Origin of the sequence: Nonomuraea sp. NPDC050310 (genome assembly GCF_040655795.1) — a bacterium.
In the GTDB taxonomy this organism is placed as follows: domain Bacteria; phylum Actinomycetota; class Actinomycetes; order Streptosporangiales; family Streptosporangiaceae; genus Nonomuraea.
Map to the genome: position 1 here is coordinate 227,080 of NZ_JBFAKP010000006.1, position 112,163 is coordinate 339,242.

Genomic DNA, 112,163 nt, shown 5'->3' on the forward strand with positions numbered 1-112,163 from the left:
GGGCAACTGGACCGCGGTAGCGATGATCTTCGTCGGCCTGTTCCTGGTCGGCGGCGTGGTCTCTCTGTTCAAGCAGGGCATGAAGGCGGGCGCGGCGGTCTGCGGCGTGCTGGCCGTCCTGGCGATCACGGCGGGGGTGTTGTGGTGGTGAGCAAGCCGGACGTGGTGGTCCTCGACTACGGCTCGGGCAACCTCCGCTCGGCCGAACGCGCACTGGTGCGAGCCGGCGCGAACGTCACGGTGAGCGCCGACTTCGACGCGGCCCTGGCCTGCGACGGCCTGTTCGTGCCCGGCGTGGGCGCCTTCGAGGCGTGCATGCGCGGCCTGAAGTCGGTGCGCGGCGACACCATCATCGGCCGCCGCCTGGCCGGCGGCCGGCCCGTGATGGGCGTCTGCGTGGGCATGCAGATCCTGTTCGAGCGCGGCGTCGAGCACGGCGCCGAGACGCCGGGCTGCGGCGAGTGGCCGGGCACGGTCGACCGCCTCGACGCCCCGGTCCTGCCGCACATGGGCTGGAACACCGTCAAGGCGCCCGAGGGCAGCCTGCTGTTCGCCGGGCTGGACGCCGGCACGCGCTTCTACTTCGTGCACTCCTACGCCGCCCGCACCTGGGAGCTGACGCCCGGCGACGGGTTCGCCGCGCCGCTGGTGACCTGGGCCGAGCACGGCGAGCCGTTCGTCGCCGCGGCCGAGAACGGCCCGCTGGTCGGCACCCAGTTCCACCCGGAGAAGTCCGGCGACGCCGGCGCCGCTCTCCTGCGGAACTGGGTCAGCAGCCTTGAGTAAGGAGCGCGCCAGGCGCCGGGCCGAACGTGAGGCCCAGCGCGCCGAGGCCGCCCGGCGCAACGAGCGCCGCATGGCCCGCAGGTCGCGCCGCCAGGCGCTGGCCGCCCGGCTGAGGCCCCGCCCGGTCCGCATCGCGCGGCAGGGCGGGGTGCTCGCCCGGCGGCGGCGCGTCCAGAACGCCGTGGTCGCCCTGGCCTTCCTGCTGGTCCAGGCGCTGGTCTGGATCGTCTGGGGCTCCTGGGCCGCGAGCCTGGCCGCGCTCGTGCTGTCGGTGCTGCTCGTGCCCGTGATCGTGACTCTCGCATTCGACCGGAGGAACTAGATGACGTTCGTACTGCTGCCCGCCGTCGACGTGGCGGGCGGCCAGGCCGTGCGCCTCGTCCAAGGGGAGGCGGGCACCGAGACCGGCTACGGCGATCCGCTGGCCGCCGCGCTCGCCTGGCAGGAGGCCGGCGCGGAGTGGATCCACCTGGTCGATCTCGACGCCGCCTTCCGGCGCGGGTCCAACCACGAGATCACCCGCCGGATCGTGGCCGAGGTGGACGTCAAAGTCGAGCTGACCGGCGGCATCCGCGACGACGAGAGCCTCGCCGCCGCGCTGGCCACCGGCTGCGCCCGGGTCAACATCGGCACCGCCGCGCTGGAGAACCCCGAGTGGTGCCGCAAGGTCCTGGCCGAGCACGGCGAGCGGATCGCGATCAGCATCGACGTGCGCGGCACCCGCGTGGCCACGCGCGGCTGGACCGAGGAGCGCGGCGACCTGTGGGACCTGGTCGCCCGCCTGGAGGAGGAGGGCTGCCCGCGCTACGTGGTCACCGACGTGACCAGGGACGGCATGCTCGGCGGCCCCAACCTCGACCTGTATCGCGAGCTTTGCTCCCGTACCGCCAAGCCCGTGGTCGCCAGCGGCGGTGTTTCCTCCCTGGAGGATCTGGTGGCCCTGGCGTCACTGAGCAGTGACGGTCTCGAGGGTGCCATCGTGGGCAAGGCGCTCTACGCTCGTGCTTTCACGCTTCAGCAGGCGTTGGGGGCGGTATGAGGCGTTCGGGGAACCGGGTCTTCTCGGGTGGCATCTGGGAAGAGCGTTACGGTTACGCCAGGGCGGTGATCGCCGGCCCGAGAGTGGTGGTGTCGGGCTGCACCTCCACCGTCGAGGGCGAGGTCGTGCACGTCGGCGACGCCTACCGGCAGAGCCTGACCGCCATGGAGATCGCGCTGGCCGCGATCACGGCCGGCGGGCTGGCCAAGGAGGACGTGGTCATGGTCCGCTACTACGTGGTCGACGACCGGGCCTACGACGAGTTCGGCAAGGCCTTCTTCGAGACGTTCGGCAAGGTACGGCCGGCCTGCACCGGGGTGCGGGTGGCCGGTCTGGTGGACCCGCGGATGCTGGTCGAGGTAGAGATCGAGGCGTACAGGGCATGACGGTCGCGGTTCGGGTCATCCCGTGTCTGGACGTGGACGCGGGCCGGGTGGTCAAGGGCGTCAACTTCGAGAACCTGCGCGACGCGGGCGACCCCGTCGAGCTGGCGCGGCGCTACGACGAGGAGGGTGCCGACGAGCTGACCTTCCTCGACATCACCGCCTCCTCGGGGGAGCGGGAGACCATGGTCGAGGTGGTGCGCCGCACCGCCGAGCAGGTCTTCATCCCGCTCACCGTCGGCGGCGGGGTGCGGTCGGTGGAGGACGTCAACCGGCTGCTGCGCGCCGGGGCGGACAAGGTCTCCTTCAACACCGCCGCCATCGCGCGGCCGGAGTTGCTGACCGAGGCCTCCAAGCGGTTCGGCGCGCAGTGCGTGGTGCTCTCGGTGGACGCCCGGCGCGCGCCGGGCACCGCCTCCGGGTTCGAGGTCACCACGCACGGCGGCCGGCGCGGCACGGGCCTCGACGCGGTGGAGTGGGCGGCGCGCGGCGAGGAGCTCGGCGTGGGCGAGATCCTGCTCAACTCCATGGACGGCGACGGCACCCTCGACGGCTACGACCTGGAGATGATCCGGGCCGTGCGGGCGGCGGTGCGGGTGCCGGTCATCGCCAGCGGCGGCGCCGGGCGGCTGGCGGACTTCCCGCCGGCGGTCGAGGCGGGCGCCGACGCGGTGCTGGCGGCCAGCGTCTTCCACTTCGGCACGCTGAAGATCGCCGAGGTCAAGGAGAGCCTGGCCGGCGCCGGCTACCCGGTCCGCTAGCGCGGCCGGCTGGAACACGTGCGGGCGCCGGCCTGAAAGACACGCGAGTGCCGGCCTGGAAGACGCGCGGTCGCCGGCCTAGAAGACGTGCGGGCGCCGGCCTAGAAGGCGCGCAGGTGCTGGCCGCACTCGTAGGCGGCGTTCTGGCCCGCGAAGGCCACCGCCTCCGAGCGCTTGACCGCGAGGTAGGCCTGCGCCCGCAGCGGCCCGAGCGCGGCCATGAGCACCTCGTCGGCCTCCAGCGCGTCCAGCGCCTCCGGCAGCGAGGCGGGCAGCCGCGGGTAGCGGCCGGGCACGGTGTCGGGGTCGACGGTGGCGGCCTCGCCCGGGTCGAGCCGGCGGCGGATGCCGTCGAGCCCGGCGTGGATCACCGCGCCGAGCGACAGGTAGGGGTTGGCCGAGGAGTCCGACGGCTTCAGCTCCAGGTTGATCTCGCCGCCCTCGCCCAGCGGCGAGCACACCCGGACCGCGGCCTCCCGGTTGTCGGGCCCGTGGCAGATGTAGGCGCTCGACCACATGCGCGGCGCCAGCCGCCGGAAGCTGTTGACGCTCCCGCAGGTCAGGGCGGTCAGCGCGGGCAGGTGGGCGAGCAGGCCGCCGATGAACCAGCCGCGCACCTGCTCGTCGGCGAAGACGTTGACGGAGCCCTGCCACAGCGACAGGTGCAGGTGCGCGCCGTTGCCCGCCTGGTCGGGGATCGGTTTGGGGGCCAGCGAGGCCCACATCGCCATGCGCAGGGCCACGCCTCTGACCGTCTCGCGGTAGAGGACGTGGTTGTCGGCGGCGCGCAGGGCCGGGGCGTGCCGGATCGACACCTCCTGCTGTCCCGCGCCGAGCTCGGGGTGGCAGTGCTCCACCCGCAGGCCCTGGGCCTCCAGCGCGTGCACCAGCCGGACCGTGTAGTCGTGCGCGGTGTCGAAACCGGTCCCCGCGTAACAGAGGCTGTCGTCCAGCGGCACCAGCCGGTCCGGCCCGCCCTCCGGGGAGGGCAGGCGGCGGCCGAGCGTGAACTCCGGCTCGAACGCGGCGACCAGCGTGTACCCCGCCTGCTCCAGCTCCGCCACGGCCTCCTTGAGGAAGGTCCGCGGGCAGGCCGCCCACGGCGAGCCGTCGGGCAGCCGGAGGTCGGCCACCATGGCGGCGGCGCCGGGGGAGTAGGGAAGGGGGACGAAGGTCTCCGGGTCGGGGACGAGCCGTACCTCGCCGACGGGCCCGAGGTGCTCGACCTGCTGGAGCTGGTCGAGCATGTTCATCGCCAGCATCGCCACGGTGTGGCCGATCCCGCTGCCGAGTCGCTCGGCCAGCCTGGCCCGTGAGGTCGCCTTGCCGCGGATCACCCCGCCGTGGTCGGCGTAGAGAAAGCGGACCAGTTCGACGCCCTCGATCTCAGCGCGTTCGAGCAGGCGCTGGACGGCCGGGCCGGGCTGCTGGATCTTGGTGACGCGCTGGCGAACTGTCATCATGCCTGCGTAACACGGAGTGCAGGCATGGGGAACCCGTCACCGCAGAACGCCGGTAAAGAATGTGGCTAGCTGGTTGGCTCCGTCAAGGATTCCTTCAAACACGCCGTTCACCGCGGCGGCAGCTTCGGCCGGCCGGGTGAACAGGTAGAAGACCACGAACGCCACAGCAACGTATGTGACGATCTTCTTGACCTGCATGGGGGGCCTCCTGCAGTCCGTTCCCAGCCGTCTGTATACCCAGCCATCTCTTTGATGATGTCTTTGATCTTAACTGGGCGGGCGGATTCCTTGGCCATGCTACGTCGAACGGGTCTGGCGGGAGCGCCGGTTACTTGTTTTGCGGAATCGGCGCGCCCGGACGGGCCAGGCTGGAGACGACGCCGCCCAGCGTGAGCATGAGCAGGACGCCCGCCACGCCCAGGGTGAGCCCGTCCGGCGACAGCAGCGGCTGGGCGCGCAACGCCTGCCAGGTGACCAGGGCGAACAGCCCGAGGTAGGCCAGACCGGCGACCAGCACGAGCCGGGCCCGCACCTGCTCGTGTCGGAGGATCGCGACGCGGGCGGCGAGCGCGGCCAGGGCGATGGCCAGCAGGGGCAGGAGCTGCAGGCCGTGCATGCCGATGAAGTGCGGCACCCGCAGGTCGCCGCCGGTGGTGCTCCAGCCGACGAAGGGCAGGCCGGCTCCGCCGTCCGGGACGCCGACCGCGTGCGCGCCGGCGACGTTGTCGGGCAGGTTCTGGCCGGGGCGGGGGAAGGCCATCAGGGCGCCGGAGGCGATGCCGAGCGTGGAGACGATCAGGCCGAGCCGTACCGCCCAGGTGGCCGGGCGGTCGGCCTGCCGTTCGAGCAGGAGGGCCGCGGCGGCGACGATCTGGGCGACCAGCAGCACCGCGATGGTGAGGCCCATGAGCCGCCAGATCGCCGCGTCCTGCGGGGTGGACTCGTTGAAGTGGCTGCGGTGGGCGCGCGCGGCCTGGAAGGCGATCAGGCCGATCTCGGCGACTCCGGAGACGGCCAGCGCGGTCCCCATCCACCAGCTCGTGCGCCCGGCCCGGTGGCGTAAGGAGAGCATCCAGGCCCAGGTGTAGAAGAAGATCGCGAAGGAGACGGCGAACTTCAGCGGCTTGACCCACAGCGGATAGCCGTCGAGCTCGCGGTCGTCGAGGAAGACCAGCGCCAGGAAGAGCACGGCGGCGGCCGAGGTCAGGTAGGTGCCGGCCAGCAGGGGTCGATGCATGGGGGAGCTCCTCTATGGATAGTGGATAGTGCTACTTACCACTATCTATAGCTAGGCTATCCAGAGCACGCAAGAGGGGACGTGGAAACAGTGCGGATGGCCGAACTCAGCGCGACCACGGGGGTGCCCGTGCCGACGATCAAGTACTACATGCGCGAGGGGCTGCTGGCCCCGGGCCGGCCCACTGGCCGCAACCAGGCCGAATACGACGACGGGCACGTGCGCCGGCTGCGCCTGGTCCGCATCCTGGTGGAGTACGGCGGCCTGTCCATCTCCGTCATCAAGGACCTCGCCGAGCGGCTCGACAACCCGGACGTGCCGCTGTACAGCCTGCTCGGCGCCGCGCAGCGGACCATCACCGAGCGCCGCGAGGCCACGCCGAGCCCGCACAAGGAGAAGGCAGAGCAACTCGTCGCCGACCTGGTGGCCCGGCGCGGCTGGCGCTGGGAACCGGACAACCCGGCCACCCGCACCGCCGTCGGCGTGCTGACCGCGCTGGGGGAGGTCGGCCGGCAGGACATGATCGACGTGCTCGACGACTACGCCGCGGCGGCCGAGCGCATCGCCGAGGCCGACATCCGGGTGCTGGGCGACGTGGACGACCGCGAGCGCACGGTGGAGGTGGTGGTCATCGGGACCGCGCTCGGCGACCCGCTCGTGGCCGCGCTACGCCGCCTCGCCCAGGCCACCGTCGCCCGCAAGAGCTTCGAGGACCAGCCCTGACCTGGCCCTCACAGGCCGATCGAGGCGTTCTCCAGGCGGGCGATCGCGTCCGGGTCGCCCTTCAGCTCCACCCGCGCGTGCTTCTGCCGCCCGAAGCAGAACAGCAGCAGCTCGCCGGCCGGCCCGGCCACCTCGACCCGCTCGCCGCCGGAGGGCCCGCCCAGCGCCGCCGCGCCGGTGCGGGACTCGCGCAGCACCACCCCGACCGGCGCCTTGCGCAGCATGAGCCGGGCGGCGAGGCTGAGCCGCTGCCACAGCAGGCGCTCGAAGTCGGCCGGCAGCTCGCGCGGCTCCCAGCCCTCCTGCGCCCGCCGTACGTCCTCGTGGTGGACGAAGAACTCCAGCGTGTTGACCTGGGCGTCGAGGAAGGGCAGCAGGCCGTAGATCCCGCCGGGCCTGCGCACCAGGCCCACCAGCTCGGGGAAGTCGTGCTTGGCGGCCAACCCGCGCTGCACCGACTCGGTGTAACCCGCCAGCGGACGCAGCGCGATGCCGCCCATGGCGTCCGGCCGCCGCTCGCGCAATACGAGGTGGGCGGCCAGGTCGCGGGTGGTCCACCCGGTGCACAGCGTCGGCGCGTCCGGGCCGAGCCGGTCGAGCAGATCACACAGGGCGGAGCGTTCGGCGCGGGCGTGAGTCACGCCGTCCACATTAGTCCCCCGGGGGAATAACCAGGTGATCAGCCGTGATAGTCACTTAAGGAGAAAAGTCCCCCTGCCGGAAGGATCCCCCCGAGTGGCGACCAAGGTCACTTCAGCCGTCATGCGCGACGGCCTGCGCGTCCTCGGAGTGGCGATCCGTGCCGAGAAGCTGGTCTTCTCCGCGGCCGTCCTGGCCAGCGCCCTGTACGGCGGCATGACCGTCGCCTCGGCCTGGGCGCTGGGCTGGGCCACCGAGCACGCCGTCCTGCCCGCCTTCGACCGCGGCGAGGTCACCTCCGGCGCCCTGTGGACCGGCGTGCTGCTCATCATGGGCACCGCGCTGGCCAAGGCGATCGGCATCGCCGGGCGGCGCATCTGGGCCGGAATGATGCAGTACAACATGCAGGCCCGCTCGCGCCGTGACGTGACCAAGCAGTACCTGCGGCTGCCGCTGGCCTGGCACCACCGCCACCCCACCGGCCAGCTCCTGTCCAACGCCAGCTCCGACGCCGAGGCGGCCTGGGCGCCGCTCGCGCCGCTGCCGATGGCCGTGGGCGTGGTCGTCATGCTGTTCACCGCGGCGATCGCCATGCTGGTCACCGACCCGGTGCTCGCCCTCGTCGGGTTCCTGATCTTCCCGGCGATCGCCGTACTCAACCTGGTCTACCAGCGCAAGCTCAGCCCGCTGGCCACCCGCGCGCAGCAACTGCGCGCGGAGGTCAGCGAGATCGCGCACGAGAGCTTCGACGGCGCCCTGGTCGTCAAGACCCTGGGCCGTGAGGACCTGGAGACCGAGCGGTTCCAGCGCCGCGCCCACGAGCTGCGCGACGCCAACATCGCGGTCGGCCGGGTGCGCGGGCTGTTCGACCCCATGCTGGAGGCCCTGCCCACGCTGGGCGTGCTGGCCGTGCTGGCGGTCGGCGCGCTGCGGCTGTCGTCCGGGGCGGTGACGCCGGGCGAGCTCGTCCAGGTCGCCTACCTGTTCACCCTGCTGGCCTTCCCCATCCGCGCGCTCGGCTGGGTCCTGGCCGAGCTGCCGCGCAGCGTCGTCGGCTGGCGCCGCGTGCAGGACGTGCTGGAGGCCACCGGCTCCATGGAGTACGGCGAGGCCGCCCTGAAGGGCGCCGAGCCGGTGAGCCTGGCCGTCGAGGGCCTGGCCTACGCCTACGAGCCCGGCCGCGAGGTGCTGCACGACGTCACCTTCGAGGTGCCCGCCGGCCGTACCGTCGCGCTGGTCGGCCCCACCGGGTCCGGCAAGTCCACCCTCGTCCAGACGCTCGTGCGGCTGGTCGACCCGCTGCGCGGCCAGGTGCGCCTGGACGGCGTCGACGCCCGCGAGCTGGCCTACGGCGGCATCGCCGACGCCGTCGCGCTGGTCCCGCAGCAGACCTTCCTGTTCGACGACACCGTGCGCGGCAACGTCACCCTGGGCCTCGACCTCGACGACCAGGAGGTGTGGGCCGCGCTGCGGCTGGCCCAGGCCGACGGCTTCGTCAGCAAGCTGCCCGACGCGCTCGACACCCGCGTCGGCGAGCGCGGCACCACGCTGTCCGGCGGCCAGCGCCAGCGCCTGGCCCTGGCCCGCGCGGTGGTGCGCCGGCCGCGGCTGCTGATCCTGGACGACGCCACCTCCAGCGTCGACCCGCAGGTCGAGGCGCGCATCCTGTACGGCCTGCGCGAGCACGCCGCCAGCGTCGTCGTGGTCGCCTACCGGATGGCCACCATCGCGCTGGCCGACGAGGTGGTCTACCTGGAGCAGGGCCGCGTCGTCGACCGGGGGCCGCACGAGCGGCTGATCGCGCGCTGCCCCGGATACCGCAACCTGGTCACCGCCTACGCCCGCGAAGAGGCCGAGCGGGCCGCGATCGAGGCCGAAGAGGAAGAGGTCAGCCTGTGAGCGAGGGCACCAAGACCGCCGAGCGGGTCAACGGGACTCGGCCCGGCACCCGGATCGCCAAGAACGCCGAGGGCACGGCCCTGTCCACCGTGCGGCGCGGTCTGTCGCTGACGCCCGAGTTCCGCACCGGCCTGGCCGCGACGCTGGCCCTGGCCGTGGTCGCCACCGTCGGCAAGATCATCGTGCCCATCGCGGTGCAGCAGACCGTGGACGGTATGGGCGCGGGCCGGCCCGACATGGCGCACATCGCCCGCGTCATCGCCGTGTGCGCGGCGGCCGTCGTGCTCACCGCGCTGGCCGGCTACCTGATGAACGTCCGCCTCTACCGCGCCACCGAGTCCTCCCTGGCCTCGCTGCGGGTGCGCGGCTTCCGCCACGTGCACGACCTGTCGGTGCTCACCCAGAACACCGAACGCCGCGGCGCCCTGGTCTCCCGCGTCACCAACGACGTCGACCAGATCAGCACCTTCATGCAGTGGGGCGGCCTGATGATCATCGTCGCCTTCGGCCAGCTCCTGGTCGCCACGGCGCTGATGTTCTTCTACTCCTGGCAGCTCACCCTGCTGGTCTGGGCCTGCTTCATCCCGCTCATGATCGCCCTGCCGCGCTTCCAGCGCTGGCTGTCGCGCGCCTACACCACCGTCCGCGAGCGCACCGGCGACATGCTGTCCGCGGTCAGCGAGTCGGTCGTGGGCGCGGCGGTCATCCGCTCCTACAGCTCCGAGCACCGCACCGCCGAGCGCGTCGACACCGCCATCGACGGCAACCGCAAGGCGCAGATCCGGGCGCAGACCATCGTCGGCTTCGTCTTCCCGCTCACCGAGATCGTCGCCGCCCTGGCCCTGGCCGGCATCGTCCTGCTCGGCGTACGGCTCGGCCTGTCCGGCACGCTCACCAAGGGCGAGCTGGTCGCCTTCCTCTTCGTGATCACGCTGTTCGTCTCGCCGCTGCAGATCGCCACCGAGGTGCTCAACGAGGCCCAGAACGCCGTGGCCGGCTGGCGGCGCATCCTCGGCGTGCTCGACACCCCGCCCGACGTCGCCGACCCCGGCGACGAGGGCGTCGAGCTGCCGCGCGGGCCCATCTCCGTCGCCTTCGAGGACGTGCACTTCGCCTACCCCGGCGGCGCGCCGGTCCTGCGTGAGGTGTCCGTCCAGATCCCGCCGCGCGCCCGGGTCGCGGTCGTCGGCGAGACCGGGTCCGGCAAGACCACCTTCGCCAAGCTCCTGACCCGCCTCATGGACCCGGTCGGCGGCCGGGTCACCGTGGACGGCGCCGACCTGCGCGAGGTGCGCTTCTCCTCGCTGCGCGAGCGCATCGTCATGGTGCCGCAGGACGGCTTCCTGTTCGACGGCACCCTCGCCGAGAACATCCGGTACGGCAGGCCGCAGGCCACCGACGAGGAGATCACCCTCGCCCTCACCGAACTCGGCCTCGCCGACTGGCTCGACGGCCTGCCCGCCGGGCTCCAGACCGCCGTCGGGCAGCGCGGCGAGTCCCTGTCGGCCGGCGAGCGCCAGCTCGTCGCCCTGGCCCGGGCCTACCTCGCCGACCCCGACCTGCTCCTGCTCGACGAGGCCACCTCCGCGGTCGACCCGGCCACCGAGGTACGGCTGGCGCGGGCCCTGGAGGGCGTCACCCGGGGCCGGACCGCCATTTCCATCGCCCACCGGCTGTCCACCGCCGAGAACGCCGACGAGGTGCTCGTCTTCGACGCCGGCCGCCTGGTCCAGCGCGGCCCCCACGCCACCCTGGTCAACCAGCCCGGCGTCTACGCCGACCTGCACGCCTCCTGGGTGTCGGCCGCCCGCTCCTAGGAGACCCCGCCTCGAACCACGGGCCGCCCTTCCTCGGAGGGCGGCCCGTTCCACTTCCGGACGATGCCGCCCGCGACCGCCGCGGTGTGCGACCTGCGGTCGACAAGTGGCGGCCGACGACGCGCAGGCCCGGAGACGTACCCGCCCAACGAGGCCGGCGCCTGTGTGCAGACCCGGCCCGTCGTGCCCCAGAGCGCTCGAGATCTTGACAGGCCCAACCATGGGCACGTATAAAACCAACTGGTTATTGAACCGGAAGGTTATCGACATGGTTGCAACCGACACGCTGGACGCGACGTTCGCCGCCCTGGCAGACCCCACCCGCCGGGCCATCCTGGCCAGGCTCGCGGCCGGTGAGGCCACGGTCACCGAGCTGGCCGCCCCCTTCGCGATGAGCCAGCCGGCCGTCTCCAAGCACCTGCGGGTGCTCGAACGGGCCGGCCTGGTCAGCCGCGGCCGCGACGCGCAACGCCGGCCGTGCCGGCTGGTGGCCGAACCGCTCAAGACGGCCACGGACTGGCTGGCCGGCTACCGCGACTACTGGGAGACGAGCTACCAGCGACTGGACGCTCTGCTGGAAGACCTGCAGGACGGCGGGACGTGACCTCTCCCCACCCCGGCCTCGGGCTGCGGGTGGTCGCGTCCGGGACCACCGACCTCGTCCTCACCCGCGCCTTCGCCGCTCCCGCGCCGCTGGTCTTCGCCGCGCTCACCCAGCCGGACCTGCTCCGCCGCTGGCACGGCGCCCGCGGCTGGCGGCTCACCGTCTGCGAGGTCGACCTGCGCCCCGGCGGCGCCTGGCGGTTCGTCTCCACCGGCCCGGCCGGCGCCGAGATGGAACTGCATGGCCTGTACCACGAGGTCGTGCCGCCGGTGCGCCTCGTCCAGACCGAGATCCACCGCGACTGGGCCGAAGGCGAGGCACTGGTCACCACCGTCCTGGCCGAGACGGACGGACACACCGCCATGACCGTCACCGCTCGCTACTCCTCGGCCGAGATCCGCGACGCGGTCGTGCGCAGCCCGATGGAACGCGGCGCCGGCGAAGGATTCGACCGCCTCGCCGCCCTGCTCGCCACCCTCACCCACGAAAGGCGCCACCCATGACCGGCACGACCACCCCTGCCGACGAGACCCCGAAGGACTCCGGCAACCCGCCCGTGCCGCCCGGCACGCTGTTGCTCGAACTGGTGCCGGTGCCCGTCACCGACATCGAGCGGGCCAAGGCCTTCTACCAGGACCAGCTCGGGTTCCGCCTCGACGTCGACGTCAACCCGAACCCCGGTGTCCGCATCGTCCAGCTCACCCCGCCCGGTTCGGCGTGCTCGATCACCCTCGCCGAAGGTCTCCCCACCCTCGACATGCCGCCGGGAACGCTGCGCGGCCTGCACCTGGTGGTCGCCGACATCGAGGCCTCCCGCGCCGAGCTCGTCGGCCGCGGCGTCGAGATCAGCGAGGTCGAGGACCTCGGCGGAGTGCTCTACGCGTACTTCGCCGACCCCGACGGCAACACCTGGTGCCTGCAGCACATGCCCTGGCGTTGACCCGCTCCGGGCAGGGGGCCGAGCGGGTGACGGTCAGGAGGGGCGGCTCCGGCCGGAGGCGCCCTCGGTGTGGGAGCCCAGCCGGTCGCGCAGGCCACGCGACCCCGTGGCCCGCCCGCCGTCCGGTGAGTGGCCGCCGTCCGGGCCCGTCTGGAGCGGCAGCGCCAGCAACCCCGCCCCGCCGGTGATGGCGATGGCGACGATCTCGGTGTCCAGCACCTTGACCAGCGCTCCCCACACCCCCCACCCGATCAGCATCAACCCCAGCACCACCAGGGGAGCCCGTCGCAGCCGCCGGGCCTGCTCGCGCAGGGTGGGCCGGCCGGGCGCCTCGTCCGGCTCCTGGTCGTGGAACGGGTCGTCGTGCAGCACCAGCCGCCGCAGCACGGTGAAGAAGTGCGTCCCGAGTTCGTCGGCGGTGATCTCGCCGCGTAACAGGGCCCGCTGCCGGGAGCGTACGGCGGCGCTGATCCGGGCCACCCGCCGCCGGTCGGATTCGGCGAGCACGCCCGAGTCGGTGGCCCGGGCCCGCTCGCCGCAGCGCCGGAAGGCGCGTGCGGTGTGCTCCACGTAGTTGGCCAGCCAGATCCGGCTGGACAGCTTGATGCCCGGCGGCCCGAGGACCGGGGTGCCCTGGTGCTCCTCGGGTCCGGCCTCGATGAGCGCGCAGCGCTCCTGGAGCCACACCAGGTCGTCGACCAGGGCCTCCTCCGGGTGCCGCCGCTCCTTCAGCCGCCACGACACGCTGCGCAGCGCCCGTTCCGCGGCGAACTGCAGGTACGCCAGCACGAGCAGGGTGCCCAGGGGGACGACCACGGTGAGCAGGATGCGGTGGCCGGGCCAGGCCGGGGCGGCGGCGGGGTCGTAGATCCAGTACACGCCGACCGCCAGCACGGCGAACAGCACCGCCTCGGCCGTCCGGGCGCTCCACTGCCGCCGGCGGTCCTCGATCCACACGACTGCGAGCGCGGTCAGGAACAGCGCGACCAGGAACAGCGCGATCCCGCCGGCGAACGCCGCCCACCCGGGCCAGGGCGGCCACAGCGCCGGGATCAGGGCGCCGGCCGCCAGCCAGGTGATGAGCCGCGCGTCGGTCATCAGCAGGCGGTAGTACACCTCGCCGAAGACCACGTGCCGGCTCTCGTAGGCGGCGGCGACGCGCGTGCACTCCTGCGTGGTGGCCCGCAGCCGGGCCTGCTCGGCCTCGGGCAGGCCGCCGAGGCGGAGGTCGAGCGCGGCCTGGGTGACCCCCAGGTCGTGCGCCAGCCGGGCCTCCCGCCAGGCTCGCACGTTCGCCCGCCACCGCCACGGCGGCCCCAGCAGCAGGGCCGGCTCCGGCCGCTCCCGCGCCGCCCGATAGGCCGCCAGCCGATCGTCCGAGGAGTCCCCGGCGCCCACCCGCTCCCCGCCCGCGACGTCCTCCGGTTCGCCGGGCCGGGTGACCGGGGGGATGGGGGCGGGTGGGACCGCCTGGTCGCTCGTGGTGTCCATGGCCACGCTCTCCGCTCGCCGATCATCGACGAGCCGATTGTGACCGGACGATCGCCGGTTGTCCCGGAATCCGCGGACTCTCCCGCCGGCCGGCCACCACGGAACCGCCGGGGGAGGGGCGGCGCGGTGGCCGGGCCACCGGCCGGCCCTGGTTGAATGACGGTATGTCCCTCGACCCCGCGATCGCCTCGCGGCTGAAGCGCACGCCCGACGGCCTGGTCCCCGCCGTGGTCCAGCAGTACGACACCGGCGAGGTGCTGATGCTCGCCTGGATGGACGACGAGGCCCTGCACCGCACGCTGACCACCGGCCGCGGCACCTACTGGTCGCGCAGCCGCTCGTCCTACTGGGTCAAGGGCGACACGTCAGGACACGTCCAGCACGTGAAGTCGGTGGCGCTCGACTGCGACGGCGACACCATCCTGCTCAAGGTGGACCAGACCGGCGCGGCCTGCCACACCGGCGACCGCACCTGCTTCGACGCGGGCCTGATCGAGGCGCCGTGAGCGGGGAGAAGACCCGGGGGCCGCGGGAGCGGGGAGCGTGGCTGGCCGTCACCGCGCTGGGCGGCGTCCTGGCGCTGGTGGCCTCTGGCCGGGAATGGGCCGAGGTGACCGGTGGCGACACGCCCGGGCTCGCCGAGGCCACCGGTTCGTTGCTGGTCCCGGCGCTGGCGCCGCTGGCGTGGGCCGCGCTGGCCGGCGTGGTGGCGGTCCTGGCGACCAAGGGGATCGGCCGCCGGCTGGTCGGCGCGCTGATCGCGGTGTGCGGGGCCGGGGTGGCCGTGCTGTCCTGGCGCGCGACGGGCTCGGGCGCGGCACGGGAGGCGCTGCGCGCCGACGTGCTCACCCAAGGGACCGCCTGGCCGTACCTGGCGATGGCGGGCGGGGTGGTGCTGCTCGCCGCAGGCGTGTTCGCGGCGGTCCGCGGCGGCCGCTGGAGCGGCATGTCGGATAAATACGCCCGGCAGAAGAATGCTCCGCAAAAGGACGAGAAATCATTGTGGGATGCGCTCGACCGCGGCGAGGACCCGACCCTTTCCTCGTAAAACATTTGCATTCCTGTCACGAATGCCCGGTCAGGTATACGTTGCCCCATGGAATGGGTGCTTTGTCGGTAGGCTGCACGCGCGCAGAACCGGCACATCAGAGGAGATCAGACCATGACCTACGGTCCCCAGGACGGCAGCGGGGGGTACGGGCAGCAGCCGCAGAGCGGCGGCGGCTACGGTGCTCAGCCGCCTGGCAACGGCGGGTACGGCCAGCAGCCCCAGAGCGGCTACGGCTACGGCCAGCAGCAGAGCGGCGGCTACGGTCAGCAGCAGGGTGACGGCGGTTACGGCCAGCAGCCGCAGAGCGGCGGCGGTTACGGCTACGGCCAGCAGCAGGGCGGCGGCTACGGCCAGCAGCCCCAGTCCAGCGGCGGCTACGCCTACGGCCAGCAGCCCAGCGGCGTGCAGGGCTACGGCGGCTACGGCCCGCCCGCGGGCGGCTACGGCCAGCCCGGCGGCTACGGCGCCCCCGCCCAGACCAAGACCAACGGCATGGCCATCGCCTCGCTGGTCCTGGGCATCGTCGGCCTGCTCTCCTGCGGCGCGACCTCGATCATCGGCGTGATCCTCGGCCACATCTCGCTCAGCCAGATCAAGCAGAGCGGCGACGAGGGCCGGGGCATGGCGCTGGCCGGTCTGATCACCTCCTACATCAGCGTCGTCGGCTGGCTGATCTTCTGGGTGATCTGGCTCGGTCTGTTCGGCCTGGCCGCGGCGGGCGCGGGCTACTACTAGCGGGCGGGGAGGGCCGGTTCCCACTAACCTGGCCTCATGGCAGTTCTCGAGCGGGTGCCCAAGGCGGTCCTGCCGCCCCTGGGGCTCGGTGTCGCGGTGGCCGCCGGCATGGTCTTCGTCGGCGTCGTCGACCCCAACGAGCCCGGGCACTACCCGACCTGCCCGTTCCTGTGGCTGACCGGCCTCTACTGCCCCGGGTGCGGCACGCTGCGCGCCCTGCACGGCCTGGCCACCTTCGACCTGGGCGCGGCGCTGGCGATGAACCCGCTGCTCGTGGCGGTGATCCCGGTGCTGGTCTTCTGGTGGGCGCGCTGGCTGGCCGACTCCTGGCGGGGCCGGCCGTCCCGCCCGCTGCCACGGCCCGCGGTGATCTGGGGCTTCATCGGCGTGATCATCGTTTACTGGGTCGTCCGCAATCTCCCTTTCGCGGCGTTCCTCGCGCCGTAGCCGCGGGCCCGGTGGCGAGCCGGGTCCGCCCGGGCCGATACCATCGCACACGAGGGCGGGAGCGCACATGTCCCGTCTACCCCCACACAGTCGACCGGAGGGATCCCAAGCGCGTGAGTGAGCCGACCGATTCCGAACACGCCGAGTCCGGACTGGGCGTGCTCGACGGCATCATGGCCGGGGTGCGCGAGGACCTCGCCCAGCGCCAGCAGGCGATCTCGCTCGACGAGCTCAAGGAGCGCGCCGGGCGGGCCCCGGCGCCGAGGGACGTCAACGCCGCGCTCGGCGGCTCCAAGGTCTCGGTCATCGCCGAGGTGAAGCGCTCCAGCCCGTCGAAGGGCGCGCTCGCCGCGATCGCCGACCCGGCGGCGCTGGCCGCCGACTACGAGGCGGGCGGGGCGCACGTCATCAGCGTGCTGACCGAGCAGCGCCGCTTCGGCGGCAGCCTCGACGACCTGGCCGCCGTCCGCGCCCGGGTGGACATCCCGGTGCTGCGCAAGGACTTCATCGTCACCTCCTACCAGCTCTGGGAGGCCCGCGCGCACGGCGCGGACCTGGCGCTGCTCATGGTGGTCCTGCTGGAGCAGGAGGCGCTGGTCTCGCTGATCGAGCGCGCCGAGTCCATCGGGCTGGTGCCGCTGGTGGAGGTGCACACCGAGGAGGAGCTCGAGCGGGCGCTCGCCGCCGGGGCCAAGGTCATCGGCGTCAACGCGCGCAATCTCAAGACGCTCGAGGTCGACCGCGACGTCTTCAGCAAGATCGCGCCGAAGATTCCCGAGGGTGTCATCAGGATCGCCGAGTCCGGCGTGCGCGGGCCGCACGACCTGCTCGCCTACGCCCGTTCCGGCGCCGACGCGGTGCTGGTGGGCGAGAGCCTGGTGACCGGGAAAGACCCGCGCAAGGCCGTGGAGGCGCTGGTCACCGCCGGCGCCCATCCCGCGACGCGCCCAGACCACGGATCTGAGGGATAGCACGTGTCCAACATCCTCACCCCCGCTGACCTGGCGGGCAACGGGGCCTACGGCAACGACCCCGACCTGAAGGGCAAGTTCGGCGTCTTCGGCGGCCGTTACGTGCCCGAGGCCCTCATCCCGGCCCTCGACGAGGTCGCCGCGGTCTACGAGGAGGCCAGGAAGGACGCCGGCTTCATCCGCGAGTTCGACCACCTGCTGCGCACCTACGCCGGCCGGCCCACCACGCTGACCGACGTGCCGCGCTTCAGCGAGGAGGCGGGCGGCGCCCGCGTCATCCTCAAGCGCGAGGACCTCACCCACACCGGCGCGCACAAGATCAACAACGTGCTGGGCCAGGCGCTGCTCACCAAGCGGCTGGGCAAGAAGCGGGTCATCGCCGAGACCGGCGCCGGCCAGCACGGCGTGGCCACCGCCACCGCCGCCGCCCTGATGGGCCTGGAGTGCGTCATCTACATGGGCGCCGTCGACTGCGAGCGCCAGGCGCTCAACGTCGCGCGGATGAAGCTGCTCGGCGCCACGGTCGTGCCGGTGACCAACGGCAGCCAGACCCTGAAGGACGCGATCAACGAGGCCTTCCGCGACTGGGTGACCAACGTCGACACCACGCACTACCTGTTCGGCACCGTCGCCGGCCCGCACCCCTTCCCCGAGATCGTGCGCGACTTCGCGCGGATCATCGGCGTCGAGGCGCGCCGCCAGATGCTGGAGCTGACCGGTCAGCTGCCCACGGCGGTCGTCGCCGCGGTCGGCGGCGGCAGCAACGCCATCGGCCTGTTCCACGCCTTCATCGGCGACAAGGACGTGCAGATCCACGGCTACGAGGCGGCCGGGCGCGGCCTGGAGAGCGGCGAGCACGCGCTCACCCTCACCGCCGGCTCCATCGGCGTGCTGCACGGCTCGCGCACCTACGTCCTGCAGGACGAGGAGGGCCAGACCATCGAGTCGCACTCGATCTCGGCCGGCCTCGACTACCCGGGCGTCGGCCCGGAGCACGCCTGGCTCCAGGACAGCGGCCGCGCCACCTACCACGGCATCACCGACGACGAGGCGATGGCCGCCTTCTCGCTGCTGGCCCGCACCGAGGGCATCATCCCGGCCATCGAGTCCTCCCACGCGCTGGCCGGCGCGCTCAAGCTCGGCCGGGAACTCGGCCCCGAGGCCACGATCCTGGTCAACCTCTCCGGTCGCGGTGACAAGGACATGGGCACCGCCATGAAGTACTTTGGACTGTGATCATGACCACTCTCCAGGAGGTCTTCGCCAAGGCGAAGGCCGACAACCGCGCCGCGCTGATCGGCTACCTGCCCGCGGGTTTCCCGACCAAGGAGGGGGCCGTCCAGGCCGCCGCCGCCATGGTCGAGGCCGGCTGTGACGTCATCGAGATCGGGCTGCCCTACTCCGACCCGCTCATGGACGGCCCGACCATCCAGGACGCGGTGCACCTGGCGCTGAGCAACGGCACCCGCATCGCCGACGTGATGCGCACCGTCGAGGGCGTCGCGGCGACCGGCGCGGCCACCCTGGTCATGACCTACTGGAACCCGATCGACCGCTACGGCGCCGACCGGTTCGCCCGTGACCTGGCCAACGCCGGCGGCGTCGGCACGATCACGCCCGACCTGACCCCGGAGGAGGCCGAGCCGTGGCGGCAGGCCTCCGCCGAGGCCGGGATCGACACCGTCTTCCTGGTCGCGCCCAGCTCCACCGAGCCGCGGATCAAGGCGGTCGTCGACTGCTGCACCGGTTTCGTCTACGCCGCCTCGCTGATGGGCATCACCGGCGCGCGTGACTCGGTCAACGCCGCCGCCGAGGGCCTGGTGGCGCGCACCCGCGCCCAGACGGACCTGCCGGTCTGCGTCGGCCTGGGCATCGGCAACGGCCGCCAGGCCGCCGAGGTGGCCCGCTACGCCGACGGCGTCATCGTCGGCTCGGCCTTCATCCGGCGGCTGCTGGACGCGCCTTCCGAGGCCGAGGGGCTGACCGCCGTGCGCGAGCTGGCCGCCGAGCTGGCCGAGGGCGTACGGCGAAGCTAGCCGTCCTGGCCGGTGAGGTACGACTGAGCCGTAGTCAAAGATCGACGCGACCGCCCGCTCCGGGCGGTCGCGCCGTGTTTGCGGCTCAGCCGAGTTCGGCGGCGGTCACGACCTCGATCGCGCCGGGCCCGGTCCGGTCGAGCTCCAGCACCACGATCTCGTTCGCCCCGGCCCGCAGCAGCGGCGCCGGCACGTAGAGCGTCCGCTGCGGCCCGCGCTCCCAGTACCGGCCGAGCAGGAACCCGTTGACCCAGACGTACCCCTTGCCCCAGCCCGGCAGGGCCAGGAAGGCGTCGGCGGGCTCGCCCACCTCCAGCCGGCCGCGGAACAACGAGCGCGCCTCGCCGGAGAAGCCCGCCCCGAACCGCACGCCCGAGACGTCCTCCAGGTCGTAGGCCGTCACCTCGAAGCCGTGCAGGTACTGCTGGTGGTGGCGCACCCCGCCCAGGATGCCCTTCGACTCGCCGAGCCGCGGCCCGAAGTTGGTGCGTCCCATCGACTCCACCAGCAGCTCCACCGTCGCCGGCCCCGCGACCGTCACCTCGGGCTGCTCGGCGTCGCGCTCCAGCACCGCCCGCAGCTCGCCGTCCACGAACAGGTGCGCCCGGTCGTGCAGGCCGTCCACGCTCAGCCGGTACGGCTGCCGCGGCCCCGGGATCTCGGTGCGGTAGGCGACCAGGCCGTGCGTGAGGCCGAGCTGCTCGAAGGACGGCGGGGCGGGGGCCGTGGTCGTCCGGCCCAGGCCGGCGGCGGCCAGCCGTACCGACTCGGTCAGCGGGACGGTCGCGGCCGGGAGGGTGGCGGGCACCTCCGGCACCTCGGGCACGTCCGGGTTGTAGCGCGTGAGGATCTCCCGGAAGAGCCGGTACTTCTCGGTCGGCGCCCCCCGCTCGTCCACGGGCGCGTCGTAGTCGTAGGAGGTGACGGTCGGCCGCCATTCGCCGCCGTGGCTGTCACCGGTGCGGTTGGCGCCGGACCAGGTGCCGAAGCTGGTGCCGCCGTGCGCCATGTAGAGGTTGACCGAGGCGCCGGCGGCCAGGATGCGCTCCAGGCTGTCGGCGGCGTCGGCGGGGTCGCGGGTGATGTGCTCCTGGCCCCAGTGGTCGAACCAGCCGCACCAGAACTCCATGCACATCAGCGGGTCGTCCGGCCGGTGCTCGCGCAGGGTGGCGAAGTGCCGCTCGGGCTCGGAGCCGAAGTTCACCGTGGCCAGCACGCCGGGCAGGGTGCCGCCGGTCAGCCACCAGTCGCCGGGGCCGTCGGAGGTGAACAGCGGCACCTCGACGCCGAGCTCCTGCAGGGTGCGGGCCAGGTGGCCGAGGTAGGCGCGGTCGGTGCCGTAGGAGCCGTACTCGTTCTCCACCTGCACCATGATCACGTTGCCGCCGCGGGTGATCTGCCGCTCGGCGACGCCCGGGATCAGCTCGGCGAAGAAGCGGTCCACGTGGCCGAGGTAGACCGGGTCGCTGGTGCGCACGCGCACGCCGGGCTGCGCGGTCAGCCACGCCGGCAGGCCGCCGTTGTCCCACTCCGCGCAGATGTACGGCCCGGGCCGCACGATGGCCAGCAGGCCCTCGGCCGCCGCGGCGTCCAGGAAGGCGCCCAGCCGCTCGATGCCGGAGAAGGTGCCCGGCGCGGGCTCGTGCAGGTTCCACGGCACGTAGGTCTCCACCGTGTTCAGGCCCATCGCGTGCAGCATCCGCAGCCGGTGCGCCCACTGGTCGGGGTGCACGCGGAAGTAGTGCAGCGCGCCGGACAGGACGCGGAACTCCTCGCCGTCCAGCCGGAAGGCGCCGTCCTCGATCGAGAAAGCAGGCATCTGGGGTCCTTAGACTAGGGTCTTCAGCCTTCTCAGGGTGGCGGATTCGCAGGTCACCGGGCCATGGACAAGCGTGGGGAGCACTTGGACGGACGTGCACGGCCGACCTACCAGTGGACGCGCTACCTGACCCCGTCGGCCGCCCACCGCCGGCTCGGCCTGGTCTGCCTCGGCGCCGGGCACCAGGAGGGGCCGCTGCCGGTGGTCGGGCCGCGGACGATGCGGAACCACGTGGTGGTCGTGGTGAGCGAGGGCCGGGGCTGGTTCAGCCAGGCCGGCGGCCCCGCCGTACCCGTCGAGGCGCCCGCGGCGCTGTGGCTCTTCCCCGGTGTCAGCCACCACTACGCGCCCGACGGCGACGGCTGGGCCGAGTGGTTCGTCGACTTCACCGGGCCGGCCCTGGCCGCCTACACCGAGCTGGGCTTCGTCGACCCTCAGGCGCCGGTGATGCCGCTCACCACCGCCGAGCCCGCGGTGCGCGCGATCGGCCGCATCGTCGGCGCCTGCCGCCGGGGCGGCGCCTTTTTGGAGGTGGAGGCCTCCGCCCTGGTGCACGAGGTGCTGGTGGCACTGCGGCACACCCGCGCCGACCAGGACGCCAACGGCGATCCCGTCCTCGCGGTGCTGGCCAGGGACGCCTGCCTGCCGATCTCGGTGGCCGAGCACGCCCGGCGGCTCGGCGTGCCGCTGGCCGAGCTGCGCCAGACGGTGCGCCGGCTGACCGGCTCCAGCCCGAAGGAGTACGTGCTGGGGCTGCGGTTGAGCCGGGCCAAGGAACTGCTGGCCGGGTCCGACCTGCCGGTGGCGGCGGTCGCCCGGCGGTGCGGTTACGAGGATCCGGCCTACTTCACCAGAATCTTCACCCGCCGCGTCGGCCTGCCGCCCACCGAGTTCCGGTCCCAGCAATATCGTGGATTCGTCGCGGCCGACAGTGCTTAGCTGAGGCTTATCCACGACATGGTCGGATGGTCGCCAGGTACTGTGCGGATCCCCGATCCGCTGACATAGGAGTGATCGTGTTCGCGTCGAAGCCGTCGCGCAGCGTGAGATTGGCTATACCCTGGGTGACGACCGCCGCCCGCCTGATTCTGGGCGTGGTGCTCATCGTCGCGGGCGTGCCCAAGTTCCGCGACCAGATCCAGTCGGTGACGGCGGTCAAGGCGTACCGGATCCTGCCCGAGTCGGCGGCGACCGTGGTCGGCCACGCGCTGCCGATCGTGGAGATCGTGGTCGGCGTGCTGCTGATCGTGGGGCTGCTGACCCGGGTGGCCGGTCTCATCGGCGGCCTGCTGATGCTGGCCTTCGTGTTCGGCATCGCCTGGGCCTGGGCCAAGGGCCTCAAGATCGACTGCGGCTGCTTCGGTGGCGGCGGACAGCTCAAGGGCGGCGAGGAACCGACGTACCTGCTGGACATCGTCCGGGACTTCGGCCTGGTGCTCTGCGCCGCCTGGACCGTGCGCTTCCCGCCCGGGCGGCTGGCGCTCGACGGGGCGCTGGGCCTGACCCGGAGCAGTGACTACGAGGAGAACGACTGATGGGCAAGGCCGACCGCGAGAAGTCCGCGCGGGACCGCATCAAGCAGCAGCAGGCCGCCGAGCGGGCACGCGAGCAGCGCAAGCGGATGATCACCTACGTGGTGGGCGGCGCGGTCGCCGTCCTGGCCGTCGGCGCCGGCTACCTGTACAGCGTCAACCGCGGCTCCGCCGAGGAGGCCGTCACCGGTCCGCTCGCCCCGATCACCCTGGCCGCCGACGGCTCGGTCGTCATGGCCAAGGCCGGCGTCGAGAAGCCCGTGGTCGACGTGTACGAGGACTTCCAGTGCCCGGCCTGCCGCGAGTTCGAGAAGGTGGACGGGCCGACCTTCCAGAACCTCGCCGCCGAGGGCAAGGCGAAGATCGTCTACCACCCGGTCACGATCTTCGGCGAGGAGCCCACCCGGGGCAACTCGGTGCGCGCCGCCGCCGCGGCCCGCTGCGTGCCGGCCGGCCCGCAGTGGCTCGCCTTCCACAACAAGCTCTTCGAGGAGCAGCCGCCGGAGACCGTCGCGGGCTTCAAGCTGGAGGACCTCGTGCAGTGGGGCAAGGACGTCGGCGTGACCGCGCCCGACTTCGAGCAGTGCGTCACCAGCCAGAAGCACGCCCAGGCGCACCTGGCCTACAGCGACGCCACCCTCAAGAGCGCCGCCATCGAGGGCACCCCGACGGTCAAGCTCAACGGCACCGTCCTGGAAGGCGCCCAGCTCTCGCCGGAAGGCCTGCGCCAGGCCGTTCTTGATGCCGCCAAGTAGGCGCGCGTCCGCTACCCTCACGTGACATGCCCCTCCTTTCGATTCCCAGCCCGGACCAAGGGGTCTGGTGGCTCGGCCCGATTCCCATCAGGGCCTATGCGCTGTGCATCGTGCTCGGCGTCATCCTCGCGGTCTGGCTCGGCGAGCGCCGCTGGCGCAAGCGCGGCGGCACGCCGGGCGTGATCGTCGACATCGCCGTCCCCGCCGTGGTGTGGGGACTGATCGGCGGCCGGCTCTACCACGTCATCACCGACTGGCAGATCTACTTCGGCCCCAAGGCGCAGAAGGAGCCCTACCAGGCGCTGTTCATCTGGGAAGGCGGGCTGGGCATCTGGGGCGCCATCGCGCTCGGCGGCTTCGGCGTGTGGCTGTCGTGCCGCCGGCGAGGCCTGTCGCTCAGCGCGGTGGCCGACGCCGTCGCGCCCGGCATCGCCTTCGCGCAGGCCATCGGACGCTGGGGCAACTGGTTCAACCAGGAGCTGTTCGGCGGGCCCACCGATCTCCCCTGGGGGCTGGAGATCACGCCGGGCCAGGCGGGCACCGTCCCGGGCTACACCGGGCTGTACCACCCGACCTTCCTGTACGAGTCGCTGTGGAACGTCGCGCTCGGCTTCCTGCTGCTGTGGGCGGGCAAGCGCTTCGACCTGCGGCACGCGCGGCTCTTCGCGCTCTACGTGGCCGGGTACACGCTCGGCCGGTTCTGGATCGAGGGCCTGCGCACCGACCCCGTCGGCGGGGTCGACCACGCGGTGGAGTTCCTCGGGCTGCGCATCAACCAGTACACCGCGATCGTGCTCTTCGTCGGGGCGCTGATCTACTTCTGGGTGCAGCGCGGCAACACCAAGCCGGAGATCATCATCGACCGGTCCGCCGAGGACAAGGCCCTCGTCCCCGCCACGGTGGGCGCGACCACGGCCGACGCTGACGCCGACTCCGGTGCCACGGTGGTGGACGACGAGCCGACTGAGAAGCCCGTCGGAGAGGCGGAGCAGGACACGACCGAGCCCGACACGACCGAGCCCGACACCGCGGATGACCGGGCAGACGGGCATGACGAGCGGAAACCGGGGGAGAACCCGGCTTCATGAGCGAACGCGCGGAGATCCACCACCAGCATCGCGACGTCAACGGGGGCTGGCTCCGGCCCTCGGTGTTCGGCGCGATGGACGGACTGGTGTCGAACTTCGCGCTCATCGCCGGTGTCGCCGGCGGAACCGGCGACACCGAGGTCATCGCCCTGGCCGGGATCGCCGGCCTCGCCGCGGGCGCCTTCTCGATGGCCGGCGGCGAGTACGTCTCGGTCGCCAGCCAGCGCGAGCTCGCCCTGGCCGAGATCGCCGTGGAGCGGCGCGAGCTCGAACGCCACCCCAAGGCGGAGGAGGCCGAGCTCGCCGAGGTCTTCATCGCCAAGGGCGTCGAGCCCGCGCTCGCCCGCCAGGTGGCCGAGCAGATCTCCCGCGACCCGGAGCAGGCGCTGGAGGTGCACGCCCAGGAGGAGCTGGGCGTCGCCCCCGACGACCTGCCCTCGCCCAAGGTGGCGGCCGTCTCGTCGTTCCTGGCCTTCGGCGTGGGAGCGCTCCTGCCGCTGCTGCCGTACCTCTTCGGGGTCACCAGCCTGTGGTTGTCCGCGGTGCTGTCGGGCCTGGCGCTGTTCGGCGCCGGGGCGCTCGTCTCGACGGTCACCGCCCGGAGCTGGTGGTACTCCGGCCTGCGCCAGCTCGTCGTCGGAATGCTGGCCGCCGCCCTCACCTTCGGCCTGGGCAGCCTGATCGGAACCAGTGGTCTGTGAGAAGCCGTCCCCCCAGGAGAGACCAGCGTACGGCGCGGCAGCAACGCCCGGCCCGGGGCGAGCGCGCCGCCCAGCCGCCCGCGGAGGAGCCCCGCTTCCCCGAGGGCTCGCCGTTCCAGAACCCGGCCCGCCAGGACCCGTGGCACCAGGGCGGCCCGCCCTTCCAGCAGGAGCCGCAACCGCCCCACGCCGGCTTCCCGGACCCCCGTTTCCCGGAGCAGGGCCGGCCGCGTGACGCCCATCAGGAGCCGTCGCCGTTCGGTGAGGAGCCCGAGCCCGAGGGGGGCCGCCGCGCCGAGCGGGGCCGCAAGTCCGGCAAGGACGTCCGCCCCGACCTGCGCAAGCGCCGCCGCACCCCGAAGTCGGACTGGCAGTTCCCGCTGCTCACCGACTGGGGCCTGCGGCCGGAGCAGCAGCGCCTGCTGGTGATCGTCGCCTCGGTGGCCGCCGGTCTGCTGGCCACGGTGGGCCTGGTCGTGCTGATCGGCTCGTTCGGCAACGCCACCGGCGACCCCGCCCGGGTCCCCGCCGCGGCGCAGGCCGGGCCGGGACAGGACCGGCCGGCCCGGTTCGAGGGCTGGGCCTCGCCCAAGCTGTTCGCCCCGATCGCCGATCGGGCCAAGGACGCCAAGCCGCTCAGCCAGAAGGAGCTGTTCGCGGCCAAGTCGCTGACCCGTGACAAGAAGTTGTCGCTCAAGCTGGTGGCCAGCGAGGTCGCCGCCGAGTGCGCGCCGGTGCTGTGGGGCCGCCAGCTCATCGAGCAGGTGACCGCCGCGGGCTGCTCGCAGGCGGCGCGCGGCCTGTACGCCAGCGCCGACCGGCGCTACGTGGCGCAGTACACGCTGCTCAACCTCCGGGACGCGGCCGCGGCCGACGCGCTGGTCTCCTCGCTGAAGGCGCTGTACCTGGCCGGCTGGGTCCAGCCGCTGCCCAGCGAGAAGGCGGCCTTCCCGCACCGCGCGCACACCGAGGGCGGCGCCTACGCGCTCGGGCACTACGTCGGGATCGTCTGGGTGGCTCGCGCCGACGGCGCCGAGCCGGGCCCCAAGGACGATTTCGTGTCGCTCGCGCTGACCCTGCGCGATGCGGAGAAGGCCCTTTACCGCCGCGTTGTGGCGATCACCGGACCGGGGAGCGGTTGATGCGCAAGTTGCCGAAGGTCGTTCTCGTCCCGCTGGTCGCGGTCGTCCTGGTGGTGGCCGGGCTCACCGTCTGGTGGCTGAACCAGGCGGTCAGCCCGCGGCCGGGGGTGTTCAAGGGCGAGCCGTCCTCGGCCCTGTACGCGCCGATCGCCACCCGGGCCGCCGATCCGGCCCCGCTGAAGCTGGACGAACTGTTCGCGCAGCCCACGGTGGACGGGCTGACCCGCCAGGCGACCGCGGAGTTCGCCGACTGCGGCGAGGTGCTGGACGGGGTCGAGGCGCCCGGCTGCACCCAGGCCCTGCGCGCGGTCTACGGCAACGGCTCCGTGGCCGGGCAGTTCGTGGTGTTCAACCTGGCCGACTCGGCGGCGGCCGACGCGTTCGTGACCGCGCTGGGGCAGGGCGGTTTCGTCCGGCAGGCGGCCACCTTCGACGCCGGGCGCAGCCGGGCCCAGGCTCGGGCGCTGGGCCACTTCGTGACGGTGAGCTGGGTCGGCCCGGCCGCCGGAGACCCCGACCTCGGGCCCGCGCACGTCGCGCTCGACGGCCTGGGCAAGGGTCTGCAGGCCCGCGTCCTCGCCGCCTCCTGACCCGGCTCCGCTCCTAGCTGGGCGGCAGGTCGAGGCTGGCCCGGACGGCCTGGGGGAGTGCGGCCAGCCGGTCGAGCGGGGCTTCCAGGGCGGTGAGCCCGTCGGCCCAGGGTGCGGCGGCGGTGATGAGCGCCCGCGCCTGGTTCTTGGTCAGCTCGGCCCCGCGCTGCCGGTGGGCGGTGATGAGCGCTTCCCGCCAGGTGTTGACCAGCTTGGCGTGCGCCTTGTCCAGCAGCCGCCAGACGATCGCCGCCGTCTCCTCGGCGGGGCGGGCCAGCCGTACCGCCTCGACGGCCGGACCGTCGGCCCGCAGCGAGAAAAGCGGGCCCAGCACCGGACTCAGCACCGCGGGCAGCTCGGCGGGCGGCGCGGCGAGCCAGGCCCGCACCTTGCTGCCGTGCGAGGCCAGGATGAGCCGGGGGAGGGCCGCCTCCAGCCCGGCCGGTACGGCGATCGCCACCCGGTCCTGGTTGCCCAGGTACGGCTTGGCCAGCCAGGTGGCGAGCTGCACCCGGGGCAGCCCGATCTCCTTCGGCCAGTCGCCGACCAGCAGGTCCCAGTCGGCCGGGTCGAACCCGGCGGGCAGCGGCGCGGCCGAGGCGGACTCGATCGACTGCGGCCCGTGGGTGTAGATCGCGGTGGCGTAGCGCTCGGCGCGGGCGGCCACGGCGGGCCGGGTCTTGGTGGTCGGGCGCAGGATGTACAGGTCGGCCGCCGACCCGATGGCCTCCGCGCCGAAATAGCGGTTGAAGTCGGGATACATCGCCTCGTAGGCGAGGTTGAGGTCCGACAGGCTGTTCTGGACCTTGAGCGCCAGCATCGGCGTCCGCTCGCTCGCGCCGTAGGCCAGCAGGACCCGCCCGTCGTCGCGCAGCCCCTCCACCGCCCGGGCCACGAACAGCCCGACGCCCTCCGGCGTGTACGGCGGGTCGGTCAGGGCCAGGTCGTGCTCACGCACCGAGGCGGGCAGGCCGAGCCGCAGGTCGGCCCAGTGGGTGCGCACGCCGAGCCCCTGGTCGTCGAGGTAGCCGAGGACGCGGTCGTCGATGTCCACCACGCTCACCTCGACCTCCGGGTGCACCAGCTTGACCGCCAGCGAGGTGAGGTCGTGGTCGCCCACGCACAGCAGCCGCGCGCCGGGCAGCCAGAACCGGGCCCCGAGCAGGAGCGCGCGGCGCAGCACGGTCTCCGGGGTGGCCGAGACGTGGTCGAGCTCGGCCCGCGCGCGCGGCGCCCCGGCGACCAGTTCCTCCAGCCGGGCCAGCACGCCGGCGTAGTGCGGCACGAGGTGCTCGACCGGGTCGGCGGGCGGCGGGGCGACGGCGAAGAACTCCTGGTAGTCGGGCGTGTGCGCCATCGGCACCCGCATCGTCTCGCCCCGGCGCTCCAGCTCGACCACCCGCAGCAGCGCCTCGACGCCGCGCCGCGAGGTGGCGCTCCGCCGTACCAGCTCGGCGAGGGTCCACCACTGGCCGTCGCACAGCAGCATGAGCGCGTGCCGCAGCCGCCTGCTGTCCGCGCCGGCCTCGGTGAGCAGCGCGTTCACCCCGTCACGATCCATACCGATCACCCTAGAGGACCGCGCCGGGCGCGGAGATCACCCCGCGCATGGTGACATTTGTCCTGCTCGATGCGGGATCGACGCATCTGCCGGGCTGGGGGCCCGGTTCGCGACCGTGGAGGCATGAGAACTCTGCTCCTGGCCGCGCTGCTGTTCAGCGGCTGCGCCACCGATCCGGCCGTCGTGGAGACGCCCGCGGGAGCTGTACGCGGCTCCCTCGACGGGCAGACCAGGACGTTCCAGGGAATCCGCTACGCCACCGCCGCCCGCTGGACGGCGCCGAAGCCCGCCCCGGCCTGGAAGGGCGTCCGCGACGCCCGCAAGCCCGGCCCCATGTGCCCGCAGGTCGGCTCGCAGTACGCCCAGACGGCGAGCACGAACGAGGACTGCCTGATGCTCAACGTCACCGCCCCGCGCACCGCCGGGTCCAACCGTCCGGTCATGGTGTGGGTGCACGGCGACGGGGCCCTGGGCGCCGGGCACTTCTCCGACGCCCGGCTCCTGGCGGCCAAGGGCGTGGTCGTCGTGACGATCAACTACCGCCTCGGCGTCTTCAGCGGTTTCGGCCACCCCGGCCTGTCCGACGGCGGCACGTACGGCCTGCAGGACCAGCAGGAGGCGCTGCGCTGGGTGCGGCGCTCCATCGCCGCCTTCGGGGGCGACCCGGGCAACGTGACGCTCTTCGGCGTCTCCTACGGCGCCCTGGCCATCAGCGGCCACCTCACCGCCCCGGCCTCGGCCGGGCTGTTCCACCGCGCGGTGATGATGAGCGGCGAGTCGATGATGGACATGCCCGCGGGCGCCCTGGCCGCCGGGATGCCCGCCGCGCCGTCCTTCTGGCGCACGGCCGCCGAGGCCGAGGGCCTGGGACAGGTCTACGCCAAGCAACTCGGCTGCGCCGATCTGGCGTGCCTGCGGGCGCTTCCGGTCGAGCGCATCCTCAAGGTCCCGCAGATCATGAACGTCTTCCAGACCTACGCCCACGGCAACGCCGTCCTGCCCGAGTCGCCCGCCGCCGCGCTGGCCGCCGGGCGCTTCCACCGGATGCCCGTGCTGGCCGGGGCCACCAAGGACGAGCACCGGCTGTTCACTGCCCTGGAGCCGCCCCTCACCGCGGCCTCCTACGCCGAGCGGCTGAAGGCCGCCTTCGGCGAGGACGCCGCGCGCGTCGCCCGGCGCTACCCGGCCCACCCCTCGCCCGACCTGGCCTGGTCCCGCGTCATGACCGACCGCATGTGGGCACGTGGCACCGACGCCCAGAACCGTGCCCTGGCCGAGCACGTGCCGGTCTACGGCTACGAGTTCGCCGACCGGGACGCGCCGATGTTCCTGCCGATCGAGCCGCGCTTCGACTGGGGCGCCTACCACGCGGGCGACCTGCCGTATCTGTTCCCCGAACCGGGCGTGCGATTCACGCCGGAGCAGAAGCGGCTGTCGGAGCGGATGGTGGGCTACTGGACCACCTTCGCCAGGACCGGCACCCCCAACGGCCCCGGCCTGCCCGCCTGGCCGCGCCTGGAGCGGGGCACCCAGTCGCTCGCACCGGACGCGATCAAGCGGATCGACTACGCGGCCGAGCACAACCTGGCCTTCTGGCGCTGAGAGGCGCTGAGAGGCGCTGAGGCCGGCGACCATTTCCGGCAGGTCCGCCCGGGGAAACCTGGAGCGACCTGCCGGGAAATGTTCGCAATGTGGACGTGCTGGGCACCATTCCGGCAACGTGTTGTAACCTCGTACGCACAACGCAGCAGGGCCAACGTCGTCCCCGCCTGTAGGCAAGAAATGCAGACGAAGACGACGGGAGGGTTTCCATGCCTGCTGCCCGCAATGGCTTCCACGGGGGTTTCCCCGAGCCTCAGGGCCTCTACCACCCCGCCAACGAGCACGACGCCTGCGGCGTCGCCATGGTCGCCGATGTGGCCGGGCGCCGGGGGCATCAGATCGTGGTGAAGGCGCTGACCGCTCTGGTGAATCTCGATCACCGCGGGGCCAAGGGAAGCGAGCCGGACACCGGGGACGGTGCCGGCATCCTCACGCAGGTGCCCGACGAGTTCCTCCGCGCCACCGTGGACTTCGCCCTGCCGGAGGCGGGGGCGTACGCGGTCGGCCTGGTCTTCCTCCCCAGTGACGAGGAAGCACGGGCGATCGGCACCGGCATGATCGAGGAGATCGCCGCCGAGGAGGGCCTGACCGTGCTGGGCTGGCGCGACGTGCCGGTCGACACGGCCCTGCCGGGCCCGAGCGCCCGCGCGGTGATGCCCTTCTTCAAGCAGCTCTTCGTGAGCAGCCCGGGCGGCGAGACCGGCCTGGAGCTCGACCGGCTGGCCTTCTGCCTGCGCAAGCGGGCCGAGCACGAGGTCGACTGCTACTTCGCCTCGCTGTCGTCGCGCACGCTGGTCTACAAGGGCATGCTCACCCCGGACCAGGTCGAGCCGTTCTTCCCCGACCTGTCCGACGAGCGTTTCGCCAGCGCGATCGCCCTGGTGCACTCGCGCTTCTCCACCAACACCTTCCCGAGCTGGCCGCTGGCGCACCCCTACCGGTACGTCGCGCACAACGGTGAGATCAACACCGTCAAGGGCAACCGCAACTGGATGCGCGCCCGCGAGGCCATGCTCGCCTCCGAGCTGATCCCGGGCGACCTGGAGCGGCTCTTCCCGATCTGCGACCCGGACGCCAGCGACACCGCCTCCTTCGACGAGGTGCTGGAGCTGCTGCACCTCGGCGGGCGCTCGCTGCCGCACGCGGTGCTGATGATGATCCCGGAGGCGTGGGAGAACCACACCGAGATGGACCCGGCCCGCCGGGCCTTCTACGAGTTCCACGCCTCGATGATGGAGGCCTGGGACGGCCCGGCCTCGATCACCTTCACCGACGGCACCGTCGCCGGCGCGGTCCTCGACCGCAACGGCCTGCGCCCGGGGCGCTTCTGGGTGACCGTGGACGGCCTGGTCGTGCTGGCCTCCGAGGCCGGCGTGCTGGACATCCCGGCCGAGCAGGTCGTGCGCAAGGGCCGGCTGCAGCCGGGGCGCATGTTCCTGATCGACACCGCGCGCGGCAAGATCATCGAGGATGACGAGATCAAGGCCGAGCTCGCCGCGGCCCTGCCGTACGAGGACTGGCTGCACGCGGGCCTGGTCCGCTTCGAGGAACTGCCCGCGCGGGCGCACGAGGTGCCGACGCACGAGGCGCTGGTCAAGCGGCAGCAGACCTTCGGCTACACCGAGGAAGAGCTGCGGATCATCCTGTCGCCGATGGCCAGGAGCGGCCAGGAGCCGATCGGCTCGATGGGCACCGACACCCCGGTGGCGGTGCTGAGCGAGAAGCCGCGGCTGCTGTTCGACTACTTCAGCCAGCTCTTCGCGCAGGTCACCAACCCGCCGCTAGACGCCATCCGGGAGGAGCTGGTCACCAGCCTGGCCAGCACCCTGGGCCCGGAGGGCAACCTGCTGGAGCCGGGCCCGGCCTCCTGCCGCCAGCTCGTGCTGCCCTACCCGGTGATCGACAACGACGAGCTCGCCAAGATCATCCACATCAACGACGAGCACGACCTGCCCGGCTTCCACCCGATCGTGATCTCCGGCCTCTACCCGGTGGCCGGCGGCGGCGCGGCGCTCAAGCAGCGCCTGGCCGAGATCCGCGAGGAGGCCTCCCAGGCCATCGAGTCCGGCGCCCGCATCCTGGTGCTGTCGGACCGCGGCGCCAGCGAGGAGCTCGCGCCGATCCCGTCGCTGCTGCTCACCGGCGCGGTGCACCACCACCTGATCCGCGAGAAGACCCGCACCCGGGTCGGCCTGGTGATCGAGACCGGCGAGGCCCGCGAGTGCCACCACATGGCGCTGCTCATCGGCTACGGCGCCGGCGCGGTCAACCCCTACCTGGCCATCGAGACGGTCGAGGACCTGGTCGACACCGGCGTGCTCGACCTGGACAAGCACAAGGCCGTGCGCAACCTGATCAAGGCGTACGGCAAGGGCGTCATCAAGGTGATGTCGAAGATGGGCGTCTCCACCGTCGCCTCCTACACCGGCGCGCAGATCTTCGAGGCGCTCGGCCTGGGCGAGGACGTGGTCGCCGAGTGCTTCACCGGCACCACCTCGCGCCTGGGCGGCGTCGGCTTCGACGTCCTGGCCGAGGAGGCCGCGCAGCGCCACCGCCGCGCCTACCCGCGGGTCGCCAACGCCCACCGCAAGCTGGAGGTCGGCGGCGAGTACCAGTGGCGGCGCGAGGGCGAGCCGCACCTGTTCAACCCCGAGACCGTCTTCAAGCTCCAGCACGCCACCCGCACCCGGCGCTACGAGATCTTCAAGGAGTACACGAACCTCGTGGACTCCCAGGCCGAGAAGCTGATGACGCTGCGCGGGCTGTTCAAGTTCAGGAGCGACCGGAGCCCGGTGCCGATCGAGGAGGTCGAGCCGGTCGCCGAGATCGTCAAGCGCTTCTCCACCGGCGCGATGTCCTACGGCTCCATCTCGATGGAGGCGCACGAGACGCTCGCCATCGCCATGAACCGGCTGGGCGCCAAGTCCAACACCGGCGAGGGCGGCGAGGACCCCGAGCGCCTGCACGACCCGGCCCGGCGCAGCGCCATCAAGCAGGTGGCCTCCGGCCGCTTCGGCGTCACCTCCGAGTACCTGGTCAACGCCGACGACCTGCAGATCAAGATGGCGCAGGGCGCCAAGCCCGGCGAGGGCGGCCAGCTGCCCGGCCACAAGGTCTACCCGTGGATCGCCAAGACCCGGCACTCCACGCCCGGCGTCGGCCTCATCTCGCCGCCGCCGCACCACGACATCTACTCCATCGAGGACCTCGCCCAGCTCATCCACGACCTGAAGAACGCCAACCCGGTCAGCCGGGTGCACGTGAAGCTGGTCGCGGAGGTCGGCGTCGGCACCGTCGCCGCGGGCGTCTCCAAGGCGCACGCCGACGTGGTGCTCATCTCCGGCCACGACGGCGGCACCGGCGCCTCCCCGCTGACCTCGCTCAAGCACGCCGGCGCCCCGTGGGAGCTCGGCCTGGCCGAGACCCAGCAGACGCTGCTGCTCAACAACCTGCGCGACCGCATCGTCGTCCAGGTCGACGGCCAGCTCAAGACCGGCCGTGACGTGGTCATCGCCGCCCTGCTGGGCGCCGAGGAGTACGGCTTCGCCACCGCCCCGCTGGTGGTCAGCGGCTGCGTCATGATGCGCGTGTGCCACCTGGACACCTGCCCGGTCGGCGTCGCCACCCAGAACCCCGAGCTGCGCAAGCGCTTCACCGGCAAGCCGGAGTTCGTGGTCAACTTCTTCGAGTTCATCGCCGAGGAGATCCGCGAGTACCTCGCCGAGCTGGGCTTCCGCTCCCTCGACGAGGCGATCGGCCACGTCGAGCTGCTCGACACCACCGCGGCGGAGAACCACTGGAAGGCCGCCGGGCTCGACCTGTCGCCGATCCTGCACCAGCCGGCGCTGCCCGCGGGCACCCCGCTGCGCAAGACCGTCGAGCAGGAGCACGGCCTGGAGCACGCGCTGGACAACACACTGATCCAGCTCGCCGAGGGCGCGCTGGCCAGCCGCCGGCCGGTCAAGCTCGACCTGCCGATCCGCAACGTCAACCGCACCGTCGGCACCATGCTCGGCTACGAGGTCACCAAGCGGTACGGCGGAGCCGGCCTGCCCGACGACACCATCGACGTCAGCTTCACCGGCGCGGCCGGCAACTCCTTCGGCGCCTTCGTGCCCAAGGGCGTCACGCTGCGGCTGACCGGCGAGGCCAACGACTACCTGGGCAAGGGCCTGTCCGGCGGGCGCCTCACCCTCCGCCCGGCCGCCGACCTGGACGGGCACATCATCGCCGGCAACGTCGCCCTCTACGGCGCGACCTCCGGCGAGGCCTTCATCCGCGGCGTCACCGGCGAGCGCTTCTGCGTCCGCAACTCCGGCGCCACCGCGGTGGTCGAGGGCGTGGGCGACCACGGCTGCGAGTACATGACCGGCGGGCGCGTGGTTGTCCTCGGGCAGACCGGGCGCAACTTCGCCGCGGGCATGTCCGGCGGCATCGCCTACCTGCTGGACGCCCGACCCGAGCGGGTCAACCGGGAGATGGTCGCCATCGAGCCGCTGGCCGAGCAGGACGCCGAGTTCCTGCGCGGCGCGGTCGAGAAGCACTACGCCGAGACCGGCTCGCCGGTGGCCAGGGACCTGCTGGCCACCTGGGAGACGGCGCTCACCCGGTTCAGCAAGATCATGCCGACCGACTACAAGCGGGTCCTGCGCGCGGCCGAGGCCGCCCGCATCGAGGGCCGCGACGTGGACGAGGCCGTCATGGCCGCGGCGGTGCAGTCATGAGCCGCCGCCCGCTGACCCCGCGCCTGCTGGTCCCGCGCAGGCTGACCCCGCGATCCCTCGCCAAGAAGGAGGCGTAACCGATGGCCGACCCGAAGGGTTTCCTCACGCACGACCGGGAGCTGCCGGCACGCCGCCCGGTGGACGTCCGCATCCAGGACTGGCGGGAGGTCTACGAGGCCTTCCCGGCGCAGAAGCTGAACAAGCAGGCCGCACGCTGCATGGACTGCGGCATCCCGTTCTGCCACAACGGCTGCCCGCTGGGCAACCTCATCCCCGAGTGGAACGACCTGGTCTACCGGCACGACTGGCGCGAGGCGATCGAGCGCCTGCACGCCACCAACAACTTCCCGGAGTTCACCGGCCGCCTGTGCCCGGCTCCTTGCGAGGCGGCGTGCGTGCTGGGCATCAACGCCGACCCGGTGGCGATCAAGCGGGTCGAGGTCGAGATCGTCGACCGCGCCTTCGCCGAGGGCTGGGTCCGGCCGCAGCCGGCGGCGGTGAAGACCGGCAAGCGGGTGGCCGTCGTCGGCTCCGGCCCCGCCGGTCTGGCCGCGGCGCAGCAGCTCACCCGCGCCGGGCACGACGTGGTCGTGTTCGAGCGGGCCGACGCCCCGGGCGGCCTGCTGCGGTACGGCATCCCCGAGTTCAAAATGGAGAAGCGGCACATCGACCGCCGCCTGGAGCAGATGCGGGCCGAGGGCACCGAGTTCCGGGTCAACGTGAACGTCGGCGTCGACATCACCGCCGCCGAGCTGCGCGCGCAGTTCGACGCGGTGGTCCTGGCCGGCGGCGCCACCCAGTGGCGCGACCTGCCCGTCGCCGGGCGCTCGCTCAAGGGCGTCCACCAGGCGATGGAGTACCTGCCCCCGGCCAACAAGGCGCTGGCCGACTCCCCGATCAACGCCCGCGGCAAGCACGTGGTGGTGATCGGCGGCGGCGACACCGGCGCCGACTGCATCGGCACCGCGATCCGGCAGGGGGCCGCCTCGGTCACCCAGCTCGAGATCATGCCCAAGCCGCCCGCCTCGCGGGCCGGTTCGCAGCCGTGGCCGACCTTCCCGACGCTGTTCAAGATGGAGAGCGCGCACGAGGAGTTGGAGGAGGGCGGCGGCGCCCGCGTCTACGCCGTCTCCACCACCGAGTTCGTCGGCGACGAGGCCGGCAACGTGGTCGCCATCCGCCTGGTGGACGTCGAAGGCCCCGAGACGGGCTTCCGGCCCATCCCCGGCAGCGAGCGCGAGCTGCCCGCCGACCTGGTGACCCTGTCGATGGGCTTCGTCGGGCCGGAGAAGGGGCTGCTGCTGGAGGAGCTCGGCGTGTCCTTCGACGCGCGCGGCAACGTCGCCCGCGACAAGACGTACATGACCGACGTCGAGGGCGTCTTCTCCGCCGGGGACATGGGGCGGGGGCAGTCGCTCATCGTCTGGGCCATCGCCGAGGGGCGCGCCGCCGCCTCCGGGGTGGACCGCTTCCTGACGGGGGAGACGGCTCTGCCGTACCCGATCCTGCCGACGGCCCGCCCGCTGGTCTGAGGTCCGCGTCACCGGCCGGGGTCCCCTCGCGGGGCCCCGGCTTTCGCGTGTCTCGGGGTACGGCGGGGCCTCGGGAAAGACCGAAATATCACGAGAAAATGGCATTCGGCCAACGAGTGCGGGAGGATGAGCGTCTTCTGGGTAAATGCGGTAGAGGGGGATACATGCGGCGGTTTGTCGGATTGGTGGCGGCGCTGGCCGTCGCCGGGGGGCTCACCGCCTGCGCGCCTGCGGTCCCGCGGACCGGCACGGCCTCCGCGCCGGCCGCTACCGGTGTGGCGGACTTCCTGGTCTTCTACGCCGACGGCGCCCAGGACGCGGCCCGTGCGGCGATCCAGCGGGCCGGTGGCACCGCGCTCGGCGCCGAGCCCAAGCTGGGCTACCTCCTGGCCAGCGGCCCCGGCGACGCCTTCGTGGACGCGCTGGACGGCGACCCCGCGGTCGCGGGCGTGACCGGCGACCGCCTGATCGGCGCCGTCACCGCCGCCCGCTGGACCGGCACCGAGGCCGCCCGCCCCGCCACCGCGGGCCGGACGGTGATGCCCGACGTCTCCGGCATGGCGGGCGCCGCGGCCGAGCCGCTGGCCAAGCGCCAGTGGGACATGCGCATGATCGGCGCCGACCGCGCCAACACCCGCGCCCCCGGCACCAAGAAGGTCCTGGTCGGCGTGATCGACACCGGCGTGGACGGCAAGCACCCCGACCTCGCCCCCAACTTCAACCGCGCCCTGTCCCGCAACTTCGTCACCGACATCCCCAAGGACAGAGAGGGCCAGGAGGTCGACGGCGCCTGCGAGGTCAAGTCCTGCAAGGACCCGGCCGACGTGGACGACGACGGCCACGGCACCCACGTGGCCAGCACCATCGCCTCCCCGATCAACGGCGTGGGCATCGCGGGCGTCGCCCCCGGCGTGCAGATCGTCAACATCCGCGCCGGCCAGGACTCCGGCTTCTTCTTCCTCAAGCCGAGCCTCGACGCGCTCACCTACGCCGCCGACATCGGCGTCGACGTGGTGAACATGAGCTTCTACATCGACCCGTGGCTGTTCAACTGCACCGCCAACAAGTCCGACAGCAAGAAGCAGCGCCAGCAGCAGCGCGCCGTCCGCACCGGCATGCAGCGCGCGCTCGACTACGCCCACGCCAAGGGCGTCACGCTGATCAGCGCGCTCGGCAACGAGTCGATGGACCTCGGCCGGCCCACCGTCGACACGGCCAGCCCCAACTACCCGCGCGGCAGCGAGCGCACCCGGGGCATCGACAACTCCTGCCTGAACCTGCCCGCCGAGGGCAAGCACGTCATCTCGGTCTCCGCGCTCGACCCGGCCGGCCGCAAGGCGAGCTACTCCAACTACGGCCTGGAGCAGGCCGACCTGTCGGCCCCCGGCGGCGACGGCGGCGGCCTGTCGACGACCCGCTCGATCCTGGCCGCCGCCCCCGAGAACGCGCTGCGCGCCGACCGCAAGCTCGACTCCTCCGGCGAGCCGACCACCAGCGAGGTCATCCGCGACTGCACGCCCGGCGACTGCTCCTACTACCAGTACCTCGACGGCACCTCCATGGCCGCCCCGCACGCCACCGGCGTCGCCGCGATCCTGATCAGCCGTTTCGGCAAGCCCGGCAAGGGCGGCGTGCGGATGGACCCCGGCAAGGTCGCCAAGCTGCTGTACGCCACCGCCACCCCCAAGGCGTGCCCGGCCGTGCGGGCCTGCGAGGGTGGTAAGTCCCGCAACGGGTTCTACGGCCGCGGCGTCGTCGACGCGCTGAAGGCGGCCACCGTCAAGCCGTAGGCTCGCGGCATGCCGTACCGCCTGCTCGCCGAAGCCGCCATGGTGGTGCACTTCCTGTTCCTGCTGTTCATGGCGGTCGGCGGCTTCCTGGCCTGGCGCTGGCCGCGGCTGATCTGGGCGCACCTGGCGGTGGCCGCCTGGGGCGTGCTGTCGGTGCTGACCGGCATGGAGTGCCCGCTGACCGTGGTCGAGAACTGGGGCCGCGAGCACGCCGGGCTCCAGGGGCTGCGGCCGGGCGGCTTCATCGACACCTACATCGAGGGTGTCGTCTACCCGGACGAGCACACGAATCTGGCGCGAATCGCCGTCGCGGCCCTGGTGTTGACCTCCTGGACGGGCTTTGTTCTCCGAAGACGGTGACAGCCGAGTGGTCTGTACCAATTAAGGTAGGAGCCGTGACTCGTCGCGCGAAAATCGTCTGCACTCTCGGTCCCGCCACCTCGTCCCCCGAACAGCTCCGCGAGCTGATCTCCGCGGGGATGGACGTGGCCCGGTTCAACCTCAGCCATGGCACCCATGAGCTTCACAAAGAGGTCTACGACCGGATCCGGGAGGTCGCGGCCGAGCTCGGCCGCGGCGTAGGCGTCCTGGCCGACCTGCAGGGTCCCAAGATCCGCGTCGGCCGGTTCGAGGAGGGCCCCGTCCGCCTGGGCTTCGGCGACGTCTTCACCATCACCACCGAAGACGTCCCCGGCGACCGCGAGCAGGTCTCCACCACCTACAAGGGCCTGCCCGGCGACGTGCGCTCCGGCGACACCATCCTGGTCGACGACGGCCGCCTGGTCCTGGAGGTCACTCGCGTCGACGGCCAGCGCGTCACCACGCGCGTCGTCATCGGCGGCATGATCTCCGACAACAAGGGCCTCAACCTGCCGGGCGTCAACGTCAGCGCCCCCGCCCTCACCGACAAGGACGAGGCCGACCTGCGCTGGGCGCTCCGCACCGGCTTCGACATGATCGCCCTGTCCTTCGTGCGCCGGCCCTCCGACGCCGACGTGGTGCGCAACATCATGGAGCAGGAGGCCGTACGGCTGCCGCTGCTGGCCAAGATCGAGAAGCCGCAGGCGGTCGACCGGCTCCCCGAGATCATCGAGGCCTTCGACGGCATCATGGTCGCCCGCGGCGACCTCGGCGTCGAGCTGCCCCTCGAAGAGGTCCCGGTCGTGCAGCGCCGGATCATCGAGCTGTGCCGCGAGAAGGCCCGGCCGGTCATCGTGGCCACCCAGATGCTCGACTCGATGATGCACAGCCCGCGGCCCACCCGCGCCGAGGCCTCCGACGTCGCCTACGCCGTCATGGACGGCGCCGACGCGGTCATGCTCTCCGGCGAGACCTCCGTGGGCCAGTACCCGATCGAGTCGGTCGCCACCATGGACCGCATCGCCAGCACCGCCGAGAAGACCTCGCTGCAGGCCACGCACACCCTCGACCGGCTGCCCGAGACCACCGGCGGCGCCATCGCCCGCGCGGCGGCCGAGGTCGGCGCGGTCGTCGGGGCCAAGGCGCTGTGCGCCTTCACCATGTCGGGGGAGACCGCGCGGCGGCTGGCCCGCTACCGCTCGCCGATCCCGCTGCTGGCCTTCACCTCCGCCCCGCACGTGCGCGGGCAGCTCTCGCTGACCTGGGGCGTGGAGACCTTCCACGTGCCGTTCGTGCACCACACCGACGACATGGTCCGCCAGGTCGAGGCCTCGCTGCTGGCGCTGGGCAAGGTGGAGAAGGGCGACAAGGTGGTCATCGTGGCCGGCTCGCCTCCCGGCACCCCGGGCTCGACCAACGCGCTGCGCGTCCACACCATCGGCGCCGCCGTCTCCCACCCCTGAAGCCCGCGCGACCCCTGGCCCTGACGAGCGGGCCGGGGGCCACTGGGGTCCGTTCCCGGGCCCTGAGTGGACCTGGGCCGGAGGGCGAGTCTCGCGGTCTCATGGCCGTATGAGACTCGCCTCCCTGGCCACCGCCACGCTGCTCGCGCTGAGCGCCGTCCCGCTGGCCGTCCTCCCGGCCTCCGCCTCGGCCCAGCCGGCCTCCTGCAGCCTGAACATCACCGAGCTGAGCGCCGCGACCGCCCGCGTCCGCATCCACTGCCGCGCGGAGAGCCCGTTCAGCGACAGGCTGACCTGGATCCGGCTGCACGGCGACGACTCCTTCAAGGACGACACCCTGATGGGCTGCCCGCCCACCGGAACCCTGTTCACCTGGACGAGCGACCTCGACTCGGAGTACCTCGACGAGGACCTCGCCGACACCGACGAGATCTACGCCACCGTCCAGTTCCGCCGCGCCGACGGCAGCACCTACTGGCGCGGCACCCGGCCGGTCAGCGGCCGGTACGGCTCCGCCGCAGCGCTGCTGAACCCCGGCAAGTGCGGCGCCCCGGCCTGACCAGGGACCCCCGGCCACCGGAGGTCCCGGCGCGCGGCTAGTTGGCGTGCAGGGCGGCGTTGAGCTCCACGCCCGTGCCCTGTCGGGGGACCGCCTCGACCGCGCCGGTCTGGGAGTTGCGCCGCAGCAGCAGCCCGTTCACCCCGGACAGCTCCTTGCCCTTGACGACCCGGCCGTCCGGCAGCCCCACCTTGGTGCCCGCCGTGACGTACAGCCCGGCCTCGACCACGCAGTCGTCGCCGAGCGAGATGCCGATGCCGGAGTTGGCCCCCAGCAGGCAGCGCTCGCCCACCGAGATGACCTCCTTGCCGCCGCCGGACAGCGTGCCCATGATCGAGGCGCCGCCGCCCACGTCGGTGCCGTCGCCGACGACCACCCCGGCCGAGATGCGCCCCTCGACCATGGAGGCGCCCAGCGTGCCGGCGTTGAAGTTGACGAAGCCCTCGTGCATGACCGTGGTGCCCGGCGCGAGGTGCGCGCCCAGCCGGACGCGGTCGGCGTCGGCGATGCGCACCCCCGAGGGCAGCACGTAGTCGACCATGCGCGGGAACTTGTCCACCCCGTAGACGGTGACCGGCCCCCGGGCACGCAGCCGCAGCCGGGCGGCCTCGAAGCCGTCCACGGCGCACGGGCCGTGGTTCGTCCAGACCACGTTGGCCAGCAGGCCGAACAGGCCGTCCAGGTTCACCTCGTGCGGCTTGACCAGCCGGCCCGAGAGCAGGTGCAGGCGCAGGTAGGCGTCGTGCGCGTCGGCGGGCGGTTCGGAGAGCTTGGCGATGGCCGTGCGGACCGCCACGACCTCGACGCCGCGCTGGGGGTCGGGGCCCACCGCGGCGGCGAACTCGCCGGGGTCGGCCGGCCGCTCGGTGCCGGTGAAACCGGCCTCACCGAGGGCGAAGACAGGGAACCAGGTGTCGAGGACGGTGCCGTCGGCGGCGATCGTCGCCAGGCCGACGCCGTGGGCGCCAGAGTCGGTAGCAGTCACCTGCCACAAGATACCGGGCCGGCCGAAAAGGCAGCTTGAGGTGCCCTGAGTGGGATTCGAACCCACACTGAATGGTGTTTGAGACCATCGCCTCTGCCGGTTGGGCTATCAGGGCGGCGCAGGAGGTAGCCTACCGCCACATCTGGATCAGCTGGGACGGCCCTGGCCTCGCTCTAATCTAGCGGACGTCGGTACTCTTCTGCTCGTGAGTACGCAACGGCGAGTGGTGATCGCGGAAGACGAGGCCCTGATCCGCCTCGACCTCAAGGAGATGCTCCAGGAGGACGGCTACGTCGTCGTGGGCGAGGCCGGTGACGGCGAGAGCGCGATCAAACTGGCCACCGAACTCCGGCCCGATCTGGTGATCCTCGACGTGAAGATGCCCATTCTCGACGGCATCTCGGCGGCCGAGCGCATCGTGGCCGACCGGATCGCCCCGTGCCTGATCCTGACCGCGTTCTCGCAGCGCGACCTGGTCGAGCGGGCCAGGGACGCGGGGGCGATGGCCTACCTGGTCAAGCCGTTCACCAAGGCGGACCTGGTGCCGGCGATCGAGATGGCGGTGAGCCGGCACGAGGAGATGGTCGCGCTCGCCCGCGAGGTGAGCAGCCTCGGCGGCCAGCTCGAGACCCGCAAGCTGGTGGAGCGGGCCAAGGGCCTGCTGATGGCCAAGCACGGCTGGAGCGAGCCGCAGGCCTTCCGGTGGGTGCAGAAGGCGTCGATGGACCGGCGGCTGAGCATGCGGGAGGTCGCGCAGCTCGTGATCGACGACGCGGGGCATAACGAGCAGGCCACGTGACGGTCGCGAAGCGATAACGACAGGCCCGTCCGGCGCCGATCGGACGGGTTCGCCATGCCGTGCGCCCGGCGGGGGAGTCAAGGGCGGGTAACGGCTCGGCGGCGGGCGTCAAGGCGGCGTCACATGTGCGTATCCGTACCGCAGGTGATCGCGTCGTCGCACCTGGTGGGGTCCATGCTGGCTCTGATCGCGACATATCAGTGCCCGCGTGGAGGTGACCGTACATGGTCCGAATAGTCCGAAAAGTGGCTCTGCTCGGGGCGGCCGGCCTGGTGCTGACCGCCTGCTCCGGGGGAGGCGGCACCACGGCGACCCCGGCGGCTCCGGCCCCCTCGGGACAGCAGAGCGCCCCGCCGGCCGCCACCGGCGCCGACGGCACCCTGACCATCGGCACGCTGCTGCCGCAGACCGGCTCGCTGGCCTTCCTCGGCCCGCCGATGTTCGCCGCCGTCGACCTGGCGGTCAAGGAGATCAACGACGCCGGCGGCGTGCTCGGCAAGCCGATCACGAAGATCCACACCGACTCCGGCGACACCACGACCAACCTGGCCGCCCAGTCGGTGGACCGGCTGCTGGCGCAGAAGGCCGACGCGGTCATGGGCGCGGCCTCCTCGTCGGTGTCGGAGTCGGTCATCGACAAGATCACCGGAGCCGGGGTGGTGCAGTTCTCGCCGGCCAACACCAGCGACAAGTTCACCACCATCCAGGACAACGGCCTGTACTTCCGCACCTCCCCGCCCGACGTGCTGCAGGGCCGGGTGCTCGGCGACCTGATCCTGAGCGACGGCAACGACACCGTGGGCATCCTGGCGATGCAGGACTCCTACGGCACCGGCCTGGCCGACAACGTCACCAAGGCCCTCGAGGCGGGCGGCGGCACGGTCGCCGAGCGGGTCGACTACGACCCCAAGGCCGCCGACTTCTCCGCCGACGTGGCGAAGATCAAGGCCAAGAACCCCAAGGCCGTGGTGATCATCGGCTTCGAGGAGAGCTCGAAGGTCATCCAGGAGCTGGTCAAGCAGGGGCTGACCACCGCCAAGTACAAGTGGTACATGGTCGACGGGAACACCTCGAACACCAACTACGTGAAGATGCCCAAGGGCACCCTCGTCGGGGCCAAGGGCACCATCCCCGGCGCCGCCTCGCCCGAGGCGTTCCAGGCCCGGCTCAAGGAGATCAACCCCGAGCTCAAGGACTGGAACTACGCCCCGGAGTCCTATGACGCGGTCAACCTGGTCGCGCTGGCCGCCGAGGCCGCCAAGTCCGACGCCGGCGCCGACATCGGCAAGAAGCTGTCCGAGGTCAGCAAGGGCGGCGAGAAGTGCACCGACTTCAAGAGCTGCCTCGACCTGCTCAAGGCGGGCAAGGACATCGACTACGAGGGCGTCTCGGGCCCGATCGAGTTCAACGACGCGGGCGACCCCGCCGTGGCCACGATCGGCGTCTACCAGGCCAAGGACGACAACACCTTCGGCCCGGCCATCGAGTACCGCAAGGGCAACATCTCAGGGTAGGCCGCACACCTTCTTCGCGTAGTACAGCATCTGGACCTGGGCCTTCTCGTCCGGGATCACGATGACCACACGGGGCTTCTCCTCCCGGTCCACGGTGACACGGACCGGGAAGAGATAGGCCTTCTTGGCCTCGGCGAAGGCGTGCGGGTCGCAGCGGGCCGGGGTGACCACCACCGGGATCTCCAGCCGCGCGGCCCCCGCCTCCAGCGTGCGGACCGGCCCCTCGATCATGTAGTGCGTGGTCCCGTCGATCGAGCGGACGGTGATCGCGTTGGCGCCCGAGCGCCGGGTGAGCACCAGCGTGCCGTGCAGTTCCTTGCCCCGCTCGCGCCACTCGGGGGCGAAGGCCAGGTCGCTCAGCTTGCGCACCTGCTGGGCCTGGCACTCGTCGCGCAGCAGCCTGGCCAGCAGCGGGTCGGGGTGGGGGACCGGGAAGACCACCTTGCGCAGCGGCCCGTCGCCGACCTTGACGTGCGCGATCACCGACGCCGGCCGTACGGTCTGCTCGCCGTCACCGGAACAGACGGCCTCGCCGTACGGCATGGGAAGATCTGTCCGATTTGTACGGCGAAGCACAGCCCCCGATTTTTCCGCCGGGAGCGTTTTGAAGGACTCCGTGACGAGCTGGACGTCCGCGAAATAGATGGGAATGTCGGTTGAATTTCGGACGGCCGCCTGAAGCCGGTGTGCCGGTTCGTCCGATCGCCATTGCCCCAGCGTGACCGAAACCCCCACCGGAGGCTCGGTGGACGGAGCGGAATTCGCCGGCGGATCGGGCTGTGCCGCACACGAGCCGGTCAACAGGATCGCAAGCAGGACGCGCTTCACGTTAAGCACATTAGGCAGCACTTCCCCCGCCGGTAAGTTGAGGACTGATTACGACTCCGCATCCAAGTGCCGACAGTTCACCCCCAGCACTGGCTACGGTCATCAGGTGTTTTGTACGTTTCCGTCATTCGATCGGGACTCGTCGGCGGAGCTGACCGGATCCCGGGCCTGGATGGAGGAGACATTTCATGATCCGCATTGCCCCTCTCGGGCGCGCGCTGGCCGTGGCTGCCGCGGCAAGCCTCGCCCTTACGGCGTGTGGTGGCGGCGGGGGAACAACCGCCAATCCGCCCGCGGCCTCAGAGAGCGCGTCGGCTCCCGCCGCTTCGTCGCCCGCAGCGGCGTCGAAGGGTGACGGCACCCTGACGATCGGCACCCTGCTGCCGCAGACCGGCTCTCTCGCCTTCCTTGGCCCGCCCGAGTTCGCCGGTGTGGACCTCGCGGTCAAGGAGATCAACGACGCCGGCGGCGTCCTCGGCAAGCCGGTGGCCAAGATCCACACCGACTCCGGCGACACCACCACCAACATCGCCTCGCAGTCGGTCGACAAGCTCCTCGCCCAGAAGGCCGACGCCATCATCGGCGCCGCGTCCTCCTCGGTGTCCGAGTCGGTCATCGACAAGATCACGGGTGCGGGCACGGTGCACTTCTCGCCGGCCAACACCTCCGACAAGTTCACCACGATCCAGGACAACGGCCTGTACTTCCGTACGGCTCCGCCGGACGTGCTGCAGGGCCGCGTGCTGGGCGACCTCGTCCTGGCCGACGGCAGCGACACCGTGGGCATCCTGGCGATGCAGGACTCCTACGGCACGGGCCTGGCCGACAACGTGACCAAGGCGATCGAGGGCGGCGGCGGCACCGTCGCCGAGCGCGTCGACTACGACCCCAAGGCCGCCGACTTCTCCGCCGACGTGGCGAAGATCAAGGCCAAGAACCCGAAGGCGATCGTCCTGATCGGCTTCGAGGAGACCGCCAAGCTGGTCCAGGAGCTGGTGAAGCAGGGTCTGACCGCCGACAAGTACAAGTGGTACATGGTCGACGGCAACACCTCCAACACCAACTACGTGAAGATGCCCAAGGGCACCCTCAAGGGCGTCAAGGGCACCATCCCCGGCGCCGCCTCGCCGGAGGCCTTCCAGGCCAAGCTCAAGGAGATCAACCCCGAGCTCGCCGACTTCAGCTACGCGCCGGAGTCGTACGACGCCGCGAACCTGGTGGCTCTGGCCGCCGAGGCCGCGAAGTCGGACGCGGGCGAGGACATCGCCAAGAAGCTGGCCGAGGTCAGCAAGGGCGGCGAGAAGTGCACCGACTTCAAGAGCTGCAACGAGCTCATGAAGGCCGGCAAGGACATCGACTACGAGGGCGTCTCCGGCCCTATCGAGTTCAACGACGCCGGTGACCCGGCCGTCGCCACGATCGGCATCTACGAGTACGCCGACAACAACACCTACGGCACCAAGGCGCTGGAGTACCGCAAGGGCAACATCGCCGGCTAAGGCCGCATGAAGAAGGCCCGGTCCGCTTCGGACCGGGCCTTCTGCTATGTCCGGCAGTTCTTCTTGATCTCCTCGGTCGCCGCCCGGTAGCGCTTGAGCAGCTCGACCTGCCGCTCGCGCGGCACGTCCGCCCGCGCCAGGCCCGAGGCGGCCTGCTCCAGCTCCCCGGCCGCCGCCTTGATGGACTCGGGCAGCCGCCCGCCGAACTCCGCGGCGATGCCCCGGGTCTCGGCGATGCGGCCCAGGACCGCGTCCTCGAAGTTCTGCCTGTCCTCCTGGCCGCGGGGCAGCAGCAGGAGCTCGGCGTAGCCGATGGAGGAGATGACGCGCGTGCAGGGCGAGTCCTTGGCGTCCCCGCCGGTGCTGTACTTGTCCGTACGGGGCTCGGGGGCGGCCTGGCAGGCCACGAGTGCCGCGATGGCTAACAGAGCCGGTAGATGCCTCACAGAACCATTTAAGGGGTACGGCTCGCGCGAGCCGTACCCCCTAGATGATGATTTCCGTCAGGCGCGGGCGAGCGTCCCCAGGTAGAGCTCGATCACCTTCGGGTCGTTGGCGAGCTGCTTGCCGGTGCCGGAGTAGGCGTTGCGCCCCTGGTCCAGCACGTAGCCGCGGTGGCAGATCTGCAGGCAGCGCCGCGCGTTCTGCTCGACCATGATGACCGTCACGCCGGCCTTGTTGATCTGCTGGGCCTGGATGAAGACCAGGTCCTGCAGCTTGGGCGACAGGCCGGCGCTGGGCTCGTCGAGCAGCAGCACCGAGGGCTCGGTCATGAGCGCCCGTGCCATCGCCACCATCTGCCGCTCACCGCCGGACAGGGAGCCGGCGCGCTGCTTGCGCCGCTCCTTGAGGGCGGGGAAGAGCTCGGCGACGAACTCGAAGCGCTCCTTGAACTTCTTGGGCTGCTGGAAGGCGCCCATCTCGAGGTTCTCCTCGATGGTCAGGCTCGGGAAGACGTTGTTGGTCTGCGGGACGTACCCCACGCCGCGCGAGACCAGCGAGTGCGCCTTCATGTTGGTGATGTTCTCACCGTTGAGCACGACCGTGCCGCTGCGCACGTTGACCAGCCCGAACATGGCCTTCAGCAGCGTGGACTTGCCCGCGCCGTTGGGGCCGATGATGCCGATCAGCTCGCCCTGCTGGGCGTAGAGGTCGGAGCCGTTCAGGATGTTGACGCCGGGCAGGTAGCCGGCGATCAGCTCGTCGCAGCGCAGGACCGCGCCCTCGGCGCCGCTGACGTGGGCGCTGCGGTCGACGACCGCGGCCTTCGACTCGGGTGCGGAGCTCATCTGGCCGTCTCCTCCTCTGCGGCCTCGGCCTCCAGGGCGGCCTCGGCCTCGTGCAACTGCTGCTGGAGCTCCTCCTCCGACAGCGGCGCGTCGTGGTGGGCGCCCAGGTAGGCGTCGATCACGCGGTGGTCGGACATGATCGCGTCGGGCGGGCCCTCGGCGATGATGCCGCCCTGGGCCATCACGATGACCCAGTCGCTGATGTCGCGGACCATGTCCATGTCGTGCTCGACGAACAGCACCGTCATGCCCTGCTCGCGCAGGTCCTTGACGTGGCCGAGCAGCGACTGGGTGAGCGCCGGGTTGACGCCCGCCATGGGCTCGTCGAGCATGACCAGCTCGGGGCCGACCATGAGCGCCCGTGCCATCTCCAGGAGCTTGCGCTGGCCGCCGGACAGGCTGCCGGCGAAGTCCTCGCTCTTGGCGTCGAGCTTGAAGCGCCGCAGCAGTTCCTCGGCCCGCTCGGTGATGAGCTGCTCCTGCAGCCGCCACCGGAAGGGCACCAGGGCCTGGAAGAAGTTCTCGCCGATCTGCTTCTGCGCGCCCAGCCGCATGTTCTCCATGACGGTGAGCTTGGACAGCGCCTTGGTGAGCTGGAAGGTGCGCACCATCCCGGCCCGGGCGACCTTGTGCGCGGGCACGCCGTTCATGGGCTTGCCGTTGAAGGTCCACGAGCCGGCGTCGGCGGTGTCGAACCCGGTGAGCTGGTTGAAGAAGGTGGTCTTGCCGGCGCCGTTCGGTCCGATCAGCGCGGTGATGGAACCGCGCTGGATCTCGACGTGCTGGACGTCCACGGCGGTGAGACCGCCGAAGCGGCGCACGACGCCGTCGGCGATCAGGATCGGGTCCGGCTTGGCGACGCCCGGCTCGCGCTCCAGGTCCTGGAGGGCGGCCAGCGCGTCAGCCTTGCGGCTGGGCGTGTTATCGGGCATCGAGTGCGATCTCCCTCTTGTCACCGAAGATACCCTGCGGCCGGAAGACGAGCAGCAGGATGAAGCCGAACCCGACCAGGGCGTAGACGATCGGGCCGACCTGGGTCTCGGTCATGAACGGGATGTACCCCGCGCGCGTCGCCTCGGCCAGCGTGCCGCTGACGAAGACGAAGAGCACCCAGAAGATCATCGCGCCCACGACCGGTCCGAGGACGCGGGCGGCGCCGCCGAGGATGACGACGGTGTAGGCGAAGAAGGTCAGCTCGGTGCCGAAGACGTCCGGCTGGACCGAGCCGAAGTACAGCCCGTAGATGAAGCCGGCCAGGCAGCCGATGACGCCGCCGAGGATGAGCGACTGCATCTTGTAGGAGAAGACGTTCTTGCCGAGGCTGCGCACGGCGTCCTCGTCCTCACGGATGGCCTTCAGCACGCGGCCCCACGGGCTGCGCATGAGCGCCCACACCACCAGGCAGGAGACGCCGACCAGGGCCCAGCCGACGGTCAGCACCCACATGGAGCGCTCGTCGAAGCTGACCGGGCCGATGCCGTAGGTGCCGTCCGGGTAGGGGTTCATCGCGTAGAAGTCGGTGTTGAAGCCGCGCCGGCCGTCCGAGCCGCCGAAGACCTCCTTGAAGGCCACCGAGCGGAAGATGAGCCGGATGATCTCCGCCGCGGCGATCGTCACGATCGCCAGATAGTCGGCGCGCAGCCGCAGCGTCGGTATGCCCAGCAGGAGCGCCAGCAGCACCGCCGCCGCGAGGCCGACCAGGATGCCCACGAAGAAGGGCAGGTCGAAGACGGTGACCGTGACGGCCAGGCCGTACCCGGCGACGGCCATGAAGGCCGCCTGGCCGAAGTTGAGCAGGCCGGTGTAGCCGAAGTGGATGTTGATGCCGATCGCGGCCAGTCCGTAGACCACCGCCTGCCAGCCCACCAGGGTCGAGAGGGTGGTGCTGATGATTGTCTGCCAGTCCATGACTTCCCTCCCCTCAGCCGATCCGCTCGCGGCGGCCCAGGATGCCCTGCGGCCGGACGAGGAGGACGACGATCAGTACGGCCAGCGCGCCCACGGACTTCAGCTCCGGCGGGACCCACAGGGTGGAAAGCTGGATGAACACGCCCACGACCAGCGAGCCGACCAGGGCGCCGAACGCGGTGCCCAGGCCGCCGAGCGTGACGCCGGCGAAGATGAGCAGCAGGATGTCCTGGCCCATGGTGAATTTGAGCTGCTGGGACAGGCCGAGCATGATGCCGGCCAGCGCCGCGATGGCGCCGCCCGAGGCCCAGATGATGCGGATGACCCGGTCGACGTTGATGCCCGAGGAGGAGGCCAGCGCCGGGTTGTCGGCCACCGCGCGGGCGGCCTTGCCGGTGCGGGTCTTCAGCAGGGCGATGCCGACGACGACCAGCACGATCAGCTCGATGCCCATCGCCCACAGGTTCTTGGGCGCCACGGTGATCGGGCCGATGTTCATGCCGGCCTGCGCGTTGTAGTCGGAGAACGACTCGTTCTGCGCGCCGAAGAAGAACTGGATCAGGTTGCGGAGCAGGATCGCCACGCCGATCGAGATGATCATCATGGCGATGACGCCGGTGCCGCGCTTGCGCAGCTTGCCCCAGAACCAGCGGTCCTGGGCGTACCCGAGCGCGCCGCAGACGATGACCGCCAGCAGGGCGGCCAGCTCCAGCGGCATCCCGGCCCAGCCGAACATCCCGGTGTTGAACAGGAAGGCCACGACGGCGCCCAGCGTGATCAGCTCGCCGTGGGCGAAGTTGGTCAGGCCGGTGGTGCCGTAGATCAGCGACAGGCCGAGGGCGGCCAGGGCGATGATCAGGCCGAGGTTGAAGCCCTCGAAGGCGAGCTGGGCCGCCTGGCGGAGGAAGGCGCCCTCGTTGGGGTCGGCGGCCGGTTCCTGGCCCGCGACCGCCTTGGGCTCGAGCGGGAACAGGACCGTACGGACGTCGCCCTCGAAGACCGGGAGCGTCCGGACGTTCACGCCGCCGCGCGGCTGAGCGGTGGCCGGGAGGCTCGCGGGGTCGAGAGTGACCTTGTAGGTCGCCGCCTTCGGGACCTCTACTTCCCACGTGCCTTGGGCGTTGGTGGTGACCTCCTTGACGGGTTGTCCGTCCTCGGTGGTCACGACGATTTTCGCGCCGTTCACTGGCTGGCCTTGGAATGTGAGTGTGCCCTTCAAGCCTTCACCCTCGACTGCCGCGGCGCCTGCCGGGCTGGCGAGAAGGAAGATAAGGCCACCCAGGAAGGCCGTGAACGCGATCACGGCTCTGCGCAATGGTGCTCCCTCGCAAGTCTAGGAAGGCGGTCAGCCCCCCTCGTCGGTACGCAGGCATCGCAGGCACGACTGGGATGCTGTGGCGGGAGCCTATTCTGGCTACGCCCGGTTCCGAACCGTTCGTCACCAATTAGTGATGTGTGTGTGTCACTGATGTAAGGAAACAACGCGGCAGGTCAGGGGCTAAATGGTCATTCACCCGTGTCGATCGTTTTCCCTCGATTGTCACGATCAGCGGAAAGTCCCATGAATTTTGGCTAGATATGCCGAAGCGGGACGCGAGCGGGTAACGGATGCCCGGAATGTGGCGTTTTGCGAGGATTTCGTGGCGTCCCGGAGATCGTCGACGGGAGCGAGAAGAGGGTGGGCCGCGCGCGACGGGCGGCCGGAGGGGAACGAACCCGGGAGGGGGCCTTTGGGACCATGTAGGGCTTCCCCGGCCCTACGCGTTATCTACTCGGCCTCCCCCGCGGGCTCTGCTGGGACAACGGTAGCGACCGCGGGGAGGCTGCGCAAAGGGAGACCGAAACTCATCAAAGGTTCAGGGGTGCTCAGGTTCGCCTGGAGTGGCTCCGCGCCTGGTGGGGGAGTGCTCAGGGGTTCTGGGGGCGGTCACGCAGCATGCAGGTGATGCGGGAGGTGCACACCAGGCGGCCCTGCTCGTCGGTGATCTCCACCTGGTAGGTGGCCAGCGTGCGCCCGGTGTGCAGCGGCGTGGCGACCCCGGTGACGTGGCCCGAGGTGGCCGAGCGGTGGTGGGTGGCGTTGATCTCGATCCCCACCGCGATGCGATCCGGCCCGGCGTGGATGGCCGCCGCGATCGAGCCGGCCGACTCGGCCAGCACCACCGAGGCGCCCCCGTGCAGCAGGCCGTACGGCTGGGTGTTGCCCGCCACCGGCATCCGCGCCACGACCCGTTCGGGGGTGGCCTCCACGAACTCGATGCCCATCCGCTCGCCGAGGGTGCCCTGGTTGAGGCTGTTGACGAAGTCGATGTCGATGAGGGTCAAGGTGCCGTCTCCACTCTCGCGAGCTCGGGTTTTCTGTCGCACTTGGAGACTAGGCTGCGACTGTGCCGAAGAGTGAAGCGACCCCCGTGAGGCCCCGACTCCTGCTCCTGGACGGGCATTCCCTGGCGTACCGGGCTTTCTACGCCCTGAAGGACGCCAACCTGATGACCACCGACGGTCAGCCCACCGCGGCCGTGTACGGGTTCACCTCCATGTTGACCAACATGATCAGGGACGAGCAGCCCACGCACATCGCGGTCGCCTTCGACCGGTCGGAGCCCACGTTCCGGCACGAGACGTACGGGGAGTACAAGGCGAACCGCTCGGCCACGCCCGACGAGTTCCGCGACCAGATGCGGCTCATCTTCGAGCTCCTCGACATCCTCAAGGTGCCGTACCTGTCCAAGCCGGGCTTCGAGGCCGACGACCTCATCGCGACGCTGGCCACCCGCGCCGCCGCCGAGGGCATGGACGTGCTCATCGTGACCGGCGACCGCGACGCGCTCCAGCTCGTCAACGCCGACATCACCGTGCTGATGACCCGGCGCGGCATCAGCGACATGACCCGCTTCACCCCCGAGGCGGTCTTCGAGAAGTACGAGCTGACCCCGCAGCAGTACCCCGACTTCGCCGCGCTGCGCGGCGACCCCAGCGACAACCTGCTCAGCATCCCCGGCGTCGGCGAGAAGACCGCCGCCAAGTGGGTGCGCGACTTCGGCTCCCTGGAGGAGCTGGTCAACCGGGTCGACGAGGTCAAGGGCAAGGTCGGCGACAAGCTGCGCGACCACCTCGACCAGGTGCTGATGAACCGCCGGCTCACCGAGCTCATGCGCGACGTGCCGCTCGACGTCCCGATCGAGACCCTCCACCAGGGCCAGTGGCAGCGCGAGGAGATCAACAAGCTCTTCGACACGCTGCAGATCCGCGGCGAGCTGCGCGAGCGCGTCTTCAAGGTGCTCGGCACCGGCGAGGCCGACCCCGAGCAGGGCTTCGAGGTCGCGACCGTCATCCTCGGCCCCGACCGCGTCGCCGGCTGGCTCGCCGCCCTGCCGGCCGGCCGCGCCGGCCTGGCCTTCAAGGGCGCGTACGGCAGCGGCACCGGCCGCATCGAGGGCCTGGCGATCGCCTCGCCCGACGGCAGCGCCGCGCACATCGACCCCGCCCGGCTGACCGAGTCCGACTTCAAGGCGCTGGCCGACTGGCTCGGCGACGAGAGCGCGCCCAAGGCCGTCCACGACGCCAAGGGCCCCATCCTCGCCCTCTGGGCGCAGGGCCTGGAGCTCAAGGGCCTCACCTGCGACACCGCCCTGGCCGCCTACCTGGCGATGCCGGGCCAGCGCACCTTCGCCCTCGAAGACCTCGCCCGCCGCTACGTCAACCGCGACCTGCGCGCCGAGGAGTCCTCCTCCGGGCAGGCCGCCCTCTTCGGCGACGACGAGGACGCTCCGGCTAAAGACCTCGCCCTGCGCGCCGCGGCCGTGCGCGAGCTGGCCGACGCGCTGGAGGCCTTCCTGTCCGAGCGCGGCGGCACGGAGCTGCTGGCCGACGTGGAGCTCCCGCTGCTCGGCGTCCTGGCCGAGCTGGAGCGGGCCGGCATCGCCGTCGACCGCGAGTACCTCTCGGGCATGGAGTCGCAGTTCGCCGCCGGGGTCAAGCAGGCCGTCGAGGAGGCCCACCGGGTGGTGGGTGAGCAGTTCAACCTCGGCTCGCCCAAGCAGCTCCAGGAGATCTTCTTCACCAAGCTCGGGCTGCCCAAGACGAAGAAGACCAAGACCGGCTACTCCACCGACGCCGAGCAGCTCGCCTGGCTGGCCACCCAGACCGAGCACGAGCTGCCCGTCATCATGCTGCGCCACCGCGACCAGCAGAAGCTCATGACCACCGTCACCGGCCTGCTCGCCGAGATCGCCGACGACGGGCGCATCCACACCACGTTCAACCAGATCATCGCGGCCACCGGGCGGCTGTCGTCGGAGAAGCCCAACCTCCAGAACATCCCCATCCGCACCGCCGAGGGCCGCCGCATCCGGCAGGGCTTCGTCGTCGGCGAGGGCTTCGAGACGTTGCTCACCGCCGACTACAGCCAGATCGAGCTGCGCATCATGGCGCACCTGTCGGGCGACGAGTCGCTCATCGCGGCCTTCGAGTCCGGGCACGACTTCCACCAGGCGACCGCCTCGCGCGTCTTCGACCTGCCGCCCGAGCAGGTGGACGGGGAACTGCGAGCCAAGATCAAGGCGATGAACTACGGGCTGGCGTACGGCCTGTCCGACTTCGGGCTGGCCGCGCAGCTCAACATCTCGGTCGGCGAGGCGCGGGCGCTCAAGGACGAGTACTTCGAGGAGTTCGGCGGGGTGCGCGACTTCCTCCAGGCGATCGTCGCCCAGGCCCGCACCGACGGCTACACCGAGACCATCATGGGGCGGCGGCGTTACCTGCCCGACCTCACCAGCGACAACCGGCAGCGGCGGGAGATGGCCGAGCGGATGGCGCTCAACGCGCCCATCCAGGGGTCGGCGGCCGACATCATCAAGGTCGCCATGCTCAACGTCCGCCAGGCGCTGCGTGAGGAGGGGCTGCGCTCGCGCATGCTCCTCCAGGTGCACGACGAGCTCGTGTTCGAGGTGGCGGCGGGGGAGCTGGAAGGCCTCACCCAGCTCGTCCGCGACCAGATGGCGGCGGCCTACCCGCTGCGGGTGGCCCTCGACGTCTCCGTCGGCGTCGGTCGCACCTGGGAAGACGCCGGCCACTGACCCTCGTCGGACGTTCCTCCAGCCCGGGCCGCTTTGTTCTGGGGCCCAGGCTGGAGGACGGTTCTGGGGGCTCCACACCGTCCCGGACCCCTGAGAAACCGGGCAACCCGCCCCCTCCCATAGATCGGCGGGTTTGTCGGCGAAGGAGCGTTCTGGACTAGGCTGGCCGGGTTGATCGGCCGTCAACCATGGAGTCACGTGCGCAGTACAGCGTCCCTCGTCCGGATCGTCGGTGTCGCCAACGTCGTGGTGGTGCTCGTCGCCCTGGTGCTCCTGGGGATCCTGCCGGAAGAGGAAACGCCGTCCCGCGCGATGGCCAAGCCGGCGGCCAGCCCCCAGCCGAGCGCCCCGGCCCAGCCACAGCAGCCCCCGCCGGGAGTGGTCGCCACGCCGGAGTTCGCCAAGCAGGTGAAGGCCAACGAGGCCGGCATGGTCCCGGTGATCATGTACCACCGGATCATCCCCAAGCGCCTGGCCTCGATCGACCGCACCCCGGCCCAGCTCCGCCAGGAGCTGGAGAAACTGGCCCGCAAGGGCTACGTGCCGATCACCGCCAAGCAGTTCGCGACCGGCGAGATCCGCGTCCCGGCGGGCAAGTCGCCCGTGGTGCTGACCTTCGACGACGGCCACGAGTCGCACTTCGGCCTGGACGCCCAGGGCCGGCCGCGCAGGGACACCGCGGTCGGCATCCTGCTGGAGGTCGCCCGCAAGTACCCGCACTTCCAGCCGGTCGCCACCTTCTGGGTGAACCGGCGCCCCTTCGGCATCGACGACCCGGCCGAGCAGGCCAAGGCGGCGCAGTGGCTGGCGCACCACGGCTTCGAGGTGGCCAACCACACCTGGAGCCACCCCAACCTGCGCGCGCTCAAGAGCAAGCAGGTGCGTGAGCAGATCGTCCGGCTGGAGCGGCTGCTCAAGAAGCTCGGCGTGGAGCCCTCGGCGACCATCGCCCTGCCGTTCGGCTCGATGCCGCGCAGCAAAAGCGCCGCCGACCGCGGCTCGTGGGACGGCACGGCCTACGACTTCGCCGGCGTGTTCCTGGCCGGCGCCGAGCCCTCGGTTTCGCCCTTCGCGAAGTCTTTCGACCCCGGAGCCATCCAGCGGATCCAGAGCAACGGCAAGAAGGGCGAATGCCGCCGATGGTGCTCGCAGTACTGGCTGGAATGGCTGGACAAGCACCCCAAACGCCGGTATGTCTCCGACGGAGATCCGGACCGGATCTCCGTCCCGCAGGCCGAACGAGGTAATATCCAGGCCAAGCGCAGGGCCCAGCTCAACGCTTACTCGTGAGCCCCGGATTGACCCCGTGGCGAAGGTCTCATATGCTGATCGCTGCGCTGTGGGCTCGCGCGCGCCTCAGACGGAGCGGGCTCGCGCTCGATCTGGTCGATCCGGCTTGAACGAACAAATGCCCTCAACGCGTCCGCCACATCGACTTCTGTCCGCGTTCGGAGCAATTCCACACATGACGTCCAGCACTGAGGCCACCTCGACCACCCCGCAGGTCGCGATCAACGACATCGGTTCCGAGGAAGCCTTCCTCGCCGCGATCGACGAGACCATCAAGTACTTCAACGACGGCGACATCGTCGAGGGCACCGTCGTCAAGGTCGATCGAGACGAGGTTCTTCTCGACATCGGCTACAAGACCGAGGGTGTCATCCCCTCGCGCGAGCTCTCGATCAAGCACGATGTCGACCCCGCGGACGTCGTCGAGGTCGGTGAGCACGTCGAGGCCCTGGTTCTCCAGAAGGAGGACAAGGAAGGCCGTCTCATCCTGTCCAAGAAGCGCGCGCAGTACGAGCGCGCCTGGGGCACGATCGAGAAGATCAAGGACGAGGACGGCATCGTCACCGGCACCGTCATCGAGGTCGTCAAGGGTGGTCTCATCCTCGACATCGGCCTCCGCGGCTTCCTGCCCGCGTCGCTCGTCGAGATGCGCCGTGTCCGTGACCTGCAGCCGTACGTCGGCCGCGAGCTCGAGGCCAAGATCATCGAGCTGGACAAGAACCGCAACAACGTGGTTCTGTCCCGCCGCGCCTGGCTCGAGCAGACGCAGTCCGAGGTCCGCCAGACCTTCCTCAACACCCTCCAGAAGGGCCAGGTCCGCAAGGGCGTCGTGTCCTCGATCGTCAACTTCGGTGCCTTCGTGGACCTGGGTGGCGTCGACGGTCTGGTCCACGTGTCCGAGCTGTCCTGGAAGCACATCGACCACCCCTCCGAGGTCGTCGAGGTCGGCCAGGAGGTCACGGTCGAGGTCCTCGACGTCGACATGGAGCGCGAGCGCGTCTCCCTGTCGCTCAAGGCGACCCAGGAAGACCCGTGGCAGCAGTTCGCCCGCACCCACCAGATCGGCCAGGTCGTGCCGGGCCGCGTCACCAAGCTGGTGCCGTTCGGCGCGTTCGTCCGGGTCGAGGAGGGCATCGAGGGCCTGGTCCACATCTCCGAGCTGGCCGAGCGCCACGTCGAGATCCCGGAGCAGGTCGTCCAGGTCGGCGACGAGATCTTCGTGAAGATCATCGACATCGACCTCGACCGTCGCCGGATCAGCCTGTCGCTCAAGCAGGCCAACGAGGGCGCCGGCGCCGAGGTCGAGTTCGACCCGACGCTGTACGGCATGGCGGCCACGTACGACGACCAGGGCAACTACATCTACCCCGAGGGCTTCGACTCCGAGACGGGTGAGTGGCTCGAGGGCTTCGACAAGCAGCGTGAGGAGTGGGAGCGGCAGTACGCCGAGGCCCAGACCCGCTTCGAGGCGCACAAGAAGCAGATCGAGGAGGCCCGCAAGGCCGAGGCTGAGGCCGGGGAGGTGCCCTCGACCTACACCGGCGAGACCGCGCCGACCACCCAGGCTCCGGCTTCGCAGGGCGCCCTCGCCTCCGACGAGGCGCTCGCGGCTCTCCGCGAGAAGCTCGCCGGCGGTCAGAGCTAGTAGCTCCAGCGGTAACAGCTCCACGCGGAAGGCCCCGCACCCACTTGATGGGTGCGGGGCCTTCCCGCATTCCCGGCCTGCTCCGGATGGCCGCGGACCCTGCTCGGGCGGCCGGCATCTCCGGGGGACCGACCTGTTCCGGTCCTGCTCGGGCGGCCGGCATCTCCGGGGGACCGGCCTATACCGGCGACAAGGAGGTCTGGGGCCGGCGCGCTCGGCGGGTGGGTCGGCTGTGGGTAAGCGCCCCCGCCCGTGGCGGGCCGGCTGCGGGTGGGCGCCCTGCCCGTGGCGGGTCACTCCCGGGGGCCGGAGATGCTGTGCGGGGGCGCGGGTGTGGCGGGGTCTTGGAGGTGAGGCCGTCTTTTGCCGGAGGAGTGCGGTTTTCTGCCGGCGGAGCGGGCCTTCTGCTGGAGAAGCGGGGCCTTCCGCCTCGGGAGCGTGGCCTTCTGCCGGGGCAGCGTGGCCCTCTTCCGGGGGAGCGGGGCGCCGATAGAGTCCCTCGATGCGATCACTGACCCTGGTGGCGACCGGTGTTCTGCTCCACCTCCTCTTACCGTTCTCGGGCGACCTCCTTGCCGTCTTCCTGGGGCCTCAGCTCATCGATGTGACCGGCTACACGGCGGCCGCGGGCTGGGCGGTCACCGGTGTGGGTCTCGGCCTGCTGGTCCGCTCGGGAGCGCGCGACTTCCTGCCCGCCTTGGTCACCGCCGCGCTGTCAGTGGCGTACTACCTGCTGCCCTTCCGCCCGGCGGATCTCCTGTTCGTCTTCCCCGCCTACTGCCTCTGGTTGATCGCCGGAGCCGTGACGCGACGCGCGAACGACGGCGGCGACACCCATGCGGCCCGGCGCCTGGACGTGGCCCGCACAGCCGTGGCCGGGGGATACCTCGCCGCCTATGTGGCCGAACAGGTGCTGTCGGTCGGACTGCTGACCGGTCTTCTCGGGCTCATCGGCCTGGTGGGGACGATCATGATGACTTTCCGGTTCTTCCGGGTCGCCGCAAGGCCCTATCTCCAGCCGACTATGGTGGCCGAGTGATGCGCATCGAGCAGGCGGTCCCGGGCGACGCGGGCGAGATTCTCACCCTGACGCGGGCGGCGTACGTGACCGAGGCGCAGTTGTACGGTGACCCGTTCATCCCGCCGCTGGTGGAGTCGGTGGAGCAGGTGCGGAAGTTCATCGAGACCGGGCTCGTGCTCAAGGCCGTGGACGAGGCGCGGATCGTGGGTTCGGTCCGGGGACGGATGGCCGGGACGGCGTGCCTGGTCGGGCGGCTGGTGGTTGCGCCGGATCGGCAGGGGCAGGGCATCGGCGGGTCGTTGCTGCGGGCGCTGCACGAGCAGGCGGTCGAGGCTCGGGCGTTCGACCTGTTCACCGGCCATCTGTCCGAGGGGAACCTGCGGCTGTACCGCAAGCTGGGCTACCGCGAGACCCATCGGGAACGGATGGACGAGCACCTGACCCTGGTTCATCTCCGGCGAAGCGTAGGGTGACGATCATGACGAAGGTTGGGCTCACCGGCGGGATCGGGTCGGGCAAGAGCGAGGTCGCCCGGCGGCTGGGCGAGCGGGGCGCGGTGATCATCGACGCGGACAGGATCGCCCGCGAGGTGGTGGAGCCGGGGACCGAGGGGCTGGCCCGGGTGGTGGCGGCGTTCGGGGAGGAGATCCTCCGGGAGGACGGGTCGCTGAACCGGGAGAGGCTGGGCGCGATCGTCTTCGCCGACTCGGAGAAGCTGGCCACCCTCAACGGGATCGTGCATCCGCTGGTGGGGGAGCGGGTGGCGGTACTGCAGGGGCAGGCGGCCGAGGGGGCGGTGGTCGTCTACGACGTGCCGTTGCTGGTGGAGAACAAGCTGGCTCCGCTGTACGACGTGGTCATCGTGGTGGACGCCTCCGACGAGACGCGGATCGCGCGGTTGCGGGAGTACCGGCAGATGCCGGAGGCCGATGCCAAGGCCCGGATCGCGGCGCAGGCCTCCCGGGAGGAGCGGCTGGCGGTCGCGGATGTGGTGATCTCGAACGAGGGGTCGATCGAGGAGCTGGAGGCGCAGGTGGCTCGGGTGTGGGAGCAGCTCGTCGCCAGGAAATCTACAACGTAAAGGCGCGCCAGGCGGCCACCCAAGGGGCCGGGCGGGTCCTGGAGTGCCCATGCCGGCCGTACCAACCCATGGGCCCCAGCCACCCCTAGGCCGGCCATCCGGAGCCCTCACGTTGGGTCTGGGGGCCCAGAGGGAGTGTGGTGGAAGCGGTTGACGGGGGTGAAACGGCGTGGGGATCATGGGGCCTCGGTGAAAGGGTGGTAACACGCTTGAGCAAACCGGCACCCCCCAGATGGTTGAGGCGCATGACCATCGCCCAGATGCTCTGGCTGGCCCTCGGCGTGGTGCTCGTGGTGCTGATCGCGCTGATCGCCAAGGCCAACCTGCAGCACATCTACCAGGCCGAGCCGTCCTTCGTCCTCGGGCTCCTGCTCGGCGGGACCAGCGTCTGCTTCACCCGGGCGTTCAGCAGGAAGGGCGTCGACACCGCCCTGGCGATGATCCGCGAGGGCAAGACGTCGGAGATCGCCGCCGAGCTCGACGACGAGCTCGCCAAGCGGCTGCACGCCAAGGGCGTGCACTCCGACCTGGCGCTGGTCAAGCGCAACGTGGTCGCCGCGGGCCGGCGCGCGGCGGAGTTCTACGACCTGCAGTCGAAGGATCCGCGGTTCTACCTGAATGCCCCGCTGCTGCGGGTGATCCTCGACGATCTGGACGAGGCACTGGCCAACGTGATCAGCCTCGAGCGCGCGGCCGACAGCCCGGAGGCGCAGAGCACCTACGTCCTGAGCGCGGAGATCCGCTCCGAGCTGGGTGACGTGCTGCGGGACGTCCGCGAGGCCGTGCAGCGCAGGAACGAGACGTACGAGGCGCTGGTCCTGCAGTTCGAGCGTGAGTCGATCGACGACCTGTGGGGCGCGTTCGCCGTCCTGTCGTCCGACAGCCTGAAGGCGTTGCGGGATCTGGAGGCGCTGACCGCCAAGTGTCTCGTCCACCCGCCGGACACCCGGCTGGCCGCGCTGTCGGGGTACCTGTCCGCGGCGATCAAGCGGGCGCACGAGGTGGACACCCTCATCCGGATCAAGAACCTGTCCCGGCCGCCGGCGATGGGCACCTTGATCGAGGATCTCACCAACGCCCAGGAGAAGCTCACCCGGATCGAGCTCGGCCCGCGCCGGATGATCGAAGCCAGGATCGACTCCTGAACCGCCTGGGGTGGCTCGACCGGACCGCAGCGGCGGTGCTCGCGCTCGGCGTCCTCGCCCTCCTGACCGGCTTGTTGCCGCTCGAACGGGTGGTGGAGAGCCTGGACGGGGTCGTGCCCACGCTGGTGTTCCTGGCGGCGCTGGTGGTGCTGGCCGAGCTCGCCCGGCGGGCGCAGGTCTTCGAGCTGGTCGCGGCCAGGCTGACCGTCGTGGCGCGCGGCAACTACGTCGTCCTCTTCCTGCTCTGTACGGCTTTCGCCGCGCTCACCACCGTCTTCCTCAACCTGGAGACGACCGCGGTCCTGGTCACGCCGGTGTTGCTGGCGCTCGCGGCCCGGGCCGGGATCTCGCCGTTGCCGCTGGCGATGACCACGGTCTGGCTCGCCGGCACCGCCGGGCTGCTGCTGCCGGTCTCGAACCTGACGAACCTGCTGGCCGGCGACCGGCTGCACGTGTCGGCGGGGGAGTTCGCCGCCCGGATGTGGCTGCCGCAGGCGGCGGCGGCCGGGGTGACGATGGTGTTCCTGTGGGTGTTCCACTGGCGGTTGCGGCAGCGTGGTGAGCCTCGCTACGTGCCGCCCGAGGCTGAGCGGGCCAAGGACCGGGTGCTGACCGCGGCCGCCTGGGTGGCCTGTGCCGGGTTCGCGGTGGCGGTGCTGCTGGACGTGGAGCCCTGGCTGGCCGCCTGCGGGGCGGCGGCGCTGCTGGTGGTGGCCTTCGTGGTCCGGGATCGGGCGGCGCTGGGGTGGGGACTGCTGCCGTGGCGGTTGCCGGCGTTCGTGACCGGGCTGGTGCTGATCGTCGCCACTCTCGGTGAGTACGGCCTGGCCGGGGCGATGGCGGAGGTGACGGCTGCGGAGCCGTACCGGACGGCGGCGGTGGGAGCCGTGCTGGCGAACCTGGTCAACGCGGTCCCGGCCTACCTGGCGACGCAGACGGCGATCCCGGTGACTGAGCCCGACCTCGTGTTCGCCCTGCTGATCGGGACGAACGCCGGGGCGCTGGTGACGCCGTGGGCGTCGCTGTCGACCCTGCTGTGGCTGGAGACCTGCGCGCGCCACGACGTGCGGGTGCCTATGACCCGGTTCGTGCTGACCGGGGCGGGCCTGGCGCTGGTGGCGGTGGCGGCGGCCACGTGGACCTTAGTGGGTACCGCCTAGTCCTTTAGCACGATATTGCGAAAAAGGGCAGAGACCTTCGGCTGATTGCCAGGAACCTTGCAGCTTCCTTACCTTTGTCCCCCAGGGGGCGAAATGCGGGGGATGAGAAGGTTTGTGGCGTCAGCATGCCTGGGGGGCCTGGCGGCGGCGCTGTGCGTGGTGACGATCTGCCCGAGACGGCCGGACACGGCGCACGCGCTGGTGCGGCCGCCGGCGGCGGGGGAGCGGTTCGTGCAGGTGGTGGCGCATGCCGACGACGACTTGCTGTTCATGAGCCCCGACCTGTTCGGGGCCGTGGCGGGCGGCGCGCCGACGACCACGGTGTACCTGACGGCGGGGGAGTCGGCGGCCGGGATCGACGACCGCCGCGACGCGCTGGAGTACGCGCGCCAGCGTGAGGAGGGCGTGCGGGCGGCCTACGCCTACCTGGCGCGCAAGCCGAACCGTTGGCGGCGCCAGCTCCTGGAGCTGCCGGGGCTGCGCGCCTGGTGGGACGTGCTGCTGGGGCGGCCGGAGGTGGGGCTGGTCTTCGTCGGGCTGCCCGACGGGGGTGACCCTCGGGCCGAGGGCGGGCGGGACGCGCTGCACCGGCTCTGGACGGACGACGCGTGCGTGCGCCCGGTGACCGGCGGGCCGTGCGTGGGCCGCCGGAAGCTGGTGGTGGCGTTGCGCGGGCTGCTCACCCGCCTGCGGCCCACGGTGCTGCGGACGCTCGACGCGGGGGCGGTCGGGCCGCACCAGGACCACCGCGACCATGTGAGCTCGGCCAAGCTGGCCATCGCCGCGGCCAGGGGGCTGGACGTGCGGGTGCGGTCGTATCGCGGCTACAGCATGACGCGGCTGCCGGCCAATCTCGACCCGCGGCTGGCCGAGGTCAAGCGGCAGGTGTTCGAGGTGTACCGCAAGCACGACTACCGCGCCGTGCCGGGCTGGCGGTCGCGGGCGTGGACCGAGCGGATGTACCACGTGCAGGCCCGGTGAACGGGAAAGGCTCCCCCCACCCGAGGGTGAGGGGAGCCTTGGCCTGCCGTACGGCCTGCCGTACAGAAGGACCTAGAACCAGCCGCGGTGCCGCGCCATGGCCTCCAGGCCGCGCTGCAGCGCCTGGTCGGCGGTGGCGGGGTCGTCGGTGTAGCGGATGGTGAAGCGGTTGTAGGAGTCCTGCCCGGAGGACAGGAAGCCGCCGCGCTTGTCGGCCTCCAGGATGACGTCCATCTGGCTGGGGCCGGCCAGGAAGGTCAGCTCCAGCTCGTTGAAGTGGCTGCGCCACTGGCCGCCGGCGTAGTACTCGATCTCCTGGAAGAACGGCATGGTCGAGCCGTACAGCGTGCCGCGCTCCAGGTCGGCCTTCTTGAACCGGAAGCCGAGCCGGTCGAGCGCGCTGATCACGTACTCCTGGACCGGCAGCGGGTTGACGAACAGCGGGTCGAGGTCGCCCTTGTCCAGCGCCCCGGCCAGGGCCAGCTCGGTCTGGACGCCCAGCCGCATGCCGTGCAGCGGGTGGCCGCCGATCGCGCTGATCGGGGTCTCCCACGGCATCGGGATCTCGAACGGCTGGCTGTGCGAGGCGCCGGCGGCGAGCTGGAAGGACCCGGCCACCTGCTGGCGCAGGAAGCTGTAGGTCGACTTGTACTCGTTGTCGCCGCTCTCGACCTCGACGACGGCGGTGAGGTCGATGAAGATGCCCTCGACCTTGTAGTCGGAGCCGCCGCCGCGGAAGTTCACGACTCCGCGCAGCAGCTCGCCCGGCCGCACGCTGGTGCCGGACAGGACCGTGTCGACCTCGACGCCCGCGCCGAAGGCGGCCATCAGCTTGCGAAACACCATGGGGTTCTCCTAGTTGCCATGGACGGTGGTGCCATGGACGGCGTTGCCGTTGGCGGCCAGTTTGGGGAGGAGTTGAGCGAGGACGAGAGTGGACAACGCGGAGTCCTCGCCGCCTCCACGCGTGCGGACGACCAGCGGTTGCGGTGCGCTCTCCGCCAGTTTGGCGCCGACGTCGAGACGCCGGCGGGCCAGCTCGTACTGCAGGACGGCCCGGTTGTCGCGGTAGGACTCGGCCAGCCGGTTCAGGGCCTTGGCCTCGTTCTCGGCGGCGGTGAGCTCGGCGCGGCCACGGGCCTCGATCTCCCAGCGCACCCGCTGGGCCTCGGTCTCGTGCTCCTCGAGCATCCGCGCGACATCCTTGCGCGCCTTGTTGAGCGCGGCCTTCACCTCGACGATGCGGGCGTCGCGGGTCTTCTTGGCCCGCTCGATCTCCATCATCAGGGTGTCGATCCGGCGCTTGCGGGTGAGCTCCCACTCGCGCTCGTAGGCCGACAGCTCCTTGGCCACCTTCTCGCGGGTGGCCAGGTGCTGCTGGTACTGGTCCGGGAGCTGGACGTCCGGGATGTTGGCGCCGGTCACGCGCACCCCGTAGCGGCCGAGCTGCCGGTTGAGCGCCTCCTGCATGTCGCCGACGTCGGCGCCGCGCAGGTCGTAGGCGCGTTCGGTGCTGACCCGGCGGCCGCGCTGACGGATCGCGTCCTGCACGGCGCTGGAGAGCACCAGGTCGAAGTTGCCCGCGCCGATCGTCCGGACGAAGGCGACCGGGTCGACGATGCGGAACTTGAGGAAGAACTCGATGGACTTCAGCGGCACGTTCTCGGCCGTGGGGCAGGCCACGATCGGCGCCGAGTAGGGGATCTCGGTGGAGGTGTCGACGACGGCGTCCACCCGGTCCCACGGCAGCCACAGGTAGTGGCGGCCCGGCGGGAGCACCCCGACGATCGCGCCCCAGCGGCTGTAGACGCCGGTGGTGCCCTCCTCGATCTCGATGATCGCCCGCCGCCACATCCAGACCATCGCCACCAGCAGCAGGAACAGCCCGGCGGCGATGCCGAGCAGCTCGCGCGAGCCGGCGGCGTACAGGGCGAGGAAGACCACGGCGACCCAGGCGAAGCCGCGCCGGTCCTTGGGAATGACGACCGGGACGAGCTGGCCCTGCTCACCGCCGCGCAGCAACTGGCGGATGTCGGACCAGGAGGCCAGCGACTCCTTGATCTTGGAGAACTCGCGGCTCATCAGATCTCACCCCTCTGCGGCAGCGCGCGCTCGACGGTTCGCTCGACGTCCGGTTCCATCTCCGGCTCCGGCGCGACCGGGACGTCCGGTTCGGCCGCCGTCTTGAGCAACGAAGCGATCTCCGCTCCGCGTTCCGTGATGCGGTCCCCGATCTCGGAAAGGCGCCCGCGGATCGCGGCCATGTCCTCCGCGCTGAAGAGCACGGCGTCCTTGCCGCCGACGAGCTGGCGGGCCAGCTCCAGGAAGTCGATGTCGGTGTCGTCGCCGACCTGGACCACCTGCGGCAGCCGGCCGGCCACGCCCTCCAGCTTGTCCAGCAGGTCCTGCTGGAAGCGGTAGTCGAGGATCTCCGGCGCCTGGGCGGCGCTGAGCGCCCTGATGTCGAGCGCCTGGGCCTCCAGCAGCGCGGAGTTGGCCTTGGCGGTCGTCTCCGCCTCGACCAGGCGCTGGCGGGCCTGCGCCTTGGACTGGTTGGTCGCCCGCTCCAGCGCGGTGTCCATCCGGGCCTGGTAGCCGGCGATCTCCGCCTGGATCGCGCTGAGCTGCTCGTTCAGGCCGGCCAGCTCCCTGATCAGGTCGCCCTCGTTCTGCTCCTTGCGCAACTGGAGCTCGTACTCGTAGGTGTAGGCCTCCTTGGCCACGCGGACCATCTCGGGGGCCGCGAGGTCCATACGGTACTCCTGGCTGGACGGCTCGGCGTGCGTGATGTTCACGTCGGTCAGCCGTACGGCAGGCAGGAACTGCTGGTTGAGCGACTCCAGCATGCCCTGGGTGCTCTCGCCCACCAGGTCGTAGATGTCCTCGGCGCGCTGGGCGTAGATCAGGCTCCGGGTCACCTCGCTGATGGCGTTCTGGAGCTTGGAGGAGAAGCCGCTGACGCTGCCCAGCACGAAGATGAACTCGGCCGGGTTCTCGATCCTGAACTGCAGGAACAGGTCGACGCTGGCCTTGACGCCCTGCTGGGTCGGCGCCTCGCGGATGGGGGCGTTGAACGGGTACTCGCGGGTGGTGTTGACGATGTAGCTGACCCGCTTCCACGGGTTGAACAGCGTCACCCGGCCCGGCTCGGCGATCTGCACCAGCTTGCCGAACTTGGTGATCAGCGCGCGGCAGCCGTCGGGGACCATGACCACGCTGCGCCGCCACCACAGGAAGACGGCGGCCAGGGCCAGGACCACCCAGTAGTGGATGCCGAAGAAGACGTCCACGAACGGCAGGACGTTGCCGAGCGCGCCGACCAGCCCGAGCGCGACCAGCCCGGCGAGCGGCAGCACGAGCTTGGCCGTGCCGGCCTTCGGGATGACCACGGGCGAGATCACGTGGTTGCCGGCGGAGTCGCTGAAGCTGCGGCTGAGGACCTCGCCGGCCTCGTTCAGCGAGACGCTGCGCGCCTCGATGACGGTGCCGATCGAGACCCCGCCGTCACGGGCCGCGGCGAAGTCGCGCGGGTTGAGGGCGAAGGCCGGGCCCTGGTCTCCCGGCTGACCCATGGCCTGGCCGGCTGCCTGCTCGATGGCCTGGCCGACCGCCTGCCGTACGTCACCGCCCTGGACGACGGCTTGTGCTATGCCCTGTCCGGCTTGGCGCAGGACTTCTCTGGGTCGTGACATCACACCTCTTTTCGCTTTACGAGCGATTCCGACCGTATCTATCCAGACTTACTAAACGCTTGCAAGCCGTATAGCAGGACTGCTGCTTCTGTAGCGGGAATGCTATAAAAAGAGCATGCGTGCTACGAGGAGTTTTGGCTGGTGGGGGTGGTGAGCGAGGTCGTCCACAACCGCATCGCCCTGCTCCGGGCCGAGCGGGGGATCAGCCGGCGGCGGCTGGCCGACGAGCTCGGCGTGCACTACCAGACGGTGGGGTATCTGGAGCGCGGCGAGTACAGCCCGTCACTGCACCTCGCGTTGCGGATCGCGGCCTTCTTCGAGGTGCCGGTGGAGGTGGTCTTCTCCATCACGCCCTTCCCTCGGATCGGCGCCCGTTCCGGCTGAGCGGGCGGCGTTCCGGCTGGTCGGGGCGGGAGTCCGGCGGAATTGTCGGTGGCACCGCCTACAGTAAGCAGCATGCGACCGGTGACTGACTTGCAGCGTAAGGTGGCGCCCTTCGAGGTGGTCACCGAGATGACCCCGTCGGGCGACCAGCCCACCGCCATCGCGGAACTGGAGCGCCGGGTCAAGGCGGGCGAGAAGGACAACGTGCTGCTGGGCGCCACCGGCACCGGCAAGACCGCCACCGTCGCCTGGCTGATCGAGCGCCTCCAGCGGCCCGCGCTGGTCATGCAGCCCAACAAGACCCTGGCCGCGCAGTTCGCCAACGAACTGCGCGAGATGCTGCCGAACAACGCGGTGGAGTATTTCGTCTCCTACTACGACTACTACCAGCCTGAGGCGTATGTCCCGCAGAGCGACACCTACATCGAGAAGGACTCCTCGATCAACGACGAGGTCGAGCGGTTGCGCCACTCGGCGACCAACTCGCTGCTGACCCGCCGTGACACCGTCGTGGTCGCGTCGGTCTCCTGCATCTACGGCCTGGGCACGCCGCAGGAATACGTCGACCGCATGGCCAGGCTCAAGGTCGGCATGGAGGTCGACCGCGACCAGCTCCTGCGCCGTCTGGTCGACATGCAGTACACGCGCAACGACCTGTCCTTCACCCGGGGCACCTTCCGGGTGCGGGGCGACACCATCGAGATCATCCCGAAGTACGAAGAGCTCGCCGTGCGCATCGAGATGTTCGGCGACGAGGTCGAGAAGCTCTCCACGATGCACCCGCTCACCGGTGAGGTGATCACCGACGACGAGGAGCTGTACATCTTCCCGGCCTCCCACTACGTGGCCGGTGAGGAGCGCATGGCGCGCGCGGTGATGGGCATCGAGGCCGAGCTCGCCGACCGGCTGGCCGAGCTGGAGAAGCAGGGCAAGCTGCTGGAGGCCCAGCGGCTGCGCATGCGCACCACCTACGACATCGAGATGATGCGCCAGATCGGCACCTGCTCCGGCATCGAGAACTACTCGCGGCACATGGACGGCCGTGAGGCCGGCAGCGCGCCCAACACTCTGCTCGACTACTTCCCCGAAGACTTCCTGCTGGTGCTCGACGAGTCCCACCAGACGGTGCCGCAGATCGGCGCGATGTACGAGGGCGACGCCTCGCGCAAGCGCACCCTCGTCGACCACGGCTTCCGGCTGCCGTCCGCGATGGACAACCGGCCGCTGAAGTGGGAGGAGTTCCTGGAGCGGATCGGCCAGACCGTCTACCTGTCGGCCACGCCGGGCTCCTACGAGCTCGGCCGGGCCAAGGGCGAGGTCGTCGAGCAGGTCATCCGGCCGACCGGCCTGGTCGACCCCGAGATCGTCGTCAAGCCCACCAAGGGGCAGATCGACGACCTCGTGCACGAGATCCGGGTGCGCGCCGACCGTGACGAGCGGGTGCTGGTCACGACGCTGACCAAGAAGATGTCAGAAGACCTCACCGACTACCTCCTGGAGCTCGGCATCCGGGTGCGGTACCTGCACAGCGAGGTCGACACCCTGCGGCGGATCGAGCTCCTGCGCGAGCTGCGGGTGGGCGAGTACGACGTGCTCGTCGGCATCAACCTGCTTCGGGAGGGCCTCGACCTGCCCGAGGTGTCGCTGGTGGCGATCCTCGACGCGGACAAGGAAGGTTTCCTGCGGTCGGAGACCTCGCTCATCCAGACCATCGGCCGTGCCGCTCGAAACGTCTCCGGGCAGGTGCACATGTACGCCGACAAGGTCACGCCGTCGATGGAGCGGGCGATCGACGAGACCAACCGGCGGCGGGCCAAGCAGGTCGCCTACAACGAGGCCAACGGCATCGACCCGCAGCCGCTGCGCAAGAAGATCGCCGACATCCTCGACTCGCTCCAGCGTGAGGACGCCGACACCGAGCAGCTCATGGGCAGCGGCAGGCAGCAGTCGCGCGGCAAGGCGCCCGTGCCCGGCTTCGTGGCCAAGGCCTCGGGGCAGCACGCCAAGGCCATCGCGGGGGAACTGCCCCGGGCGCAGATGGAGTCGTTGATCGACTCGCTCACCGAGCAGATGCACCAGGCGGCGGCCGACCTCCAGTTCGAGGTCGCGGCCCGGCTGCGGGACGAGATCAAGGAACTCAAGCGCGAGCTCCGCGACATGCGCGAGGCCGGCGTCAAGTAACACCCGCTCGGCTTCAGGCTCAGCGACCCCCTCCATGCCCCCATGACCGGAGGGGGTCGCCTTGCGCTGCCTGACGCGGCTCCCGGCCGCCCGAGCCGCCCCCGGCCTTGCCCAGCCCGACGAAGCACCGGTCCCGAGCGGCTGGTCCTCGAGTGGCCAGCTCCCCTGCGGCTAGCTACCGAGCGGCTGGTCTTCGGACGGGCGACTCCTTGTGGCGGAGCGACCGATCCCGCCGCCCTCGGGTCACCCAGATCACCGGCGAACCCGCCACTCAGGGCGGCGGTGGCCGAGCCACCCAGGTTGGCCGGCGAGGTGGGTGGGCCGGCCGGTGCGCGGCCAGTGCGGGGCCGGAGCTGGGTTGGGCCGGGTGGGTGGGTCAGCCGCCCATGGCGTTGCGGTGGGCTTCGCTGATCTGGATGAGCTGGACGTAGTTGCCGTCCGGGTCGATGGCGGTGGCGAAGAGGCTGCCGTCGCGGTCGTCGAGTTCGGCGAGCCAGGTGACCCCGAGGCTGTTCATCCGCTCGACCACGGCGCGGGCGTCGTCCACGTCGAAGTTGAGGATGATCCGTCCAGGTTCGGGGCTCTTGTCGGAGATGTCGGTCCGGGTGTCGATCATCAGGTAGACGCTGCCGAACCGGAGCACCCCGTAGTTCTCCACGTCGGCGTTCTCGTCGGGCTGCAGGGCGGCGACGTACCACTGGCGCAGGCGCTGCGGGTCGGTGCTGGACAGGAGCAGGCTGTTGAGCTGCGGGGCGGCCATGGTGACTCCCTGAGGTCTTCGGGTGCGGTTTCGGTGTGTTCAGGAAGAGACGACTCGCGGGCTCCCGGAAAGTCATCGGTGGGGAGCCGAGACTTTTTGGGGAGCACGCCAAGGGGCTGCCCCGGCCACTCGGCCGCCCCGGCCCCAGCCGACCACTCGGGCCGCCCGGCCGCCCGGGCCACCCGCACCTCCCGACACTCTGGGCCACCCGGGCAGCCCGGGCCACCTGGGCCACCCGCACCTCCCGGCACTCTGGGCCACCCGGGCCGCCCCGGCCACCCGGCCACTCGGGGCTCCCGGCACTCCGGGCCAGCCGGCCACCCGGGCCACCCGAGCTACTCGGCCGCGCCGTGCAGGTGACCTCAGGTGGGTGGCGAGGTGGGGGTCAGGTGAGGCGGGCCTCGCGGCGTAGCAGGGTGGCGAGGGTGTCGGGGTCGGCGGCGGTGACGCCCTTGGAGGCGAACCACGTGGCCACGTTGCGCGCGTCCCGGTCGAGGAAGTCCGGCCCGGTGGGGTGCGAGATGACGTCCACGATCTGCGGCAGGTCGATGATGATCAGCCGGCCGTCCCGCACGAGCAGGTTGTACGCCGACAGGTCGCCGTGCGCCAGGCCCTCGTGCGCCAGCCGTACCATCGCCTCGACCAGTTGCTCCCACAACGACTCCAGCCCCTCGGAGACGTTCGCCAACCGTGGGGCGGCGAAGCCGTCAGAGGTGCCGATGAACTCCTGCAGGATCTCGGTGCCCACGATCTGCACCGGGTACGGCACCGGCAGCCCGAGCTCCCACAGCCGGCACAGCGCGGAGAACTCGGCCTGCGCCCACTGAGAGGCGATCAGGCGCATGCCGAAGGAGGTGCGCTTGGCCATGGCGCGGTTCATCCGGCTCTCCTTGACCGCGCGCCCCTCCAGGTAGCCCGCGTCGCGGTGGAAGAGCCGGTGCTCGGAGTCGCGGTACCGCTTGGCGGCCAGGAGACAGGCCCGGTCGGTGTCGGGCACGGCCCGCGACAGCAGGTGGACGTCGGCTTCCTTGCCGGTCTTGAGGATGCCGAGCTCGGTGTCGACGGCGGCCAACTCGGTCACGAGCCAGACGGGGTGCGGCTTGGGGCCGCGCTCGGTCGGCGTGCTCTGGTCCCAGGTGGACCAGCGGTCACCGGAGGGCGGCAGGTCGGGGTCGGGCTCGGGGTTGGCGGCCAGCCACTCGAGGTCGTCGGCGTCGAGGCCACGGATGCGGGTCTTGCTGTGCTTCGGCACGGGTGGGTGTCTCCTGCGAAGAAGTGGTACCCCACCGGCGCGAAGGCGTCAGGTCAGCGGCCGCCCGGTGGGAGGGATCTGGAGCGTGAAAGGCACGCGGACAGGCGTCATCACGGTCATCTCCTCCCTTCGTGCCGTCGGCGGCGGACAGTGAGCACGAGTATGGGGGGCTGATATTCGGTTGTGCAACCGAATATCGTCGGGCGGGTGCGGAGGTGTGCGGAGTGCGGGGGATTCGAGCCGGCCGGTGCGCCGGGGTGTGCGCGTTGCGCTGCCCTGGTGGATGCGCTGGTGGAGGAGGGCTGGACCCCGTTCGCGGCCGAGTTCGGCCTCGGGAGCGGCAGCGGCCTGGCCACAGGGGCGCCGGCCGGGAGGAATCCGGCCGAGCGGCAGGCAGGTAGACAGGAGGCGGCCGAGCGGGAGCTGGCTGAGATGGTGGTGCATGAGCCGGACCGGCATCCGTGGCGGGTGGTGGATGCCGCCTACGACCGGCTGAGGTGCCCCGAGTGCGGTGGGCGGTTGAGCCGGGGCCCGGTCGGGTGCGGCGCGTGCGATGTGGCCAACGGGTTCCGGTTCTCGGCGATCGAGATCGACCGGCCGGGCGTCGCGCCGGGCAACGAGCACGCGATCCGCGTCAACGTGGCGGTGGTCCGCCGCCCGCACTGGGTGTCGGAGCATGAGCTGATCGCCCGGCGGCTGCTGCTGCCGGTGCTGCTCGACGGCCACCTGCCGACCACCGAGCAGGCGCAGGCCGCGCGGGCGGTGCTGCGCCGGGGCGGCGGCGAGCGGGAGTACGCCGAGCTGGTCTACCGGGACTGGGCCGGCGGGTCGTGACGCTCCTGCATGGCGCGCTGGTAGAGCTCGTCGATCTCGTCGAGCGGGTCGGGCGCGCGGCGGCGTGACTCGATCTCCAGGTCGGCCCGGGCCCTGAGCTCCTCGACGCCTTCGGAGGCGTGGTGCACCTGGGCGCCGAACAGGTCGGCGCGGATGCGGGCGCAGGTCGCGGTCAGCTTGGCCTGGTGCTCGCGCAGCCGCTCCAGCGTGACGTGGTCGACGTAGGGGGAGACGCGCCGCTGCTGGGCGTACATGCCGAGCTGGGTGTCCTGGATGTCGGCCTGCTTGGTCAGCTCGGCCAGCAGGTGCGGCAGCTCGCCGAGGCCCCAGCCCTGCGCCTGGGCGGTCTCGACCGCCTGGCGGGTGAGGCCGACCTCGCGGCGCAGGTCGATGCGGAGCCGCTCGACCTCGGCGGCCTCGCCGGTGCCCATCGCGTTGTAGTGGGTGGTCAGCCGGGTGGCCGTCTCGCGCGCCTTGACGGCGGCCTTGCGGCCCAGCTTGACCATGAAATAGAGGCCGACGCCCGCGACCAGCAGCACGAAAGCGACGATCACCAGCAGCACGACCAAGATCTCGCTGATCGTGGACACCTCCCATCGGGAACCCGTGCTTCGAGCATAGTCGCCCGCCGCACAAGTGCCGCGCCCACCGGATCAGGCACTCCGAGGAAGCGCCCGGGCATGAGTTGGCCCGGCAGTGTGCACCGCCACTGCCGGGCCGGGGTGTGCGAGAGCGGGGGCGGGGGCCTCCATGCGCCTCGCACACGTCTTCACCGCGGGTCCGTCGCCCGCTTCACCGCGGGTCCGTCTCCCGTTTTGCCTCGGGCACGTCTCCCGTTTCGCCTCGGGTACGGTCACCCGCTCCTACTCGGGTACGGTCACCCGCACGACCTCGCCCTTGCCGGGCACGAAGGTCTTGTTGGTCACGTAGAGCGCCCCGTCCGGCCCGACCGCCAGCCCGAGCGGCATGGTGAGCGTGCCCGGCTTGAGCAGCTCGGTCCGGGTGCCGTCGGCCTCGATCCGGTAGAGGGAGCTCTTGGTCATGTGGTCGGCCGGGATCGGCCCGACCGAGCCGAGGACGATCAGCCGCCCCTGCGCGTCGAAGGCGACGTCGGCGACGGTGGTGAAGCCCTTGACCGCGGTGACCGGCTTGGCCGTACCGGCGAGCTTGAACACGCGGGCCATGCCGTCGGGGTTGGGGAAGCCGTTGTGCTCGGCGACGTAGTAGGCGCCGTCGGGCCCGGCGGCGATGCCCATGGGCACCGACTGCATCGGCACCTTGCTGCCCTTGGGCATCTTGAGGTTGGCGGGGGCGGGCACCATGCGGGCGTGGAACACCGCGCGGGTGGTGACCTTGCCGGTCGGTGAGACCTCCAGCACGTCGTTGGCGCCGACGTCGGTGACGAGGGCTCCGCCGTCGGCGGTGGGGACCACCGCGTACGGGTAGGAGTCGACCACGCTGCCCTTGTCCTTCTTGTCAGGGTTGTGGGCGATCTCGTGCTTGAGCAGGTCGGCCAGGACCGACACCTTGCCGTCCTTGATCCGCAGCAGGGTGGCCAGGCGCTTGCCCTGCGGGCCGAGGCCCTTGCGCAGCTTGCCGTCGCCGCCCATGCCGACCGCGACCAGCAGGCTGCCGTCGGCCGCGACGGCGACGTCGTGCGGGCCGGTGCCCGAGCCCTGCGAGCCGGCCGAGGGCAGGCCGTCGGTCACGACGCTCTTCTTGCCGCCCGCCAGCTTGCTGATCCGGCCGGTCAGGCCGAGGCAGATCTTCTCCGCCTTGCCGCCGTCGACCCCGGGGACGGTGGTGCACTTGAGCTTGCCGCCGCTGCCGGACTCGGCGATGTACAGCGCGCCGTCCGGCCCGAAGGCCAGGCCGCGCGGGTTGTCCAGCTTCTTGGCCACGACGGTGACCGCCCCCTGGTCGGCCTGGGCCGGAGCCGTCACGACGGCCAGCCCGAGCAGGGCGACCCCGCCCACCCCGATGATCCGCTTCATGGGGCACAACGGTAGGAGCGCGACCTCGGGCGGGACGTCAGCCGCTAGGGTGATCGCCGGTCAGCCGACCGGCGGAGCCGGATGCGCCGCAGTACCCGCCAGGCCAGGAAGGCCAGCAGGATCAGCGCCACCAGCACGAGCAGCGGAGCCAGCACCGCCAGCAGGCTCAGGCCCAGGGAGCCTGCGTCCTCGGCGGTGGAGACGACCGGCGCGCCCACGCCTGCCGTACCGGCGTTGACCACCGGGCGGGCGGCCGATTTGAGCGCGTGCACGGCGAGCGCGACGACGATGCCGATGAGCCAGCCGGCCCACGGGTTCTCCGTCATCCAGGTCGAGGCGTCGATCTCGGCGGCCGCGGCGGTGGCGCTGAAGACCACGCCGCCCGACGCCGGGCGCACCGCGGTCTGGATCAGGTCGTTGACGCTGTCGACCGCGGGGATCTTGTCGACCGTCATCTCCAGCAGGAGCAGGACGGCCAGCACCGCGAGCACGCCCCAGTTGGACAGCCAGGCATAGCCGTCCGGCAGCTTCACCCGGTCGGTGAAGTTGGCCAGGATCCCGACCACCAGCAGCGGAATGTAGGCGTTCAACCCGGCCGCGGTCGACAGACCGAGCCCGGTGAGCGTGGCGAACATGGGCAACCCCCCGGCTTTCAGGCTCTCACACTGACATCCTGTGGCGGCCGGCGGTCAGCGCGGCGCTCCGGCCGGTTTCGAGAGCAGAACGTGATGACCGTCGGCTGTGACGAATGACATATCCGCACCCGATCTTTAGGGTGCGGATATGACTGACCGGGCGCGGATCGTGATCATCGGAGGCGGCGTCGGCGGCGCCTCCGTCGCCTACCACCTGGCCGAGCTGGGCGAGCGGGACGTGGTGCTCCTGGAGCGCGACGAGCTGACCAGCGGCTCCACCTTCCACTCCGCGGGGCTGGTCGGGCAACTGCGCGCCGACCCCACCCTGACCAGGATGAACCAGTACTCGGTCGAGCTCTACCGCACGCTGCCCGGCTGGGTGGAGTGCGGCGGCGTCAAGCTCGCCTGCACCCCCGAGCGCATGCAGGAGATCCGGCGGCAGCTCGACTGGGCCCGCACCTTCGGCCTGCCGCTCACCGAGATCTCGCCGCGCGAGGCGGCCGAGCTGTTCCCGCTGATGGACCCCGAAGGCGTGGTCGGCGCCTGCTACCTGCCGACCGACGGGCAGATCGACCCGGCCCAGCTCTGCTACGCGCTGGCCGCCAAGGCCCGCGAGGCCGGGGTGCGGGTCCGCACCCGCACCCGCGTGCTCGGCATCGAGGTCCGCGAGGGCCGGGTGCGCTCGGTCCGCACCGACCAGGGCGAGATCGAGTGCGAGATCGTGGTGAACTGCGGCGGCATGTTCGCCCCGGAGATCGGCCGGATGGCCGGGGTGCGCATCCCGATCATCCCGATGTCGCACCAGTACGTGATCACCGAGGCCTTCCACGAGCACACCCGCCTGCCCACGCTGCGCGACCCCGACCTGCTCGTCTACTACCGCCAGGAGGTACAGGGCCTGGTCATGGGCGGCTACGAGCGCCGCTCCAGCCCCTGGGTCGACCCGGTGCCCGCCGACTTCAACGGCAAGCTCCTGCCCGAGGACCACGACCGCTTCACCGAGATCTCCGAGAACGCCGAGATCCGCGTCCCGGCCATGGGCGAGGCGGGCATCCGCAGCTTCGTCAACGGCCCCGAGGCCTTCACCCCGGACAACGAGTTCATCCTCGGCGAGAGCGAGGTGGCCGGCTTCTACGTCGCCGCCGGCTTCTGCGCGCACGGCATCGCGGGCGCGGGCGGCATCGGCCTGGTCATGGCCGAGTGGATCGTCTCCGGCGAGCCCACCTGGGACCTGTGGCACATGGACATCCGCCGCTTCGGCCGCTCCTACCGCTCGCCCGGCTACACCCGCAAGCGCGTCGTGGAGAACTACGAGACCTACTACGACATCCGCTACCCCGGCCACGAGCGCAGCGCCGGCCGCCCGCTGCGGACCTCCCCGGCGTACGGCTGGCATGCCGCCCACGGCGCGAGCTTCGGCGAGAAGTCCGGCTGGGAGCGCGTCAACCACTACGACCTGCCCGGCGACGAGTCGTTGCGCCCGCACGGCTGGGCCGGCCGGCACTGGTCGCCCTCGACCGGCGCCGAGCACCTCGGCACCCGGGCGAGCGCCGGGCTGTTCGACGAGAGCTCCTTCGCCAAGCTGGAGGTCACCGGGCCCGACGCCGCCGAACTGTTGGAGTGGGTCTGCGACAACCGCGTGGCCCGTGCCGTCGGCGCGATCACCTACACCCAGGCGCTCAACTCGCGCGGCGGCATCGAGTGCGACTTCACCGTCACCCGGCGCGGGGAGTCGGAGTTCATGGTCGTCACCGGCACCGCCTTCGGCTCGCACGACCTCGCCTGGCTGCGCAGGCAGGCGCGCGAGCGCGGGGCGGACGTGCGGGTGGCCGACGTGACCGGGCAGTACGCCTGCTTCGCTCTATGGGGGCCGAACGCGCGGGAGATCCTGCGCACGCTCACCGACGACCCGCTCGACTTCCCGTTCATGACCTCGCGCGAGCTCACCGTGGGGGACGTGCCGGTGCTGGCGCTGCGGGTCACCTTCGTGGGGGAGCTGGGGTGGGAGCTCTACTGCTCCACCGAGTACGGCGCGGGCCTGTGGGAGACGTTGTGGCGGGCCGGCCTGCCGTACGAGCTGGTGGCGGGGGGCTACAAGGCGATCGACAGCCTGCGCCTGGAGAAGGGCTACCGCGTCTGGGGCGCCGACATCGGTCCAGAGACCACGCCGTACCAGGCGGGGCTCGGCTTCTGCGTCCGGCCGGACAAGGAGTTCCTCGGCCGCGACGCGCTCGACCCCGAGCCGGAGCGGCGGCTGCGCTGCATCGTGCTGGACGACCGGCGCCAGGTCGCGCTCGGCAACGAGCCGGTCAGCGTGGACGGCGAGCTGGCCGGGCGCGTGACCTCGGGCGGGTACGGCTACACCGTGGGCAGGTCCATCGCCTACGCCTACCTGCCGGTCGGTCCGGGCACCAAGGTGGGCGTGGACGTCTTCGGCACCCGCGTGGACGGCCTGGTCACCGACGAGCCGCTGTTCGACCCCAGCGGCTCGCGCATCCGCGGATAAGGCCCCGTCAGCCCGCGGCGTCCGGTTCGGCGAGGCCGGTCAGCCGGTCCACGGCCTCGCCGTAGCCCCGGACCAGGTCGTAGACGACGTCGCGGGCCGGCCTGACCCGGTCGAGCTGGCCGACGACCTGGCCGACGTAGTAGCCGGCCAGGTCCACCGCGCCCGGTTCGCCGCGCTCGGCGGCCGGGTTGACCGCGCGCATGGCCCCTTCGGCGAGCAGGAGCTGCAGGGGCATGCCGAGCGGTCCCGGGCTGGCGGGGGAGCGGTCCCACTCCTCGGTCCAGGCCGAGCGGAGCTGGCGCGCGGGCTTGCCGGTGCGCGAACGCGAGCGGACGGTGTCGAGCGAGGAGGCGGCCAGCAGCTTGCGCTTGACCACAGGCGGGGTCTCGGCCTCCTCCGTGGTCAGCCAGACCGACCCGCACCACACCCCCTGCGCGCCCAGCGCGAGCGCGGCGGCGACCTGCCGCCCGTCGGCGATCCCGCCGGCGGCCAGCACGGGAACCAGCCCCACCGCGTCCACGACCTGCGGGACCAGCACCATGGTGGAGACCTCGCCGGTGTGCCCGCCGGCCTCGGTGCCCTGCGCGACGATGAGATCGGCGCCCGCCGCGACCTGCCGCAGCGCGTGCTCGACCGTGCCCACCAGGGCGGCCACCGGCACCCCGGCCTCGCGGGCTAGCTCGACCATGTGCGCGGGCGGCGGGCCGAGGGCGCTGGCGATCAGCCCGATCGGGTGCTTCAGCGCCACCTCGACCAGCCCGGTCGCCCCTGAGGCGGTCACCCGGCCGGCGAACTCGTCGGCCGCCTCGCCGGTGGCGCCGGGCGGGGCCGGCACGCCGTAGCGGCGCAGCAGGTCGTCGAGGAAGGCCCGGTGCTCGGCGGGGACGAGGTCGGCCACCCGCGTGCCGCGGGCGTCCAGCTTGCCCGGCACCAGCACGTCCACCCCGTACGGCCGGCCGCCCACCTGGGCGTCGATCCAGGACAGCTCGGCGTCGAGCTGCTCGGGTGAGTAGGCGACCGCCCCGAGGACGCCGAAGCCGCCGGCGTTGGTGACCGCGGCGACGACGTCGCGGCAGTGGCTGAAAGCGAAGATCGGAAACTCTATGCCCAAGCGCTCGGTCAAAGCTGTCCGCATGCGCTGACGTTAGCCCGTTCAGGAGTCGTCGTCATCGTCGTCGTCGCCTTCGAGGGTCCAGGAGACCGAGGTGACCGACGGCTCCAGGCTGAGGCGGCTGGTGGCCTTCTCGAAGAGGTTCTCGTCGCGGCGCAGGCTGTCCACCATGGCGTGCACCTCGACCTGGTCGCGCACGTCCGCGTCGTAGCTGTGCAGGCTGCGCAGCCGCAGCTCGGGACGGGTGAGCGCGGAGACGATCAGGCTGCGCACGTGCGCCTCGTCCTGTTTGGGGCAGATCACCTCGAAGCGGTAGCGGGTGCGGTGCCGGGCCCGGCGGCGGTCGAGGAAACGGCCCAGGGGGCGCATCAGCGTGTTGGCCCCGACGATGAGCACCGTGCCCGCCGCGGCCAGCACGAACATGCCGGCCCCGGCCAGCGAGCCGACCGCGGCGGCGCACCACAGCGTGGCGGCGGTGTTGAGGCCGCGGATGGTGAAGCCCTCGCGCAGGATCACGCCCGCGCCGAGGAAGCCGATGCCCGAGACGATCTGCGCGGCCACCCGCGTCGGGTCGGCGGTGTCGCCGCCACTGGTGAAGCCGTAGGCGCTGAGCAGCACGAACAGGGCGGACCCGACGGCCACCAGGAGGTTGGTGCGGATGCCGGCCATGCGGGCGCGCCACTGGCGTTCGATGCCGATGACCCCGCCCAGCGCTCCCGCGACCAGGAGGCGCAGGAGCAGGTCCAGATCCACCATGTCCAGAAATTTCCCTCTTGGGGGCGGCTCTGGCGGTCACTGGCCGAGGTTTGGCCCTGCCGTGGCCCAGCGTTTGACCCGGGACCGGTGATCCGTCCGGTCAGGCGGGCCGCTCCAGGGCGCTCAAGGACGGTACGGTCGCCGAGACCGGCGTGTGCCAGCCCTCCGCCGGGTCGTAGCTGCGGACCACCCGGGCCGGGACGCCCGCGATCACGCTGTGGTCCGGGAACTCGCCCCGCACCACCGCGCCCCCGGCCACCACGCACTGCCGCCCGATCCGCGAGCCCGGCAGCACGATGGCCCCGGTCCCGAGCCACGAGCCGCTGCCGATGGAGACCGGGTTGTTGCGCGGCCACTGCCGCCCGATCGGGATGTCGGGGTCGTCGTAGACGTGGTTCTGGTCGGTGATGTACACGTACGGCCCGGTGAACACGTGGTCGCCGATGTCGATCGACTGGTGCCCGACGATGTGGCTGCCCCGCCCGATCGAGCACGACGCGCCGATCCGCACGATCGTGTCCGGCCCGAGCTCGGCGCCGGGCATCATGCCGCACGAGATCGACACCCGCTCGCCGATCAGGGTGTGGTCGCCGATCTCGATCCACCGCTCGCCGAAGATCGCGCCGGGCGGGAAGGCGATGCTCACGCCCTCGCCCAGCCGCCGGAAGCGGTATCCGGCGGGGTTGGCCGGGGAGATCGCCCCCGCCCGGCGGATCCACGCGTATGCGCGGTGGATCAACGCGCCCACTACTGCCATAAGCCCCCAAGTTACCCTCCGGTTCGGCCCGTCCCGCCGCCGGTGCCGCCCGGTTTCCGGCGAGCCGCAGGTCATCCGGGGTCGTCGCCGCGCCGGGGGCCCGGAGGCGGCCTGCCGTACCGGCTGGAAAAGTGGCGTGAAGGGCCGGAAAGCCCGCCGCATCCCCGGCCGGCACGGGCCGTGACGCGCCCGGGGAGGGCCGTTCACGCATGTGGAGGGCGTTGTTTGATATCCTGAGAGCCCGTGGACACTTCGACCACACCTCGAGCCACGGGAGCCTCTTTGCGCAGCGCATCGCAAACCAAGCATCTGTTCGTCACCGGCGGTGTCGCCTCCAGCCTCGGCAAGGGACTCACGGCCTCCAGCCTGGGCAGGCTGTTGAAGGCACGCGGACTCCGGGTCACCATGCAGAAACTCGACCCCTACCTCAACGTCGACCCCGGCACGATGAACCCGTTCCAGCACGGCGAGGTCTTCGTCACCGACGACGGCGCCGAGACCGACCTCGACGTCGGCCACTACGAGCGCTTCCTCGACACCGACCTGCACGGCAGCGCCAACGTCACCACCGGCCAGGTCTACTCCAACGTCATCGCCAAGGAGCGGCGCGGGGAGTACCTCGGCGACACCGTCCAGGTCATCCCGCACATCACCAACGAGATCAAGGACCGCATCCGCGGCATGGCGGGCCCCGACGTGGACGTGGTCATCACCGAGGTGGGCGGCACCGTCGGCGACATCGAGTCGCTGCCCTTCCTGGAGGCCGTGCGGCAGATCCGGCACGAGGTCGGCCGCGACAACGTCTTCTTCCTGCACGTCTCGCTCCTGCCCTACATCGGGCCCTCGGGCGAGCTGAAGACCAAGCCGACCCAGCACAGCGTGGCCGCCCTGCGCAGCATCGGCATCCAGCCCGACGCGATCGTCTGCCGCTCCGACCGGCCGATCACCGTCTCGCTGAAGCGCAAGATCTCCCTCATGTGCGACGTGGACGAGGACGCCGTGGTCAGCGCCGTGGACGCGGCCAGCATCTACGACATCCCCAAGGTGCTCCACTCCGAGGGCCTCGACGCCTACGTCGTGCGCCGCCTCGGCCTGCCCTTCCGCGACGTGGACTGGAAGGAGTGGGAGCAGCTCCTGCGCCGCGTGCACCGCCCGGCCAAGGAGGTCACCATCGCCCTGGTCGGCAAGTACATCGACCTGCCCGACGCCTACCTGAGCGTCACCGAGGCGCTGCGCGCGGGCGGCTTCGCCAACGACGCGCGGGTCAACATCCGCTGGGTCAAGTCCGACGACTGCGAGACCGAGGAGGGCGCCCGCCGCGAGCTCGACGGCGTGGACGGCGTGCTCATCCCCGGCGGCTTCGGCGTGCGCGGCATCGAGGGCAAGATCGGCGCCATCCGGCACGCCCGCGAGAACAAGGTCCCGCTGCTCGGCATCTGCCTCGGCATGCAGGGCATGGTCATCGAGGCCGCCCGCAACCTGGCCGGCGTCGAGGACGCCAACAGCGCCGAGTTCGACGCCGACACCAAGCACCCGGTCATCTCCACCATGGCCGACCAGGAGGACGTCGTCGCCGGCGAGCGCGACATGGGCGGCACCATGCGCCTCGGCAGCTACACCGCCAAGCTCGGCGAGGGCACCCTGGCCCGCCAGCTGTACGGCAAGGCCAAGGCCGACGAGCGCCACCGCCACCGCTACGAGGTGAACAACGCCTACCGCGAGCAGCTCGAGAAGGTCGGCCTGGTCTTCTCCGGCCTGTCGCCCGACGGCCGCCTGGTGGAGTACACCGAGCTGCCCGCCGACCAGCACCCGTTCTTCATCGGCACCCAGGCCCACCCCGAGTTCAAGTCGCGCCCGACCCGCGCGCACCCGCTGTTCAAGGGCCTGGTCGCCGCCGCGCTGGCGGCCCAGAAGTGACCGTCATCCAGGACTATCCCGAGGAATGGCCGGTCGTCGCCACCAAGGAGCACTTCCAGGGCCGCGTCTTCGGCGTGCGCACCGACAGCGTGGTGATGCCCGGCGACGAGGTCGCCGACCGCGACTACACCACGCACATCGGCTCGGTCGCCGTGGTGGCCCTGGACGAGGCGGGGCGGGTGCTGCTGCTGCGCCAGTACCGCCACGCCGTACGGCACCAGCTCTGGGAGCTGCCCGCCGGGCTGCGCGACGTGGACGGCGAGCCGCTGCTCGACACCGCCGCCCGCGAGCTGGCCGAGGAGGCGGGCCTGCAGGCGCGCGAGTGGCACACCCTGGTCGACCTGATGAGCTCGCCCGGGATGACCAGCGAGCGCATCCGCGTCTTCCTGGCCCGGGACGTCTCCACGGTGGAGATCGACTTCGTGCGCCGGCACGAGGAGAGCGACATGCCGGTGGAGTGGATCCCCCTGGAGGAGGCGGCCCGGCGCGTGCTCGACGGGATGATCCACAATTCTCCGGCCGTGGCCGGTATCCTCGCCGCATACGCGGCATCGGCCGGTGGCTTCGCCTCGTTGCGCCCGGCCGACGCCCCCGAGGCGTGAGCCGCCGGGGCCGCCCCGGCGGCCCCGGACCCGGGCGGATCCGGACACCGGAACGCCCGCCCGCCGGACACGGCACGACGCCCGGTCCCCGGACCGGGCAGCAGGGAGGACTTCCGGTGGAGGCGGTGATCTCCAGCTATCTCGCCCACCTGGCCGTGGAGCGGGGGCTGGCCGCGAACACGCTCGCCTCCTACCGCCGCGACCTGCAGCGCTACCTGGGCCACCTGCGTGGCCTGGGCCGCAGCGAGATCGCGGAGGTCGGCGAGGCCGACGTCCTCGACTTCCTGTCCGCGCTGCGCCAGGGCGACGGCGAGCACCCGGCCCTGGTGGCCAGCTCCGCCGCCCGCGCCGTCTCGGCCGTGCGGGGCCTGCACCGCTTCGCGCTGCGCGAGGGCGTCGCCGGCCACGACCCCGCCCACCTGGTCCGCCCGCCCCGGCAGTCGCGCCGGCTGCCCAAGGCCATCTCCGTGGCCGAGGTCGAGCGGCTCATCGCCGCCTCCGGGCCCGAGGCCGCGCCGCTGACGCTGCGCAACCGCGCCCTGCTGGAGCTGCTGTACGGCACCGGCGCCCGCATCTCGGAAGCGGTCGGCCTGGCCGTGGACGACCTCGAACCCGAGCAGGTACGGCTGCGCGGCAAGGGCGGCCGCACCCGCGTCGTGCCCCTGGGCCGCTACGCCCGCCAGGCGCTCGACGCCTACCTCGTGCGCGCCCGCCCCACTCTGGCGGCCCGCACCCCGGCGCTCTTCCTCAACGCCCGCGGCGGCCGGCTGACCCGGCAGGGCGCCTGGGAGGTGCTGCAGAGCGCGGCGGAACGAGCCGGGCTCGAAGGGATTTCCCCGCACGTCCTACGCCATTCGTTCGCAACTCACCTCCTCGACGGCGGCGCCGACGTTAGGGTGGTGCAGGAGTTGCTCGGCCACGCATCGGTGACGACCACTCAGGTCTACACCCTCGTGACGGTCGACAAGCTCCGGGAGGTGTACGCCGCGGCGCACCCTCGCGCCATCCATTGATCTATAGTCTTTCCGACGTGCGGCAGTGTGGTTCGATGGGCGCGGTGTGTTGCCTTGCCGTACATAAGCTGACGCCATAGTGTCCGTCCGGACGGTCCGGTTCGGGACCGTCAGGGAGGTTCGAGCTGGTGACTGTGACCGCCAATGGTTCGACCCCGGGGACCCCCGAGAACCCCTGGGGTGACACGAAGACCGACACCGCCAAGCGCGGTGTGAATCTCGGCCCGACCGGGCGCCCGCGTCCGGTGTTCCCGGAGCCGGCCCGGCGCGACACGCACGGGCCCGCCCGCGTGGTCGCGATGGTCAACCAGAAGGGCGGGGTGGGCAAGACCACCACGACCATCAACCTCGGCGCCGCCCTGGCCGAACTGGGCCTGCGCGTGCTGCTGGTCGACTTCGACCCGCAGGGCGCCCTGTCCATCGGGCTCGGCATCAACCCGCTCCAGCTCGACCTCACGGTCTACAACCTGCTGATGGACCGCGAGGTCTCCGGCGAGGACGTGCTCCTGGAGACCGGCGTCGACAACCTCGACCTCCTGCCGTGCAACATCGACCTGTCGGCCGCCGAAGTCCAGCTCGTCACCGAGGTCGCCCGCGAGCAGGTGCTCGGCCGGGTGCTCAAGCCGCTGCTGCCGCACTACGACGTCTGCCTGATCGACTGCCAGCCGTCGCTCGGCCTGCTCACCATCAACGCCCTCACCTGCGCCCACGGCGTCATGGTGCCGCTGGAGTGCGAGTTCTTCGCGCTGCGCGGCGTGGCGCTGCTGATGGACACCATCACCAAGGTGCAGGAGCGGCTCAACGACGAACTGGTCATCGAGGGCCTGCTGGCGACCATGTACGACGCCCGCACCCTGCACGGGCGCGAGGTGCTCGCCCGCGTGGTCGAGGCCTTCGGCGACAAGGTGTTCCACACGGTCATCAACCGGACCGTGCGCTTCCCCGACGCGACCGTCGCGGGCGAGCCGATCACCACCTTCGACCCGACCTCGCTCGGCGCCAACTCCTACCGCGAGCTCGCCCGCGAGGTGCTCTCGCGCTGGCCCGCCCCCGCGACCCTGGCCCGCTGACACCCTTTCGGGGGGCACGGCCCCCCGGGGTGCGGGACAATGAGCGCGTGGCCCCGCAGCAGCCCGAGCAGCTAGAGCTCGACCCCAACGCCTTCAACGTCCACCTGGACGTCTTCGAGGGCCCGTTCGACCTGCTGCTCGGACTCATCGCCAAGCACAAGCTCGACATCACCGAGGTCTCGCTCTCCAAGGTCACCGACGAGTTCATCGCCTACATCCGCTCGCGCGGGCCCGAATGGGACCTCGACCAGACCTCCCACTTCCTGCTGGTCGCCGCCACCCTGCTCGACCTCAAGGCCGCCCGGCTGCTGCCCTCCGGCGAGGTCGAGGACGAGGAGGACCTCGCGCTGCTGGAGGCCCGCGACCTGCTGTTCGCGCGGCTGCTGCAGTACAAGGCGTACAAGGAGGTCGCCAAGGTCTTCTCCGGCCTCATGGCGGCCGAGGCGCTGCGCTTCCCGCGCACGGCGCCCATGGAGGCCCAGTTCGCCAACCTGCTGCCCGAGCTCATCCTCGGCATCGGCCCCGACCAGCTCGCCCGCATCGCCGCCCGCGCCTTCACCCCCAAGGCGCCGCCCACCGTCAACGTCCAGCACATCTACCAGCCGCTGGCCAGCGTCCGCGAGCAGGCCGCCATCCTGGTCGCCCGGCTGCGCCGGCTGCGCGTGGCGACCTTCCGGGTGCTCGTCGCCGACTGCGAAGGCACCTTCGAGGTCATCGCCCGCTTCCTGGCCGTGCTGGAGCTCTTCCGCGAATCCGCGGTCACCTTCGAGCAGGTCGAACCGCTCGGCGACCTCCACGTCACCTGGACCGGCGCCGACGACGGCGACGTCTCGGTCGGCGACGACTACGAAGAACCCGACACCGACCAGCCAGCGGAGCAGCCAGCAGATGACTGAACGCCTCGACGACCTCCCCTTCCCCCGCACCTCGCCCGAATCGGCCCCTGCCCCTGCTGTGGAGCAGCCCGCGGCCGACGGGCCCGGCCTGCGGGCCGCGCTGGAGGCCATCCTCCTCGTGGTCGACGAGCCCGTGCCCGAGGTCACCCTGGCCCAGGTCCTCGAACGCCCCACCCACGAGGTCACCGCGGCCCTCCACGCGCTCGCGGCGGAATACACCGACGCCGGACGGGGTTTTGACCTGAGGCAGGTAGCGGGCGGCTGGCGGTACTACACTCGGGCCGACTGCGCGCCCCTGGTCGAGCGGTTCGTCCGCGACGGCCAGCAGACCAGGCTGACCCAGGCGGCGCTCGAAACCCTCGCCGTGGTGGCCTACCGTCAACCGGTCAGCCGGGCGAGAGTGGCAGCGGTCCGCGGCGTCAACAGCGACGGCGTGATGCGCACCCTCGTCGCGCGCGGCCTGGTCGAAGAGGCCGGGACCGACCCGGAGAGCCAGGCGATGCTCTACCGGACAACCGCATACTTCCTCGAACGGCTGGGACTGACCAGCATCGACGAGCTCCCCGAGCTCGCCCCGTTCCTGCCCGACGACGTCGACGGGCTCGAGGACCACAGATCGGCCTGACCTCAGGCCGGTTGAACCCACTCATAGGAGAACTCCAGTGAACAACAGGCGAAGCACCCCGTCCGGTGATGGACGCGGTCGAGGACGCACCGGACGTCCCGCCTTCCGCTCCGACGACCGGCGCTCCGACGCACCGCGCCGTGACGACTTCCGTGGCGGTTCCCGCCGCGAGGACGGCCCCTCCGGCCGCGACTCGCTCCGCGCCGGCCGTGACGGCTCGCGCGACCGCTCCGGGTCCGGGTCCGGCTCCGGCTCCGGTTTTGCCGGGCGCGACGACCGTCGCGGTGCCGGCTCCGCCGGGCGTGGTTTCGGTTCCTCTTCCTCCTCCCGTGGCGACGACCGCCGCGGGTCCTACGGCGATGACCGCCGGGGCTCTTACGGTGACGACCGCCGTGGGTCCTACGGCGACGACCGCCGCGACCGCTCCGAGGGCCGCTCGTACGGCGAGCGCTCCTCCGGCGGCCGCTCCTCCTACGGCGACCGCTCGGGTGGCCGCTCTTCCTACGGCTCCTCGGCCTCCGGTGGCCGTTCCTCTTACGGCTCTGGTGACCGTTCCGGTGGTCGGTCCTCTTACGGCTCCTCCTCCGGCGACCGGTCGGGTGGCCGGTCTTCCTACGGTTCCTCCGCCTCCGGTGGCCGGTCTTCTTACGGTGACCGTTCCGGTGGGCGGCCGTCCGGGGAGCGGTCCTACGGTGACCGCTCGGGCCGGCCGTCCGGCGAGCGTTCCTTCGGGGGCGAGCGGTCCGGCGGGCGTGGCTTCGGCGGTGACCGCTCCGAGGGCCGCTCCTACAGCGGCGGTGGCCAGCGGGGTGGCTCCGGTCGCCCGTCCGGTGGCCGCTCCTACGACGAGCGCGGCTCGCGCGGGGAGGCCCCTCGCGCCGGCCGCGACGGCGCCCGCTCCTACGGCAGCGGCTCCCGCGACGGCAACCGCCCCTCCTACGGTGGCGGCAACCGCGACGGTAACCGTCCGTCCTACGGCAGTGGTTCCCGTGACGGCAACCGCCCCTCGTACGGCGGCGGCAACCGTCCCTCCTACGGTGGTTCCCGCGAGGGTGCCCGTCCGAGCTACGGCCGGGACGAGCAGGCCAAGCGCGAGCCGTGGAACGAGCGCGGCGACGGCGCCCCGGTCCGCGGCCGGTACGGCAAGCGCGACGACGCCCCCGAGTCCCGCCCGTACCAGTCCCGCCCGCCCAGGCGGGACAACGTGCAGACGATCGGCGGCGGCAGCCGTACCGGATCCGCCCCCAAGGACCGGTTCAAGACCGACCGCCCCAAGCGTGACCGCGACTTCTACGAGCCGTGGGACAACGACGAGCGCGACACCACCGAGGTGCCGGACGGCGTCCGGCTGCAGAAGGTGCTCGCCCAGGCGGGCGTGGCCAGCCGCCGCGCCTGCGAGGAGATGATCGGTGACGGCCGGGTGACGGTCGACGGCCAGGTCGTCCGCCGCTTCGGCGCCAAGGTGGACCCGGCCAAGCAGGCCATCCACGTGGACGGCAAGCGCATCCCGACCGCCCCCGACCTGGTCTACTACGCGCTCAACAAGCCCATCGGCGTGGTGAGCACCATGGAGGACCCGGAGGGTCGCCCGTGCCTGGCCGACTTCGTCGAGGAGCTGGCCCCGCGCCTGTTCCACGTGGGCCGGCTGGACACCGAGACCGAGGGCCTGCTGCTGCTCACCAACGACGGCGAGCTGGCGCACCGGCTGACGCACCCGAGCTACGGCGTGCAGAAGAAGTACTGGGCGAAGGTCCCCGGCCCGATCCCGCGTGACCTGGGCCGCCGCCTGAAGAAGGGCATCGAGCTCGAGGACGGCATCGTCAAGGCCGACAGCTTCGAGATCGTGCAGGAGCACGCCCAGCAGGCGCTGGTCGAGGTCGTGCTGCATGAGGGCCGCAAGCACGTCGTCCGGCGCATGCTGGAGGTCGCCGGGCACCGCGTGATCGACCTGGCCAGGATCGAGTTCGGGCCGATCAAGCTCGGCCGTACCAAGCCGGGCACGCTGCGCTCGCTCAGCCTGCACGAGGTCGGCGAGCTGTACGCCGCGGTCAAGATGTAGTCTGGCCGCGACCAACACGGAGCCCGCGTGGGAGACCGCGCGGGCTCTCCGCCATCTGAGAGGGGTTGGACGAGCATGGTCCGGGCGATCCGAGGAGCGATCCAGGTCGAGGGGAACGACCGCGACGCGATCATCGGTGCGACGACCGAGCTGGTCTCCGCGGTGATGGAGCGCAACCGGCTGACCACCGACGAGGTGATCAGCGTGCTGTTCACCGCGACCCCCGACCTAACCGCCGAGTTCCCCGCGCTGGCGGCGCGTAAGCTCGGTTTCCACGACGTGCCGCTGATCTGCTGCACGGAGATCGCCGTGCCGGGCGCGCTGCCGCGCGTGGTGCGGTTGATGGCGCACGTCGAGACCGACCGGCCGCGTGCGGAGATCCAGCACGTCTACCTGCGTGGCGCCACCGTTCTTCGTCAGGACATCGCGCAATGAACACCGTTCTGGTCCTCGGGACCGGTCTCATCGGCACCTCCGTGGCGCTGGCGCTGCGCGGGCGGGGCACGCGCGTGCTGCTCGCCGACCGGGATCTGACCTCGGTACGGCTGGCGCGCGAGCTGGGCGCGGGCGAGGAGTGGCACTACGACGAGAAGGTGGACCTCGCGGTCGTGGCGGTGCCGCCGCCGCACGTGGCCAGCGAGCTGAAGGGCCTGCAGTCCCGGGGCGTGGCGACCTGGTACACCGACGTGGCCAGCGTCAAGGCCGAGCCGATCGAGCGGGCCCGCGAGCTGGGCTGCGACCTCGGGTCCTACGTCGCCTCGCATCCGCTGGCCGGGCGGGAGAAGTCGGGGCCCGGCGCGGCCCGGGCCGATCTGTTCCTGGGCCGGCCCTGGGCGTTGTGCCCGACGCCGGAGGCCTCGCCCGAGGCCGTGGCGGCGGTGCTGGAGTTGATCGCGCTGTGCGGGGCCAACCCGGTCGAGGTCGGTGCGGCCGAGCACGACCAGGCCGTGGCGCTGGTGTCCCACGCTCCGCACGTGGCCGCCAGTGCGGTGGCCGCGCGGCTGGCCGAGGCGTCCGAGGTGGCGCTGGGGCTGGCCGGGCAGGGGGTGCGGGACGTGACCCGGATCGCCGGCGGCGACCCTGGTCTGTGGCTGGGCATCCTGTCCGGCAACGCGGCGCCGGTGGCCGAGGTGCTCGACGCGGTCGCGCGTGACCTCAACGAGGCCGCCGAGGCGCTTCGTGGCCTGTCCAAGGGGGAGCCGGGTGCGGCCGACGAGGTCACCGGGCTGCTCAAGCGAGGCGTGGCCGGGCATGGCCGGATCCCCGGCAAGCACGGTGGCCCGGCGGCGCGGTACGGCGTGGTCCAGGTGGTCATCGGGGACCGTCCCGGGCAGCTCGCCCGGCTGTTCCAGGTGTGTGACGAGGTCGGGGTCAACGTCGAGGACGTGCGGCTGGAGCACGCGCCGGGGCTGCCGCTCGGTATGGCCGAACTGTCGGTCCAGCCGGACGCGGTCCTCGTGCTGAGCGCCGCCCTGCGCGAACGCGGCTGGCAGGTCCCCTGACCCGCACTGCCCCTGACGGACCTTGACCCCATCGGGTGCGCGCCCCACAATGCCCGCGTGCCCGCCCGCGTGCTCGCTGTCGTTTTGCTGCTTCTGGCCGGATGTGCCACCGTGCCGCTCGCTCAGGAGGCCCCCGGAGAGCGGAGTGGGGCGGCTGGGTTGCCGTTGGTGCCGCAGCCGGAGCGGGTGGCCGCGCTCGGAGGTCCGGCGGTGGCGCTGACCGCGGCCACCACGATCGTCGCCGGCCGAGCCGAACGCCAGGTCGCCACGCACCTGGCCCGGACGCTGCGCCGGGCGACGGGTTTCCCCATGCCCCTCGCGGCCGCCGCGACCCCTGCCGCGCCCACGGTCGAGCTCACCCTCGCCGCCCCGGCGGGGCTGGGCCGGGAGGGGTACACGCTGACCGCCCGAAACCAGCGCGTACGGCTCGCCGCCACCACCGCGGAAGGCCTGTTCCGCGCCACCCAGACCCTCCTCCAGCTCCTGCCACCCGACGTGGAGACCACAGGACGACCCGGCCCGTGGACGGTGCCGCAGGTCGAGATCACCGACCGCCCGAGGTTCGGCTACCGGGGCCTGATGCTCGACGTGGGCCGCAGGTTCGTCCCGGCGGCGTCGGTCAAGCGGCTCATCGACCAGGCCGCCCGCTACAAGATCAACGTCTTCCACTGGCACCTCACCGAGGACCAGGGCTGGCGCCTGCCCAGCCGGGCCTTCCCGGCCCTCAACCGGATAGGAGCCTCCACCCAGGCGGGCTGGCGCGAGGGCGGGCCGTGGTTCTACACCGAGGCCGAGTACCGCGACGTCGTGGCCTACGCCGCCGAGCGGTTCATCACCGTCGTCCCGGAGATCGACGGGCCCGGGCACAGCGCCGCCGCGATGGCCTCGGTGCCGGGGCTCAACTGCGACGGGGTGGCGCGGGAGCCGTACCACGGGTTCGACGTCCGGGTGAGCGTCTTCTGCCTGGACGAGGCGCGGCTGCCGGCCGTGCGTGACTTCGTGGACAAGACCTTCGCCGAGGCGGCGGCGCTCAGCCCCGGGCCGTGGCTGCACATCGGCGGCGACGAGGTGCCGTCGGTGACGCGCGAGCAGTACGCCGCCTACGTCGGGCTGGCGGGCCGGGCGGCGGTCGCGAACGGGAAGCGGGTGATCGGCTGGCACCAGGTCGGCGACGGCCCGCTTCCGCCGGGGAGCGCCGTGCAGTACTGGGGCCTGACGCACGAGGATCGGCCGGCGATCGGGACGGCGGAGGAGACGGAGAGCGTCCGGCTGCTGCGCCGGGCGGTGCGGCAGGGCGCGCAGGTGATCGTCTCGCCCGCCGACCGGGCCTACCTGGACATGAAGTACACCGCTGACACCCCCTACGGGCTGCGGTGGGCGGGGCTGGTGCCGGTGGAGCGGGCCTACGACTGGGACCCGGTGCGGGTGCTGGAGCCGGTGGTCGCCGAGGGGCAGGTGCTCGGCGTGGAGGCGCCACTGTGGACCGATCGGGCGTATCCGGGCAGCCACCGCCTGCCGGACTCGACCGCGGTCTACCCCGACCCTGAGGTCTACCTGGATCACATGGTCTTCCCGAGGCTGCCCGCCATCGCGGAGCTGGGCTGGAGCCCCGAGCGGGCCCGGGACTGGCCCGGATTCCGCGCCCGGCTGGCCGCGCACGGGCCGCGCTGGGCGGCACGCGGCATCGGCTTCCACCGCTCACCCGAGATCGACTGGGCGGACTAGAACCCCGCTCCCACCGCTCGCCGAAGATCGGCTGGCGGGCTAGAACTCCGGCTCGTCGTGGGCTCGCAGCACCAGCAGGGCGGTGTCGTCGGCGTGGCCGGGGGCGGCGAAGCGGCGCAGGTCCTCGTGGACCGCGCGGATGATGTCGTCGGCGCTCTCGCCGGGCGCGGCGGCGACCGCGGTGCCGAGCCGCTGCGGGCCGTACAGCCGCCCCTGCTCGTCACGCGCCTCGGTCACGCCGTCGGAGTACAGGACGAGGGCCTCGCCGTACCGGAGCTTGATCTCCTGGACGGGGTACCCGGCGTCGTCGAACAGGCCGAGCGGCAGCCCGCCCCCGTCGGCGGGACGGACCACCCCGTCGGCGCCGCGGATGAGCGCCGGCGGGTGCCCGGCGGAGGCCAGCCGAATGCGCAGCCCGCCACAGGAGGGCGACAGGAGCGCGAGGACCGCGGTGACGAACCGGTCGGTGTCGGGATGGACCAGCAACGCGTGGTTGATCTCGCCGAGCAGCACCGCCGGGTCGTCGATCCGGCCGGCCAGCACGCGCAGGCCGTGCCGCGCCACCGCGGTGATCGCCGCCGCCTCCTCGCCCTTGCCGCAGACGTCGCCCAGGACCAGCCCCCAGCCGCCGAGGCAGGGGAAGACGTCGTAGAAGTCGCCCCCGACCAGCTCGCCCTCACCGGCGGGTGAGTAGAGCGAGGACAGCCCGCAGCCGGGCACCTCCGGCAGGCGCCGGGGGAGCAGGCTGGCCTGCAGCGCGTGCGCGGAGGTGGCCCGGCCCCGCCGGGTGCGGTCGGCGCGCAGCGCGAGGGCCAGGTGGCGGCCGGCCCGCTCGCACAGGCGGAGGTCCTCGTGGTCGAAGCCGGGGCGGTCGGAGCGGCGGATGAGGGTGAGGGTGCCGAAGCCGTCGATGTCGTCGCCGATCGGGGTGATGATCACCGATCCGGCGCGCAGCAGGGTCAGCGCGGGCAGCCCGGACTGGTCGCGGCCGAGCGCGAGCTCGTCGTGGATCGGGTTGAGCAGGGCCGGGCCGTCGTCCTCCAGCGGCGCCAGCCGTTCCAGCAGGCCGATGCTGTCGAGCTCGCCGGGGTCGCCCGCGACCGCCGCCCGGGTGCGGGAGCCGTCGCGGTAGCGGCGGTCGATGACGGCGAGGTCGGCGTAGGAGGCGGTGAGCACCTCGGCGGCCCGCCGCAGCAGCCAGCCCTCGCTGGGCTCGCGCTCGGCGAGCAGCGCGCCGGCCAGCTCGCTGATCACCTCGATGCGCACGTCGCAGGAGGGCGGGGGCGCCGGTGGGACGCCGCCGCCGGAGGGCAGGACGGTCACCGCCACCAGGTCCTCGCCCGGCAGGCGCGTCATCGTCAGCTCGGCGGCCACAGCCTCGCCGGTGAGGCACAGGTGCGTGGACAGGGAGAGCTCGGCGCCCCCGTGACAGGCGGCGTGCAGGTGCGAGCGGAAGGCCGGCCGGTGGGCGAGGTCGACGACCGCCACGAAGGGCTTGCCGTGCACGGCCGGCAGGCGCGGCCCGAAGGCGCGGCCGGCCGCCTGGTTCAGCCGGGTGATGCGGCCCTGGAGGTCGAGCAGGAAGAGCGGGACCGGCATGCGGTCGAGCAGCCCGCACAACGACTGCCGGTGCCGGCGGCCCTCGACGGCGGCGGCGCCGATCCTGGCCTCGCAGCCGGCCAGTTCGCGCTGGGCCCGGTCGAGCTCCAGCAGCGCCGCCTGGAGCAACCGGTCGGCCTGTCCCGGGTCCCAGCGGTAGGTGGCTCGGAGCCCGGCGATGCGATCCGCCAGCGTTACGGTCTCCACCCCGTCCATGGACCGAGCGTAGCCGGGCGTAACTGCCCGTGTCAGGAATTCTCCCGGACGCCTGCCGCAGGCCCGGCCCGTCCGGTGCGGGGGTCAAGGCACGGTAACCTCCTTGGGTTGAGTCGAAGGAGGAGTCGTGGCCGGTCTGGTCGTAGCCGTGGACGGGCCCTCGGGGTCCGGCAAGTCGAGCGCATCCCGTGGCGTCGCCCGCGAGCTGGGCCTGCGTTACCTGGACACCGGGGCGCAGTACCGTGCCATGACCTGGTGGATGCTGGAGCACGGCGTCGAGGTGGGCGACCAGGAGGCCGTCGCGGCGCGGGCCGCCGAGCCCGTCCTGGAGTCCGGCACCGACCCGCAGGGTCCCACCATCCACGTGGACGGCGCCGACGTCGCCACCGCCATCCGCGGTGACGCCGTCACCGGCTCGGTCTCGCTGGTCGCGGCCGTGCCGGAGGTCCGGCGGCGGCTGGTCGCCCTGCAGCGCGAGATCATCGGCGAGGGCGGCATCGTGGTCGAGGGCCGTGACATCGGTTCGGTGGTCGCTCCCGACGCCACGCTGAAGGTGTACCTGACCGCCAGCGCCGAGGCCCGCGCCAACCGCCGCACCGCCGAGCTCACGGGCACGACGGTGGAGGCGCAGCAGGCCGCCATGGCGCGGCGTGACACCCTTGACTCGACACGTAAGACCGATCCGCTCTCGATGGCGGCTGGCGCCGTCGAGCTCGACACCACGGCCCTGAACCTCGAAGAGGTCATCGCCACGGTGGTGAGACTGGTCAAGGAGCGCGCCTGAACGGATCAGGCGCGGTACTCGTGAGGATGAACACAGATGTCAACGGGGGACTCCGGCTGGATTGAGGCCGAGCTCGAAGATCTGACGACAGAGCACGGGGAGGACGAGGCCGACAGCGGCCCGCTCCCCGTCCTGGCCATCGTGGGCCGCCCCAACGTGGGCAAGTCCACGCTCGTCAACCGCATCATCGGCCGCCGCGAGGCGGTCGTGGAAGACGTCCCGGGCGTGACCCGTGACCGCGTGACCTACGACGCCAACTGGCGTGGCCGCCGCTTCACCGTCGTCGACACCGGCGGCTGGGACCCCGAGGCCACCGGCATGAACCTGCGCATCGCCGAGCAGGCCCAGGTCGCCGTGGAGCTGGCCGACGTGATCCTGTTCGTGGTCGACGCCACGGTCGGCATCACCGACGCCGACCAGGAGGTCGGCAACGTGCTGCGGCAGTCCGGCAAGCCGGTCATCCTGGCCGCCAACAAGGTCGACAACCAGCAGCTCGAGCTCGAGGCGCACGCCATGTGGTCGATGGGCCTGGGCGAGCCGTACCCGGTCAGCGCGCTGCACGGCCGGTCCAGCGGCGACCTGCTCGACGTGGTGCTCGACAAGCTGCCCGAGACCCCGCGCGAGACCTTCGGCACCGAGCGCGGCCCGCACCGCGTGGCGTTGCTCGGCAAGCCCAACGTGGGCAAGTCCTCGCTGCTCAACAAGCTGGCCGGCGAGGAGCGGGTGCTGGTCGACCCGATGGCCGGCACCACCCGCGACCCGGTGGACGAGCTGGTCGAGCTGGGCGGGCAGATCTGGCGCTTCGTCGACACCGCCGGCATCCGGCGGCGTGACCGGGAGCTGCAGGGCGCCGACTTCTACGCCGCCATGCGCACCCGCGCGGCGCTGGAGAAGACCGAGGTGGCGATCGTGCTGATCGACGCCAGCGAGCCGCTCACCGAGCAAGACCTGCGCATCCTCAGCATGGTCATCGAGTCCGGCCGCGCGATGGTGGTCGCCTTCAACAAGTGGGACCTGGTCGACGAGGACCGGCGGTACTACCTGGAGAAGGAGATCGACCGGCAGATGGTCCGCATCCCGTGGGCGCTGCGGGTCAACATCTCGGCCAAGACCGGCCGGCACGTCGACCGGCTCGTCCCGGCCATCGAGAAGGCGCTCGACTCCTGGTCCACCCGGGTGCCGACGTCGCGGCTCAACGCCTTCCTCACCGAGCTGGTGCAGCAGACGCCGCCTCCGGTGCGGAGCGGCAAGCAGCCCAAGATCCTCTTCGCCACGCAGGCGTCGACCGAGCCGCCGAAGTTCGTCCTGTTCACCTCCGGGTGGCTGGAGGAGACCTACCGGCGCTTCATCGAGCGGCGCATCCGGGAGGAGTTCGGTTTCGCCGGCTCGCCCATCGAGGTGACGATGAAGATCCGCGAGAAGCGCAAGAAGGAGAAGTAGGCGCCTCGCTCCCCGGTCCGGCACCCAGGTGTGCTCGCGGTCGAGCCGCTCCGGCGGCTCGGCCGGGGTGCCGTACATGTGGGGCCGATACTCGGTTGGCCGGGGCGCCCCTGCCCGGTTACAGTGGCCGCAACACGTTGAGGGAGACGAGTAACCCGAGGTCCACGCGGGCCGAGAGAGCCGCCGGTCGCTGTGAGGCGGCCCCGCGTCCCCGGGTGAAGACACTCCTGAGTGCGGGGAGGAAATGCCCCGCCGGTCCGGCCTCCGTCATCGGGCCGCCAGAGGCCGCCGATCCGGCGGCGAAGGTGTGGTGGCACCGCGAGTCCCTGCTCGCCCGCACCTCCCAGGGGTAGTCTCCGAGGAGGTGCCGTAAGCATGTCACGTGTCCTGTCCGCCGAGCTGCCCGAGTTCGCCGGCCGCCGAGTCACCGTCGCGGGCTGGGTCCATCGCCGCAGAACGCTCAAATCCGTCAGTTTCCTGATCGTGCGCGACCGTGCCGGGATCATCCAGATCGTCAGCCCCGTGCCCGGCCTGCCGGTCGAGGAGAGCGTCGTCGAGGTGAGCGGCCTGGTCACCGCCAGCGCCCAGGCGCCCGGCGGCGTCGAGCTCACCGAGCCGCGCATCACCGTGCTGAGCGAGCCGGCCAAGGCGCCGCCGTTCGCGCTCTACCGGCCCGAGGCGCCGGCCACGCTGCCGCTGCTGCTCGACCACGCGCCGGTCGCCCTGCGCCACCCCAGGCTGCGCCGGGCGCTGGAGATCTCCGCCGCGAGCGTCGCGGGCTTCCGCGCCACCCTCGACGGGCTCGGCTTCACCGAGATCCACACGCCCAAGCTGGTCGCCTCGGCCACCGAGTCCGGGGCGAACGTCTTCCCGGTGGACTACTTCGGCCGCACCGCCTACCTGGCGCAGTCGCCGCAGTTCTTCAAGCAGATGATGGTCGGCGTCTTCGAGCGGGTCTACGAGGTCGGCCCGGTCTTCCGCGCCGAGCCGCACGACACCGCCCGCCACCTGGCGCAGTACACCAGCCTCGACGTCGAGCTCGGCTTCGTGCGCGACCACCGCGACGTCATGGCCGTCCTGCGCGAGCTGCTGGCCGGCATGATCGAGTCGGTACGGCGCAGCGTCCCGATGGAGCTGCCGCAGGTGCCGGCCGAGATCCCGGCCCTGCACTTCACCCAGGCGCAGGAGCTGACCGGTTCCGACGAGCCCGACCTGTCGCCGGAGCAGGAACGCCGGCTGTCGGAGTGGGCCAGGCGCGAGCACGGCTCGGACTTCCTCTTCGTGACCGGCTACCCGATGGTCAAGCGGCCCTTCTACACCCACCCCGACCCGGCGCGCCCGGCCTACTCCAACGGCTTCGACCTGCTCTTCCGGGGGGTCGAGCTGGTGACCGGCGGGCAGCGGCTGCACCGCTACGAGGACTACCTCGCCGCGCTGGCCGAGCGCGGCGAGCCGGTCGAGCCGTACGAGGGCTACCTGCAGGCCTTCGCCTACGGCATGCCGCCGCACGGCGGGTTCGCCATCGGGCTGGAGCGCTGGACGGCGAAGCTGGCCGGGCTGGCCAACGTCCGGCAGGCGGCGGCCTTCCCGCGCGACCTGCACCGCCTCACGCCGTAACCCGCCGGGCGGGCATCAGCAGGGCGAGGGCCGCGCCGGCCACGCAGAGCACTCCGGTGACCAGGAACATCTCGGTGTACTCCACGTGCAGCGCGGCCTTCACCTGCGCGGTGTACTCGGCCATCTTCCGCGCGAAGGCGGCCGGGTCGCCGGTCGGCAGCGGGGTGTCCAGGTCGGCGGTGAGCGACTGGAAGCGGTAGAAGCCCCAGGCCGACACGGCGGCCACGCCGATCAGCATGCCCATCATCCGGGCCACGACGACCGCGGCCGAGGCCACGCCGTGCTGGGCGGGGCCGGTGGTGCGCAGCACGGCGGCCGACACCGGGGCGATGACCAGGCCGAGCCCGGCGCCGGCGATGATCAGGCCGAGGTCGATCGGGTGGTCGCGCAGCTCCAGCGGCCAGGCGGACATGACGAAGAAGCCGGCCGAGGCCACGGCCAGTCCGGCGGCGGTCACCGCCCGGTCGCCCAGCCGCCGGGCCAGCGCGCCGCCGGCCAGGGCGGCCACCGGCAGCGCCAGCAGGAAGCGGGCCAGCACCAGGGAGGCGTCCAGGGCGGGCAGGCCCATCAGCGTCTGGGCGGCGAGCTGGACGAACACCATGGTGATCAGGAGCGCGGCGCCGGTGACGAAGCTGACGCCCAGGGTGGCCAGGAGCGGGCCCTTGCGGGTGCCGGTCAGGTCGAGCAGCCGGACGGGGGAGCGGATCTCCCACCAGACGAACACCGCCGCCGCCAGGACGCCGAGCCCGATCAGCGGCCAGCCCCAGGGCGGCAGCACCGCCTCGGCGGGCTCCGGATTGTACAGCCCGGCCACCAGCAGTCCCAGGGCGAGGGCCAGCAGCCCTCCGCCGACCGGGTCCACCCGCCTGCTTCCGGCCGGGTCCACTCGCTTGTCCCCGGCCGGGTCCGCCCGCTTGTCCCCGGTCGCCGTGGGCGCGCCGCGGGGTACGGCGAGCTGCACGGCGACCGCGGCCAGCGCCACCAGCGGCAGGTTGATCCAGAAGATCCACTGCCACGACCCCAGCGCCAGCGCCACGACCCCGCCGTACAGCGGTCCGAGCGCGCTGCCCAGCTCCTGGGCCGCCCCGACCGCGCCCAGCGCCACGGGTCGCTCGCGTTCGTCCCACAGGTCGCCGATGAGCGCCATGGTGATCGGCAGCAGCGCGCCGCCGGCGATCCCCTGCAGCGCCCGCCCGGCGGTGACCACCACGACGGTGTCCCCGAGCGCGGTCACCACCGAGCCGAGGGCGAAGACGGCCAGGCAGAGCTGGATCAGGGGACGCCTGCCGTACCGGTCGGAAAGCTGGCCGAGCAGCGGCATGGCGGCGATGTAGCCGAGCAGGAACCCGGTGACCACCGGGGTGATGCGCTCCAGCCGGTTGACCGGCACCCCCACGGTGCGCGAGATGTCGACCAGGACGGTCACGACGACGTAGGCGTCGAGCGCCGCGAGCAGGACGACGGCGCCGCCCGCGGCGAGGACGAGCTTCCTCATCCGGCCGGCGGCGGGGTGATCTGGACGGCGGCGTCGTAGTCGCTGAGGGTCACCGTCGCCGAGCCGCCCTGCAGCGGCAGCGTGACGCGGTTGATCCGGCTGGTGGCCTTGTCGATGAGGAACTGCGCGTTGACGTCCTGGTTGACACCGGGCACCAGGGCCTTGAGGGCGTCCTGCTTGAGCGCGGCGGTGGCGCGGTAGGCGCCGCCCTCCTCGCCGTCGACCGTGGGGTTGGCGGCGGTGGTCAGGATCTGCGCCAGCCCCTTGGCCGGGTCGAGGATCTGGGCGGGGTCGTAGCTGAGCGTATGCATGAGCGTCTGGCGGGTCATCGTCTGGAACCCGCCGGTGGGGCCCTTGAAGTAGACGGTGTCGCCGAGCAGCACGAAGCTCATCTCGGTGAGCTGACCGAACAGCTCGACCGAGAGCGTGCCGTCGGCGTCGCCTGCGGTGGTCAGCCGGCCGTCGGCCTTGCGCAGCGGCACCGCGGGCGTGCCCTCGGTGGTGATGGCGAAGGTGGCCGACTTGACCGTCTTCATCGCCTCGGCGGTCTTCTTCATCAGCTCGGGCCCGGCGGGCAGGGCGCCCTCACCCGAGCAGGCGGCCACCAGGGCGAGCAGCATCAGGACGACGAGCGCGAGCGGCCGGGGGGAGGGGCGGGACCTTGTCACCATGAGCGGATCGTAGCGAGCGCCCGGCCGGGGTTCGCACGACAGGCCGATATCGGTTTCGCCTCGGCTCAGCGCAGGCTCTTCAGGTGCGCGACGATCGGGGCGTAGGCCTGCTCGAGCGCTTCGAGCTGGTCGTCGGTGAGCAGGTCGACGAAGTGCTGCCGCACGCCGGCGACGTGGTGCGGGGCGACCTGCTTGATCGTCTCCCAGCCCTGGTCGGACAGCACGGCGAAGGTGCCGCGCCGGTCGTCGGGGCAGTCCTCGCGGGTGACCAGGCCCTTGTCCTCCATGCGGGAGATCTGGTGCGACAGGCGGCTGCGGGACTGGATGGTGGCGTCGGCCAGGTCGCTCATCCGCATCCGGCGGCCGGGGCTCTCGGAGAGGTTGACCAGGATCTCGTAGTCGTTGATCGAGAGCCCGAACTCGTGCAGCTCACGGTCGAGCCGGTGCAGCAGGAGCTTGTGCATGGCCAGGTGTGCGCGCCACGCCCGCTGCTCGGCCTGACTCAACCATCGTGGCGTCCCCATGATCCCAAATGTACCTCAGACGGAGGTCACGACTTCGTCGAAGGCCAGCCGCGGCTGCCTCGGGAAGTGCGCGTCGGCCTCGGCGGCGTGACCCAGGTTGACGACGGCGATGACGTGGTGGTCGCCGTCGGGGAAGAACTCCTTGCTCAGGCCGTCGGCGTCGAAGCCGGCCATCGGCCCGGCGGCCAGGCCCGCGGCGCGGGCGCCGACGATGAAGTAGCCGGTCTGGATGGCGGCGTTGAAGCGGGCCGCGGCGACACGCCCGGCTTCGTCGGCCGCGTACTGCGCGGCGGCATCCGGCTTAATCGGGAAGACCTTGGGCAATTCCTCGTGGAAATCGAGGTCGGCGGCGAGCAGGGCCACCAGCGGGGCCTTGCCGATCTTCGGCTTGTTGCCCTCGCCCATGTGCGCGCGCACCCGCTCGCGGGCCTCGTCCGATCGGACGAGCACGATGCGCAGCGGCTGGCTGTTCATGGCGGTCGGACCGTACTTGACCAGGTCGTACACGGCCTGGACCGTCTCGTCGGACACGGGCTCGTCGGTGAAGCCGTAGGTGGTGTGGGCGGCACGGAAGAGCAGGTTCTGGGCGTCCTGGTTGAGCATCATGTTCCGCAGAACAACAGATGAATATTCAACTATTCCGCTCTGCTTCAATGATCTACCATGGCGGACAGTCTGGGAACGGTGCTGGTCGCGGGGGCGGCCAACCTGGCCATCGCCGCGGCCAAGTTCGTGGCGGGTCTGGTCAGCGGCTCGGCCGCGATGATGTCGGAGGCGGCGCACTCGCTGGCCGACACGGTCACCGAGGTGCTGCTGGTGATCGCCATCCGGCACGGCGGCCGGGCGCCCACCCGGCGCCACCCCTTCGGGTACGGCCAGGTCAGCTTCTTCTGGGCCATGCTCGCCGCGGTGGCCACCCTGGTCGGCGGCGCGGGCTTCTCCATCACCCACGGCCTGCACACCATCGCCGACGGCGAGGACCTGAGCGACCTCACCCTGTCCTACGTGGTGCTCGCCGTCTCCTTCGCCATCGAGACGGTCTCCTTCCTCAAGGGCCTGTCGCAGACCCGCACCGAGGCCCGCCGCTGGAAGGTCTCGCCCATCCGGCTGCTGCGCCGTACGCCGGACACGGCGCTGCGGGCGGTGATGCTGGAGGACAGCGCGGCGCTCATCGGGCTCGTGCTGGCCGCGCTCGGGCTGCTGGGCTCGCAGCTCACCGGCTCGGCCACCTGGGACGGCCTGGCCTCGGTCGCCATCGGCCTGCTGCTCCTGGCGGTGGCGATCAGCCTGATCAGCGCCAACGCCTCGCTGCTCATCGGGGAGGCGGCCGCGCCGCGGCTGGAGGAGGCGATCCGCGCCACCCTGACCGCGCAGCCCGAGGTGGACGAGGTGGTGGAGCTGCTCACCATGTATCTCGGGCCGGCGCAGCTCCTGGTCGCGGCCAAGGTCGACTTCTCCGACGAGGCGAGCGCCGCCGGCGTGGAGAACGCCTGCGACGAGGTGGACCGCCGGCTGCGCGCGCAGGTGCCGAGCATCAGCCAGGTCTTCCTGGACCCGACCCCGACCCGGCGCACCGGCTCCTAGACGTCGAGGGCCATCACGATGGCGATGCCGACGACGTGCATGACGACGACGATGACGATGAGCGAGATGAAGACGAACTTCGCCGGGCCGTGCTCGAAGGTCTTGCCCTCTTCGAGCGGCTTGCGCTTGGCCATCCGATCGGCGATGCGCTCCTCGATGGGCTTCTTGTAGAACACCCTTTCAGGGTATCCGGCGGGCCGGCCGGTCGGTCACCGCGGTGCCCAGCACGCCGTCGCACTCCCATTCCAGCACGTGGGGGCCCGGCCGCCAGGCGGTGGTGCGCATCCGGTCGAGGCTCAGCTCGCCGCGTTTGATCAGGGCCTCCTTGCGCGCCCACAGCCGGATGAGCTCGCGGCTGTCGGCCACCCGCTCGCCGGGCGCGGTCACCGAGGCGGCCAGGGCGGGGTCGAGCGGGCCGTCGGGGATGCGTTCCACGTCCACGCCGACCTTGCCGGGGCCGGCGACGGCGGCGACGTAGCCGCGGGTGTGGCTGAAGCTGACGCCCAGCTCGGGGTGGCCCTCCAGCGAGGGGCGGCCGTGCCCGGGGCCGTGCAGGTCGCAGTGCTGCGTCAGGACCAGGCGGGCCGGGTCGGCGTCGAGGCAGGCGGCGGCGGCCAGCCGTACCAGCAGGTGGGCGGCGACGAAGGCGGCGCGGTCGGCCTCGTGCCGCAGCCGGGCGGCCCGCTCCCGCTCGGCGGGGGTCAGCCACGACGGCGGGGCGTCGATCTCCTCGGGCCGGCCGGCCATCACCACGGCGTCAAGCACCGCGCCAGCATAGAGGGGGGCTCAGCGCGGCTGCGGCGTGGGGGTGCTCAGGATGGTGACCTCCTGCGCCTTCCAGGCGGCGCCCTCCCGGACCAGCAGCAGCTTGAGGTGCGAGCCGTGCACCTCGCGGACCGGCTGGCCGGACTCCACGCGCGAGTCGACGACCACGACCGCGCGCGCGGTGGCCTCGCCCACCTCGCCCAGGTAGACCTCGCGTACGGTCGCCTGCGAGACGGCCTTGTGCGCGAGGATCGAGCGCCGGGTCGCGGCGCCGAACTCCCGGTCGTACAGGGCCATGAAGTCGCCGGTGGACAGCCGGGCCAGCGTCGCCCGCGCGGCGGGCAGGTCCTGGTAGTCGTAGCTCAGCAGCGCCCGGGCGAACTCCCGGGCCGCGACCGAGACCTGCGCGCGCAGGTCGCGCTCGGCCGCCAGCCGGCCCCTGGCCTGCTCGGCGTTGCTGGCCCCGGTCCACTGGAGGACGGCGAAGGCGGCGAGCGCCAGCACCGCCAGCACGGCCGCCACCCCGAGGGCCCGCCCTCGCCACCCCTGGGACGCCATGCGCCCACGATGCCATCCGCGCCGCTGATCACGGAGGCGTTCGTCCGAAACCGGTCAGGTACGGCGGCGCCCACCGGCGAGGGCCGGCGGGCGCCGTCGATGGGGCGCGGGTCAGGACAGCAGCGCGCCCATCCAGCCCTCGACCTCGTCGGGGTGGCGCGGCAGCCCCGCCGACATGAGGCGGGCGCCGTCCTTGGTAATGACCAGGTCGTCCTCGATCCGCACGCCGATGCCCCGGAACTCCGGGGGCAGGGTGAGGTCGTCCTGCTGCAGGTAGAGGCCGGGCTCGACGGTCAGCACCTGGCCCTCCTCCAGCACGCCGTCGAGGTAGACCTCGGCCCGCGCCTTGGCGCAGTCGTGCACGTCCAGGCCGAGCATGTGGCCGCTGCTGCACAGCGTGTAGCGCCGGTACAGGCCGCTCTCCATGAGCGAGTCGACCGAGCCGCTCAGCAGGCCCCAGTCCACCAGGCCCTCGGTGATGACCCGCATGGCCGCCCGGTGGAAGTCGCGGAACTTCGCGCCCGGCCGCAACGCGGCGATGCCGGCGTTCTGGGCCTCGTAGACCAGCGAGTAGATCTGCCGCTGGACGGGCGAGAAGGTGCCCGACAGCGGGAGCGTGCGGGTGATGTCGGCGGTGTAGAGCGAGTCGGTCTCGATGCCGGCGTCGAGCAGGAGCAGCTCGTCGCGGTCGAGCCGGCCGTCGTTGCGGATCCAGTGCAGGACGCAGGCGTGCGAGCCGGAGGCCACGATGCTGTCGTAGCCGACGGCGTTGCCCTCCAGCCGCGAGCGCAGGCCGAAGACGCCTTCGAGGTAACGCTCGCCGCGCGGGTGGCCGAGCGCCGCGGGCAGGGCGCGCACGACGTCCTCGAAGCCGCGGGTGGTGGCGTCGACGGCGAACTGCAGTTCGCCGACCTCCCACTCGTCCTTGATCAGCCGCATCTCCGACAGGAAGATCTGCAGCTCGGCGTCGCCGCCGCCGACCGGGACGCGGCGGTCCACCTCGGGGTCCACGTCGCGCAGCACCCGGGCGGGGGCGGACAGGTCGAGGGTGTCGACGTGGGCGGTGGGCAGGCCGTACAGGTCGCTCGCCTCGCGCAGGTCGGGGCGGCGGCCCACCCAGAACTCGCCGTAGCGGCGGTCGCGGTAGAACTCCTGGCTGCCCTCGCGCGGCGAGCGCGGGCGCAGGTAGAGCACCGACTCGCCGGACGGCTCCACGACCAGCACGTCACCGGGCTCGGTGTGGCCGGTCAGGTAGGAGAAGGCGCTGTGCGGGCGGAAGCGGAAGTCGCTGTCGTTGCTGCGCACCTTGAGCGTGCCGGAGGGGATCACCAGCCGTTCGCCGGGGAAGCGGGCGGCCAGGGCGGCGCGGCGCTTGGCGGTCCAGGGCGCCACCGCCAGCGGGGCCAGGTCGTCCCGGTGGGTGTCGGCCCAGCCGGTGGCCATGAAGGCGGCCAGTTCCTCGGTGATCGGCAGGTCGTGGCTGCCGGTGTTCAATTTCTCGGTCATGTGATCCCCTCACCACGCTGTGATATTTCACATATTAGTCTCAAAGACGGCGCCATGCACTCTACGTGTTTGCCGCCGCGGACGCTTAGCCTGCCCGCCCGGAGGGGAGGTTCCCTCCTATCGGCCGCCGAGGAGGTGCACATGCTCATCGGGACAATCCTTCGTGCCAAGGGCAGCGATGTGACGACCGTCGCCCCTGATGCCACAGTCCGCGACCTGCTGGCCAAACTCGCCGAGCACAACATCGGCGCGGTGGTGGTGTCCGCGGACGGCTCGACGATCGACGGCATCGTCTCCGAGCGGGACGTGGTGCGAAGGCTTCACGACACGGGAGCCGGCGTCCTGGACGAACCGGTGTCGGCGATCATGACGCTGGAGGTCCGGACCGTCGGCCCGGACACGAACGTCAGCGAGCTGCGCCAGACCATGACCACCCACCGCTTCCGGCACGTCCCCGTCGTCGAGGCCGGCCGCCTGGTCGGCATCGTCAGCATCGGGGACGTGGTCAAGAGCGCGATCGAGGAACTGGAGACGGAGAAGGCGTCACTGGTCGACTACCTGCACCGCTGAGCTCCGCCCGCCGGTCGGCCCACCGCTCCAGGAGCACCTGGTCGTGGCTGATGGCCAGCACGCCCGCGCCCTCCTCCTCCCGGTAGTCGCGCACCACGCCGACGAGCAACGCCTGGGTCGAGGCGTCGAGCATGGTGGTCATCTCGTCGCACACCAGGTAGCGCGGCCGAAGCGTCAGCGCGCGGGCCAGGCAGGCGCGCTGGAGCTGGCCGTCGGAGACCTCGTGCGGGCGGCGGGTGAGCAGATCGGGCGTCAGTCCGGCCCGCTCGGCGAGCTCCGCCGCCCGGTCCCGGGGCAGCTTCGCCGCCGCGAGCGGCTCGGCGATGATCTCGGCGAGCGTCAGCCGCGGGTCCACCGCCAGCCTGGGCTGCTGGTAGAGCAGCGCGACGCTGGTGCGCAGGGCGCGCGGCGCGCGTTGCCGCCAGCCCGGCGTCGGCGTGCCGTCCACGCTCACCCGGCCGCCGTCCGGCCGCAGCATCAGCGCCAGCACCCGGGCCAGCGTCGACTTGCCGCAGCCGCTCGGCCCGCCGAGCCCGACGATCTCGCCCGGCGCGACCTCGAACGACAGCCGGTCCAGCACGATCCGGCTGCCGTACCGCACGGTGATCTCATCGGCGCGCAACATGGCAGGCCACCCCTTCCTCCAGATCCGGTACGGCGGAGCAAGCCGCCACCGCCTGCAAGCAGCGCGGCTGGAAGGCGCAGCCGCCCGGCAGCGCGGTGAGCTCCGGCGGCATACCGGGGATCGGGCGGAAGGCCCGGTCGGGCTGCGCGTCCACCAGCCCCCTGGCGTAGGGGTGGCGGGGCCGCTCCAGCACCTCGGCGGCCTCGCCCACCTCGACCAGCCGGCTGGCGTACATCACCGCCAGGTCGTCGGCCACCCGCTCGGCGGCCCGCAGGTCGTGCGTGATGAGCAGCACCGCCCGGCCCTCGTCGCACAGCGAGCGCAGCACGCCCATCGCCCGGTCGACCAGGGGCCGGTCGAGGCCGCTGGTGGGCTCGTCGGCGATGAGCAGGCCCGGGTCCCCGGCCAGGGCGATGGCGTTGGCCACCCGCTGGGCCATGCCGCCGCTCAGCTCGTGCGGGTAGCGGTCGAGGTCGGCCTCGCGCAGGCCGAACCGCCCGGCCAGCTCGGCGGCGGTGTGGGCCGAGCCGAGCTCGCGTAGCGCCTCGTCGAGCTGGGCGCGGGCGGTCCTGACCGGCGTCAGGTGGGTGGCCGGGCTCTGCGGGATCAGCCCGATGCGCCGGCCCCTGACCTGCCGGGCCAGCACGTCCGGCCTGGCGGCCAGCAGGTCGAGCCCGCCGTCCAGCAGGGCCGAGCCGCTCACCGTGGCGTTGCCGGGCAGCAGGCCGAGCAGGGCGTGGGCCAGCACGGACTTGCCGCACCCGGACTCGCCGACCAGCGCCAGGCAGCGGCCGGGCCGTACCTCGAAGCTCGCCTGCGTCACCGCCTGCACGGTCGCGCCGGGCAGCCGGAAGGTGACGGTCAGGTCGCGCACGTCGAGGGCGGTCGCCGGGCGGGTGCCGAGCCGGTCGGCCGGGGCGCTCGTCGTCACAGGGCCAGCTCCGATCGCATCCGGGGGTTGAGCCGGTCGCGGTAGCGCTGGGCGAGCACGGAGATCGCCAGCGTGGGGACCAGGATGAACAGGCCGGGCGCCAGGCTCGACCACCACGAGCCGGCCAGGATCGAGCGCTGCCCGTCGTTGATCATGTTGCCCAGCGAGGCCAGGTGCGGCGGCAGGCCGAGACCCAGGAAGCTGAGCGCGGTCTCGTGCCAGATGGCGTGCGGCACCATCAGCACGGTGGCCAGCAGCAGGTGCGGGGCCAGGTGGGGGAGCAGGTGCCGGGTGAGCAGCCGGGCCCGGCCCGCGCCGCCGGAGATGGCCGCCTCGACGAAGGGCCGCTCGCGCAGCGACAGCACCTCCGAGCGGACGATGCGCGCGGCGGTCGTCCAGTGGGTCAGGCCCACCGAGACGATCACCGCGTACGGGCTCGGCGCGAACATCGCCACGATGAAGATGCCGAGCAGCAGGTGCGGCAGGGAGGCGAAGCCGTCCACCACGCGCATGAGCAGGCGGTCGGGAAGGCCCCCGAGGCTTCCCGCCACCAGTCCGAGGGTGCCGCCGATGGCCATGCTGACCACCGCGGCGACCAGGCCGACCAGGAACGACACGCGAAGGCCGTAGACGCAGCGCAGCAGCACGTCGCGGCCGACCTCGTCGGTGCCCAGCGGGTGGGCGAGCGAGGGTGGCTGCCCGGCGACGGCCAGGTCCACCAGGTGCTGGTCGAGCTGGACGATCGGCGGCACCAGCAGCACGGCCAGTCCCAGCACGAGCAGGGTGAGCCAGGCGAGGCGGATCATACGGCCACCGCCCTGGTCCGCGGGTCGGCCACCCGGTAGGCCAGGTCGGCCAGCAGGTTCCCGGCCACGACCGCTACCGTGCCCATCAGGGTCAGGATGGCCAGCAGCGGGAAGTCGACCGACAGCGCGGCCTGCACCGAGGTGGAGGCCACGCCGGGCCAGGAGAAGACCGTCTCGACCAGGATCGCCCCGGTCACGAGCTCGGGCACGCGGGCACCCAGGATGGTCAGGAACGGCAGCAGCGCCGAGCGCAGCGCGTGCCGGACGATCACCGTGCGCTCGCGCAGCCCGCGCGAGCGCGCGCCGACCACGAAGTCCTCGCGCAGCGTGCCGATCACCGACTCGCGCACGTAGAGCACCAGCCACGACGACTGCGACACCGCCAGCACCACGACCGGCAGCACCAGGTGCTGCGCCACGTCGAGGGGGTCGAGCGAGGTCGCGGCCGGGTCGCTCAGCCCGCCGGCCGGCAGCCAGCCGAGCCGGACCGCGAAGACGTAGATGGCCAGCAGCGCCAGCCAGAAGACCGGCGCCGACTCGTTGGCGAACGCCCCGCCGGTGATCAGCCGGTCGAGCCACGAGCCCTTGCGCCAGGCGGCGAGCGTGCCGGCGATCAGGCTGCCGACCAGCATGAGCGCGATGGCGCAACTGGTCGCCAGCAACGTCCACGGCAGCCGCTCGGCGATCACCTCGGCGACCGGGCGGTGGAAGGAGTGCGAGTCGCCCAGATCGCCGGTGAGCAGGTTGCCCAGCCAGGTGGCGTACTGCTCGACGACCGGCCGGTCCAGGCCCCAGTTGGCGCGGATGCTCTCCACCACCGCCGGGTCGGTGACCATCGCCCGGTCGCCGAGGTACTGGCGGACCGGGTCGAAGGGGGAGGCCTGGGCCAGCGCGAACATGGCCGCGGTCACGGCCAGCAGCAGCGGCAGCGCGAACGCCAGCCGCCAGGCGATCAGTTTGATCACTTGCCCGGCTTCCAGGAGGCCAGGTCGCGGAACAGCCCGCCGGTGGCGTGCTCGTGGGCGTCGACGCTCGGCGTGATGCCCTGCCAGTCGCCGCGGACCACGTAGACGTGCTTGAGGAAGACCAGGTAGGTCCAGACCTGCTGGTCGTGGATGATCTTCTGGAAGTCGGTGTAGGCCTGCTTGCGGACGGCCTCGTCGGCCGACTCGCGGCCGGTCTCCAGGAGCTTGTCCACCTCGGGGTTGGCGTAGTAGCCGGGGTTGAAGAAGCCCTTGCCCTGGTAGCTGGAGTGGAACAGCTCGTAGTTGAGGTAGTCGGGGTCGTACGGCGAGCCGTACCCCATGATCAGGGCGTCCTTGGCCATGCGCGGCTCGATGGCGTCCCAGTCGAGGCCCTCGGGCTTGACCTCCAGGCCGATCTTCTTGGCGTCGGAGGCGGTGGCCAGGGCCAGCTCCTTGCGCAGCGAGTCGCCGGCCGGGTACATCAGCGTGAAGGCGGCGCGCAGGCCGTCCTTGGCGCGGACGCCGTCCTCGCCGAGCTTCCAGCCGGCCTCGTCGAGGAGCTTGGCGGCCTGGTCGCGGTCGGGGCGCGGGTTGCCGGTCACCGCCGGGTTGTGCCACGAGATGTCGGGCGAGATCGGGCCGAAGGCGGGCTTGCCGGAGCCGGCGAGGATGGTGTCGACCATCGCCTGCCGGTCCACCGCGAGGTCGAAGGCCTTGCGCACCGCCAGGTCGCCGGTGACCTTCTCCTTCATCGGGAACATGATGCCCCGGTAGTCGGCGCTGTCGACCCGGTAGACCTTGGTCCCGGCGGTGTTCTCGAAGCGCTTGGCCGCCTTGGGCGGCAGGATCGCGGCGTCGAACTCGCCGGCCGCCAGCCGGGTGGAGCGCACGTTGTCGTCCAGCGCGAAGGCGAGCACCACGTTCTTGATCGCCGGGGCGCCGCCGAAGTAGGACTCGTTGGCCTTGAGGACCACCTTGTCGCCCGGCGTCCAGGAGACGAAGGAGTACGGGCCGGTGCCGACCGGCTTGGCCGGGTCGATGCCGCCCTCGGGCACGATGCCGAGCGTGGTGCGCTGCACCAGCGGGGCGTAGGGGTGCTTGAGGGTGAACTCGACGGTCCGGTCGTCCTTGGCGCTCACCTGCTCGATGGCCGAGTAGTCGCCGCTGATCGGCGAGTTGGTCTTCGGGTCGAGCAGCGTGGTGTAGGTGTAGGCGACGTCGCGCGCGGTGAGCGGGCGGCCGTCGTGGAACTTGACGCCCTCGCGCAGCGTGAAGGTCACCGTCTTGCCGTCCGGGCTGCTCGCCGGGGGCGCGCTGGCCAGGTTCGGCTGGAGGGACAGGTCGGGGGCGCGGCGCATCAGGCCGTCGAACATCAGCGAGCCACCGTCGGCCGCGAAGCCCAGGACCGGGCTGAGGTTCTCGAACTCAGAGCCCAGGCCGATCACGAAGGCGTCGCCGGCGCCGCCCGCGGCGGGGGCCGGTCCTTGGGGCGCCGAACAAGCGGTCGCCAGTGTGGCGGCGACGGTCAGCGCGGCCAGGCGCCGGGCCAGTCCCATGGGGGTACCTCCAAGATGCCGAAAAGATGCAATTGCGAAGTATATGCATCTAGCTGGAGGGCGCAGGAGACCCGGTGCGGTCATGGCACCCTGTCCTTGTGATGTATGGCCCCCCGGATCGCTCGCCGTACGGTCCTCCGGACAGCCCGCGCGCCGTCAACAGCCCGACGATCCTGCTGCTGGTCTCCGGGCTGACCGGGGTGCTGGGGTTCCTCATCGGGATGTTCGCCGGGATCGGGCTGGCCGAGCCGTCCGCCTCGCCGCGCAAGAGCCCGGGACCGGCCTCGACCGTGCAGTTCGAGGAGTCGGAGCCGCCCGGCTTCGGCACCGAGACCCCGGTGGCCACGCCCGGCGGCACGGGGACGCCCGGCATGGGGACGCCGGGGGTGACCGGGACGCCCGGCGTGGGCGCGACCCCGGGGGGCACGCCGGAACCGGGTGGGATGCCCGACGGGCTGGCCGGGGCCATCCGCACGATGATCGTCGGCACCGACATCCAGCCGGGCACCTACAGCAGCCCCGGTCCTGCCGCCGGGCAGCCGGGGTGTTTCTGGGCCCGGCACAACTCGACCGAGGCCTCGTTCAGCACCGTGATCGACAGCGGGCTGCCGATCGGGCCGGCGACCGTCACCATCCAGCCCACCGACAAGGCCTTCCAGACCGCGGGCTGCGGGGAGTGGGTTCGGGTGGGCGGCTGAACCACCTCCCGCAGGTCCGCCCGGCGTGCCGGACGGCCGGCTCTTCCCCGGATGTGGCCGGGCGGGGGAAGATGCCCGCATGTCCGTGCTGAAGATGCTTGCCGACAGCCTCCGCAGCGGCGCCGTCGAGGTCGTCGACCTCACCGCCCCCCTGTCCGCGGAGACCCCGATCCTCCAGCTCCCCGAGCCCTTCGCCAACACCATCCCGTTCCGGCTGGAGGAGATCAGCCGCTACGACGACCGCGGACCCGCCTGGTACTGGAACGACATCCACACCGGCGAGCACACCGGCACCCACTTCGACGCGCCCGTGCACTGGGTCACCGGCCAGGACGGCCTCGACGTCGCCCAGGTCCCCCTCCAGCACCTGCTCGCCCCCGCGGTCGTCCTCGACTGCACCGCAGAGGCGGGCAAGGACGCCGACTTCCTGCTGCAGATCGAGCACGTCCGCGACTGGGAACGCGCCAACGGCCCGCTGCCCGAGGGCGGCTGGCTGCTGTACCGCACCGGCTGGGACCGCCGCGCCGAGGACGGCGCCGCCTTCCTCAACCAGGGCTCGTGGCCGGGCATCTCGCCCGAGTGCGCGCGCTGGCTGGCCGAGGAGACGCCGATCCTGGGCGTCGGCGTCGAGACCGTCGGCACCGACGCGGGCGCCGCGCACTCCTTCGACCCGGCCTTCCCCTGCCACTCCTTCTTCCTGGGCGCGGGCAAGTACGGGCTCACCCAGCTCCGCAACCTGGACCGGCTGCCGGCGACCGGCGCGCTCGTCATCGCGCCGCCGCTGCCCATCCTCGGCGGGTCCGGCAGCCCGCTGCGCGTCCTGGCGCTGGTCGAGCGGTGAACGCCGCCGAAGCCGCCGGGCGGGTCCTGGCCGCGCTGGGCTGCCGGACGGCCTTCGGGGTGGTCGGGAGCGGCAACTTCCACCTCACCAACGCGCTCGTCGCCGCCGGGACGCGCTTCGTCGCCGCCCGGCACGAGGCCGGCGCGGTCACCATGGCCGACGCGCACGCCCGGCTCACCGGCTCGGTCGGCCTCGTCACCGTGCACCAGGGGCCGGGGCTCACCAACACGGTCACCGGCGTCGCCGAGGCGGCCAAGAGCCGGACGCCCCTGATCGTGGTCGCCGGAGAGGCCACGGACGAGCGGTCCAACTTCCACATCGACCAGGCCGGGCTGGTCGAGTCCGTGGGCGGGCTGTCGGTACGGCTCGGCTCGGGGGCGAGCGTGGTGGCGGAGGTCGTCGACCTGGTCAGGACCGCTCGTACGGCCCGCCTGCCGGTGCTGTTCAACCTGCCGCTCGACGTCCAGCGGGAGGAGGCCGCCTTCGGCCCCGAGCAGGAGGCCCGGATCGCCCAGGCCCTCGCCGACGGCCTGACCCTCACCGGACCGCAGGCGGCTTCGACCGTTGACGGCGGGGCGGGGGCCGACGAGCTGGCCCGGAAGCTGGGCGCGGCCGAGCGGCCGGTGTTCATCGCCGGACGCGGCGCCCGGCACGCCCGCCGCCCCCTGGAGGAGCTCGCCGACCGGACCGGCGCCCTGCTGGCCACCTCGGCGGTCGCCAAGGGGCTGTTCCGGGGCAGCCCCTGGGATCTCGACGTGAGCGGCGGCTTCGCCACCCCGCTGGCCGCCGAGCTGATCCGGGGCGCGGACCTGGTGGTCGCCTGGGGCTGCGCGCTGACCATGTGGACCACGGCCCACGGCAAGCTCCTGCCGCCGGGGGCCGAGGTGATCCAGGTGGACGCCGACGAGGCCGCGCTCGGGCGCAACCGGCCGGTCAGCGCGGGCGTCGTGGGCGACGTCGCCGCGGTCGCCGCCAGGGTCGCCGCCGAGCTCGACCGGCCGGCCGGGGGGTATCGGAGCCCGGAGCTCGCCGAGCGCATCGCGCGGGAGGGGCGGTGGCGGTGCGTGCCGTACGAGGACGAGAGCGGGGCGGGGCGCATCGACCCGCGGACGTTGAGCATCGGGCTGGACGACGTGCTTCCCGCGGAGCGCGTGCTGGCCACCGATTCCGGAAATTTCATGGGATATCCGGCGATGTTCATCGATGTCCCGGATGAGCGGGGATTCTGCTTCACGCAGGGGTTCCAGTCCATCGGCCTGGGCCTGGCCACCGCGATCGGCGCGGCCCTCGCCCAGCCGGACCGGCTCCCCGTCGCCGCCCTCGGCGACGGCGGCGCGCTGATGGGGATCGCCGAGCTGGAGACCGTGGTGCGGCTCGGGCTGCCCATGGTCATCGTGGTCTACGACGACGAGGGGTACGGTGCCGAGGTGCACCACTTCCGCGGCGAGCCCATGCAGACCGTCACCTTCCCGCCGACCGATTTCGCCGCCCTGGCCGCGGGGTACGGCTGCGCCGCGGTGACCGTGACCGGGCCGGACGACCTGGCCGGGGTGGCCGAGTGGGTGAAGGGCGCGCGCGAACGCCCGCTGCTGGTGCACGCCAAGGTGACCCGCGAGCACGGCTCGTGGTGGCTGGAGGAGGCCTTCAAGGGTCACTGAGCCGGGGTTCGGTGGGCCTG

Annotated in this window: 107 protein-coding genes and 1 tRNA gene (1 of these 108 running past the window's edge); 67 read left to right on the plus strand and 41 right to left on the minus strand. The window is 71.8% G+C overall.

Features of this window, described 5'->3' with window-relative positions; genetic code table 11:
* The 6 genes in view from AB0I67_RS18180 to hisF are tightly spaced (each overlapping or abutting the next) and all read left to right on the plus strand, a layout consistent with a single transcriptional unit that may run on beyond the window.
* Positions 1-151: the 3' portion of a hypothetical protein gene (locus AB0I67_RS18180; protein WP_357924485.1), read on the plus strand. 11 nt of this gene lie to the left of the window's left edge; 151 of the gene's 162 nt are visible here — the last part of the coding sequence; its start codon lies beyond the left edge, outside the window; the stop codon is at positions 149-151.
* A complete protein-coding gene (gene hisH, locus AB0I67_RS18185; protein ID WP_357924487.1) occupies positions 145-786 on the plus strand; it encodes an imidazole glycerol phosphate synthase subunit HisH in 642 nt (213 codons plus the stop codon). Before AB0I67_RS18180 ends, hisH begins: the two co-directional genes overlap by 7 nt.
* On the plus strand, positions 779-1,108 hold the full coding sequence (locus AB0I67_RS18190) for a hypothetical protein (RefSeq protein ID WP_357924489.1): 330 nt from the start codon (positions 779-781) through the stop codon (positions 1,106-1,108). Before hisH ends, AB0I67_RS18190 begins: the two co-directional genes overlap by 8 nt.
* The gene (gene priA, locus AB0I67_RS18195) at positions 1,109-1,825 is read left to right on the plus strand and encodes a bifunctional 1-(5-phosphoribosyl)-5-((5-phosphoribosylamino)methylideneamino)imidazole-4-carboxamide isomerase/phosphoribosylanthranilate isomerase PriA (RefSeq protein ID WP_357924492.1); all 717 of its coding nucleotides are present in this window, start codon (positions 1,109-1,111) and stop codon (positions 1,823-1,825) included.
* Positions 1,822-2,211, plus strand: coding sequence for a Rid family hydrolase (locus tag AB0I67_RS18200; RefSeq protein WP_357924494.1), 390 nt, complete (start codon positions 1,822-1,824; stop codon positions 2,209-2,211). The genes priA and AB0I67_RS18200 overlap by 4 nt, the downstream gene beginning before the upstream one ends.
* The gene (gene hisF, locus AB0I67_RS18205) at positions 2,208-2,969 is read left to right on the plus strand and encodes an imidazole glycerol phosphate synthase subunit HisF (RefSeq protein ID WP_357924496.1); all 762 of its coding nucleotides are present in this window, start codon (positions 2,208-2,210) and stop codon (positions 2,967-2,969) included. The genes AB0I67_RS18200 and hisF overlap by 4 nt, the downstream gene beginning before the upstream one ends.
* A 101-nt stretch (positions 2,970-3,070) precedes the next feature.
* Here hisF and AB0I67_RS18210 read toward each other — a convergent pair whose 3' ends face one another.
* From AB0I67_RS18210 to AB0I67_RS18220, 3 genes are all read right to left on the minus strand, one after another.
* Positions 3,071-4,432, minus strand: a complete 1,362-nt coding sequence (locus AB0I67_RS18210) for a glutamine synthetase family protein (RefSeq protein ID WP_357924499.1) — start codon at positions 4,430-4,432, stop codon at positions 3,071-3,073.
* Positions 4,433-4,468: 36 nt separating this feature from the next.
* Entirely contained in the window at positions 4,469-4,630 is a 162-nt protein-coding gene (locus tag AB0I67_RS18215; protein ID WP_357924502.1) for a hypothetical protein, read from the minus strand.
* Between the two features lie 130 nt (positions 4,631-4,760).
* Positions 4,761-5,669, minus strand: a complete 909-nt coding sequence (locus tag AB0I67_RS18220) for a hypothetical protein (protein WP_357924504.1) — start codon at positions 5,667-5,669, stop codon at positions 4,761-4,763.
* 81 nt (positions 5,670-5,750) lie between these two features.
* Here AB0I67_RS18220 and AB0I67_RS18225 point away from each other — a divergent pair, with 81 nt between their 5' ends.
* Positions 5,751-6,392 carry a MerR family transcriptional regulator gene (locus tag AB0I67_RS18225; RefSeq protein WP_357924506.1) on the plus strand — a complete coding sequence of 214 codons (642 nt, stop codon included), beginning with the start codon at positions 5,751-5,753 and terminating at the stop codon, positions 6,390-6,392.
* 8 nt (positions 6,393-6,400) lie between these two features.
* On the opposite strand, the gene AB0I67_RS18230 is transcribed toward AB0I67_RS18225, so the two are convergent.
* Positions 6,401-7,033, minus strand: coding sequence for a TIGR03085 family metal-binding protein (locus AB0I67_RS18230; protein WP_357924509.1), 633 nt, complete (start codon positions 7,031-7,033; stop codon positions 6,401-6,403).
* 121 nt (positions 7,034-7,154) lie between these two features.
* Here AB0I67_RS18230 and AB0I67_RS18235 point away from each other — a divergent pair, with 121 nt between their 5' ends.
* The 5 genes from AB0I67_RS18235 (at position 7,155) to AB0I67_RS18255 (ending at position 12,291) form a co-directional block, all read left to right on the plus strand.
* Positions 7,155-8,930, plus strand: coding sequence for an ABC transporter ATP-binding protein (locus tag AB0I67_RS18235; protein WP_357924865.1), 1,776 nt, complete (start codon positions 7,155-7,157; stop codon positions 8,928-8,930).
* 53 nt (positions 8,931-8,983) lie between these two features.
* Positions 8,984-10,747 carry an ABC transporter ATP-binding protein gene (locus AB0I67_RS18240; RefSeq protein ID WP_357924866.1) on the plus strand — a complete coding sequence of 588 codons (1,764 nt, stop codon included), beginning with the start codon at positions 8,984-8,986 and terminating at the stop codon, positions 10,745-10,747.
* Between the two features lie 268 nt (positions 10,748-11,015).
* Positions 11,016-11,351 carry a metalloregulator ArsR/SmtB family transcription factor gene (locus tag AB0I67_RS18245; protein WP_357924511.1) on the plus strand — a complete coding sequence of 112 codons (336 nt, stop codon included), beginning with the start codon at positions 11,016-11,018 and terminating at the stop codon, positions 11,349-11,351.
* On the plus strand, positions 11,348-11,854 hold the full coding sequence (locus tag AB0I67_RS18250; protein WP_357924513.1) for an SRPBCC family protein: 507 nt from the start codon (positions 11,348-11,350) through the stop codon (positions 11,852-11,854). Before AB0I67_RS18245 ends, AB0I67_RS18250 begins: the two co-directional genes overlap by 4 nt.
* Positions 11,851-12,291: a VOC family protein gene (locus AB0I67_RS18255; RefSeq protein ID WP_357924514.1), complete on the plus strand. Its 441-nt coding sequence runs from the start codon at positions 11,851-11,853 to the stop codon at positions 12,289-12,291. Before AB0I67_RS18250 ends, AB0I67_RS18255 begins: the two co-directional genes overlap by 4 nt.
* A 33-nt stretch (positions 12,292-12,324) precedes the next feature.
* Here AB0I67_RS18255 and AB0I67_RS18260 read toward each other — a convergent pair whose 3' ends face one another.
* Positions 12,325-13,782, minus strand: coding sequence for a hypothetical protein (locus AB0I67_RS18260; protein ID WP_357924516.1), 1,458 nt, complete (start codon positions 13,780-13,782; stop codon positions 12,325-12,327).
* Between the two features lie 164 nt (positions 13,783-13,946).
* On the opposite strand from AB0I67_RS18260, the gene hisI reads away from it, so the two are divergent.
* The 7 genes from hisI (at position 13,947) to trpA (ending at position 19,022) form a co-directional block, all read left to right on the plus strand.
* Entirely contained in the window at positions 13,947-14,288 is a 342-nt protein-coding gene (gene hisI, locus AB0I67_RS18265; protein WP_357924519.1) for a phosphoribosyl-AMP cyclohydrolase, read from the plus strand.
* Entirely contained in the window at positions 14,285-14,830 is a 546-nt protein-coding gene (locus tag AB0I67_RS18270; protein ID WP_357924522.1) for a Trp biosynthesis-associated membrane protein, read from the plus strand. Before hisI ends, AB0I67_RS18270 begins: the two co-directional genes overlap by 4 nt.
* 114 nt (positions 14,831-14,944) lie before the next feature.
* The gene (locus AB0I67_RS18275; protein ID WP_357924525.1) at positions 14,945-15,568 is read left to right on the plus strand and encodes a DUF4190 domain-containing protein; all 624 of its coding nucleotides are present in this window, start codon (positions 14,945-14,947) and stop codon (positions 15,566-15,568) included.
* Positions 15,569-15,604: 36 nt separating this feature from the next.
* Complete coding sequence (locus AB0I67_RS18280; protein ID WP_357924527.1) at positions 15,605-16,015, plus strand: DUF2752 domain-containing protein; 411 nt, start codon at positions 15,605-15,607, stop codon at positions 16,013-16,015.
* Positions 16,016-16,167: 152 nt separating this feature from the next.
* Positions 16,168-16,986 carry an indole-3-glycerol phosphate synthase TrpC gene (gene trpC / locus AB0I67_RS18285; RefSeq protein ID WP_357924869.1) on the plus strand — a complete coding sequence of 273 codons (819 nt, stop codon included), beginning with the start codon at positions 16,168-16,170 and terminating at the stop codon, positions 16,984-16,986.
* A gap of 12 nt (positions 16,987-16,998) precedes the next feature.
* The gene (gene trpB / locus AB0I67_RS18290) at positions 16,999-18,222 is read left to right on the plus strand and encodes a tryptophan synthase subunit beta (RefSeq protein ID WP_357924872.1); all 1,224 of its coding nucleotides are present in this window, start codon (positions 16,999-17,001) and stop codon (positions 18,220-18,222) included.
* Positions 18,223-18,224: 2 nt separating this feature from the next.
* Entirely contained in the window at positions 18,225-19,022 is a 798-nt protein-coding gene (gene trpA / locus AB0I67_RS18295) for a tryptophan synthase subunit alpha (RefSeq protein WP_357924530.1), read from the plus strand.
* 85 nt (positions 19,023-19,107) lie between these two features.
* Here the strand turns inward: trpA and AB0I67_RS18300 are convergent, their stop codons facing one another.
* Complete coding sequence (locus AB0I67_RS18300; protein ID WP_357924533.1) at positions 19,108-20,841, minus strand: beta-galactosidase; 1,734 nt, start codon at positions 20,839-20,841, stop codon at positions 19,108-19,110.
* Between the two features lie 84 nt (positions 20,842-20,925).
* Between AB0I67_RS18300 and AB0I67_RS18305 the strand changes: the two genes are divergently transcribed.
* The 7 genes from AB0I67_RS18305 to AB0I67_RS18335 all read left to right on the plus strand — a co-directional run bounded on the left by AB0I67_RS18305 (position 20,926) and on the right by AB0I67_RS18335 (position 26,649).
* A complete protein-coding gene (locus tag AB0I67_RS18305; RefSeq protein WP_357924536.1) occupies positions 20,926-21,780 on the plus strand; it encodes an AraC family transcriptional regulator in 855 nt (284 codons plus the stop codon).
* Between the two features lie 125 nt (positions 21,781-21,905).
* Positions 21,906-22,376, plus strand: a complete 471-nt coding sequence (locus AB0I67_RS18310) for a MauE/DoxX family redox-associated membrane protein (protein WP_357924539.1) — start codon at positions 21,906-21,908, stop codon at positions 22,374-22,376.
* Complete coding sequence (locus tag AB0I67_RS18315) at positions 22,376-23,128, plus strand: thioredoxin domain-containing protein (protein WP_357924541.1); 753 nt, start codon at positions 22,376-22,378, stop codon at positions 23,126-23,128. The genes AB0I67_RS18310 and AB0I67_RS18315 overlap by 1 nt, the downstream gene beginning before the upstream one ends.
* Positions 23,129-23,154: 26 nt before the next feature.
* Positions 23,155-24,216: a prolipoprotein diacylglyceryl transferase gene (gene lgt, locus AB0I67_RS18320; RefSeq protein WP_357924544.1), complete on the plus strand. Its 1,062-nt coding sequence runs from the start codon at positions 23,155-23,157 to the stop codon at positions 24,214-24,216.
* Positions 24,213-24,917 carry a VIT1/CCC1 transporter family protein gene (locus AB0I67_RS18325; RefSeq protein ID WP_357924546.1) on the plus strand — a complete coding sequence of 235 codons (705 nt, stop codon included), beginning with the start codon at positions 24,213-24,215 and terminating at the stop codon, positions 24,915-24,917. The genes lgt and AB0I67_RS18325 overlap by 4 nt, the downstream gene beginning before the upstream one ends.
* Positions 24,914-26,059, plus strand: a complete 1,146-nt coding sequence (locus AB0I67_RS18330) for a hypothetical protein (protein WP_357924549.1) — start codon at positions 24,914-24,916, stop codon at positions 26,057-26,059. Before AB0I67_RS18325 ends, AB0I67_RS18330 begins: the two co-directional genes overlap by 4 nt.
* Positions 26,059-26,649 (plus strand): hypothetical protein, encoded by a 591-nt coding sequence (locus AB0I67_RS18335; RefSeq protein ID WP_357924552.1) that lies wholly within the window; start codon positions 26,059-26,061, stop codon positions 26,647-26,649. Before AB0I67_RS18330 ends, AB0I67_RS18335 begins: the two co-directional genes overlap by 1 nt.
* Positions 26,650-26,662: 13 nt before the next feature.
* Here AB0I67_RS18335 and AB0I67_RS18340 read toward each other — a convergent pair whose 3' ends face one another.
* On the minus strand, positions 26,663-28,210 hold the full coding sequence (locus AB0I67_RS18340) for a bis-aminopropyl spermidine synthase family protein (protein ID WP_357924555.1): 1,548 nt from the start codon (positions 28,208-28,210) through the stop codon (positions 26,663-26,665).
* A 123-nt stretch (positions 28,211-28,333) separates the two neighbouring features.
* Here AB0I67_RS18340 and AB0I67_RS18345 point away from each other — a divergent pair, with 123 nt between their 5' ends.
* From AB0I67_RS18345 to AB0I67_RS18375, 7 genes are all read left to right on the plus strand, one after another.
* A complete protein-coding gene (locus AB0I67_RS18345; protein WP_357924558.1) occupies positions 28,334-29,812 on the plus strand; it encodes a carboxylesterase family protein in 1,479 nt (492 codons plus the stop codon).
* 209 nt (positions 29,813-30,021) lie between these two features.
* Positions 30,022-34,536 (plus strand): glutamate synthase large subunit, encoded by a 4,515-nt coding sequence (gene gltB, locus AB0I67_RS18350; protein WP_357924561.1) that lies wholly within the window; start codon positions 30,022-30,024, stop codon positions 34,534-34,536.
* An 80-nt stretch (positions 34,537-34,616) separates the two neighbouring features.
* Positions 34,617-36,068: a glutamate synthase subunit beta gene (locus AB0I67_RS18355; protein WP_357924564.1), complete on the plus strand. Its 1,452-nt coding sequence runs from the start codon at positions 34,617-34,619 to the stop codon at positions 36,066-36,068.
* A gap of 164 nt (positions 36,069-36,232) precedes the next feature.
* A complete protein-coding gene (locus tag AB0I67_RS18360; protein WP_357924566.1) occupies positions 36,233-37,858 on the plus strand; it encodes a S8 family serine peptidase in 1,626 nt (541 codons plus the stop codon).
* 9 nt (positions 37,859-37,867) lie between these two features.
* Entirely contained in the window at positions 37,868-38,218 is a 351-nt protein-coding gene (locus tag AB0I67_RS18365; RefSeq protein WP_357924569.1) for a DUF2784 domain-containing protein, read from the plus strand.
* A gap of 35 nt (positions 38,219-38,253) precedes the next feature.
* Entirely contained in the window at positions 38,254-39,681 is a 1,428-nt protein-coding gene (gene pyk, locus AB0I67_RS18370; protein ID WP_357924571.1) for a pyruvate kinase, read from the plus strand.
* Positions 39,682-39,790: 109 nt separating this feature from the next.
* Positions 39,791-40,240: a hypothetical protein gene (locus tag AB0I67_RS18375; protein WP_357924573.1), complete on the plus strand. Its 450-nt coding sequence runs from the start codon at positions 39,791-39,793 to the stop codon at positions 40,238-40,240.
* Positions 40,241-40,277: 37 nt separating this feature from the next.
* On the opposite strand, the gene dapD is transcribed toward AB0I67_RS18375, so the two are convergent.
* Positions 40,278-41,225, minus strand: a complete 948-nt coding sequence (gene dapD / locus AB0I67_RS18380) for a 2,3,4,5-tetrahydropyridine-2,6-dicarboxylate N-succinyltransferase (RefSeq protein WP_357924575.1) — start codon at positions 41,223-41,225, stop codon at positions 40,278-40,280.
* 41 nt (positions 41,226-41,266) lie between these two features.
* Positions 41,267-41,340 (minus strand) — tRNA-Leu (locus AB0I67_RS18385).
* Between the two features lie 90 nt (positions 41,341-41,430).
* Here AB0I67_RS18385 and AB0I67_RS18390 point away from each other — a divergent pair.
* Together AB0I67_RS18390 and AB0I67_RS18395 are read left to right on the plus strand one after the other, a co-directional pair.
* Positions 41,431-42,024, plus strand: a complete 594-nt coding sequence (locus AB0I67_RS18390; RefSeq protein WP_357924578.1) for a response regulator — start codon at positions 41,431-41,433, stop codon at positions 42,022-42,024.
* A 245-nt stretch (positions 42,025-42,269) separates the two neighbouring features.
* Positions 42,270-43,538 (plus strand): ABC transporter substrate-binding protein, encoded by a 1,269-nt coding sequence (locus AB0I67_RS18395; protein ID WP_357924579.1) that lies wholly within the window; start codon positions 42,270-42,272, stop codon positions 43,536-43,538.
* On the opposite strand, the gene AB0I67_RS18400 is transcribed toward AB0I67_RS18395, so the two are convergent.
* A complete protein-coding gene (locus tag AB0I67_RS18400) occupies positions 43,530-44,081 on the minus strand; it encodes a hypothetical protein (RefSeq protein ID WP_357924582.1) in 552 nt (183 codons plus the stop codon). The genes AB0I67_RS18395 and AB0I67_RS18400 overlap by 9 nt on opposite strands.
* Positions 44,082-44,554: 473 nt before the next feature.
* On the opposite strand from AB0I67_RS18400, the gene AB0I67_RS18405 reads away from it, so the two are divergent.
* Positions 44,555-45,865, plus strand: a complete 1,311-nt coding sequence (locus AB0I67_RS18405; protein WP_357924585.1) for an ABC transporter substrate-binding protein — start codon at positions 44,555-44,557, stop codon at positions 45,863-45,865.
* Between the two features lie 44 nt (positions 45,866-45,909).
* On the opposite strand, the gene AB0I67_RS18410 is transcribed toward AB0I67_RS18405, so the two are convergent.
* From AB0I67_RS18410 to AB0I67_RS18435, 6 genes are all read right to left on the minus strand, one after another.
* The gene (locus tag AB0I67_RS18410) at positions 45,910-46,311 is read right to left on the minus strand and encodes a hypothetical protein (RefSeq protein ID WP_357924586.1); all 402 of its coding nucleotides are present in this window, start codon (positions 46,309-46,311) and stop codon (positions 45,910-45,912) included.
* A gap of 57 nt (positions 46,312-46,368) precedes the next feature.
* The gene (locus tag AB0I67_RS18415; RefSeq protein WP_357924589.1) at positions 46,369-47,154 is read right to left on the minus strand and encodes an ABC transporter ATP-binding protein; all 786 of its coding nucleotides are present in this window, start codon (positions 47,152-47,154) and stop codon (positions 46,369-46,371) included.
* Complete coding sequence (locus AB0I67_RS18420) at positions 47,151-48,086, minus strand: ABC transporter ATP-binding protein (protein WP_357924592.1); 936 nt, start codon at positions 48,084-48,086, stop codon at positions 47,151-47,153. Before AB0I67_RS18420 ends, AB0I67_RS18415 begins: the two co-directional genes overlap by 4 nt.
* A complete protein-coding gene (locus tag AB0I67_RS18425) occupies positions 48,076-49,062 on the minus strand; it encodes a branched-chain amino acid ABC transporter permease (protein WP_357924595.1) in 987 nt (328 codons plus the stop codon). Before AB0I67_RS18425 ends, AB0I67_RS18420 begins: the two co-directional genes overlap by 11 nt.
* Positions 49,063-49,075: 13 nt before the next feature.
* On the minus strand, positions 49,076-50,248 hold the full coding sequence (locus tag AB0I67_RS18430; protein WP_357924598.1) for a branched-chain amino acid ABC transporter permease: 1,173 nt from the start codon (positions 50,246-50,248) through the stop codon (positions 49,076-49,078).
* Positions 50,249-50,970: 722 nt separating this feature from the next.
* Positions 50,971-51,327 (minus strand): PaaI family thioesterase, encoded by a 357-nt coding sequence (locus tag AB0I67_RS18435; RefSeq protein WP_357924875.1) that lies wholly within the window; start codon positions 51,325-51,327, stop codon positions 50,971-50,973.
* Between the two features lie 122 nt (positions 51,328-51,449).
* Here AB0I67_RS18435 and polA point away from each other — a divergent pair, with 122 nt between their 5' ends.
* From polA to AB0I67_RS18480, 9 genes are all read left to right on the plus strand, one after another.
* Complete coding sequence (polA, locus tag AB0I67_RS18440) at positions 51,450-54,140, plus strand: DNA polymerase I (protein WP_357924601.1); 2,691 nt, start codon at positions 51,450-51,452, stop codon at positions 54,138-54,140.
* Between the two features lie 198 nt (positions 54,141-54,338).
* Positions 54,339-55,430, plus strand: coding sequence for a polysaccharide deacetylase family protein (locus tag AB0I67_RS18445; RefSeq protein WP_357924604.1), 1,092 nt, complete (start codon positions 54,339-54,341; stop codon positions 55,428-55,430).
* Between the two features lie 175 nt (positions 55,431-55,605).
* The gene (gene rpsA, locus AB0I67_RS18450; RefSeq protein WP_357924606.1) at positions 55,606-57,075 is read left to right on the plus strand and encodes a 30S ribosomal protein S1; all 1,470 of its coding nucleotides are present in this window, start codon (positions 55,606-55,608) and stop codon (positions 57,073-57,075) included.
* 502 nt (positions 57,076-57,577) lie between these two features.
* Positions 57,578-58,114 (plus strand): hypothetical protein, encoded by a 537-nt coding sequence (locus AB0I67_RS18455; RefSeq protein ID WP_357924610.1) that lies wholly within the window; start codon positions 57,578-57,580, stop codon positions 58,112-58,114.
* Positions 58,114-58,569: a GNAT family N-acetyltransferase gene (locus AB0I67_RS18460; RefSeq protein WP_357924878.1), complete on the plus strand. Its 456-nt coding sequence runs from the start codon at positions 58,114-58,116 to the stop codon at positions 58,567-58,569. Before AB0I67_RS18455 ends, AB0I67_RS18460 begins: the two co-directional genes overlap by 1 nt.
* 5 nt (positions 58,570-58,574) lie before the next feature.
* On the plus strand, positions 58,575-59,177 hold the full coding sequence (coaE, locus tag AB0I67_RS18465; protein ID WP_357924613.1) for a dephospho-CoA kinase: 603 nt from the start codon (positions 58,575-58,577) through the stop codon (positions 59,175-59,177).
* Between the two features lie 245 nt (positions 59,178-59,422).
* Positions 59,423-60,322, plus strand: coding sequence for a hypothetical protein (locus AB0I67_RS18470; RefSeq protein ID WP_357924615.1), 900 nt, complete (start codon positions 59,423-59,425; stop codon positions 60,320-60,322).
* Positions 60,323-60,327: 5 nt separating this feature from the next.
* On the plus strand, positions 60,328-61,482 hold the full coding sequence (locus AB0I67_RS18475; protein WP_357924880.1) for an SLC13 family permease: 1,155 nt from the start codon (positions 60,328-60,330) through the stop codon (positions 61,480-61,482).
* A 102-nt stretch (positions 61,483-61,584) separates the two neighbouring features.
* Positions 61,585-62,463: a PIG-L family deacetylase gene (locus AB0I67_RS18480; protein WP_357924617.1), complete on the plus strand. Its 879-nt coding sequence runs from the start codon at positions 61,585-61,587 to the stop codon at positions 62,461-62,463.
* Positions 62,464-62,535: 72 nt separating this feature from the next.
* On the opposite strand, the gene AB0I67_RS18485 is transcribed toward AB0I67_RS18480, so the two are convergent.
* From AB0I67_RS18485 to AB0I67_RS18495, 3 genes are read right to left on the minus strand one after another with little or no spacing between them, the layout of a single operon-like run.
* Positions 62,536-63,309 (minus strand): sporulation protein, encoded by a 774-nt coding sequence (locus tag AB0I67_RS18485; protein ID WP_357924620.1) that lies wholly within the window; start codon positions 63,307-63,309, stop codon positions 62,536-62,538.
* A 9-nt stretch (positions 63,310-63,318) separates the two neighbouring features.
* Positions 63,319-64,545, minus strand: a complete 1,227-nt coding sequence (locus AB0I67_RS18490) for an SPFH domain-containing protein (protein WP_357924623.1) — start codon at positions 64,543-64,545, stop codon at positions 63,319-63,321.
* Positions 64,545-66,155, minus strand: a complete 1,611-nt coding sequence (locus AB0I67_RS18495; RefSeq protein WP_357924626.1) for an SPFH domain-containing protein — start codon at positions 66,153-66,155, stop codon at positions 64,545-64,547. The genes AB0I67_RS18490 and AB0I67_RS18495 overlap by 1 nt, the downstream gene beginning before the upstream one ends.
* Before the next feature lie 150 nt (positions 66,156-66,305).
* Between AB0I67_RS18495 and AB0I67_RS18500 the strand changes: the two genes are divergently transcribed.
* Both AB0I67_RS18500 and uvrB read left to right on the plus strand, forming a co-directional pair.
* Positions 66,306-66,539 (plus strand): helix-turn-helix transcriptional regulator, encoded by a 234-nt coding sequence (locus AB0I67_RS18500; RefSeq protein WP_357924629.1) that lies wholly within the window; start codon positions 66,306-66,308, stop codon positions 66,537-66,539.
* Between the two features lie 72 nt (positions 66,540-66,611).
* On the plus strand, positions 66,612-68,720 hold the full coding sequence (uvrB, locus tag AB0I67_RS18505) for an excinuclease ABC subunit UvrB (RefSeq protein WP_357924632.1): 2,109 nt from the start codon (positions 66,612-66,614) through the stop codon (positions 68,718-68,720).
* Between the two features lie 376 nt (positions 68,721-69,096).
* Here uvrB and AB0I67_RS18510 read toward each other — a convergent pair whose 3' ends face one another.
* Together AB0I67_RS18510 and AB0I67_RS18515 are read right to left on the minus strand one after the other, a co-directional pair.
* Positions 69,097-69,480: a VOC family protein gene (locus tag AB0I67_RS18510; RefSeq protein ID WP_357924635.1), complete on the minus strand. Its 384-nt coding sequence runs from the start codon at positions 69,478-69,480 to the stop codon at positions 69,097-69,099.
* 385 nt (positions 69,481-69,865) lie between these two features.
* The gene (locus AB0I67_RS18515; protein ID WP_357924638.1) at positions 69,866-70,732 is read right to left on the minus strand and encodes an RIO1 family regulatory kinase/ATPase; all 867 of its coding nucleotides are present in this window, start codon (positions 70,730-70,732) and stop codon (positions 69,866-69,868) included.
* A 279-nt stretch (positions 70,733-71,011) separates the two neighbouring features.
* Here AB0I67_RS18515 and AB0I67_RS18520 point away from each other — a divergent pair, with 279 nt between their 5' ends.
* Positions 71,012-71,566: a hypothetical protein gene (locus AB0I67_RS18520; RefSeq protein ID WP_357924640.1), complete on the plus strand. Its 555-nt coding sequence runs from the start codon at positions 71,012-71,014 to the stop codon at positions 71,564-71,566.
* Here the strand turns inward: AB0I67_RS18520 and AB0I67_RS18525 are convergent.
* From AB0I67_RS18525 to AB0I67_RS18535, 3 genes are all read right to left on the minus strand, one after another.
* Positions 71,539-72,156: a hypothetical protein gene (locus tag AB0I67_RS18525; RefSeq protein ID WP_357924643.1), complete on the minus strand. Its 618-nt coding sequence runs from the start codon at positions 72,154-72,156 to the stop codon at positions 71,539-71,541. The genes AB0I67_RS18520 and AB0I67_RS18525 overlap by 28 nt on opposite strands.
* 273 nt (positions 72,157-72,429) lie before the next feature.
* Complete coding sequence (locus AB0I67_RS18530) at positions 72,430-73,560, minus strand: ScyD/ScyE family protein (RefSeq protein WP_357924646.1); 1,131 nt, start codon at positions 73,558-73,560, stop codon at positions 72,430-72,432.
* Positions 73,561-73,604: 44 nt separating this feature from the next.
* The gene (locus tag AB0I67_RS18535) at positions 73,605-74,195 is read right to left on the minus strand and encodes a DUF4126 domain-containing protein (protein WP_357924648.1); all 591 of its coding nucleotides are present in this window, start codon (positions 74,193-74,195) and stop codon (positions 73,605-73,607) included.
* 148 nt (positions 74,196-74,343) lie between these two features.
* On the opposite strand from AB0I67_RS18535, the gene AB0I67_RS18540 reads away from it, so the two are divergent.
* A complete protein-coding gene (locus tag AB0I67_RS18540) occupies positions 74,344-76,701 on the plus strand; it encodes an FAD-dependent oxidoreductase (RefSeq protein ID WP_357924651.1) in 2,358 nt (785 codons plus the stop codon).
* Between the two features lie 7 nt (positions 76,702-76,708).
* On the opposite strand, the gene AB0I67_RS18545 is transcribed toward AB0I67_RS18540, so the two are convergent.
* The 3 genes from AB0I67_RS18545 to AB0I67_RS18555 form a co-directional block, all read right to left on the minus strand.
* Positions 76,709-77,836, minus strand: a complete 1,128-nt coding sequence (locus AB0I67_RS18545; protein ID WP_357924653.1) for a nitronate monooxygenase family protein — start codon at positions 77,834-77,836, stop codon at positions 76,709-76,711.
* Positions 77,837-77,854: 18 nt separating this feature from the next.
* On the minus strand, positions 77,855-78,568 hold the full coding sequence (locus AB0I67_RS18550; RefSeq protein ID WP_357924655.1) for an MgtC/SapB family protein: 714 nt from the start codon (positions 78,566-78,568) through the stop codon (positions 77,855-77,857).
* Between the two features lie 100 nt (positions 78,569-78,668).
* Positions 78,669-79,325, minus strand: coding sequence for a DapH/DapD/GlmU-related protein (locus AB0I67_RS18555; protein ID WP_357924657.1), 657 nt, complete (start codon positions 79,323-79,325; stop codon positions 78,669-78,671).
* Between the two features lie 282 nt (positions 79,326-79,607).
* On the opposite strand from AB0I67_RS18555, the gene AB0I67_RS18560 reads away from it, so the two are divergent.
* From AB0I67_RS18560 to AB0I67_RS18605, 10 genes are all read left to right on the plus strand, one after another.
* Positions 79,608-81,242: a CTP synthase gene (locus AB0I67_RS18560; protein ID WP_357924660.1), complete on the plus strand. Its 1,635-nt coding sequence runs from the start codon at positions 79,608-79,610 to the stop codon at positions 81,240-81,242.
* Positions 81,239-81,844, plus strand: coding sequence for an NUDIX hydrolase (locus AB0I67_RS18565; RefSeq protein WP_357924662.1), 606 nt, complete (start codon positions 81,239-81,241; stop codon positions 81,842-81,844). The genes AB0I67_RS18560 and AB0I67_RS18565 overlap by 4 nt, the downstream gene beginning before the upstream one ends.
* 116 nt (positions 81,845-81,960) lie before the next feature.
* A complete protein-coding gene (locus AB0I67_RS18570; protein ID WP_357924664.1) occupies positions 81,961-82,857 on the plus strand; it encodes a site-specific tyrosine recombinase XerD in 897 nt (298 codons plus the stop codon).
* A gap of 212 nt (positions 82,858-83,069) precedes the next feature.
* Entirely contained in the window at positions 83,070-83,927 is an 858-nt protein-coding gene (locus AB0I67_RS18575) for a ParA family protein (RefSeq protein WP_357924883.1), read from the plus strand.
* 47 nt (positions 83,928-83,974) lie between these two features.
* Complete coding sequence (locus AB0I67_RS18580; protein WP_357924667.1) at positions 83,975-84,823, plus strand: segregation/condensation protein A; 849 nt, start codon at positions 83,975-83,977, stop codon at positions 84,821-84,823.
* The gene (gene scpB, locus AB0I67_RS18585; RefSeq protein ID WP_357924670.1) at positions 84,816-85,448 is read left to right on the plus strand and encodes an SMC-Scp complex subunit ScpB; all 633 of its coding nucleotides are present in this window, start codon (positions 84,816-84,818) and stop codon (positions 85,446-85,448) included. The genes AB0I67_RS18580 and scpB overlap by 8 nt, the downstream gene beginning before the upstream one ends.
* A gap of 37 nt (positions 85,449-85,485) precedes the next feature.
* The gene (locus tag AB0I67_RS18590; protein ID WP_357924673.1) at positions 85,486-87,507 is read left to right on the plus strand and encodes a pseudouridine synthase; all 2,022 of its coding nucleotides are present in this window, start codon (positions 85,486-85,488) and stop codon (positions 87,505-87,507) included.
* Positions 87,508-87,582: 75 nt separating this feature from the next.
* Positions 87,583-87,942 (plus strand): chorismate mutase, encoded by a 360-nt coding sequence (gene aroH / locus AB0I67_RS18595; RefSeq protein WP_357924676.1) that lies wholly within the window; start codon positions 87,583-87,585, stop codon positions 87,940-87,942.
* A complete protein-coding gene (locus AB0I67_RS18600) occupies positions 87,939-89,009 on the plus strand; it encodes a prephenate dehydrogenase (protein WP_357924678.1) in 1,071 nt (356 codons plus the stop codon). Before aroH ends, AB0I67_RS18600 begins: the two co-directional genes overlap by 4 nt.
* 168 nt (positions 89,010-89,177) lie before the next feature.
* The gene (locus AB0I67_RS18605; RefSeq protein ID WP_357924681.1) at positions 89,178-90,734 is read left to right on the plus strand and encodes a beta-N-acetylhexosaminidase; all 1,557 of its coding nucleotides are present in this window, start codon (positions 89,178-89,180) and stop codon (positions 90,732-90,734) included.
* Between the two features lie 39 nt (positions 90,735-90,773).
* Here AB0I67_RS18605 and AB0I67_RS18610 read toward each other — a convergent pair whose 3' ends face one another.
* Entirely contained in the window at positions 90,774-92,549 is a 1,776-nt protein-coding gene (locus AB0I67_RS18610; RefSeq protein WP_357924684.1) for a SpoIIE family protein phosphatase, read from the minus strand.
* A gap of 127 nt (positions 92,550-92,676) precedes the next feature.
* Here AB0I67_RS18610 and cmk point away from each other — a divergent pair, with 127 nt between their 5' ends.
* From cmk to aspS, 3 genes are all read left to right on the plus strand, one after another.
* Complete coding sequence (gene cmk / locus AB0I67_RS18615; RefSeq protein ID WP_357924686.1) at positions 92,677-93,333, plus strand: (d)CMP kinase; 657 nt, start codon at positions 92,677-92,679, stop codon at positions 93,331-93,333.
* A gap of 36 nt (positions 93,334-93,369) precedes the next feature.
* Positions 93,370-94,773 carry a ribosome biogenesis GTPase Der gene (der, locus tag AB0I67_RS18620; protein WP_357924689.1) on the plus strand — a complete coding sequence of 468 codons (1,404 nt, stop codon included), beginning with the start codon at positions 93,370-93,372 and terminating at the stop codon, positions 94,771-94,773.
* Positions 94,774-95,148: 375 nt separating this feature from the next.
* Positions 95,149-96,390, plus strand: a complete 1,242-nt coding sequence (gene aspS, locus AB0I67_RS18625; RefSeq protein ID WP_357924691.1) for an aspartate--tRNA(Asn) ligase — start codon at positions 95,149-95,151, stop codon at positions 96,388-96,390.
* Here the strand turns inward: aspS and AB0I67_RS18630 are convergent.
* From AB0I67_RS18630 to AB0I67_RS18645, 4 genes are all read right to left on the minus strand, one after another.
* A complete protein-coding gene (locus AB0I67_RS18630; RefSeq protein ID WP_357924693.1) occupies positions 96,380-97,885 on the minus strand; it encodes an MFS transporter in 1,506 nt (501 codons plus the stop codon). The two genes, aspS and AB0I67_RS18630, sit on opposite strands and share 11 nt — an antisense overlap.
* Entirely contained in the window at positions 97,882-98,556 is a 675-nt protein-coding gene (locus tag AB0I67_RS18635) for an LppX_LprAFG lipoprotein (RefSeq protein WP_357924696.1), read from the minus strand. The genes AB0I67_RS18630 and AB0I67_RS18635 overlap by 4 nt, the downstream gene beginning before the upstream one ends.
* Positions 98,557-98,621: 65 nt before the next feature.
* The gene (locus tag AB0I67_RS18640; protein WP_357924698.1) at positions 98,622-99,080 is read right to left on the minus strand and encodes a MarR family transcriptional regulator; all 459 of its coding nucleotides are present in this window, start codon (positions 99,078-99,080) and stop codon (positions 98,622-98,624) included.
* Between the two features lie 15 nt (positions 99,081-99,095).
* Complete coding sequence (locus AB0I67_RS18645; protein ID WP_357924701.1) at positions 99,096-99,686, minus strand: malonic semialdehyde reductase; 591 nt, start codon at positions 99,684-99,686, stop codon at positions 99,096-99,098.
* A gap of 57 nt (positions 99,687-99,743) precedes the next feature.
* Here AB0I67_RS18645 and AB0I67_RS18650 point away from each other — a divergent pair, with 57 nt between their 5' ends.
* Positions 99,744-100,664, plus strand: a complete 921-nt coding sequence (locus tag AB0I67_RS18650; protein WP_357924704.1) for a cation diffusion facilitator family transporter — start codon at positions 99,744-99,746, stop codon at positions 100,662-100,664.
* Here AB0I67_RS18650 and AB0I67_RS18655 read toward each other — a convergent pair.
* The 4 genes from AB0I67_RS18655 to AB0I67_RS18670 all read right to left on the minus strand — a co-directional run bounded on the left by AB0I67_RS18655 (position 100,661) and on the right by AB0I67_RS18670 (position 103,493).
* Complete coding sequence (locus tag AB0I67_RS18655) at positions 100,661-100,840, minus strand: hypothetical protein (protein ID WP_357924705.1); 180 nt, start codon at positions 100,838-100,840, stop codon at positions 100,661-100,663. The genes AB0I67_RS18650 and AB0I67_RS18655 overlap by 4 nt on opposite strands.
* A 4-nt stretch (positions 100,841-100,844) precedes the next feature.
* Positions 100,845-101,429: a phosphopantetheinyl transferase-like protein gene (locus AB0I67_RS18660; RefSeq protein ID WP_357924708.1), complete on the minus strand. Its 585-nt coding sequence runs from the start codon at positions 101,427-101,429 to the stop codon at positions 100,845-100,847.
* A gap of 21 nt (positions 101,430-101,450) precedes the next feature.
* The gene (locus AB0I67_RS18665; protein ID WP_357924709.1) at positions 101,451-101,987 is read right to left on the minus strand and encodes a hypothetical protein; all 537 of its coding nucleotides are present in this window, start codon (positions 101,985-101,987) and stop codon (positions 101,451-101,453) included.
* A gap of 111 nt (positions 101,988-102,098) precedes the next feature.
* Complete coding sequence (locus AB0I67_RS18670) at positions 102,099-103,493, minus strand: aminopeptidase P family protein (RefSeq protein WP_357924711.1); 1,395 nt, start codon at positions 103,491-103,493, stop codon at positions 102,099-102,101.
* A gap of 141 nt (positions 103,494-103,634) precedes the next feature.
* Here AB0I67_RS18670 and AB0I67_RS18675 point away from each other — a divergent pair, with 141 nt between their 5' ends.
* The gene (locus AB0I67_RS18675) at positions 103,635-104,063 is read left to right on the plus strand and encodes a CBS domain-containing protein (RefSeq protein ID WP_357924714.1); all 429 of its coding nucleotides are present in this window, start codon (positions 103,635-103,637) and stop codon (positions 104,061-104,063) included.
* Here the strand turns inward: AB0I67_RS18675 and AB0I67_RS18680 are convergent.
* The 5 genes from AB0I67_RS18680 to AB0I67_RS18700 are packed head-to-tail and all read right to left on the minus strand — an operon-like array spanning position 103,999 to position 108,946.
* Positions 103,999-104,688 carry an ATP-binding cassette domain-containing protein gene (locus AB0I67_RS18680; protein WP_357924717.1) on the minus strand — a complete coding sequence of 230 codons (690 nt, stop codon included), beginning with the start codon at positions 104,686-104,688 and terminating at the stop codon, positions 103,999-104,001. The two genes, AB0I67_RS18675 and AB0I67_RS18680, sit on opposite strands and share 65 nt — an antisense overlap.
* Entirely contained in the window at positions 104,672-105,619 is a 948-nt protein-coding gene (locus AB0I67_RS18685; protein ID WP_357924720.1) for an ABC transporter ATP-binding protein, read from the minus strand. Before AB0I67_RS18685 ends, AB0I67_RS18680 begins: the two co-directional genes overlap by 17 nt.
* Positions 105,616-106,425, minus strand: coding sequence for an ABC transporter permease (locus AB0I67_RS18690; protein WP_357924723.1), 810 nt, complete (start codon positions 106,423-106,425; stop codon positions 105,616-105,618). Before AB0I67_RS18690 ends, AB0I67_RS18685 begins: the two co-directional genes overlap by 4 nt.
* The gene (locus tag AB0I67_RS18695) at positions 106,422-107,390 is read right to left on the minus strand and encodes an ABC transporter permease (protein WP_357924726.1); all 969 of its coding nucleotides are present in this window, start codon (positions 107,388-107,390) and stop codon (positions 106,422-106,424) included. The genes AB0I67_RS18690 and AB0I67_RS18695 overlap by 4 nt, the downstream gene beginning before the upstream one ends.
* Positions 107,387-108,946, minus strand: a complete 1,560-nt coding sequence (locus AB0I67_RS18700; RefSeq protein WP_357924728.1) for an ABC transporter substrate-binding protein — start codon at positions 108,944-108,946, stop codon at positions 107,387-107,389. The genes AB0I67_RS18695 and AB0I67_RS18700 overlap by 4 nt, the downstream gene beginning before the upstream one ends.
* 98 nt (positions 108,947-109,044) lie before the next feature.
* Between AB0I67_RS18700 and AB0I67_RS18705 the strand changes: the two genes are divergently transcribed.
* From AB0I67_RS18705 to AB0I67_RS18715, 3 genes are all read left to right on the plus strand, one after another.
* Positions 109,045-109,644, plus strand: coding sequence for a hypothetical protein (locus AB0I67_RS18705; RefSeq protein WP_357924731.1), 600 nt, complete (start codon positions 109,045-109,047; stop codon positions 109,642-109,644).
* 79 nt (positions 109,645-109,723) lie between these two features.
* Positions 109,724-110,485, plus strand: a complete 762-nt coding sequence (locus AB0I67_RS18710; protein ID WP_357924734.1) for a cyclase family protein — start codon at positions 109,724-109,726, stop codon at positions 110,483-110,485.
* Positions 110,482-112,143, plus strand: coding sequence for a thiamine pyrophosphate-binding protein (locus AB0I67_RS18715; RefSeq protein WP_357924736.1), 1,662 nt, complete (start codon positions 110,482-110,484; stop codon positions 112,141-112,143). The genes AB0I67_RS18710 and AB0I67_RS18715 overlap by 4 nt, the downstream gene beginning before the upstream one ends.
* Positions 112,144-112,163: the final 20 nt, after the last annotated feature.

Bases quoted from the DNA above. Each gene is read 5' to 3' on its own strand.
- priA (WP_357924492.1), top strand. From the start codon at position 1,109: ATGACGTTCGTACTGCTGCCCGCCGTCGACGTGGCGGGCGGCCAGGCC.
- AB0I67_RS18200 (WP_357924494.1), top strand. From the start codon at position 1,822: ATGAGGCGTTCGGGGAACCGGGTCTTCTCGGGTGGCATCTGGGAAGAG.
- hisF (WP_357924496.1), top strand. From the start codon at position 2,208: ATGACGGTCGCGGTTCGGGTCATCCCGTGTCTGGACGTGGACGCGGGC.
- AB0I67_RS18210 (WP_357924499.1), bottom strand. From the start codon at position 4,432: ATGATGACAGTTCGCCAGCGCGTCACCAAGATCCAGCAGCCCGGCCCG.
- AB0I67_RS18215 (WP_357924502.1), bottom strand. From the start codon at position 4,630: ATGCAGGTCAAGAAGATCGTCACATACGTTGCTGTGGCGTTCGTGGTC.
- AB0I67_RS18220 (WP_357924504.1), bottom strand. From the start codon at position 5,669: ATGCATCGACCCCTGCTGGCCGGCACCTACCTGACCTCGGCCGCCGCC.
- AB0I67_RS18235 (WP_357924865.1), top strand. From the start codon at position 7,155: ATGCGCGACGGCCTGCGCGTCCTCGGAGTGGCGATCCGTGCCGAGAAG.
- AB0I67_RS18245 (WP_357924511.1), top strand. From the start codon at position 11,016: ATGGTTGCAACCGACACGCTGGACGCGACGTTCGCCGCCCTGGCAGAC.
- AB0I67_RS18255 (WP_357924514.1), top strand. From the start codon at position 11,851: ATGACCGGCACGACCACCCCTGCCGACGAGACCCCGAAGGACTCCGGC.
- AB0I67_RS18260 (WP_357924516.1), bottom strand. From the start codon at position 13,782: ATGGACACCACGAGCGACCAGGCGGTCCCACCCGCCCCCATCCCCCCG.
- hisI (WP_357924519.1), top strand. From the start codon at position 13,947: ATGTCCCTCGACCCCGCGATCGCCTCGCGGCTGAAGCGCACGCCCGAC.
- AB0I67_RS18275 (WP_357924525.1), top strand. From the start codon at position 14,945: ATGACCTACGGTCCCCAGGACGGCAGCGGGGGGTACGGGCAGCAGCCG.
- AB0I67_RS18280 (WP_357924527.1), top strand. From the start codon at position 15,605: ATGGCAGTTCTCGAGCGGGTGCCCAAGGCGGTCCTGCCGCCCCTGGGG.
- trpA (WP_357924530.1), top strand. From the start codon at position 18,225: ATGACCACTCTCCAGGAGGTCTTCGCCAAGGCGAAGGCCGACAACCGC.
- AB0I67_RS18300 (WP_357924533.1), bottom strand. From the start codon at position 20,841: ATGCCTGCTTTCTCGATCGAGGACGGCGCCTTCCGGCTGGACGGCGAG.
- AB0I67_RS18315 (WP_357924541.1), top strand. From the start codon at position 22,376: ATGGGCAAGGCCGACCGCGAGAAGTCCGCGCGGGACCGCATCAAGCAG.
- lgt (WP_357924544.1), top strand. From the start codon at position 23,155: ATGCCCCTCCTTTCGATTCCCAGCCCGGACCAAGGGGTCTGGTGGCTC.
- AB0I67_RS18325 (WP_357924546.1), top strand. From the start codon at position 24,213: ATGAGCGAACGCGCGGAGATCCACCACCAGCATCGCGACGTCAACGGG.
- AB0I67_RS18335 (WP_357924552.1), top strand. From the start codon at position 26,059: ATGCGCAAGTTGCCGAAGGTCGTTCTCGTCCCGCTGGTCGCGGTCGTC.
- AB0I67_RS18340 (WP_357924555.1), bottom strand. From the start codon at position 28,210: ATGGATCGTGACGGGGTGAACGCGCTGCTCACCGAGGCCGGCGCGGAC.
- AB0I67_RS18345 (WP_357924558.1), top strand. From the start codon at position 28,334: ATGAGAACTCTGCTCCTGGCCGCGCTGCTGTTCAGCGGCTGCGCCACC.
- gltB (WP_357924561.1), top strand. From the start codon at position 30,022: ATGCCTGCTGCCCGCAATGGCTTCCACGGGGGTTTCCCCGAGCCTCAG.
- AB0I67_RS18355 (WP_357924564.1), top strand. From the start codon at position 34,617: ATGGCCGACCCGAAGGGTTTCCTCACGCACGACCGGGAGCTGCCGGCA.
- AB0I67_RS18360 (WP_357924566.1), top strand. From the start codon at position 36,233: ATGCGGCGGTTTGTCGGATTGGTGGCGGCGCTGGCCGTCGCCGGGGGG.
- AB0I67_RS18365 (WP_357924569.1), top strand. From the start codon at position 37,868: ATGCCGTACCGCCTGCTCGCCGAAGCCGCCATGGTGGTGCACTTCCTG.
- AB0I67_RS18375 (WP_357924573.1), top strand. From the start codon at position 39,791: ATGAGACTCGCCTCCCTGGCCACCGCCACGCTGCTCGCGCTGAGCGCC.
- AB0I67_RS18400 (WP_357924582.1), bottom strand. From the start codon at position 44,081: ATGCCGTACGGCGAGGCCGTCTGTTCCGGTGACGGCGAGCAGACCGTA.
- AB0I67_RS18405 (WP_357924585.1), top strand. From the start codon at position 44,555: ATGATCCGCATTGCCCCTCTCGGGCGCGCGCTGGCCGTGGCTGCCGCG.
- AB0I67_RS18415 (WP_357924589.1), bottom strand. From the start codon at position 47,154: ATGAGCTCCGCACCCGAGTCGAAGGCCGCGGTCGTCGACCGCAGCGCC.
- AB0I67_RS18420 (WP_357924592.1), bottom strand. From the start codon at position 48,086: ATGCCCGATAACACGCCCAGCCGCAAGGCTGACGCGCTGGCCGCCCTC.
- AB0I67_RS18425 (WP_357924595.1), bottom strand. From the start codon at position 49,062: ATGGACTGGCAGACAATCATCAGCACCACCCTCTCGACCCTGGTGGGC.
- AB0I67_RS18435 (WP_357924875.1), bottom strand. From the start codon at position 51,327: ATGGGCATCGAGTTCGTGGAGGCCACCCCCGAACGGGTCGTGGCGCGG.
- rpsA (WP_357924606.1), top strand. From the start codon at position 55,606: ATGACGTCCAGCACTGAGGCCACCTCGACCACCCCGCAGGTCGCGATC.
- AB0I67_RS18455 (WP_357924610.1), top strand. From the start codon at position 57,578: ATGCGATCACTGACCCTGGTGGCGACCGGTGTTCTGCTCCACCTCCTC.
- AB0I67_RS18460 (WP_357924878.1), top strand. From the start codon at position 58,114: ATGCGCATCGAGCAGGCGGTCCCGGGCGACGCGGGCGAGATTCTCACC.
- coaE (WP_357924613.1), top strand. From the start codon at position 58,575: ATGACGAAGGTTGGGCTCACCGGCGGGATCGGGTCGGGCAAGAGCGAG.
- AB0I67_RS18470 (WP_357924615.1), top strand. From the start codon at position 59,423: ATGACCATCGCCCAGATGCTCTGGCTGGCCCTCGGCGTGGTGCTCGTG.
- AB0I67_RS18480 (WP_357924617.1), top strand. From the start codon at position 61,585: ATGAGAAGGTTTGTGGCGTCAGCATGCCTGGGGGGCCTGGCGGCGGCG.
- AB0I67_RS18485 (WP_357924620.1), bottom strand. From the start codon at position 63,309: ATGGTGTTTCGCAAGCTGATGGCCGCCTTCGGCGCGGGCGTCGAGGTC.
- AB0I67_RS18490 (WP_357924623.1), bottom strand. From the start codon at position 64,545: ATGAGCCGCGAGTTCTCCAAGATCAAGGAGTCGCTGGCCTCCTGGTCC.
- AB0I67_RS18495 (WP_357924626.1), bottom strand. From the start codon at position 66,155: ATGTCACGACCCAGAGAAGTCCTGCGCCAAGCCGGACAGGGCATAGCA.
- uvrB (WP_357924632.1), top strand. From the start codon at position 66,612: ATGCGACCGGTGACTGACTTGCAGCGTAAGGTGGCGCCCTTCGAGGTG.
- AB0I67_RS18510 (WP_357924635.1), bottom strand. From the start codon at position 69,480: ATGGCCGCCCCGCAGCTCAACAGCCTGCTCCTGTCCAGCACCGACCCG.
- AB0I67_RS18530 (WP_357924646.1), bottom strand. From the start codon at position 73,560: ATGAAGCGGATCATCGGGGTGGGCGGGGTCGCCCTGCTCGGGCTGGCC.
- AB0I67_RS18535 (WP_357924648.1), bottom strand. From the start codon at position 74,195: ATGTTCGCCACGCTCACCGGGCTCGGTCTGTCGACCGCGGCCGGGTTG.
- AB0I67_RS18540 (WP_357924651.1), top strand. From the start codon at position 74,344: ATGACTGACCGGGCGCGGATCGTGATCATCGGAGGCGGCGTCGGCGGC.
- AB0I67_RS18545 (WP_357924653.1), bottom strand. From the start codon at position 77,836: ATGCGGACAGCTTTGACCGAGCGCTTGGGCATAGAGTTTCCGATCTTC.
- AB0I67_RS18550 (WP_357924655.1), bottom strand. From the start codon at position 78,568: ATGGTGGATCTGGACCTGCTCCTGCGCCTCCTGGTCGCGGGAGCGCTG.
- AB0I67_RS18555 (WP_357924657.1), bottom strand. From the start codon at position 79,325: ATGGCAGTAGTGGGCGCGTTGATCCACCGCGCATACGCGTGGATCCGC.
- scpB (WP_357924670.1), top strand. From the start codon at position 84,816: ATGACTGAACGCCTCGACGACCTCCCCTTCCCCCGCACCTCGCCCGAA.
- aroH (WP_357924676.1), top strand. From the start codon at position 87,583: ATGGTCCGGGCGATCCGAGGAGCGATCCAGGTCGAGGGGAACGACCGC.
- AB0I67_RS18600 (WP_357924678.1), top strand. From the start codon at position 87,939: ATGAACACCGTTCTGGTCCTCGGGACCGGTCTCATCGGCACCTCCGTG.
- AB0I67_RS18610 (WP_357924684.1), bottom strand. From the start codon at position 92,549: ATGGACGGGGTGGAGACCGTAACGCTGGCGGATCGCATCGCCGGGCTC.
- der (WP_357924689.1), top strand. From the start codon at position 93,370: ATGTCAACGGGGGACTCCGGCTGGATTGAGGCCGAGCTCGAAGATCTG.
- aspS (WP_357924691.1), top strand. From the start codon at position 95,149: ATGTCACGTGTCCTGTCCGCCGAGCTGCCCGAGTTCGCCGGCCGCCGA.
- AB0I67_RS18630 (WP_357924693.1), bottom strand. From the start codon at position 97,885: ATGAGGAAGCTCGTCCTCGCCGCGGGCGGCGCCGTCGTCCTGCTCGCG.
- AB0I67_RS18635 (WP_357924696.1), bottom strand. From the start codon at position 98,556: ATGGTGACAAGGTCCCGCCCCTCCCCCCGGCCGCTCGCGCTCGTCGTC.
- AB0I67_RS18640 (WP_357924698.1), bottom strand. From the start codon at position 99,080: ATGGGGACGCCACGATGGTTGAGTCAGGCCGAGCAGCGGGCGTGGCGC.
- AB0I67_RS18645 (WP_357924701.1), bottom strand. From the start codon at position 99,686: ATGATGCTCAACCAGGACGCCCAGAACCTGCTCTTCCGTGCCGCCCAC.
- AB0I67_RS18650 (WP_357924704.1), top strand. From the start codon at position 99,744: ATGGCGGACAGTCTGGGAACGGTGCTGGTCGCGGGGGCGGCCAACCTG.
- AB0I67_RS18665 (WP_357924709.1), bottom strand. From the start codon at position 101,987: ATGGCGTCCCAGGGGTGGCGAGGGCGGGCCCTCGGGGTGGCGGCCGTG.
- AB0I67_RS18670 (WP_357924711.1), bottom strand. From the start codon at position 103,493: ATGACCGAGAAATTGAACACCGGCAGCCACGACCTGCCGATCACCGAG.
- AB0I67_RS18675 (WP_357924714.1), top strand. From the start codon at position 103,635: ATGCTCATCGGGACAATCCTTCGTGCCAAGGGCAGCGATGTGACGACC.
- AB0I67_RS18680 (WP_357924717.1), bottom strand. From the start codon at position 104,688: ATGTTGCGCGCCGATGAGATCACCGTGCGGTACGGCAGCCGGATCGTG.
- AB0I67_RS18690 (WP_357924723.1), bottom strand. From the start codon at position 106,425: ATGATCCGCCTCGCCTGGCTCACCCTGCTCGTGCTGGGACTGGCCGTG.
- AB0I67_RS18700 (WP_357924728.1), bottom strand. From the start codon at position 108,946: ATGGGACTGGCCCGGCGCCTGGCCGCGCTGACCGTCGCCGCCACACTG.
- AB0I67_RS18710 (WP_357924734.1), top strand. From the start codon at position 109,724: ATGTCCGTGCTGAAGATGCTTGCCGACAGCCTCCGCAGCGGCGCCGTC.